Consider the following 113337-nt stretch of genomic DNA (forward strand, 5'->3'; position numbering starts at 1 on the left):
CCAGATCCCCGGCGGCGACGCCAAGGGCTTCACCCAGAGCTGGGCCGGCGACGTGCTGAACTTCTCGGCCGTGGCCATGGGCTCGACCATCACCGGCGTCGTCCAGGTGCTGGAAGACCACGCCCGCCTCGACATCACCCTGCCCGGCCTGCTGGGCATGGCGGCCGGCAAGATCAAGGACGAGCTGACCCGCCGCGGCCAGCTGCTGCTGAAATAGCCCCATGAACACGCTCGGAACGTGGGCCACCGGCTATTGCCGGGCGCGGGGCTATGGCGATCCCGTACCTGGGCCGGCCGGACTGTGGTTCGAGATCGGCTTCCCCGACCAGGTCGGCCGGCACGTGATCACATCGGATTTCGAGCCAGAAGCTTATCGCCGCCTGGTCGCCGGGATCGTCGAGCCCTTCACCTATGTCGAGGCCCTGGGGCCGCGCGAGACGATCCTGTCCCACGTGCCGGCCGGCTGGACGGTGCGGGACCCGGCCTGGCTGATGGCTACCCGCCTGACCGCCCTCCCCGACGCTGAGCCGCCGTCCGGCTACACGCTTCGCCTGATCGAGACCGACAACAAGCTGCACATCGACATCGACGGCCCGGACGGCGACCCCGCCGCCACCGGGCGCTGCGGTCTGAACGGCGAGGCGGTCACCTTCGACCGCATCATCACCGAAGAAGCCCACCGCCGGCGCGGCCTGGGCGGCCTGATCATGCGCCGCCTGACCAACGCCGCGATCGAGCGCGGCGCCCGCGATGGCGTGCTGATCGCTACGCCGGACGGCCGGGCGCTCTACTCGACCTTGGGCTGGTCCACGGTCGACGAAGTGGTGTCCGTCATCAGCGGCTGATCGCGCGCCAGCAACTCCGCCGGCGTGATGGTCAGGAACTCCGGCGGGATCGGCCGGCGATTGGGGATGTTGTCGCGCCCCCAGACCGCGATGGCCTGCAGCACCGGCAACAGGTCGGCCCCTGCCTGAGTGAGCGCATAGCGCCCCCGCGCGCCCGAACCGGCGTCCGCGCGCTGCTCGATGATCAGCCCGGCCTCGACCAGGCGCTTGAGCCGCTCGGACAGGATGTTGGTGGCGATGCCCTCGGGCGCGGACTGGATCTGCCGGAAGCTGCGCGCGCCCAGCATCAGGTTGCGGATCACCAGCAGCGACCACTTGTCCCCCAGGATATCCAGGGTCGAGGCCATGGCGCAGTCGGAACGGAAGGTGCGGTCCATCACGGCGATCTCACGCTTGCAAAATGCAACCTAAGTCCGGATAGTCCGCGCAACAAGTGGGGGAAATCCAGATGATCGTCGCACCTATCACGTCCGCCCTGGCCGCGCTCGCCGCCGTCGCCCTGGTGGCCTTAAGCGTCCCGATCTCGGCCCAGCGGTTCAAGGCCAAGGTCTCGCTGGGCCACGGCCGCGACAAGGACCTGGAGTGCCGCGTCCGCGCCCAGGCCAACTTCGTCGAATATGTGCCGCTGACCCTGATCGTGCTGGGCCTGGCCGAGGTGGGCGGCGCGTCGACGACGGCGATCGCGATCATCGCCACCGCCGTCGTCCTGGGTCGCGTCACCCACGCCTGGGGCATGCTGGGCGGACCCTTGCGCGCGCGTCAGCTGGGCATCCTGCTGACCTGGGGTTCGCTGCTGGGCGCCGCCGTGACACTGGGCCTGCGCCTCCTCTAGACCACCGAGACCTCGGCCGAGGCCAGGCGGTCGGGATCGCCGGAGGCGAAGATCTCGACGACCTTGCCGTTCTCGATCTTGATATCGAGCACGACGTACAGCTTGCCCAGCGGGGCCACGACCGCGCCGATCGCGCCGTCGACCAGGGCCGTGCGGGCGGTCTGGGCCAGGCCGTTGTAGAAGTTCGCCACCGTCTCGGCGCCGCGCAGCTCGCGGGTCTGGCCGCCGCCGGCGAACACGTCGGCGCGCACCACGACGTTGGGATCCAGCACCGCCATCAGCCCGGCCATGTCACCGGTCCGTGAGGCCAGCAGGAAGGCGTCGACCACACTCTTCTGGGCCGTCTGGGCCGTATCCAGCACATCGCCGCCCCGCACCCGGCGACGGGCGCGGCTGGCCAGCTGGCGGGCGGCGTCGGGCGTGCGGTCGACGATCGGGGCGATCTGCTCAAACGGCATGTCGAACAGGTCGTGCAGCACGAAGGCGATGCGTTCGGCCGGATTCAGGGATTGCAGCACGACCAGCAAAGCCAAGCCGACGGAGTCGGCCAGGATGGTCTCGCGCTCGATGGCGTCCTCGCCACTGACCGAGGGCTCGGGACCGCCTTCCAGCAGGGCGTCCTCGCGACGCGACTTCTTGCTGCGCAGCATGTCCAGGCACACGCGCGAGGTCACCGTCGTCAACCAGGCCGACAGGTTGTCGACGCCGCTGGTGTCGGCGCGCGAGAGGCGTAGCCACGCCTCCTGCACGGCGTCCTCGGCCTCGTGCAGCGAGCCCAGCATGCGGTAGGCCACGCCGCGCAGACGGGTGCGGTCGGCTTCGAATTTCTGGGCCAGATAATTTTTTTCAGTCACGGCGGTCACATCGCTCCATCGGGGTCCGTCACCTCTTCGACGAACGCAAATCGCCGGATGTGACCGGCGCGTTGAAACGAACCGAAAGGATACCCCGATGCAAGCCCGTATGACCCAGCCCGCCTTCCTGCTGCCCGACGCCATGAAGGCCCTGATCGCCCTGTCCAAGTCCGCCCATGTCGAGGGCGTGCCGGAAACCCTGCACGAGCTGCTGCACCTGCGCGTCAGCCAGATCAACGGCTGCGGCGTCTGCCTGGAAATGCACGCCCGCGCGGCCGCCAAGTCGGGCGAGAGCCCCGAGCGCCTTGCCACCGTCGCCGGCTGGCGCGACACGCCTTACTTCACCGACGCCGAACGCGCCGCCCTGGCCCTGGCCGAGGCCGTGACCCGCGTGGCCGACAAGGCAGACCCCGTGCCGGACGACGTGTGGAACGAGGCCGCCAAGCACTATGACCAGAAGGCCCTGGCCGGCCTGCTGATCAGCATCTCGGCGATCAACGTCTGGAACCGCCTGAACGCGGCGACGCGCCAGGTGGCGGGTTCGCTGGGGGTCTAACCCCTCCTGAGGGTCTAGAGCCGCCGCGAGTCGTAGTCGTGGCGGCCCAGGCTCTCGAAGCGGCCCTCCTCGGCCTTGTTGATATATTGGGCGGCGACTAGCCAGCCTTTCACCGGACGCAAGGTCCCGAGACAGCCGACGATCAAGGCCGGGAACACCGTGGCGAAATGCACCCAGATCGGCGGGTGGAAGGCCACCTCGACCCAGGCAAAGATCGAGATGATCACGATGCCGACGCCGCTCATCACGAAGAAGGCCGGACCGTCCGCCGGGTCGGCGAAGCTGTAGTCCAGGCCGCAACGGTCGCACGACGGGGCCAGCTTCAGGAAGCCGCTATAGAGCTTGCCCTCGCCGCAGCGGGGGCAGCAGCACTTCAGGCCGGCCTCCACGGGCGTGGGGGAGTCGTAGAATTCATAGTCGGCCATCGGTGGCCCCTTCCTACAATCGCAGGATTGATCCATACATTGTGCGATCAATGTATGGATATTGTCGCGTGACCACAACTAAGGGATCACCGAATCTGGCGCCGGCCTGGCTGCGTCGGATCGACGCCCTGGACGGCCCCGCCTATCGCCGGATCGCCCAGGCCTTGGAAAACGCGGTGGCCGAGGGCGAGCTGCAGGCTGGCGACCAGATTCTGGCGCAGCGCGAAGTGGCCCGTCTTGTCGGGATCGACTTTACGACGGTCACCCGCGCTTACGCTCTGGCTCGCGAGCGCGGTTTGATCGAGGGCACGACCGGTCGCGGCACCTTCATCCGCTTACGGACGATCGAGGATGAAGCCGGTCTCGTCGACCTGTCGATGAACCTGCCGCCCCCGCCCGCGGGGTTGAACCTGGCGGCGCTGCTGCGCGAGACGACCGGCGCGATCCTGGCGCGGACCGATCCGGCGACCTTGATGGCCTACCACCCCGGCGCGGGATCGCTGGCCCAGCGGACGGCCGGCGCGGCCTGGCTTGTACCTGTGCTGGGCGAGGTCGCGCCCGAGCGCGTGGTGGCGGCCAGCGGGGCGCAGACGGCGCTGTCGGCGCTGTTGGACCACCTGACGGTTCCGGGTGACACGATCATCGCCGAGGCCTTCGCCTATCCGGGCCTGTTGGCCACCGCGACGCGGCGGGGCTTGCGGGTCGTGGCCTGCCCGCTAGACCGCGAGGGACTGGAGCCGGGAGCCCTGGCGCGACTGGTCACGCAGCACCACCCGCGCCTGATCTGCGCCACCCCGACCTTCCAGAACCCGACGGCGGCGACCATGAGCCTGGCGCGGCGAGAAGCCGTCGTCGACATCGCGCGAAAGGCAGCCGTGACGATCATCGAGGACGACGCCTACGGCCTGCTGCTCGCCGCGCCTCTGCCCGCCCTCGCCGCCCTGTGGCCCGAGGGCGTGTTCCACGTCGCCACCACCGCCAAGACCCTCTCGCCCGGCCTTCGCCTGGCCTATGTCGTCGCCCCGCCCGGACAGGCCGAGGACTTCGCGGGCGCCCTGCACGCCATCGCCCAGATGCCCGTGCCACTGATGGCGGCCGTGGTCACCAGCTGGATCCGCGATGGGGTCGCCGACCAGGTGCTGGTGGGCGTGCGAGAAGAGGCCGTGGCGCGGCGCGCCCTGGCGGCGGAACTGCTGCCGGCGGCTCTGGGCGGCGCGGAGAGCCTGCATGTCTGGCTGCCCGGCGCCGTGGCGACGCCGGCGGCGCGCGAGCGCGGCTTGGCGCTGGTCGGCGCGGAGGCCTTCCGTGCGCCGGGAGCCACGGGTGAGGGTTTGCGGATTTCGCTGGGCGCGGCGGGCAAGCGCGCGACCCTGGTGCGCGGCCTGAAAGAACTGGCCGCCCTGGCTAGTCGGTGAGCCCGCCCCGGCGAAACGCCTCGGCCAGCTGGTCGATCAGCGCCCGCACGGCCGGCGGCAAGCCGCGCCGGGTGGTGAAGACCACATGGACGATCCCCGGTCGGCTGCCCCAATCGGGAAACACCCGCACCAACCGGCCGGCCTCCAGCAGATCACGGCACGCATGGTCGGGCAGGAAGGCCACGCCCAGGCCGGCGGCAGCGGCCTCGCGCAAGGCTCCGAAGTCGCCGCAGGTCATGCGCGGCGTGTGCTTGACGCTCCGGGCCTCGCCCTCGGCGTTCAGCAGCTCCCATTCCAGCTCGCCGATCTGGTCGGTGGGGCTGAGGGTCGGCAGGTCCGCCAGCGCCGCCAAAGTCTGGCCGGCGCAGCGCATCGCCAGGCGCGGGTCGGCGACCAGGATGCGGCTCGATCGACCCAAGGTGCGCATGGTGAGCGCCGCGTCGGTGTCTAGGGTCAGGCGCACGCGGATGGCGACATCGATCCGCTCGGCGATCAGGTCCACCGGGCGGTCGACCGCCACCACTTGCAGCCGCACCTTGGGATAGCGCGCCATATAGGCCTGAAAGGTCGGCGACAGGGCCTCGATCAGCCCGACCGGACAGCTGCACCGCACCAGGCCGTGCGGCTCGCTCAGCGCCTCGGCCACCACGGCGTCGGCCTGCTGGGCGTCCAGCATCAGGAGGCGGCAGCGCTCGTGAAAGGCCTGGCCGACCTCGGTAACCCGGAACCGGCGGGTGGAGCGCTCGATCAGCCGCACGCCCAGCCGCGCCTCCAGGGCCGCGATCCGGCGGCTCAGGGTCGACTTCGGCTGGCGTAGCGCCCGGCCCGCCGCCGCGAAGCCGCCATGCGCCACCACCTCGGCGAACAGAACGTAGTCGTTGAGGTCGATCGCCACGATTGTCTCACTGGTGGAACGCTAAGAGCCAATTTACCCGTCTACTCCGCTTTCCGTCCCGAATGCATGTTGTTTTCACCGACGGACGCCCCGCCGGCGAAACCAAAGGACAAAGACGATGAGCAAGACTTTCGAAGGCAAGGTTGTGGTGGTGACCGGCGGAGCCAGCGGTATCGGCCTGGCCACGGCCAAGCGCTTCTCCGAACTGGGTGCCTCGGTCTACGTGACCGGCCGCCGCGAGGCCGAACTGGCCGCAGCCGTGAAGGCGATCGGCGGCGACGTGACCGGCGTCCAGGGCGACGCCTCCAAGCTGGCCGACCTGGACAAGCTGTACGACACCATCCAGCAGCGCCACGCCCATATCGACGTGCTGGTCCCCAACGCCGGCGGCGGCGACATGCTGCCGCTCGGCGCCATCACCGAGGCCCAGTACGAGGACATCTTCGGCCGCAACGTGAAGGGCGTGATCTTCACCGTGCAGAAGGCCCTGCCCCTGCTGCGCGACGGCGGCGCGATCGTGCTGATGGGCTCGACGGCGGCGGTGCAAGGCACGCCGGCCTTCAGCGTCTACAGCGCCAGCAAGGCCGCGGTGCGCAACCTGGCGCGCGGCTGGACCGCCGACCTCAAGGACCGCCAGATCCGCGTCAATGTCGTCTCGCCCGGACCGATCAAGACGCCGGGCCTGGTCGAGCTGGCCGGACCCGAGGCCGCCGCCCAGCAAGGCCTGCTGGACTTCATGGCCAGCCAGATCCCGCTGGGCCGCGTCGGCGACCCGTCAGAGATCGCCAAGGCCGTGACCTTCCTGGCGTCCAGCGACGCCAGCTTCATCGCCGGCGCCGAACTGGTCGTCGACGGCGGCATGACGCAAGTCTGAGGAGGATCGAGATGACCATACAGCAGCTGCTGACCCGCAATCTGCACGAGGTGTTCGGCGAGGGTGACGCCGACCGCCGCCGGGCGGTCGCCGACGAGATCTTCGCCGACGACATCGTCTTCCACGGCCCGAAGGGTTCGACCTATCGCGGTCGCGAGGCCATCGTCGAGATGGCCGGCGTGGTCCGGGCCTCGCACCCGACCTTCGCCTATACCGAGACCGCCCCGGCCCAGGCCAATGCCGACAGCGGCATGGTCGCCTGGGTCTCGGGCCCGCCTGGGGAGCCGCCGCGCTATGCGGGGGTGGACTTCATCCTGGTGCGGGATGGGAAGATCGCGGCGATCTACCTGTTCCTGGATGGCGAGGGGTAGCGGCCAACTAGGGCGGCGTCGGGTCTAGAACTCGACGTCGTCCTCGTTGATCTCTGCGTCACCCTCGCCGCCCATGGCGTTCTCGAGGCTGTCGATGATGTCGTCCATCTGGTCGGCGGTGATCGAGACGTAGATCGACTCGCCGCCGATGGCCGAGACCAGGAGGCGGTAGCCGTCCTCGGTTTCCTGCAGGCTGAACGATTGGAGCGGCAGGAGCTTGGCCATGGGGGATCCTTCCCGAAAGAGCGAGGGCGTCATCTAGAGGCGCGGAGCCTCTATTTCAACGCGCCTCGCCGCAGCATGGCCACATGGGTCGCGATTAGCGGCTCGCGGTCGACCCACGGGAACTCAGGCCGGGCGATCAGCAGCGAGACCAGGCCGTGCAGGCCGGCCCACAGCGACTGGGTCACGGCCATGACGTCACCGCCGGCCATCAGGCCCTTGGCGCGCAGCTCGCTCACCATCTCGACGAAGACGTGGAAGACTTCCTTGCCCGCGATCATCGGGCGGCCGCCGGTCTTCTCCAGGAACGAGCCGTCGACGCTCTTTTCCAGCATGAAGGCCACGCGGTAGGCGTCGGGGTGCTCCAGCCCGAAGTCGATATAGACCCGCAGGCAGCGCTCGAAGTTCTCCGGCGTCGGCGTGTAGTCGACCCGCGCGGCGGCCATCTTCTGCCCCAGGATCGCGAAGGCCCGCACGCACAGCTCGGCGGCGATGTCGTCCTTGGTGGCGAAGTAGGCGTACAGGGCCGGCTGCGAGATGCCGGCGATCTCGGCGATCTGGCGGGTCGAGACGGCGTGGACGCCCTTCTGGGCGAACAGGCTCTGGGCGGCGTCGAGGATCTCCTCGCGGCGCTCAGCGCCCTGGCCCTTGGGTTTACGCGGGGAACGGGTCTTCATCCGACGTCCTTGATCACCGGTCTGCAAGCTTGACAAGCAAGCATTATCGATCACTGATAACTTATCATCGATCGATGTGGAACAGCTTATGTGGCGGAACCGGTTTCTGGCTTCGACGGCCATGGTCATGACCGTGGCCTTGGCCGGCTGTGGCGACAAGCCCAAGACCGATGAACCGGTCGCGCCCACGCCCGTCGAGGCAGCTCGCGTCGCCGCCCCCGGAACCTCGGGCGCGGTCACCGGGGCCGGCACGCTGGAGCGCCGCCGCGAGATGGCGCTGTCGTTCCGCATCCCCGGCGTCCTGACCGCCCTGCGGGTCGAGGCCGGCGACCGTGTCCAGGCGGGCCAGGCCATCGCCGCCATCGATCCCGCCGGCGTCGACGCCCGCCAGCAGCAGACCTCCGCCGACCTGGAACGCGCCCGCCGCGACGTGGAACGTGACAAGGCCCTGTTCGACAAGGGCTATGTCAGCCGCCAGCGCATCGACGATCGGGCCAGCGCGCTGAAGGCCGCCCAGGCCGCCTATGACGCCGCCCGCTTCGACCGTCGCTGGGCCAGCCTGGTCTCGCCGGTCTCGGGCGTCGTTTTGGAACGCCGCGCCCAGGCGGGCGAGGTGGTGGCCGCCGGCCAGGTGGTGGCGCGGGTCGCCGACCTCGCCTCCCCGCTGGTTCTGCGCCTGCCCCTGGCCGCCCGTGACGCTGCCCGCATCCGGGTCGGCGACACCGCTCAGGTCACCGTCGAGAACCTGGGAGGTCAGCCCCTCAACGGCCGTGTCACCCGCGTCGGCGAGGCCGCCGACACCCGCACCGGCGCGATCAGCGTCGAGATCGAACTGTCGGCTCCGCCGGCCGATCTGCGCTCTGGCCAGGTGGCGCACGCGACCCTGCAGGTTCGCACCCCGACGGGCGCAACGACCGCCTATGCCCGCATCCCCGCCGAGGCGGTGCTGGAGGCGACCGGCCAGCGGGCCTTCGTCTATCGCTTCGACGGCGGCAAGGCCCGGCGCACGGCGGTGACCTTCGGCGGCTTCGACGGCGACGACGCTCTGGTCGCGGGCCTGCCGGGCGGGACCCAGGTGATCACCGCCGGGGCCGGCTTCGTCGCCGACGGCGAGGCCGTGCGGGTCATCGATCCCACCCATCTGGGTCGCTAGAGCCATGACCTTCGACCTGGCGACCTTCGCCGTCCGCCGCTGGCAGTTCACGCTGGTGGCCTTCGGCCTTCTGATCATGCTGGGCGTCAACGCCCTGAGCAGCGTGCCCCGCTCGGAAGACCCGCACTTCCCCACCCCGATCGTCATCGTCCGCGCGGTGCTGCCCGGCGCCGAGCCGTCCGAGATCGAGCAGCTGATCGTCGACCCGATCGAGGACGCCGTCGACGGCCTGGACGACATCGACAAGGTCGAGTCCACCGCCGTGGATGGGGCAGCGGTGATCCGCGTCCACTTCACCTGGGACGTCGACACCGAGCGCAAGTTCGACCAGGTCGTGCGCGAGGTGAACGCCATCCGCGGCGCCCTGCCGGCCGGCGTGCAGCGGCTGGAGATCGAGCGCATCCGCACCACCGAGGTGTCGATCGTCCAGGTCGCCCTGACCTCGGACATCATGCCGATGCGCCGCCTGGAAAAGACCGCCGACCGCCTGCGCGAACGGCTGGACCGGGTGCCGGGCGTGCGCGAGGCCAAGTACTGGGGCGCGCCGCCCTCGCAGGTGCAGGTGACCCTGGACCTCGCGCGCCTGTCGGCCCTGCGCCTGCCCGCCACCGCCGTCGCCGACGCCTTGCGCCAAGCCGGAGCCGAGGCGCCAATCGGCGCCGTGCAAGCCGGAGAGCGGCGTTTCAACGTCAAGTCCGGCGGGGCCTTCCACGACCTGGCGACCATCGCCGACACGCCAGTGCGCTCGATCGGCGGCCAGGTCACCCGCGTGCGTGACGTGGCCACCGTCGCCTGGGCCCAGGCCGAGCCCTCGCACCTGACCCGCTTCAACGGCAAGCGCGCCATCTTCCTGACCGTGAACCAGAAGGACGGCCAGGACGTCGCCAAGATCACCCAGGGCGTGCAGCAGGTGCTGGACGACTACGAAAAGACCCTGCCCGCCGGGGTGAAGATGGAGCGCGGCTTCGTCCAGGCCGAAAACGTCAAGCACCGCCTGAACAACCTGTTCCGCGACTTCGGCATCGCCCTGGCCCTGGTGCTGATCACCCTGCTGCCGCTGGGACCGCGCGCGGGCCTGGTGGTGATGGTCTCGATCCCGCTCAGTCTGCTGATCGGCCTGACCATGCTGCAGGCGTTCGGCTTCACCCTGAACCAGCTGTCGATCGCCGGCTTCGTGCTGGCCCTGGGCCTGCTGGTCGACGACAGCATCGTCATCACCGAGAACATCGCCCGCCGGGTGCGCGAGGGCGAGGACCGGGTCGAGGCGGCCATCAACGGCACGCGCCAGATCAGCCTGGCGGTGCTGGGCTGCACGGCCACCCTGATGCTGGCCTTCCTGCCGCTGATGGCCCTGCCGGCCGGCGCGGGGGCCTACATCAAGTCGCTACCGGTGACGGTGCTGTGCACCATCGCCGCCTCGCTGCTGGTCTCGATGACCATCATCCCGTTCCTGGCCAGCCGCCTGCTGGACAAGCACTCAGACCCCGAGGGCAACGCCCTGCTGCGGGCGGTCAATGACGGCATCCACCGCTTCTATCGGCCGGTGCTGCATCGGTCGCTGGCGCGGCCGTGGCTGACCCTGGTCATCCTGCTGGCCATCTGCCTGACCACCCTGCCGCTGGTGAAGCTGATCGGCTCGTCGCTGTTCCCGGCCGCCGAGACCCCGCAGTTCCTGATCCGCGTCGAAACCCCCGACGGGTCGTCCCTGGCCCGCACCGACCAGGCCCTGCGCTACGTCGAGGCGCGCCTGAAGAAGGAGCCCGACGTCGCGTGGGAGGCCGCCAACCTGGGCCGCGGCAATCCGCAGATCTTCTACAACCGCAGCCAACGGGAAAGCGCCACGACCTTCGCCGAGGTGTTCGTCAGCCTGAAGGCCTGGGAGCCGGGCAAGAGCGACAAGGTGCTGGACGGCCTGCGCAAGGACTTCGCCAACTATCCCGGCGCGCGGATCAGCGTCGTCACCTTCGAGAACGGCCCGCCGATCGACGCCCCGGTGGCCATCCGCCTGACCGGCCAGAACCTGGAGGTGCTCAAAGCCCTTGCCGCCCGCACCGAGGCGATCCTCAAGGCGACGCCCGGTACGCGCGACGTCACCAACCCGATCCGCCTGGACCGCACCGACCTCGATCTCGGCGTCGACGAGGCCAAGGCCGCCGCCCTGGGCGTGCCGGCCGGCGCGGCGCGCCGCGTCGCCCGCCTGGCCTTGTCCGGCGAAGAGACCGCCCGCTTCCGCGACCCGGACGGCGACGACTATGCCGTGACGGTGCGGCTGCCGATGGCGCAGGTGGACGGCGCGGCGCGCAATCCGCTGTCGGCGCTGAAAGGCGTCTATGTCCCGACCGCCGATGGCATGGCCGCGCCGCTGGACGCCATCGCCACGCCGAGGCTCAAGAGCAGCCCTTCGCGCATTGACCGTTTCGACCGCGAGCGGACCGTGACCATCAGCTCGTACGTCCGCACCGGTTTCCTGGCCTCGGCCGTGACGCAGGAGGCCCAGGCGCGGCTCGAGAAGCAGCTGCCCCTGCCGCCGGGCTATCGCCTGTCGCTGGGCGGCGAGGCCGAGGCCGCGTCGGAAAGCTTCGCGGGGCTGGGCGCGGCCGTGCTGGTCGCCGTATTCGGAATTCTCGCGGTGCTGGTCCTGGAGTTCCAGAAGTTCAAGACCGCCCTGGTCGTGGCCGGCATCATCCCGTTCGGCGTGTTCGGCGCGGTGCTGGCCCTGGCCCTGACCGGCTACTCGCTGTCGTTCACCGCCACGATCGGCGTGATCGCCCTCATCGGCATCGAGATCAAGAACTCGATCCTGCTGGTCGACTTCACCGAGCAGCTGCGCCGCGAGGGTATGAGCCTGCACGACGCCATCGAGAAGGCCGGCGAGGTGCGGTTCCTGCCGGTGCTGCTGACCTCGGTCACCGCGATCGGCGGCCTGCTGCCCCTGGCCGTGGAACGCTCAGGCCTCTACTCGCCCCTGGCCATCGCCATCATCGGCGGGCTGATCACCAGCACCCTGCTGAGCCGCGTGGCGACGCCGGTGATGTACTGGCTGACGGCGCGCGGGAAGGCGGAGGCGGCTTAAGTCAAACAGCACCAATCCGGTTGATCAAACTTGATTTTCGAACGAGAAGTATTTCACCCCGCCAACCAATAAATCCCTGACGAGATTTTCCAAATTCTCAAAATTTTCGTAGAATTTAATCTCACGAACGTTTGTCTGATGAATTTGCGATCCAAGGGCCGCGATGACTACAACAGGAATATGCAAAGCTTCCACGATGCCCAACTCGTAATAGCAGCTAGGGCGCTCTCCTGTTAGATCAGCCAGGATCATTTTAGCGTTGCGCAGACGCTCCACATCGTTGTGAAGCGAAGATGGCTCGCGCGTCGTCGGGTGACTTGGAAAGTTAACGTGAAATCCGGCCTGCTGAGCTCCGCGACGAATTGCACTTTGCCTCTCACGGTGACCTTGGTCAGATCCGATAGGCATAATGACTTCAAGCAGATTTGCACGATACATAGTCATTTCTATATAACTACTTCGAGACTGCCGATGGTGGTGTAGAGGAGATATGGAACGCCGACGCTAAAATCTCGGACCTGTTTGCGATTGCGAACGCGACAACGATGACGGCAATGCCAATAAAGATCGCGGAGAAGGATCTTGGAACAAGAAACTCAGCGTTAGACGCTTTAAGAGTGACGATGTTGATCGAATGAGTTTCGCTGGTTGCTTTGAGTCGCTCTAGCGCTTCCCATTCTTTCTCGAAAGGGCGAGCAGATATAGCGGCCTCATCTCCAGAAAATCGGACATTTGGAGCCATTTTGCTAAGCACATCAAACTTAGCATTGTTCAGCATTTTAAAATCTCGAATCTGACCGATCCATAGAGCACAAAGCATTGCCCCCATGACTGGTAGAGCGATGCCAAAAGCGACGAGGATTAGGTGAAACTCTGGCCTTGGCAAACTCCAAGCCGAGAAAGCACCAATCCCCCCAAGCAGCGCAATGCAAAGGCCGTAGTTCCAGCTGTTCAGTGACAAGCGACGATCGACGACCTTTTCGGTGCTCTCATAATAGAGCTTATATTCCTCAAATGAAAATCTGGCTGGTTGGGCAGGATCTGCATTCATCTTCCGTTTCCATAGGCGAGGATCGAGAATACCGCTTTAGCGGTGCAGACAGGCACGTCGATAGCGTCCAGCGGACGCAATATCAGACACATCCTCAACGAGATTAGCAATCCAAACACACGCGAAGCAGACGAATGCGGTCGCATTCGCCTGAGAAACGAGTGCCCCTCCGCTCGCCATAGCGGAATGCGCTCAGGGTCGATGATGGCTCATCCCCTTGCCTATTATACGATCGTATAGCAACCTCCCTTCCTGCTCTTGGGGAGAGACACGATGGCCGACACCATCAGCCGCGACGCGGTGATCATCGGCGGGGGCCATAACGGGCTCGTCTGCGCCTTCTACCTGGCCAAGGCGGGCTTGAAGGTCACGGTCTGCGAGGCACGGGGCGTGGTTGGCGGGGCGGCGGTGACCGAGGAGTTCTATCCGGGGTTCCGCAACTCGGTGGCCAGCTACACGGTCAGCCTGCTGAACCCGCGGGTGATCGCCGACATGGGCCTGCACGGCTATGGCCTGACGTTCCTGGAGCGGCCGATCTCGAACTTCCTGCCGATCAGCGACGACCAGTACATCAAGCTGGGCGGCGGGCTGGAGCGCACTCAGGAGCAGTTCCGCAAGTACAGCCGCCGTGACGCCGAGGTGCTGCCGGCCTACTACGCCATGCTGGACGAGATCGGCGACGTGCTGCGCGACTTCGCCCAGGAGACGCCGCCGAACCTGGGCGACGGCTTGCCGGGCGCCTTGCGCGCGCTGCGCCAGGGCGGTCGCCTGGCCTTCCTCTCCCGTGAGCGCAAGCGCGACCTCTTGGACCTGTTCACCAAGAGCGCCCGCGACGTGCTGGACGGCTGGTTCGAGAGCGATGCGGTCAAGGCCGCCTTCGGCTTCGACGCCGTGGTCGGCAACTTCGCCAGTCCCGATACGCCGGGGTCGGCCTATGTGCTGCTGCACCACACCTTCGGCGAAGTGAACGGCAAGAAGGGCGCCTGGGGTCACGCGGTCGGCGGCATGGGCTCGATCACCCAGGCCATGGCCAAGGCCTGCGAGGCGGCCGGCGTCGAGATCCTGCTGAACGCGCCGGTCGAGGCCGTCCACGTGGACGGGACCAAGGCCGTCGGCGTGCAGCTGGTCGACGGCCGCCAGATCATGGCCCCGATCGTCAGCGCCAACGTCAATCCGGCCCTGCTGTACAAGAAGCTGGTCCCGCCCTCGGCCCTGACCGCCGACTTCCGCAAGACGGTCGACGGCTACAAGAACGGCTCGGGCACCTTCCGCATGAACGTGGCGCTGTCGGAGCTGCCCAGCTTCACCTGCCTGCCGGGCCGCGAGACCGCCGAGCACCACCAGTCGGGCATCGTGATCGCCCCCAGCCTGGACTACATGGACGCCGCCTACCGGGACGCGAAGGCCGATGGGATCAGCAAGGCCCCGATCGTCGAGATCCTGATCCCCTCGACCATCGACACCAGCCTGGCCCCTCCAGGCCAGCACGTGGCCAGCCTGTTCTGCCAGCAGTTCGCGCCGACGCTACCGAACGGCCGCAGCTGGGACGACGAGCGCGAGGCGGCGGGCGACCTGATCATCGACACGGTCGACCAGTGGGCGCCGGGCTTCAAGGCCTCGGTGCTGGGCCGCACCCTGCTGTCGCCGCTGGACCTGGAGCGCAAGTTCGGCCTGATCGGCGGCGATATCATGCACGGCCACATGTCGCTGGATCAGCTGTGGGCCACCCGCCCCTTCCTGGGCCACGCCAGCCACCGCGCGCCGATCCACGGCCTGTACATGTGCGGGGCCGGCACGCATCCCGGCGGCGGTGTCTCGGGCAATCCGGGCCGCAACGCCGCCCGCGAGATCCTGCGCGACAAGGACTTCGCCACCGCCGTGAAGCTGTCGGTGGTCGGGCGATGACCGCGATCTCCAACGAGGACCCGCAGGCGGACTGGGGGCTGCCCGGCTGGATCTACGGCTCCGAGCGCTTCTTCAAGGAAGAGCAGGACAAGATCTTCCGCCCCTCGTGGCAGATCGTCTGCCACCTGAACGACATCCCCAAGCCCGGCGACTTCCACACCTTCGACTTCGTGGGCGAGAGCCTGGTCGTGGTGCGCGGCAAGGACGGCGGGGCGCGGGCCTTCGCCAATGTCTGCCGCCACCGGGGTGCGCGGTTGCTGGACGGGCCCGTCGGCCACTGCGGCCGGATCGTCTGCCCCTACCACGCCTGGACCTACGACCTGGAAGGCCGGCTGATCGGCGTGCCGATGCGCGACGACTACCCCGCCCTGCAGATGCACGAACAGGGCCTGGCCAAGGTCGAGACCGAGATCTGGCGCGGCTTCGTCTTCGTGCGGATCGAGGGGGAAGGCCCGTCGGTCGCCACGATGATGGCCCCCTACGAGGACGAGGTCGCCCACTACCGCTTCGAGGAGCTGCAGCCGTTCGGCCGCGTCACCCTGCGGCCGCGCGAGGTCAACTGGAAGAACATCAGCGACAACTATTCCGACGGCCTGCATATCCCGATCGCCCATCCGGGCCTGACGCGGCTGTTCGGCAAGGGCTACGGCGTCGAGGCCAAGACCTTCGTCGACAAGATGTGGGGCCAGTTGATCGACGAGCCGTCGCGCAATCCGTCCGAGCGACTGTACCAGGACCTGCTGCCCGACGTTCCGCACCTGCCCGATGATCGCAAGCGCCTGTGGACCTACTTCAAGCTCTGGCCGAACTTCGCCTTCGACATCTATCCGGATCAGGTGGACTTCATGCAGTTCATCCCGGTCTCGGCCACGAAGACCATGATCCGCGAGATCGCCTACGCCCTGCCCGACGAGCGCCGCGAGATGAAGGCGGCGCGATATCTGAACTGGCGCATCAACCGCCAGGTCAATGCCGAGGACACCGAGCTGGTGGCCCGCGTGCAGCAGGGCATGGCGTCACGGACCTTCACGGCGGGGCCACTGGCGACGAGCGAGGTGAGTTTGCGGAGCTTTGGCCGGAAGATGCGGGCATTGGTGCCGGAGAGCCGGCTGGAACGGCCGCCGGAGGGGTGGTGAGGATCGCAAGAAGCCCCCTTCCCCCTCGATGGGGGAAGGGTTGGGGATGGGGGTGCTCGCACGGCGACGGCCGCATCACCCCCACCCAACCCTCCCCCATCAAGGGGGAGGGCTAGGTCATGCGCGCCGCCTTCACCCGCGAGGCTCCAGACGTCCGCCGCCAGGCCCTGGTCGCCGCCGCCGAGACCGTCCTGGCCCGTGAAGGCGTCGGCGGAACCTCGGTCCGCGCCATCTGCGCCGAGGCCGGGGTCTCGCCGGGCCTGCTGCGGCACTATTTCGAGGGCGTCGACGAGCTGATCGCCGCGGCCTACGAGGCGGTCGGCCAACGGATCGATGCGGCGCTGGACGCGGCCTTGAACGCCGCCGGCCCCACGCCGCGCGAGCGCCTGCTGGCCTATCTGACCGCCAGCTTCGCGGCCCCGGTGCTGGATCCGCAGCTGCTGGCCGCCTGGATCGGCTTCTGGTCGCTGGTGAAGACCAAGCCGCGCATGGCCGCGATCCACGCCGCTTCGTACGCGGACTTCCGGGCGCGGCTGGAAGGCCTGCTCAAAGAGGCCGGCGCCCGCGACACACGGCTGGCGGCCATCGCCCTGACGGCGACCGTGGACGGACTATGGCTTGAGCTGTGTCTGGACCCGGCGACCTTCGCCCCCGAAGAGGCGGCGCGGATCATCGGTCGCGCGCTGGAAGGCTGGTTAGAGGGATAGAACTCCGGTCTTCCCGACAATGCCGGTTCAGGGAGACGTCGGGGCGCGCTGTCATTGCAGCGCCATTCCCACCACCCCAAACACCTCGGCGACCAGCTGTCACCGGGAAGACCGGATGCCCCCTATGGGGTGGAGCGCGGTAAACTTCGCGCTCCAGAACTCTGAACTTTAGGCCGCCGCGACCTGGTGGGCGGCGCGATTGCGGCCCCAGGCGGGCGTGCGCACTTCAGGCTCGTCGACATGGATCTGAGCCTTACGGCCCTGGGCGATCATGTGACGGGCCAGCAGCTGTGCCAAGCCCTCGGCCTCGTGTTGCGACGAGTACGAACCAATCAGCTCGGCCGAGTCGTTCCAGGTCACATGCCACACACCGGCGACCGGGCGGACGTAGTAGTGATTCTCGGTCATGAAGACCTCCTTGGACGTACTCAACGTGACGCTAACCACGCAGACATGACAGTTGTTTCGCTATCGCACAACAAAATTGCGCTGCGATGCACAATGCATGATCCGGACCAAGTCAGGCTGTGCAGTTATTCACCTCCGCTCAGGGTTCATTCTTAACCACGACGCCGCCCTTCATGACCTTGGGCACGCGGGTCAGGATCGAAACATCCGCCAGCGGATCGCCGGGCACGGCGATCAGGTCGGCGTAGCAGCCGGCGGCGTCGCAGCCGACCTGGCCAGTCTTGCTCATCAGCTCGGCCGCCACCGTGGTCGCCGACTGGATCGCCTGCATCGGCGTCATGCCGTACTTGACCATGTAGGGCAGCTGGCGGCCGTTCAGCCCGTGCGGATAGACGCCGGCGTCGGTGCCGTAGGCGATCTTGACCCCGACCTTCACGGCCTTGCGGAAGCCGTCGCGCTGGGCCTGCGTGGTCTCGTAGTTCTTGCGCAGCGTCTCGGCGGGCCAGCCGTGGGCCTTGCCGTATTCGTCGATCCAGTCGCCGTCATAGATGTCGGCGACCAGGAACACGCCCTTGGCCTTCATCATCGCGATGGCCTCGTCGTCCATCAGCGAGCCGTGCTCGATCGAGCGGACGCCGGCCTTCATCGCGACCTTCATGCCATTGGCCCCATGGGCGTGGGCGGTGGCGTAGGTCCCGCGCTTGGCGGCCTCCTCGACGGCGGCGCGGATCTCGTCTTCGCTGAGCTCCAGCTGGCCAGGCTCGGTGCCAACGGTCAGCACCGCGCCGGTGGCGATCAATTTCAAAAAGTCGGCCTTGTGCGCCAGGATGTTGGCGGCCTTGCGATGCGCATCCGCCGCGTCCTCGACCACGCCCACCCGCATCTCGGCCGGGATGCCGACGTCGGCGGCGATGCCGGTGACCTCCCCGCCCCCGCCGGGCACGGTGATGTAGGCGCCGGCCACCGACATGCGGGGACCAGGCACCAGGCCATTGTTGATCGCATCGCGCAGGGCCACATCGCCGAACGCCCGCCAGGTGCCGACGTCGCGCACGCTGGTGAAGCCGGCCATCAAGGTCTTGCGGGCGTGGTCGGCGGCGATGAACGACTGGTAGGCGGCCGTGGTCAGCAGCGGCTCGGCGATGTTCTCGGTCTGCTCCTGGTCGACCAGGTGGGTGTGCATGTCGATCAGGCCGGGCAGGACGGTCAGCTTGCTCCAGTCGGTGACCGGACCGTCCTTGGGCGCCGCCTTCCAGGGCGTGACCGCGGTGATCTTCTCGCCCTCGATGCGGATCAGCTGGTCGGTCAGCACCTTTCCGGCCTGCGGATCGACCAGCTTGCCGGCGTGGACGTAGGAGACCTGAGCCGCGAGCAGCAGGGCGACGATCATGCGGACATCTCCGGAGCGGGACGCGCCGCGCGGGCGGTCAGGAAGCGGACGGGCAGGCCGGCGATCAGCAGCACCAGACCCCACAGGGTGGCCTGGGCGCCGGCGCCGTAGAGGGTCCAGATCGAATAGAGCGCCGCCAGGATCGCGAGCACGGTCAGGCCCATCGTGGCCGTCATCCGCTTCTGCTGCTGCAGGCGCAGGGCCGCCAGGGCGCTGAACAGGTAGGTGAACAGGCTGGCCGATGTCGCCAAGAGGGCGATGAAGGTGAAGAGGTCGGCCATCGACTTGGCGTAGTTCATCAAGACGAGGCCGGTCAGCAGGGCGCTGGACAGCACATGGGCGCGCACCGGCGTCCCGCGCTTGCCGGCCTTGCCGAGCCAGGCGGGAAACACCCCGTCGCGGGCCATGGCGTAGGGCATCTCGCCTTGCAGCAGCACCCAGCCGTTCAAGGCCCCGAAGGCGCTGATCGCGGCGAAGGCGGCCAGCACCAGCCGCAGGTCGCCGCCGCCGTGATAGCCGACGAAGTCCGCGAACGGGGCGTTGGAGCCTTTCAGCAGGTCGGCCGGCGACAGCAGCACCACCGCCGAGCAGACGACCAGATAGATCAGGCCGGTGAAGGCCGTGCCGTACAGGGTTGCCTTGGGAATGGTCTTGGCCGGCTCATGCACCTTGTCGGCGGGCACGGTGGCCGACTCCAGGCCCAGCAGCGCCCACAGGGTCAGGGTCGCGGCGGCGGTGATGCCGCCGGCCGACAGCTGCGAGGGCTCGAACGGCGTCACCGCCGCCCCGCCCTTGCGCGCAAAGACGACGACGGCCAGGCCAGCCACGGCGATCAGCGGCAGCAGCTTCAGGATCGTGGCGACGACTTGCAGCCGCCCCGCCGACTTCGAGCCCCAGCAGTTCACCGCCGTCAGCCCCCAGACCAGGGCGACGGTGACCAGGGCGTGCAGGCCCGGCGCTGTGGCGATGGCCGGCGCGAATACCGACAGGTAGCTGACGCAGCCAACCGCGATCGCCGCGTTGCCGACCCACATCGAGATCCAATAGGCCCAGGCGACCATGAAGCCGGCCGTCGGCCCGAACGCTTCCTGGGTATAGGCCAGCGGCCCGCCGGCGCGCGGAAAGGCCTGCGCCAGCTTGGCGAAGACGAAGGCCAGGCACAGCGCCCCGCCGATCGTCAGCAGCCAGGCGATCACGGCGTTCCAGCCGTACGGCGCCAGCGAGGCCGGCAACATGAAGACGCCCGAGCCGATCATGTTGCCCACGACCAGGGCCGTGCACATCCACAGGCCCAACGGGCGGGCGCTCGACGACGCCATGTTTCCCCCTAACGCAACGAACTAGGGTGGGTCACGAAAAAGGGGCGGCCCTTTGCGGACCGCCCCCTCTCACTCCCCACCACGCACTAGAACTCTTTCCCCACCTTGATCCCGACGGTGCGGGGCTGGTTCGGGACGATATAGGCCTGGGTTCCGCAGACGCTCTCGGCGCATTCGGCATAGCGGTTCAGACTAGCCCGCTTGTCGAAGACGTTCTTGAGGTAGAGCTGCATCGACCAGCTGTCCTTGGACAGGCCGGTCGAGAAGTCGACCACCGAATAGCGGCCCTGCTTGCCGATGATCTCGCGCTCCTTGAGGCGCAGATCGGTCCAGTTCGAGGTTTGGCCCATGACCGACACCTGCCAGAAGCCGTCATAGTCGGCGACCTGGTACTGGTAGCGGGCCGTGATGTTGGCCTTGAACTTGGGCGTGATCGGCAGGCGCGTGCCGTCCGGGGCTTGCGGGCCGTCGGGGAACGCGGTCGAGCCGACCGGGCAGGTCGTGATCGGCGTGCCGGCGCTGTCGGTCGCGCCGCAGTAGTTGGCGGTCAGCTTGGCGTCGGTATAGGCGGCCGAGGCGTTCAGCGTGAAGCCGTTGACCGGCGCCCAGGTGATGTCGCTCTCGATGCCTTTGATGCGCGCCTGGTTGGCGTTCTTGATCTCGGTCAGGCCGTTGGCCCCCAGGATCGAGAACTGGAAGCCCGACCAGTCCTCCATGAAGATCGCGCCGTTCCAGCGGAACGCCCCGCCCCACGAGGTCTTCCAGCCGGCCTCGTAGTTCTTCAGATAGTCGGCCTGGTACGGCGGCAGCGTCGAACGGCGGTTGATGCCGCCCGGCCGGAAGCCCTTCGAGTAGGTGGCGTAGACCAGCTTGTCGCCGTCGATCTTGTAGGTCAGCGTCACCTTCGGCGAGTTGCCGCTCTCCTTGGTGCCCTTGTCCAGATTGGTGCAGGGCGAGCCCGCTACGACCGGCCCCTTGAAGCAGGCCCGCTCGCCGGTCGAGCCGTAGCCCGTGCCGTAGCCGTAGAAGCCGACCAGGGTGTTGTGCGCCTTGAAGAAGCGGATGCCGGCGGTCAGCATCAGCTTGTCGGTGATGTCGTACTCGGCCTGGCCGAAGATCGCCTTGTCGCGATCGATCCGCTGCTGGGCGGTAAGCCAGATCGTGCCCACATAGCCCGGCACCGACAGGGTGCTGCCCAGGCCGTCGATCTTGTAGTTCTGGAAGATGCCGTGCTTCTGCTTCTGGTAGAAGCCGCCGACCACGAACCGCAGCTTCTGGTCCTGCGGCGAGGCGATGCGGATCTCGTGGCTTTCCTTGCGATAGCGGTCGCGGCCCTGGATGTACTGCGACGGGTTCACCAGGTTGCCGGCGTTGTCGGTCCAGTAGAAGCCGTAGCCGACCTGGTCGTAGAAGTACGAGTAGTCGGTGTAGTCCTGGTTGGTCTCGTCGTTGCGCTTCAGGTACGAGCCGGCATAGGTGACGTCCAGATTGGCGACCTGGCCCTCGATGGTCAGGGCCGCCTGGACCCACTTGTCCTTGCTGCTTTCCGGATAGAAGTGCGTGACCTTCAGGTCGCCGACCTGCGGGTCATAGGCGAAAAGGCCGCCGACCTTCTGCACCTGGCCCATGACGCTGGGGGTGATCACCCAGTTGTCGTCCAGCTCGACCCGCAGGGCCGCGCGGCCGCCTTGGGTGTAGACGCTGTTGTAGTTCTTCCGCACCCGGTTCTTGTTGTTGATCGTGTAGTCGTTGGTCGGGTCGGTGTCGCCGCGATCATAGGTGCGCGTGCCCGCGACGTTGTCGATATAGCCGGCGTCGCGGACGTCCCAGCCGACCGCGCGGACGGCGATCTTGTCCGACAGCGGAATGTTGACGAAGCCTTCGACCGTGTGGCCAGTCCCGCCGTGATCGACCTTGTTGGCCTCGACATCGACGCCCGCCGAGAAGCCGGCCGTCGTGGGCTTGTTGGTGATGATCCGCAGGGTGCCGGCCTGCGAGCTGGCGCCGTACAGCGTGCCTTGCGGACCGGCCAGGGCCTCGACTCGGGCAATGTCATAGACGTGGATGTCCAGCGCGCCCTGGATGGTGGTGACCGGCTGCTCGTCCAGATAGGTCCCGACGCTGGGCAGCGAACCCGAGTGGTTGCCGTCGCCGCCGCTGGCGACGCCGCGCATATAGACCTGGCCAAAGCCCGGCCCGCTGGTCGTGAACGACACGCTGGGCAGGTACTTCACATAATCGACGAAGCTGGCGACCTGCAGCTGCTCCAGCTTCTCTCCGCCCAGCGCCTGGATGCTGACCGGAACGTCCTGCAGATTCTCGGACCGCTTCTGCGCGGTGACGACGACCTCTTCCAGGGCCGTGTTCTGATTATTGGATTGAGCGTGCGCGACGCCCGTAAGCATTGTGGTGGCGAACAAGGCGGCAGAGCAGACGCCGACCTTCTTCAAACGAACCGATCCCGACGACATACAGTCGCTCCCCTTGGCGGCTTTGATCGAACGAGGTTCGGCCTGCCTCAGGGCCTCGGCAAGATTGGAAATTTCAGTTTGGTGTCAATTCCTTGAAGTGTTGCACAAATGGCAAGGCGCGATGGAGGTCGCGTTGAGATGGTCAAATAACGGGCGGGTCGGGATAAGCGTCCAACACCGGGCCCAATGCCTGCTTGAGCGGGTCCAGATGCGATTCGAATTTCTGCCAGTGCTCGACGGCGTCCTTGAAGATTGGGCGGCGCACCTGCTCTGAACTGGCGGTGCGGACGGCGCGATCGTTCTCGTGCGGCGACAGGCAGGCTTCCTCGAACGGTAGCCCGCAGTGGGCCAGCAGCGCGCGGATTTCCGCCTCCGGGTCGGCGATCATGTGCTCGTAGATCACCCGGTGCACACGGCCGGGCAGCACCGCATCGAAATGCGTCATCAGGTCGACGTAGTCGGCGTAGTAACGGCCGATGTCGGTCAGGTCGTAGCTGAACGCCTGCCCCCGCGCGAAGTGCTGCTTGAAGCCCGAGAAGCAGCAGCCCAGCGGATGGCGGCGCGCGTCGATGATCTTCGCGTTCGGCAGGATCAGGTGGATCAGCCCGGCGTGCGCGAAGTTGTTGGGCATCTTGTCGATGAAGAACGGCTTGTCCGATTTCCGCTGGATGCGGGTGCGCTCGAGGAACTCCTCGCCCAGGGCCTTCAGGTCGTCGGGCGACAGGTCGGCCAGGCTTTCCGGATAGGTCGACTCGGCGCGGGTGGCGGTCTTGCCGCCTAAGCGTCGGGCCATGACGATCAGGTCGGGCAGCTCCATGGTGCCCTCGACCATCGAGTGGCTGGCCAGGATCTGCTCGACCAGGGTCGAGCCCGAGCGCGGCAGGCCGACGACGAAGATCGGATCGGGGGCCTGAGAGCCCTGCCCGGCACGCGCCGCCAGGAACGCCGGGGTGAACACCGCCTTGGTGCGGGCGGTATCGGAGGCGTTCTCTTCCGGATCGTAGTCGAGCTGCTTGCGCCGGATCGCGGCCCCGGCGGCGTAGTGCTCGAAGGCGGCGTCCCAGAGTTCGGCATCCTCGTGCGCCTTGCCCAGGGCGTAGCGCAAATGCAGACGGTCCTCGTCGGAGAGGTCAGGCGTTTCCAGCGCGGCGGTCATGGCCTCAAGGTCCGCGTCGGTGAACTTGACGGTCTTGAGGTTGGCCAGGCTCCACCAGGCCTCGCCCAGGGTCGGGGCCTGTTCCAGCGCCTGGCGATAGGCCGCGACGCAGTCGGCCTGCCGGCCCACCGTCTTCAGCGCGTGGCCATAGCTCATCCAACCCTTGGGCTGGTTGGGATAGTCGGCCAGCACCCGGTCATAGACGGCGATAGCTCGGTCGTATTCGCCCAAGCGCGCCAGGATGGCGGCGTGCAGGTTGGCGTAGCCGGGATGGCGAGCGTCCTTGGCGGTGAGCGTCTCGATCTGGCTCAGCGCCTCGGCGTTCTTGTTCTGGCGATAGAGCATGGTCGCCAGGTTGTGTCGGGCGGCGGTGAAGTTCGGGGCCAGCTCGACGCAGCGGGTCAGCAGGGCTTCGGCGTCGGCGTAACGACCCAGGCGCGCGCCGGTCTCGGCCAGCATGCGGATGGCGGCGACGTCGCCGGAGTCTGTCTTGAGCCGCTCGCGCAGGATCTGTTCGGCCTCGCCCAGGCGGTTGTCGGACAGGGCGGTGGCGGCCTCGACCAGGGCCGGGTCGCGGGTCGAGGCGCGCAGCTGGCGAGCCAGGGCCTTCTCGGCGCCGACGCTGTCGCCCAGCAGGTCGAGGTTTTCGGACAGCCCGCGCCAAGCTTCCGACAGGCGCGGCTCCAGGGCGCTGGCCCGATCGAAGGCGCGGACGGCCTCGGCGGTACGGCCCAGCTGCTCCAGGCTCAGGCCGAGTTCCAGCTGGGCCAGCGGCATGTTGGGCAAGGCGGCGGCCAGCGGGGCGACGGTGTCGAGCGCGGCTTGCGGATCGCCGGAGAGCCGCAGCGCGGCGGCCAGCAAACGGGTCGTATCGGCGTGGCGCGGAACCGCCTCCAGGATCGCCCGCGCCTGCTCGGCCGCCATCCGTGGGTCTGCCTCCAGCAGCCGCTCGGCGTGCTCGAACGCCTGGGCAAGGCTGAGGGCGGGCTGGGCGGTCGTGGACTCCATTCCATCAGGAGAGCGGAGCGTCGCGACGGGTGTCAATCCGGCCGCGTTACTTCGCGAACTTCTTCTTCAGCTCCGCCAGGGTGTACGCATTGCCCCACTCGAAGTGCCCGTACACCATCTTGGCCTCGGCGTTGTCGCCGTAGCCGGTGTTGGTCAGCCGCACCCGCGTACCCTCCGCGATCGGCGTGAACTCGATCACCGTCACGGTCTTCTGGAACTCGCCCTGGCCCGCGAAGCCCACCGGCGCCTGGATGTTGCGGATCACCAGCAGCTGATCGGGGATGAAGGTGACGATCTGGTTCTTGATGTTGCCCGCGTCGCCCGGCTTGGCCTTGGGGTCGTAGCTGGACTCGATCATGCCGCCGGTGCGCAGGTCGACCTGGGCCATCGGCACCGCCCAACTCTTGAAGCCGTCGGTCGTGGCGAAGGCCTCGAACACCGCTTTCGGCGGGGCCGGGATGTCCATCGACAGCTGCAGCGCCTTCTGGCCGGCGGCGTCGACATAGGAGGTGTTCGAGACGCCGGGAAAATCCTTCCAGCTGCGCGTCTGGGCGTTGGCCGCTCCTACGAAAGCCAGCAGCGCGGCGGCGGCGATCATCGTCGATCGGATCATGCTCTCCCCTCCCCAGGGTCGCTTGAATGACCATTCAAGTGAAGCACGACTTGATTGAACGTTCAAGCCCGGTGCAAACTGCGGCCATGGCTCCCCAGAACCCGCTCGACACCCGCAGACGCATCCTGCTGACGGCGATGGAGCTGTTCGCCGCCAAGGGCTACGGCTCGACCTCGGTGTCGGACATCCTCTCGCGGTCGCAGGCCAACAGCGGCAGCCTGTACCACTTCTTCCCCGGCAAGCAGGACGTGCTGGTCGGGGTGCTGGAGATGTACCGCGACGGCATCCAGGAGATGCTGCTGGACCCGGCCTGGCGCGGGGTCGAGGACCCGGTCGAGCGTATCTTCGCCCTGCTGGCGGCCTATCGCGGCATGCTGCTGGAGACCGAGTGCCTGTACGGCTGCCCGATCGGTTCGCTAGCCCTGGAGATCCATGAACCGGATCCGCCGGTGCGCGAGCTGCTGGCGCAGAATTTCATCAACTGGACGACGGCGATCGAAGGCTGCCTCAAGGACGCTGGCCTGCCGTCGGGCATGGACCTGCGCGGCCTGTCGGAGTTCATCCTGACGACGATGGAGGGCGCGGTCATGCAGGCCCGCACCCACCGCGACATCGGCTTCTTCGACCGCAGCATCGCCCAGCTGCGTCAGCATATGGCGCTGCTGACGGCGAAGGCGCTGGCCTAGAGCCGGTCCCGCAGCGCGTACCAGGAGAGGCCCGCTACCGTCAGCGGCCAGCGCAGCAGGCGACCGCCGGGGAACGGCGGGGTCGGCAGGCGCGAGAGCAGCTCGACCCCAGCGGTTTCGCCCAGCGCCGCATCGGCCAGCAGCTTGCCGACATAGGGCGCCAGCATCACGCCCTGGCCGGAATAACCGGAGGCCACGCGCACGCCCGGCGCCACGTCGCCGACGAACGGCATGCGGCTCATGGTGATGCCCAGCGTCCCGCCCCAAGCGTGGGTGATCGGGATGTCTTTGAGCCGCGGATAGACCTTGGCCAGGTTCTTCCGAACCATCCCCGCGATGTCGCTCGGGAAGCCCGGCCGATAGTTCTCGCCGCCGCCGAACAGCAGCCGGCCGTCGGCGGTCTTGCGGAAGTAGTTCACGACGAAGCGGCTGTCCGACACCGCCGCGTTCGAGCGGATGATCGCGTCGGCCTGCTCGCCCAGCGGCGCGGTGACGGCGATGAAGTTGTTGATCGGCATGACCCGCGCGCGGGCCTTGCCGGCCATGGCGTTCAACAGGCCATCGCCGCTGAGGATCAGCTGGTCGCAGGTCACCCGCCCCGTGGCGGTCTCGACCACGATCTTGCCGCCCTCCCGCCGCCAGCTTTCAGCGCGGGTGTTTTCGTGGACTGCCACTCCCGCCGCGACCATCCGCCTGGCCATGCCCAGCGCTAAGTTCAGCGGATGCACGTGCCCGCCGCCGCGATCGACCAGGCCGCCGTAATAGACATCCGTGCCCAGCTCATCGGCGAGCTCGACCTCGCCGATGAGCGCCAGCTGGTCGTAGCCGTAGCGGTCGGCCATCAGCGCGACATAGGCCGCGTCCTCGGCCTCGCCGTTCGGCTTGTGCCGAGCATGGATCATCCCCGGCCGCCAGTCGCAGGGGATCGTGTCGGTCAGGGTCTTGAAGTGCGTCCGCGCGTCCTCGGCCAGACGCCACAGAGCCAGGGCGTCATCACGACCGACGGCCTTCTCCAGCCACGCCTGATCGCGCCGCTGGCCGGTATGAACCTGCCCGCCGTTGCGCCCGCTGGCCGCGCAGCCGACCCGGCCGGCCTCGAGCACGATGACACTCGCTCGCCCCGCCAAGGCCATCGCCGCGCCAAGCCCCGTGAACCCCGCCCCGACGATACAGACATCGGCGCTGACGTCGCCGTCCAGCGGCGTAAGGTCGGGGTGATCGTGGGCCGTGGCCGCGTACCAGTTCCCGGCTCCGTAAACCTCAGACATTCAGCAGCAGGAACTCCCGCTCCCACGGGCTGATCGTGCGCATGAAGGTCTCGTACTCGGCCTGCTTCACGCGGTCATAGGCCTGGCTGAAGATCGGTCCCAGGATCTCGACCAGCGGCTCGCACTCGGTGAATAGCTTGAGCGACTCCGACAGGCTGCGCGGCAGCTGTACGCCCGCCACGCTGGCGTCGGTGTCGACCGGATCGCTGGGCTTCAGGCCCTGGGTCATGCCCAGATAGCCGGCCGCCAATGAGGCGGCGATGGCCAGATACGGATTGGCGTCCGACGAAGGAATCCGGTTCTCCAGACGCCGGTTGGCCGGGTCCGACGGCGGCACCCGCAGGCCGCAGGTGCGGTTGTCGTAACCCCACTGGGTGTTGACCGGCGCGCCGCTATCCCGCGCGATCCGGCGGTACGAATTCACGTACGGCGCCAGGATGGCCATGATCGCCGGCAGATAGGTCTGCTGGCCGGCGATGAAGCCGTGGAACAGCGCCGTCTCCTCGCCGGTCTTGCGGTGCGAGAACAGGTTGTCGCCGTCCTTGTCGACGATCGACTGGTGGATGTGCATGGCGCTGCCGGGCTCGGACGCCATCGGCTTGGCCATGAAGGTGGCGTAGATCTCGTGCTCCAGCGCCACCTCGCGGATGGTGCGCTTGAACATGAACACCTGGTCGGCCAGCTCCAGCGGATTACCGTGCCGCAGGTTGATCTCCATCTGCGCCACGCCGCTTTCGTGGATCAGGGTGTCGATCTCCAGGCCCTGGCGTTCGGAGTATTCGTACATGTCCTCGAACAGCGCATCGAACTCGTTGACCGCGCTGATCGAATAGCCCTGACGGCCCGTCTCCGGACGTCCCGAGCGGCCGATCGGCGGCTTGAGCGGGTAGTCCGGGTCGGTGTTCTTGTCGACGAGATAGAACTCGATCTCCGGCGCCACGATCGGCACCCAGCCCTTCTCGGCGTACAGCGCCAGCACCCGCCGCAGCACCTGGCGCGGGGCCTCCTCGACGGGACGGCCGTCGGGGTGGAAGGCGTCGTGGATCACCTGCGCCGTCGGGTCCTGCGCCCACGGCACGGCGGCCAGGGTCGCGAAGTCCGGGGTCAGGAAGATGTCGGTGTCGGACTGCACCGCCGTGACCACGCCCTCGAACTCGGGGAAGTCGCCGGTGATGGTCTGGTAGAACACCGCCAACGGCAGGTTCATCGACGGCGTCCCCAGGAACTTGCGCACCGGCATGATCTTGCCGCGCGCCACGCCGGCCAGATCGGGCACGACGCACTCGATCTCCTCGATGCTCTGCCGCGCGAACCAGGCCTGAGCCTCCTCCAGCGACGAGACGCCCCGGTTCAGCGTGGTCTCGCGCTTGGCCTTGTTGTGCTTCGGTTTCATGCCGCGGCCTCCGGTTTCAAGGCGCGCAGCACGGGCTCGGCCTCGTCCAGAGACTGGCGGATGATGGCGACAAGTTTGTCGATCTCGGCGTGGGTGATGATCAGCGGCGGGCAGCAGACGATGCTGTCGCGGATGGCGCGGACCATCAGGCCGTTCTTGATGCACAGGTCGCGGACGATCGGACCGGCCTCGCCTTCCTTGTCGAGGAAGCGATGGTTGGTCCCCTTCTCGCGGACGATCTCGACGGCGCCGATCAGGCCCAGCGAGCGGGTCTCACCGACCAGCGGGTGGTCGTTCAGGCTGGCAAGCACCTTGGCCAGATACGGCCCGGTGTCGTCGCGGGTGCGCTCGATCAGGCTCTCGCGCTCGAGGATCTCGATGTTCTTCAGCGCCACGGCCGCGCAGGTCGGGTGGCCGGAATAGGTGAAGCCGTGGATGAAGTCGCCGCCCTTCTCGCGCAGTTCGGCGACGATGTGGTCGGCCACGCCCACCGCCGAAATCGGCAGGTAGCCGGACGACAGGCCCTTGGCCATGGCGATCAGGTCCGGCTTGATGCCGTAGTGCTGATGGCCGAACCATTGGCCCAGCCGCCCGAAGCCGCAGATCACCTCGTCGCAGACCAGCAGGACACCATACTTGCGGCAGAGCGCTTCCACCGCCGGCCAGTAGCCATCCGGCGGAATGATCACCCCGCCCGCCCCTTGCACGGGCTCGCCGATGAAGGCCGCGACGTTCTCGGGGCCGACCTCGAGGATCTTGTCCTCGATCTCCTTGACCGCGCGGTCGCGGAAGGCGGCCGGGTCCTCGCCGAAGCCGTCGCCGAACGGATAGGGCTGCATGACGTGCTCGACCCCGGGGATCGGCAGGTCGCCCTGCTTGTGCATGTGCTTCATGCCGCCCAGCGAGACGCCGGCCACGGTCGAGCCGTGATAGGCGTTCCAGCGGCTGATGAAGACCGTCCGCGACGGCTGCTCCTTGAGCTTCCAGTAGTGGCGGACCAGGCGGAAGACCGTGTCGTTGGCCTCCGACCCCGACGAGTTGAAGAACACGTGGCTCAGCTGGCCGCCCATCTTCTCGGCGATCTTGGCCGCCAGGGTCACGGTCGGCGGCGTCGCGGTCTTGAAGAAGGTGTTGTAGTACGGCAGCTCCAGCATCTGCTCGTAGGCGGCGTCGGCCAACTCCTTGCGGCCGTAGCCGACATTGACGCACCACAGGCCGGCCATGCCGTCCAGGATCTGGTGACCCTCGCCATCGTGGATGTAGACGCCGTCGGCGCGGGTGATGATCCGGCTGCCGCCCAGCTCGGCGATGACCTTGTGGTCGGCCTGGGCCGGCAGGTGGTGGGCCAGATCGAGGCGCTTGAGCTCGGCGATGTCGTGGTTGCGGATCGGGACGGTCATCGGTGGCTCCTGACGATACTTTTCGTTTTCTCCCTTCCCCTTGGATGGGGAAGGGCGGGGATGGGGTGACCCCGGTTGACGGGGGTGCGCGGCCTCCACCGCCGCATCACCCCCACCCCAGCCCTCCCCCATCGAGGGGGAGGGAGAGTTCTCAGCTCAACAACACCGCCGGCGAGCAGGCGTGCCAGCACAGCCACACCGTCTCGCCCAGCTTGAAGTCTTCCTGGTCCCAGCGGGTCAGGTTCGAGCGCTGGACCTTGATCCGGCGGCCGCCCTTGATCTCGACCTCGTAGGTCGAGGAGCCGCCCAGATAGGCCTCGTGCTTGATGACACCGGCGATGGCGTTGGTGCCTTGCGGGCAGTCGCCGAGGTTGGGCGGGACATCGCCGTCCTTCTTGTGCAGCTCGATCTTCTCGGGCCGGATCGCCGCCCAGACCGTGCCGCCACGGGCGCCGGTGACGCCGTGGTCCAGGAAGATGTCGACCGGCAGGTCGGGCGAACGGATCACCGCGTGGCTGGGCTCGTCGACGGCCAGCACGCCTTCGAACAGGTTCACCTGGCCAATGAAGTCGGCCACGAACCGGCTGTTGGGGAACTCATAGAGGTCGTTGGGCGAGGCCACCTGCTGCAGCAGGCCCTTGCTCATCACCGCGCAGCGGGTGGCCAGCGCCAGGGCCTCGTCCTGGTCGTGGGTGACCATGATGAAGGTGATGCCGACCTTCTCCTGCAGGGTGCACAGCTCGGTGCGCATCTGCTCGCGCAGCTTGGCGTCCAGGGCCGACAGCGGCTCGTCCAGCAGCAGCACCCGCGGGCGTTTCACGAGGGCGCGAGCCAGGGCCACGCGCTGGCGCTGACCGCCCGACAGCTGGTCGGGCTTGCGGCCGCCATAGCCGCCCAGTTGGACCAGCTCCAGGGCCTCCTCGACGCGACGGTCGCGCTCGGCCTTGCCGACCTTGTCGACCACCAGGCCGTAGGCGACGTTGTCGGCCACGGTCATGTGCGGGAACACGGCGTAGGACTGGAACACCATGTTCACCGGCCGCTTGTTGGGCGGCACGTTGGAGATGTCCTCGCCGTCGATCAGGATGCGCCCCTCGGTGGGCGTCTCGAACCCGGCCAGCATCCTCAGCAGGGTGGTCTTGCCGCAGCCCGACGGGCCCAGCAGGGCGAAGAACTCGCCCTCGGTCACGGTCAGGGAGACGTTGTCGACGGCGGCCACCTTGCCGAAGCGTTTGGTGACGTTCTCGAAGGTGATGATCGGCTTGCTCATTTAGCGTCCCCCGCCCCGTGGCCAGCCGTGGCCGCCGGGTCCCCCTGCAGTTTCAGCGCCGCCGCGGTCAGCAGCACGGTCAGCACGATCAGCACCGTCGAGGCCGCGTTGACCTCCGGCGTCACCGAGAAGCGGACCATCGAATAGACCTTCACCGGGAAGGTCACCGTGTCGGGACCGGCGGTGAAGAAGGTGATGACGAAGTCGTCCAGGCTCAGCGTGAAGGCCAGCAGCGCCCCGGCCACCAGCGACGGGGCCATGTGCGGCAGGATCACGTCGCGGATGGTGCGGAACTCGCCGGCCCCCAGGTCGCGGGCCGCCTCCTCCATCTCGCGGTTGAAGCTGGCCATGCGGGCCCGCACCACCACCGCCACGAAGGGGAACGAGAACGACACGTGGGCGATGATGATCGCCCCCAGGTTCAGCGGCCACGGCAGGTCCTGCGGCCAGGGCATGACCCGCGCGAAGAACACCAGCATGGCCACGCCCATGCAGATCTCGGGCACCACGATCGGCAGGGCCAGCGCCCCGTCCAGGGCCGTCTTGCCGGGGAAGCGGAAGCGCCACAGCACCAGGGCCGCCGAGGCGCCGAGGATCAAGCTGATCACCGTCGAGACCGCCGCGATCGTCAGGCTGTTGCCAAACGCTTCCAAGAGGGCGGAGTCGTTGAACAGCTTGTCGTAATATTTGAGCGTGAAGCCCTTCCAGACGATGTTGCGCTTGCTGTCGTTGAAGCTGAACACCATCAGCGCGATCAGCGGCGCGTAGAGGAAGACCCCCACGGCGGCCAGCCAGGCCTGCATCTGCCAGCGGCGGAGGTACTCGAGAGGACCGGGAGCGGAGCGCTTGCTCATCCTTTGGCCTCCGGCGTGCGCTTGGCCAGCAGGGCCTGGATCGCGATGGCGATGAAGGTCAGGTACATCAGCACGAACGACATGGCCGCGCCGAAGGGCCAGTCATTGGCGCGCTTGAACTGGCGCTCGATGACGTTGGCGATCATCTGGCTGTCGGGACCGCCCAGCAGGTCAGGCGTCAGATAGGCGCCGAGCGCCGGAATGAAGGTGATCAGCACGCCCGAGGCGATGCCCGGCAGAGCCAGCGGCACGACCACCTTGAACAGGGTCCGCAGGTGCCCGGCGCCCAGGTCCAGGCTGGCCTCCAGCAGCGACTTGTCGAGCCTATCGAGGGCCGAATAGAGCGGCAGCACCATGAAGGGCAGGTGCACGTAGACGAGCCCCAGGATCACCGCGAAATTGTTGTGCAGCAGCTCCAGCGGCTGGAAGTCGCCCAGCGGCTGCAGGCCCACCAGCGCCGCGAACGTCCCGCCGCCCTTCCACAGCCATTCCAGGCCCTGGTTGACGTAGCCCTCGGTGCGCAGCACGGCGATCAGGGCGTAGGTGCGGATCAGCAGGTTCGTCCAGAACGGCAGCATGATCAGCAGCAAGAGCCAGGTCTTGGCCTTGTCGGACGCGAAGGTGATGGCCAGGGCGACCGGGAAGCCGATCACCAGGCACAGGCCCGTGGTCAGCCCGGCGACCCAAGCCGACTTCAGGAAGATCTTCAGGTACAGCGGCTCGATCGCCCGGGCGTAGTTGCTGAACGTGCCGCTGATGGCGATCTCGGTCAGGCCGGCGTTATGGCCGAAGCTGTAGGCCCAGACGATCGCCATCGGCGCGAGGAAGAACAGCGCCAGCCACACCAGCGGCGGTCCCAGCGCCGCGGCGAAGACGGCTTTCGCCTGTTTCCAGGATTGTTCCATCGTCAGCATCTCTCCCTTCCCCCTTTGACGGGGGAAGGGCGGGGTTGGGGGTGAAAGCGGTTCAGAACTTGGCGAGGCTGGAGTGACATCCACCGTGGGCGTCACCCCATCCCCAACCCTTCCCCATCAAGGGGAAGGGAGTCGGATCAAGCCGCCCGCACCCGCGTGATGACTTCCTCATACAGGCTGGCCTTCTCGGCCCCTTCGAACGCCCCGTACTCGCACTTGGCCATGACGTCGGCCGGCGGGAAGATCACCTTGTTCTCGCGGTACGCCTCCGGCATCAGCGCCTTGGCCGCAGCATTGGGGGTCGGGTAGAGGATCGTCTTGGTGATCTCGGCCCCGGCCTGGGCGTCCAACAGGTAGTTGATGAAGGCGTGGGCGTTGTTGGGACGCGGCGCGCCCTTGGGGATGCACAGGGTGTCGCTGTTGATCAGCGAGCCCTCCTTGGGCACCACGAAGTCGATGTCCGGGTCGTCCTTCATCACCTGGGCGATGTCGCCATTGTATTCGAGGACGAGGTCGACTTCCTTCGACACCAGCAGGTCCTGGCCGTTGTCGTCGTGGAAGGCCTTCACGAACGGCTTCTGCTTGATCAGCATCTGCTCGATCTTGGGGATCATGTCGGCCGGGATGTCGTTGACCGAGTGGCCCAGATACTTGGCCGACAGGCGCACCAGGTCGGCGCTTTCCGACAGCAGGGCGATGCGACCCTTGTACTTGTCGCTGTCGAACAGCCACTTCCAGCTGTCGGGCACGCCGTCGACCTTGCTCTTGCGATAGCCGATGCCCAGCAGCAGCCAGGTGTAGGGCATCGAGTACTTCCGGCCCGGGTCGAAGTCGGGATTGAGGAAGGACGGGTCGATGTTCTTCATGTTCGGGATCTTGGCGTGATCCAGCGGCTCAAGCATGCCGGCCTGGCCCATGCGGGTCACGAACTCGTTCGAGGGCACGATGACGTCGAAGCCCGGATTGCCCGCCTTGAGCTTGGCGAACAGTTCGTCGTTCGTCGCGAACAGGCTCATGTTCACGTCGACGCCGGTGGCCTTCTTGTAGTCGCCCAGCGTGGTCTCGCCGATATAGGTGTCCCAGTTGTAGAAGTTCAGCTTGGGCTCTTCGCCGTTCGCCCCGGTGGCCTTGGGTTTCTCACCGCAGGCCGTGAAGCTGAGGCCAATGGCCGCCGCCCCGAAGGCCGTCAGAAGCGAGCGCCGCGAGGCCCCGCCGTTCCTGTATCCGCTCATCCGAAACTCCCTCATGTTTCGTTGCAGTAGTTGTCAGGCGTTACGCAGGTACCAGTCGAAATCGAGCTCGGTGACCACCTCGAAGAACCGCGCCTGTTCGGTGCGCTTGACCGAGACGAACATGTCCACGAAGCGGTCGCCGAGGTAGTCGCGCAGCACGGCCGACTTCTCGAAAAGATCCACCGCCGCGAACCAGTTGGCCGGCAGCCGCGACTTCTCTTTGGCCGCCGCCGCATAACCGTCGCCGACCACCGCCGGGCCCGGATCGATCTTGTTCGTCAGGCCGTGGTGGGCGCTGGCCAGCAGCACGGCCATCACCAGATACGGATTGCCGTCGGCCCCGGCGACGCGGTGCTCGACGTGGCGCGTCGGGGCCGGACCGGCCGGGACACGTAAGCTGACGGTGCGGTTGTTGACGCCCCAGGTGGCCGCGACCGGTGCGTAGCTGTTGGCCTTGAAGCGGCGATAGCTGTTGGCGTTCGGCGCCAGGATCGCCATGCCCTCGCCCAGCAGCGCCTTCATGCCGCCGATGGCGTGCTTCAGCATCGCCGAGCCTTCGGTGTCCTCGGCCGCGCATAAGTTCGTCCCATCCGCGTCGTTGAAGCTGACATGGACGTGGAAGCCGTTGCCCGCCCGGTCGGCCCAGGGCTTGGCCATGAAGGTCGCTTCGCAGCCGTGGCGCAGGGCCACGCCCTTGGCCATACGCTTGTACAGCAGGGCGTCGTCGCAGGCGCGCAAGGCGTCCGGCTTGTGCTTCAGGGTTAGCTCGACCTGGCCCGGCGCGAACTCCGAGATCGCGCCCTCCAGCGGCACGCCGATCACGTCGGCGGTATCCCACAGCTCGCGCAGGAACGGGGCGTGCGCCTCCAGCTCGGGCAGGCCGTAGACCTGGATGCCGCTGGGGCGCAGGCCGGTCTGCATCGACTTGGCCGGCTGCAGCTCGCCGCCGGGGCCGCGCTCCAGGTCGACGAGGTAGTATTCCAGCTCGCAGGCGGCGACCGGCGTCAGGCCATCGGCGGCATAGCGGTCCAGCACCCGCTGCAGCACGTGGCGCGGGTCGAGATCGTTGGGCGTCCCGTCCAGCTCGTACAGCGACAGCATCACCTGGGCGACGTCGGGGCCCAGCCACGGCGCGAGGGTCAGGGTGCCCGGAACCGGCCGCGCGCGGCGGTCGGCGTCGCCGTCTTCCCAGACCAGGCCGGTGTCCTCGCAGTCGGCGCCCAAGGTGTCGACCACCAGGATCGAGCCCGGCAGGAAGCGGCCGTATTCGTAGATCGCTTCCAGCTCATGCACGCGCAGCCGCTTGCCGCGCGGCACGCCGGTCATGCTGGTGAAGAACACGTCGACGAACCGCACCTGCGGGTGGGCGGCCAGGAAGTCCCGGCATTCCTGGATGTCGGCTACAGCGCTCATGCGTCCCCCATCGCCGCCGCGAAGCCGTCCACGGCCGCGACCAGCCGATCGATCGCCGCGCCGTCGGTGACGGGCGAGACCAGCATCATGTTGTGGAAGGGCGCGATCAAAACGCCCCGGTTGATCAGCCACAAGTGCAGCGCTTCCACGGCCTCATGGTCCAGCACTTTCCGCATTTCAGCGGCATTCTTTGGCGGAGGATCGGCGAAGACCAGTTCAACGCGGGCGCCGACATGGGCGACGGACCACGGCAGCTTGCGGGCGGCGATCACGGCTTTCAGGCCCGCGACCAGGCGGTCCGCGCCGGTCAACATCCAGGTATAGGCCGCGTCGGTCATCACCTCGGACAGCATGGCCCGCATGGCGGCCATGGCCAGGGCGTTGCCCGACAGCGTGGTGCCGATGCCCGACTGGCCGGGACCGATCCGCGCCTGGGCCTCATCCATCCGCGCCGAGAGCTCAGCGGTCACGCCCCAGATGGCGGCCGGCACGCCGCCGGCGACGGCCTTGCCCAGGACGAAGACGTCGGGCTCCAGGTCGTAGGTGCGCGTGTAGCCGCCGGGACCGGTCGAGATGGTGTGGGTCTCGTCGATGATCAGCAGCGTCCCGGCGTCGCGGGTCAGCTTGCGCAACGCGTCGTGGAAGCCAGGCTCGGGCAGGATCATCCCGCAATTGGTCATCACCGGCTCGGCCAACACGGCGGCGACGTCGCCCGGCGCGAGCGCGGCTTCCAGGGCTTCGAGATCGTTGAACGGCACGACACGGGTGGTGGCCGTCAGGTCGTGAACCTGGCCCAGCAGGCCCGGCTTCATCACGCCCTGCCCGTCCTTCAGCACCACGAAGGCGTCATCGACCATGCCGTGGTAGCAGCCGTCGAACACCAGCACGACGGGCCGCTGCGTCACCGCCCGCGCCCAGCGGATCGCCGCGCGGTTGGCGTCGCTGGCCGTGGTCGCCGTCTGCCACAACGGCAGGCCAAAGCGCTCGGCCAAGAGCTTGCCGACGATCACTGCCGAGGCGGTCGGCAGCATGAACCCCGCCCCACGCTTGATCTGGTCGGCGACGGCGGCGGCCACCGAGGCGTCGCCATGCCCGAACATCGACGGCGTGTCGCCCAGGCAGAAGTCGTCATAGAGCTTGCCGTCGACATCGGTGACCTGCGCCCCGACGCCTTGCGCCGCAAAGATCGGCGACGGCGACGCCCAGTCGTTCATCCAGTGCATCGGCGCCCCACCGCGCCAGACGGCCGAGGCGGCCTTGGCCATGGCGACGGAGCGCGGATGCTCGGCCAGGAAGCGCGCGCGCTCGTCGGCCAGCAGGTCGGACAGAGGGCGGGCGAGCTGGGCGATCATCCGACCCCGCCGAAACAGAGGTACTTGGTCTCCAGATACTCATCGAGGCCCTCGGACGAGCCCTCGCGGCCCAGGCCGCTTTCCTTCACCCCGCCGAACGGCGCGACCTCGGTGGAGATCAGGCCTTCGTTGATGCCGACCATGCCGGCCTCGATCGCCTCGGCCACGCGCCAGCAGCGGGCGACGTCCTTGCTGTAGAAGTACGAGGCCAGGCCGAACGGCGTGGCGTTGGCCAGCTCAATCGCCTGCTCCTCGGTGTGGAACTTCACGATCGGCGCGACGGGGCCGAAGATCTCTTCCTGGAACAGGCGCATGTCCGGCGTCGCGCCGCTGAGCACCGTCGGCTGATAGAACAGCCCGCCCAGGTCGTGGCGGTCGCCGCCGGTCACCACCTTGGCCCCGCCCTCGACAGCCTCGCGCACCAGGCTCTCGACCTTGGCGATGGCCTTGTCGTTGATCAGCGGGCCGATCACCACACCCTCGCCCGTGCCGGGCCCGACCTTCATCGCCGCCACCTTCTCGGCCAGCCGCGCGACGAAGGCGTCATGGATGCCGGCCTGGACGATCAGGCGGTTGGCGCAGACGCAGGTCTGGCCGGTGTTGCGGTACTTGCTGGTGATGGCGCCATCGACGGCGGCCTCCAGGTCGGCGTCGTCAAAGATGATGAAGGGCGCATTGCCGCCCAGCTCCAGCGACAGCTTCTTCATCGTGCCGGCGCACTGCTGGTAGAGGATCTTGCCCACCGGCGTGGAGCCCGTGAACGACAGCTTCCGCACCCGGCTGTCATCGCACAGCGCCTTGCCGATGCCGGCCGAGTCCTTGCCGGTGACGACGTTGAGAACGCCCGCCGGCACGCCCGCCTCGACCGCCAGCCGGGCGATGGCCAGGGCGCACAGCGGCGTCTCGGCGGCCGGCTTGACCACCACCGTACAGCCGGCGGCCAGGGCCGGGCCGACCTTGCGGGTGATCATGGCGATCGGGAAGTTCCACGGCGCGATGGCCGCGCAGACCCCCACCGGCTGCTTGATCGAGACCAAACGCTTGCCCGACATCGGGGTCGGGATGGTGTGGCCGTAGGCGCGCTTGGCCTCGTCGGCGAACCAGTCGATGAACGCCGCCCCGTAAGCGACCTCACCCTTCGACTCCGCCAGCGGCTTGCCCTGCTCGGCGGTCATCAGGCGGGCCAGGTCGTCGGCGTGGGCGAGCATCAGGTCGCTCCACTTCCTCAGGATCGCGCCGCGCTCCTTGGCGGTCCTGGCGGCCCAGGTCGGGAAGGCCCGGTGCGCGGCCTCGATGGCCACCCGCGTCTCGCCGGCGCCCAGGTCGGCGACATTGGCGATCACCGTCCCGTCGGCCGGATTGAGCACCTCGAAGGTGGCGCCGCCCTCGATCCAGAGGCCGTCGATGAAGGCTTCGGTTTCAACGAGATTGAGTGTCATGGGGCTACCTCAGCGTCACGGACACCGACTTCAGGTCGGCGTACTTGTGCAACGCATGAAGGCTGCGGTCGCGGCCAAAGCCCGACTGCTTGAAGCCCCCGAACGGCATGGTGATGTCGCAGGCGTCCCAGCCATTGACCCAGACCAGCCCCGCCTTCAACCGCTTGGCCCCACGCAGGGCGCGGTTGATGTCGGACGTCCACAGGCCCGCGGCCAGGCCGTAGACCGTGTCGTTGGCCAGGCGCAGGGCCTCGTCCTCGGACTTGAAGGTCATCACGCCCAACACCGGGCCGAACACCTCCTCGCGAGCCAGGGTGTGGTCGGCTTCCAGACCGTCGAAGATTGTCGGCTCGACATAGAAGCCGCCGGTCTCCTGGCGCACGCGCTGGCCGCCCAGCACCCGCCGCGCGCCCTGGCTATCGGCGGTGGCGATGTAGTCCAGGGCGGTGTTCATCTGCCGCTCGCTGACCATCGCGCCGAACTGGGTCGAGGCGTCCAGCGGATCGCCGACGACCATGGCCTTGGCGACCGCCACGACCTTCTCAAGGAAGGCGTCCTTGATCGAGGCCTCGACCAGCAGGCGCGAGGCGGCGGTGCAGACCTCGCCCTGGTTATAGAACACGCCCCAGGCGGCGGCCTGGGCGGCGGCGTCGAGGTCCGGGCAGTCGGCGAAGACGATCTGGGGCGACTTGCCGCCTAGCTCCAGGCTGACCCGCTTGAGGTTCGAGCGCGCCGAATATTCCATCAGCTTGCGGCCCACGGGGCCCGAGCCGGTGAAGGCGATCATGTCGACGTCGTTTGACAGCGCCAGCGCCTCGCCGGCGACACCGCCCAGGCCAGGGATGACGTTCAAGACACCTGCCGGGAGACCCGCTTCCAGCGCCAACTCGCCCAACTTCAGCGCGGTCAGCGGCGACTGCTCGGCGGGCTTCAGGACGACGGAGTTGCCCATCGCGAGCGCCGGCGCGACCTTCCACATCGCCATGTGCAGCGGGAAGTTCCACGGCACGATCGCCCCGATTACGCCCAGCGGCTCGTGCACGGCGTAGCTCAGGCGATCGACCGGCGAGGCCCCGACCTCGCCATAGACCTTGTCCAGCGCCTCGGCGTACCAGCGGCAGGTGCCGATCGCGAGCGGCACGTCGACATTGCGGGCGTCGCTGATCGGCTTGCCGACGTCCAGGCTCTCCAGCAGGGCCAGCTCCTCGGCGTCGCGTTCCATCAGCTCGGCCAGGCGGAACAGCACCTTCTTCTTGGCGCGTGGGCCCTGGTCGCGCCAGCGGCCGTCCTCGAAGGCGGCGCGGGCGCTGGCGACGGCGCGGGCCACGTCCTCGCCCTGACAGGCCGTGACCTGGTTCAGCACCAGCCCGTCGCGCGGCGAGACATTGTGGAAGGTCGCGCCCGAGGCGGCCTCCTCATGCCGGCCGTCGATGATCGCCAGCCCCGGCAGGGCCAGGCGCGAGAGACGGTCGGTGATGTCGGCGGGCAGGGTCACGCGGGATAATCCGGACTAATTGTGATCACAGTTTTACGACGATGCGGAGGAGTCAAGCACCCGACTTTACGGTCCCGCCTCGACAGCGGCCCGCATCTTGTCCATGCCTTCGGAAAGGTCAGCGGCGATGGCGCGGCGGGCGCCGTCCGCGTCACCGTCCTTGAGAGCCGTGATCGCCTCGGCATGACGGTCGGCGGCCAGGTCGTTGGCGCCCACACGGCCGAACACCACCCGCATGAACGGCCCGACCTGCAGCCACAAGCCGCCGGCCATGGCCTCCAGCACCTCGGCCCCGGCCCGCTCGTAGATGGCAAAATGGAAGGCGTGGTTGGCGGTCATGTAGCGGTCGACATCACCCAGCCGCAGGGCCTCGTCGACATCGGCGTCGATGGCCTGGAGTTGGCGGATCAGTCCGGTGTCGGCGTTTTTCGCCGCGCGGGCGGCCAGCTCGGGCTCGACCCACAGGCGGGCCAAAGAGAGCTGCTCCAGCCGGTCGGCGGTCAGCGAGGGCACGGACAGCCGCTTGTTGGCCGGATTGATCGCCAGCGCCCGCTCGGCCACCAGGCGGCGGACGGCGTCGCGCACGGGCATCGGCGAGACGCTCAGCTCGGCGGCCAGGCTGCGCAAGCTCACGCCCTTGCCCGGTGCGATACGCCCGGTGATCAGCGCCTGGCGGATCGCCTCGTACACCTGGTCGTGGACGGCCGTCTGATCTGCGAGCGGTTTGCGCACTTTCCCCACTTCCGGATGGAGGTGACTTGCCAAGTCACACCCGATTGCGATCACAATGCAATCCCCAGAAGGAGTTCTCCCGCCATGCCTGACTTCGGCGCCAACGATCTCGACGCCTTCTGGATGCCGTTCACGCCGAACCGGCGGTTCAAGAGCAACCCGCGCATGCTCTCGTCGGCCAGCGGCATGCTCTACAAGACGCCCGAGGGCCGCGAGGTGCTGGACGCCACGTCCGGCCTCTGGTGCGTCAACGCCGGCCACGACCGTACGAAGATTCGCGAGGCCATCCAGCGCCAGGCGGCCGAGATGGACTACGCCCCCTGCTTCAACATGGGCCACCCGCTGGCCTTCCAGTTCGCCTCGCGCCTGGCCCAGGTGACGCCAGCGGGCCTGGACCGCATCTTCTTCACCAACAGCGGTTCGGAGTCGGTCGACACCGCCCTGAAGATCGCGCTCGCCTACCACCGCGCCCGCGGCAAGGGGACCAAGACCCGGCTGATCGGGCGCGAGCGCGGCTATCACGGGGTCGGCTTCGGCGGCATCTCGGTGGGCGGCATCCCGACCAACCGCAAGTACTTCGGATCCCTGCTCACCGGCGTCGACCACCTGCCTCACACCCACGGCGTGCCCGGCAACCTGTTCGCCAAGGGCCAGCCCGAGCACGGCGCCCATCTGGCCGACGACCTGGAACGGATCGTCGCCCTGCACGACGCCTCCAACATCGCCGCCGTGATCGTCGAGCCGGTGGCCGGCTCCACCGGCGTGCTGGTCCCGCCCAAGGGCTATCTCGAGCGCTTGCGGGCCATCTGCGACAAGCACGACATCCTGCTGATCTTCGACGAGGTGATCACCGGCTTCGGACGCCTGTCGACCCCGTTCGCCGCCGATCGCTTCGGCGTCACGCCCGACCTGATCTGCATGGCCAAGGGCCTGACCAACGCCGCCGTTCCGTGCGGCGCGGTGGCCGCCTCGACCAAGATCTATGACGCCATGCTCGAGGGCGCCGACGCCCCGATCGAGCTCTTCCACGGCTACACCTATTCGGCCCACCCGCTGGCCTGCGCGGCGGGCTTGGCCACCCTGGAAACCTACCAGGAGGACGACCTCTTCGCCCGCGCCGCCGGTATGGAAAGCTACTGGCAGGAGGCCATGCACAGCCTGGCTGACGCCCAGCACGTGGTCGACATCCGCAACCTGGGCCTCGTCGCTGGCATCGAACTCGCCCCCCGCCCCGGCGCTCCGACCGCCCGCGCCATGGAGGTCTTCGAGACTTGCTTCGACGAAGGCCTGCTGATCCGCGTCACCGGCGACATCATCGCCCTGTCGCCACCGCTGATCCTGGAGAAGAGCCACATCGACCGCATGGTCGAGACCCTGCGCAAGGTGCTGAGCAAGGTCGACTAGAACGGACGCGGCGCCCCGGCGTTGTCACCGGACGCATCCGGGAGCCCCGCCATGTCCGACTACACGCTGTACTACTGGTCCGCGCCCTTCCGGGGCCAGTTCGTGCGGGGCGTCCTGGCCTTCGCCGGCAAGACCTGGACCGAGGCCGGCGACGACGCGATCGGCGAGCTGATGGCCGGCTCGGTCAAGGACATGCCTGTCCCGTTCATGGGTCCGCCGCTGCTGGTCGACCACAAGGCCAGCGTCGCCATCGCCCAGATGCCGGCCATCGTCCTCTATCTGGGCGAGACCCTGGACCTGCTGTCGAAGGACCCGGCGTTGAAGGCCCTGACGCTGAAGATCGTTTGCGACGCCAATGACGTCATCGACGAACTCACCCTGGACGGCGGCCGCCAGATGTGGACCGACAAGCGCTGGGAAGAGTTCGAACCGCGCCTGGAAAAGTGGATGTCGTTCTGGGAGGAGACCGGCCGCCGCCATGGCCTGAAGAAGACCTCGGGCTTCCTGCTGGGCGGCGACGCGCCAGGCATCGCCGACGTGGTCACCGCCGTCCTGTGGTCGACCATAACCGAACGCTTCGAAAAGATCGGCCAGATCTTCGACAAGACCGCGCCGCACACCGCCGCCCTGGTCCGCCGCGTCGCCGACCTGCCGCCACTCAAAGCACTCGCCGCAAAGGCCCGCGACGACTACGGCGACACCTGGTCCGGCGGCCAGATCGAGGCCTCGCTGCGGAAGGTGCTAGGGGCCTAACCTCTCGGCTTGAACGACATCGCCACGTCGCACCGCTCATAGCGCGCCCCGAACAGCCGCATGATCTCGGCGTCGTGGACGAAGCCCAGCTTTTCGTAGAGGTGGATGGCCGGCGCGCACTTGGTGTTGGTCAGCAAGTAGACCTTGTCCATGCCCAGGCTGGCGGCGCGTTCCAGGGTCTTGGCCAGCAGGTATTCGCCGACCTTGCGGCCGCGCGCGTCGGGCGTCACGCCCATCTTGGTCAGCTCGACCCAGCCGTCCTTGGACACCATCAGGGCCGCCGTGCCGACCACGCCCAGGTCGGGCGTCTCGGCGAACAGCACCACCCCGCCCTTGTCGAGGATCAGCTCGCGCGGCCGCGACAGAAGGTCGATGTCGTTCTGCTCCAGCGAGAACATGTCGCTGATCCAGTCGGCGTTGATCCGATAGAACGCCTCGGCCAGGTCGTCGGAGAAGTCGCGGGCCCACATGGTCGGCGCGCCCGCCGCCTCGATGCGGGCCAGCAGCGACTTTTCCGTCAGCCGCGCCTCCACCTTGGAGAGCCCCTGCATGAAATCCCCCTGCAGGCCCTCGACCAGTTCGGCGGCGGCGCCCTCGATGCGCGGCAAGAGCTCGGTCTGGACCCGGGCCAGCAGCGCCTCGCCCTTCTCCGTCAGGGCCAGGCGCCTGGAGCGCCCGTCGCCCGGCACGGGTCGCGCCTCCACGAAGTCGCCGAGCGTGCCTAGCGCGCGCGTCACCGTCGGCTGGGCCAGTTGCAGGCGCTCGGCCAGCTCGCCGACCGCGATCGGGCCGTGCAGGCGGATGGTCATCAGCAGCGACATCTGCGCCGGCTGCACCGGCAGGTCGAGGAAACGCGCCACCTCGGCGGCGTCGGCCTGCATGCGTTCGGCCAGGCGTTTCAGCCGGCTGCCCAGGAACCCCACGCCAAACCCCGCCAGCAGATCGACGTCCATGTCGAACCTCCATTTCATAGCACGCTATATAGCTAGCTATGAAATGGCCGGATTGGCAAGAGGCCAACTACATCCTGAAGGGCGGAATGACGACGCAGCGCACCTGGTCCTTGATCACCGTGACCGCCGCCGATTTCCCGCCGGTGAGGTCGTAAAATTGGTCACGCCCGCCCAGCGACACACGCAGATAGTCCGGCGCGCCGAACTTGCAGACGGCGTAACGAACCTTCTCGCCCCCGACCCGGTCGACCAGGTGCGTGCAGCTCATCGTCCCGCCGGCCCGCTGGAACAGCGTCTCGTCATAGGGGGTGGCCTGCGGATAGCGGCGCAGGCTTCGGAAGATCGTGGGGTCAAGCGGCGCGCAGGCCGGGCCTGAGACGCGCCAGACCGCGTCCCGACGCACCGCCTCGGCGCGATCGTGGCGGGCCATCACCTCCGCGCCCACGCCGATCAGCGCCACGAACCCGACGACGACCGGCGCCCAGCGCCAGGGGCTCCGCGCACGGCCTTCCAGGGGCAATTTTCGGATACGGACCTGATCGGTCGCCATGAGGGAACTCACATTTGTAAGCCAGATGTACGTTCGTAAATCATGATCCCACGCCTGTCACTACCGAACGGCGTTCATCACACTTGACGCAGACGCGTTACATTTGTAGCGTACTCGCGACATCACAGAGATCCGCCGCCATGACCGAACCCTCCGACCTGGAACTGGAAGTGCTGAAGGCCTTCTGGCGCGGCGGCGCGATGAGCGCCCGCGAGGCGCAAGGCCTGATCGAGCCCGAGCTGGGCTGGAGCGCCTCGACCACCCGCACGGTGCTGGAGCGCATGGTGGCCAAGGGCCTGCTGGTCCGCCGCTCGGTGCACGGCCTGGCCGTCTATGAGGCCCACAAGGGCAAGGTCGACGTGATCGGCGGGGTGCTGAACCGCCTGCGCGGCCTGCTCGAGATCGACGGCCGCCTGCCCGCCTCGGCCTTCGCCGGCAGCCAGATCCTGTCCGCGACCGAGATCGCGGAACTGGAGACCCTGCTCAACACCGCCAAGGCTTCCGGGGAGGACAAGTGATGCATCCGCTGCTCGCCTCCACCACGCTTGGCCTGATCGCCGCCTGGCCGGTCGGCGTGCTGGGCCTTGGCCTGGGCCGCCTGGTCGAACGCGTGACCGACGATCCGCGTCCGCGCGCCGCCGCCTGGAGCCTGGCCTACACCCTGCCCGGCGCCGCCCTGGCCGCGACCGTGGCCCTGACCTTCGCGCCGAAGCCGCAAGCGCCGGTCGCTGAGGTCTCCGCCGTGGCCGCTCCGGTCGCGACCTCGACCTGGACGCCCGAAAGCGAACTGACGACCAACCTGGCCTGGAGCCTGGTCGGCCTGTCCGCCGCCGGCCTGCTGGCCCGCGGCCTTCGCTGGAACGGCGGCCGCCGTCGCCTGGCGGCGATCCGTAGCAGCGCCGAGCCCTGCCAGGACACCGCCCTGGTGGAAGCCATCCGTCGCCGCGCCGCCCTGCTGAGCGTGACCGCGCCACCCGTGCGGGTCAGCGACCAGATCAGCGAGCCGTTGCTAGCCGGCGCCCGTCGGCCCGTCATTCTGTTGCCCAAAGCCCTGGTCGAGACCACCGACGCCGCTCGCCTGGAACTGGTCTGCGGCCACGAACTGGCCCACCTGAAGCGCGGCGACAACTGGCGCATCCCGGCCGAGGAAGCCCTCGCCGGCCTCTTCTGGCTGGCCCCGCCGGTCGCCGCCCTGCGCGGCCGCATGCTGGCCGCTCGCGAGGCGGTTTGCGACAGCGCCGCCCTGGCCGACGCCGCACCCGAGGCTCGCCGCGACTATGCCCGCGTGCTGGTCGAGGCGTTGCGGATGAACGCCATGCCCTCTGCTCAATCGGCCTTCACCGGCCGCGAGCGCAAGCTGGCCCGCATGCGCCTGTCGGCGATCCTGCAGCCAACCAGCGGCGCCTCGGCCGGTCGCGTCGGCCTGGCCATCGTGCTGGGCGGCGTCCTGACGGCGGTCACCGGCGCGGGCTCGCTGGCCCTGGCCGACCAGGCCCGCCGCCTGGCCCCGCCCGCGCCCGTCGCCATGGCCGAGGAAGCCGCTCCGGCAGCAGAAGCCGCCCCCGCGGTCGAGGCCGCGCCGATGGCGATCCAGGCCGCGCCCGCCGCACCGGCGGCCCCTGCGGCGGAGGCCGCGCCCGCCGCGCCAATGGAGATCGCCGTCGCGCCCGATCCGCGCCCGGATCCGCGACCGAACCCGCAGCCCAACCCTCAGCCGAATCCGCAACCCAATCCTCAGCCGAACCCGCAGCCGCGTGTCGAGGCCAAGGTCGCGGTCGAGCCGTCCGTGTCGGTCCAGATCCAGGTCCAGCCGACCATCCGGCTGATCCTGCCCGACGACAAGGCGCAGGACCTGGGCCGGCAGATCAAGATCATCAATCCCGACGTCAGCACACGCACCTCGACCCAGTCCAAGGCCTCGGTCAGCGTCAACGTGCGCAGCGCCGAGTCTCCGTGGGAGCGCCGCTGATGAGCCCGCTGTTCGCCTCCGCCGCCCTGGGCCTGGTCGCCGCCTGGCCCGTCGCCGGCCTGGGCTGGCTGGCCGGCAAGGCCGCCGACCGCCTGACCGGCGATCCCGCGCCGCGCGCCGCCGCCTGGAACCGCGCCGTCGCCCTGCCGCCGACGGTGATGGCCCTGATGGTCGGCGTCTCCGCCTTGCCGGAAGAGGCCACGACGCCCGTCTACCAGGTCGTCATGGCCTCCCGCGCCGTCGCGACCGCCAGCTCCGTCGTCACCGACGCCTCGTCCCGGGCGCTGTCCGGCTTCAACGGCGTCGAAGTCCTGGGCGGCGTGCTGATCCTGGGCGCGCTGGGCGGCCTGGCCGTCACGGCCATCCGCCAGGCCATGGGCCGCGCCAAGCTGCGCCGCATCGTGACCAAGGCCCGCCCCGTGTCACAGGACCTGGCCCTGGCCGTCCGCGCCGCCGCCCGTCGCATGGACACCGGCCGCCCCGAGGTGAAGGTCAGCGACGACATCGACCAGCCCCTGCTGGCCGGCCTGTCGACGCCGGTCATCCTGCTGCCGTCGTCCATGGTCGCGCGGCTGGACATCGACCGCCTGGTCCCCGTCTGCGCCCACGAGCTGGCGCACCTCAAGCGCGGCGACAACTGGCGGCTGTTGTTCGAGCACCTGCTGGGCGGCCTGTTCTGGATGGTCGCGCCCTATGCCGCCCTGCGCACCCGCGCCGCCGCCACGCGTGAAGAACTGGCCGACGCCCTGGCGCTGGACGGCGCCGCCCCGGCCGTTCGCCGGTCGTATGCCGAGACCCTGATCGACGTGCTGCGCACCCGCGCCGCCCCCACCCTGCACCCGGCCTTCACCGGCAAGGGACGGAGACCCACCCACATGCGCCTGAAAGCCATCACCGAACCGCGCGCGCCGGCCAGCCTGGCCCACCGCGCCGTGCTCGCCCTGATCAGCCTGCTGGCTGTGAGCGCGGCGACCACCGGCTCGATCGCCCTGGCCCAACAGGGCGAAGGCGGCGGCCGCACCAGCAGCCGCAGCACCATCAGCGACGGTAAGGGTCAGTATATCGATATCCGCTCGGACTATGTCCGCGTCACCAATGCCGAGCTGATCGGCGGCCAACTGAAGCCTGAAGAGGGTCAAACCTGGACCTATCACGGCAATATCCGTGTGCGCGGCCGCCTGAACGGGCCGCAAACCCGGGTGCTGGTGAACGGCCAGGCCCCGCCGGCGGGCTTTGATCCCACCGCGTTGCCGAAGGGGTCGATCAACGAGCTGCAGGTCACCCACTATCAGCGCGACGCCGCGCCCAGCGTGATCCTGAACGTCATCATGTAGCTTATGACACCGGTGGACAAAGCCGGTTTCGCTCGGCATTTTCGCCCCTGACCAGACGGCGGGACCAAGCATCCCGTCGTCGCTTTCGGGGATGGACCATGCTCAGCCGCCACCTTCTCGCCGCCGCCGGCGCGCTCGCCCTGACCTTCGCGACGGGCTCGGCCCTGGCCGCTGACATGCTGGCCTTCCCCGGCGCCGAGGGCGCGGGCCGGTTCAGCACCGGCGGTCGCGGCGGGGCGGTGATCCACGTCACCAACCTGAACGACGACGGCCCCGGCAGCCTCCGGGCGGCGATCGCGGCCACCGGCCCGCGCACGGTGGTCTTCGACGTCGCCGGCACCATCCAGTTGAAGCGTGAGCTGAAGATCAGCAACGGCCAGATCACCATCGCCGGCCAAACCGCCCCGGGCGGCGGCATCACCCTGCGCGACCAGACCCTGGTGGTCAGCGCCGACGACGTGATCATCCGCTTCATCCGCTCGCGCCTGGGGGCCGAGAGCAAGGTCGAGGGCGACGCCATCTGGATCAGCGGCGGCCGGCGGATTATCCTGGACCACGTCTCGGCCAGTTGGTCGGTGGACGAGACCCTGTCGGCCTCGGCCCGCTACGATCGTCCGGATCAGGGCTTCTATGACCTGACCGTCCAGTGGTCGATCATCGCCGAGAGCCTGGCCCACTCGATCCACGTCAAGGGCGACCACGGCTATGGCAGCCTGATCCGCGGCGGCAATGGGTCGAAGATCAGCTTCCACCACAATCTGTGGGCCAACCACATGGCCCGCGCGCCGCGTCCGGGCAACTACGACGGGCCGGACAAGGATCCGATCGGCGCGTTCTTCGATTTCCGCTCGAACGTCTTCTACAACTGGGGGAGCGACAAGTCGGGCTACAACGCCGACAAGGCGACGCTGTCGGCCTACAACTTCGTCGACAACGCCTACATCCCCGGCCCCAGCTCGCAGAAGCCGATCGCCTTCAAGGAAAGCGACACCCTGGCCAAGGCCTATTTCGCCGGCAACAGCATGGACGGCGTCGTGCCGAGCGATCCGTGGAGCCTGGTGACCTTCACCATCCCCGAGCCCGCCGGCTATCGCCTGGCCGCGCCCGTCGACGTCGCCCCGGTGACGCCCGAGCCGGCCGACAAGGCCTATGCCCGAGTGCTGGCCGACGCCGGCGCTTCGGTGTGGCGCGACCCGGTCGACACGCGGATCCTGGAGGGTGTGAAGACCCGTACAGGCAAGGTGATCAACGTCCAGTCCGACGTTGGTGGTTGGCCGGCGCTGCCGGCGGGCAAGGCGGCCAAGGATACGGATGGGGATGGGATGCCCGACGCCTGGGAGAAGGCGCACGGGCTGGATCCGAAGAAGGCGGATGGCGCGATCGTCGGCAAGGACGGCTGGACGAACCTGGAGCTCTATCTGGCGGATGCGGCGAAGGTGCGGGGCTGAGCCTTAGATCCTCCCCCGCGATGCGGGGGAGGTGGCCCAGAGGGCCGGAGGGGGCTAGCTGGATCTATGCCGCATTAGCCCCCTCAGTCGCTACGCGACAGCTCCCCCGCATCGCGGGGGAGCATCTTTCTTCCCTGTTTTGCGACACGCTTCTGTTTCCGCTAAACCCCCCGGCATGTCGCACAACACCTTCGGTCACCTGTTCCGCGTCACCACCTGGGGCGAAAGCCACGGCCCGGCGCTCGGCTGCGTCGTGGACGGCGTGCCGCCCGGCATCGCGCTGACGGCCGAGATGATCCAGGGCTTCCTGGACAAGCGTCGTCCGGGCAACGGCAAGTTCGTCACCCAGCGCCAGGAGCCGGACGCCGTGCGCATCCTGTCGGGCGTGTTCGAGGACGAGCGGACCAACGGCCAGCGCACGACCGGCACGCCGATCAGCCTGATGATCGAGAACACCGACCAGCGCTCCAAGGACTATGGCGAGATCGCCCAGGCCTTCCGCCCCGGTCACGCCGACTATCCCTATTTCGCCAAGTACGGCGTGCGCGACTATCGCGGCGGCGGCCGCAGCTCGGCGCGCGAGACGGCGGCCCGCGTGGCGGCCGGCGCGGTGGCGCGGCTGGTGATCCCCGGCGTGACGATCCGCGCCGCCCTGGTGCAGATCGGCCCGCACGCCATCAACCGCGACAACTGGGACTGGGCCCAGACCGAACAGAACCCCTACTGGTCGCCCGACGCCGAGATCATCCCGGTGTGGGAAGAGCACCTGGAAAAGATCCGCAAGGCCGGCTCCTCGACCGGCGCTGTCGTGGAAGTGGAAGCCATCGGCGTCCCCGCCGGCTGGGGCGCGCCGCTCTATGGCAAGCTGGACGCCGAGCTGGCCGCCGCCCTGATGTCGATCAACGCCGCCAAGGGCGTGGAGATCGGCGAAGGCTTCGCCAGCGCCGCCCTGACCGGCGAGGACAATGCCGACGCCATGCGCCTGGGCGAGAACGGTGAGCCCGTGTTCCTGAGCAACCACGCCGGCGGCGTCCTGGGCGGCATCTCGACCGGCCAGCCGGTGGTGGCGCGGGTGGCCTTCAAGCCGACCTCGTCGATCCTGATCCCCCGCCAGACCCTCAACGAGGCCGGCGAGGAAGTCGACCTGCGCACCAAGGGCCGCCACGATCCGTGCGTCGGCATTCGCGGCGTGCCGGTGGTCGAGGCCATGACCGCCTGCGTGCTGGCGGACGCCTTCCTGCGCCACCGTGGGCAGACTGGCGGCCACGTGTTCGCCCCTGGCGCGAGCCGATGATAGCGTAAACAATGGTCAGTCGACGTGCCATTAACTGGTCTTACCACTGAATTAGTTCAGGTTTCGGGTTGACGTGCATACGTTTGCAGGCGTAAGCCTCACTTGAACGTATCCCCTGACGCGCGATCATCACGCGCCATGGTTGCGGTACGCGGCGCGAACCAGGGGGCTTGGCGCGTGCGTTTCGACCTCTTGAAGATCCTGCTGGTCGACGACAACCAGCATATGCGGCTGCTGCTGATCGAGATCCTGCGCGCCATCGGCGTACGCCAGGTCTACGAGGCCATGGACGGGTCCGAGGCCCTGGCGATCCTGCGCTCCACCGCGATCGACGTGGTGTTCACCGACCTGTCGATGAACGGGCTGGACGGCATCGACTTCGTCAATCTGGTCCGCAACTCGCCCGACAGCCCCAACCCGTTCGTGCCGATCGTGATGATCACCGGCCACTCGACCGAGCGCCGGGTGAACGAGGCGCGCGACGCCGGCGTCAACGAGTTCCTGGTCAAGCCGGTCACCGCGCGCGGCGTTATCCACCGCCTGACCCTGCTGATCGAGAACCCCCGCCCCTTCGTGCGGGCCGGCGACTATTTCGGTCCCGACCGCCGCCGCCGCGACGATCCCCGCTACCGGGGCGAGCGCCGCCGCGACGAGGACAGGGCGACCTATGTCGATGACCCCGTGATCGTGCGCGGCCATCCGACGCGGAGAATTTAAACCATTCGCCGGGTAGAACGTGGTGAACAGCGTTTTATGAGCTTCACCATGACCTTCCGTCGCCTTGCCCCTATCGCCGCCGTCCTGGCCCTGGTCGCCGTCTCGCAGACGGGCTGCCTGGCTGCCGCTGCCGTCGGCACCGTGGCCGGCACGGCCATCGGCGTCACCGGCGCGGTCGTCGGCGGGGCCGGCAAGGCTGTCGTGGCCACCGGCAAGGCGGTGATCCCCGGGGACGGGAAGAAAGACCGCGAGCGGGACGAGTACCGCCGCTAGCTAGAGACTAAGCGCGCACGTCTCGCCGATCGTCGGGCGCGACAGCACCACGCGCGACAGGCCGGGGAACTGGGCCTTCAGGCGCTCGGCGAAATACAGGCACAGCCGTTCCAGGGTCGGGACTTCCAGGCCCGGACGGTCGTTCAGCAGGCCGTGGTCCAGCTCGGCCGCGACGGCCTTCAGCGCGACGTCCAGGGTTTCCAGGTCGGCGACCCAGCCCTCTTCCCGCATCTCGCCCTTCACGCTGGCTTCCACCTTGAACGAGTGGCCGTGCAGCTTGCGATAGCGATGGTCCGTCGGACCTTGCTCGATGTAATGGGCGGCGTCGAAGAACGCAGCCTTCGTGATCTCGAAGACGTATCCAGACATGTGACTTCTTTTGACTAGGCCTGGGAGGCTCTAGCGCGTCGACCCTGTCACCAAGTCGAGCGCCTTATCCGTCAGGGCAGGCCGAGATATTTGTGCGTTTGGACGCTTAAACGCCATTGTGGGTGCGAAAGGCAATAGGCGACCGCCAATTGCGTGTTCCTGTCGCGGTCCGGACCGTCCATCGGTTGCAGGTAGAACCGCTCGAAATCCAGGTCCGCGAAGCGCTCGGGCATGGCCTTGTCCTGCGGGAAAACCAGCTTCAGCTCCTGGCCCGAGGTTTGGACCACGGGCGCGTCGGCCTTGGGGCTGATGCAGATCCAGTCGATCCCGGCGGGGGCCTCCAGCGTGCCGTTGCTCTCGACCGCGATCTGGAAGCCGCGCGCGTGCAGCGCCGCGATAGCGGCCTCGTCCAGTTGCAGGAAAGGCTCGCCGCCGGTGCAGACCACCAGGCGATCGTCCGGGCCGCCGGTCCACTGGGCCTCGACCGCCGCCGCCAGATCGTCGGCCGTGGCGAACTTGCCGCCGTTCTCGCCGTCGGCGCCGACGAAGTCGGTGTCGCAGAAGGTGCAGACGGCCTTGGCGCGGTCCTGCTCGCGGCCGGTCCACAGGTTGCAACCCGAGAAGCGGCAGAACACCGCCGCCTTGCCGGCCTGGCCGCCCTCGCCCTGCAGGGTCAGGAAGATCTCTTTGACGGAATAGGTCACGCGCTTACCGGCTCTTGGGCCAGCGCCTCACGCCCGGCCGCGTCCCACTCGACATAACCCTTCTCGCGCAACTCGCACGCCGGGCAGGTCCCGCAGCCGTGGCCCCAGCTGTGCAGCACGCCACGTTCACCCTGGTAGCAGGTGTGGCTCTCTTCGACGATCAGCTTGACCAAGTCCTCACCGCCCAACTGCTTGGACAGCGCCCAGGTCTGCGCCTTGGTCAGCCACATCAGCGGCGTCTCGATCCGGAAGCTGCGATCCATGCCCAGGTTCAAGGCGCTCTGCATGGCGTCCATCGTGTCGCGGCGGCAGTCGGGATAGCCCGAGAAGTCGGTCTCGCACATGCCGCCGACCAGGGCGTCGACGCCCCGGCGATCGGCCAAAGCCGCGGCATAGATCAGGAACACCAGGTTGCGGCCCGGCACGAAGGTCGAGGGCAGGCCGCGCTCGGTCATCTCGATGGCGCGGTCGGCGGTCAGGGCCGACTGGGCCACCTGGCCGAAGCTCTTGATGTCCAGCACATGGTCCTCGCCCAGGCGGTCAGCCCACTGCGGGAAGCGCGCGGCGATCTCGCGGCGCACGGTCTGGCGCGCCTCCATCTCGATGGAATGGCGCTGGCCATAGTCGAAGCCGACCGTCTCGACGCGCTCATAGCGCTCAAGGGCCCAGGCCAGGCAGACGCTGCTGTCCTGGCCGCCGGAGAATAGAACGAGTGCGGCTTCGCTCATGCGAGGCTCTCAAAGGAAAAGAAGGGGAACATGGCCCCTCCCCTACACGAAGCAAGGCCAGGCCGGAACAGCGCGGCCGATCAAGGCGCGACTCGCGCGATACTCCGATCACGAACTCGGACGAAGTCTTTCGCCAGCGAACTAAGCCATAGCGCCCGCTATCAAAGGCCATAGCCCACAAGCGCGCGCCGCACTTCCGCTACGTAAGCCACAAACCCGATCTTCTAATGTGTTGTAAGCTTACACCCATCAGGAGAACACCACCTCTCGGAAAGTGAAAAGCTGTAACCTATCGCTGTTCACTTACGATCAGGCCAGTTGACAGCTTTCAAACGCAAGTATGCAATCTGCGAATGCTGCGAGGGGCTCGCCGTACGCCCGCGTGGTGAAAACAGTACGGCGCCGAGGAAACACCGACCCTCGCAGGCTCCATCCATAAGGCGCCGCCCGGGTCCAGGGAGGGAATTCAATGTCGCAAACTCTGCGTATGCGGAGCCTTTTGGTCATGGGCGCTTCGGCGGTCGCGATCTCCGGCTTCGCCGTCCCCGCTTTCGCTCAAACGGCCAAGCCGGCCCAACAGAACACCACCGTCATCGAAGAGCTGGTGGTCACCGCTCAGAAGAAGGAAGAAGCGCTCCAGGACGTGCCGATCGCGGTGTCGGCCTTCAGCCAGGACAGCCTGGAAGCGCAGAAGATCGACGGCGGTCCCAATCTTCAGCTGGCGATCCCGAACGTCACCTTCGCCAAGAGCAACTTCACCAACAGCTTCAACTTCCAGATCCGCGGCATCGGCGCCAAGGCCGTCGGCGCGTCGGCCGACCAGGGCGTCGGCGTCCACATGAACAACGCCCCGATGCAGTCGGGCAACCTGTTCGAAGCCGAGTTCTACGACGTGGAGCGGGTGGAAGTGCTGCGCGGCCCGCAGGGCACGCTGTACGGCCGCAACGCCACCGGCGGCGTGGTCAACGTGATCACCGCCAAGCCGACCGACCAGTTCGAAGCCAACCTGCGCGCCGAGTACGGCAACTTCAACACCACCAAGTTCCGCGGCATGGTCAACGTGCCGATCTTCGGCGACAAGCTGGCCCTGCGCCTGTCGGGCACCTCGCTGAAACGGGACGGCTTCGTCACCAACACCTTCAACGGCCACAAGGTCGACGACCGGGACATGTACTCGACCCGCGTCCAGGTGATGTTCAATCCGACCGACAAGCTGCGCACCAACTTCCTGTGGGAACGCTTCCACGAGGACGACAACCGCGCGCGGACCGGCAAGCAGCTGTGCACCAAGGATCCCGGCCCGACCTCGGTCGGCGGCGTGCCCGTGCCCGCGGCCGTCCAGCGCTACCTGACTCAGGGCTGTCTGTCGGCCTCGCTGTACGCCCCCGCCGCCTACGGCACGGTCAACACGTCGGGCACCCTGACGGGCCTCTTGGGCAACATCTTCGGCTTCACCTCGGGCGACGCCAACGCCGGCGACACCACCTCGACCAACCTGCGCGAGATCGAGACGGCGCTGGATCCGCTCTACCAGTCGGGCTCCAACGTCTACCAGCTGACCCTGAACTACGACCTGACGGACTCGCTGACGGCCACCTCGATGACCGCCTACAGCAAGGGCAGCGTCTATACGAAGCAGGACTACAACCGGAACGTCTCGCCGGTCGCCTTCAACAGCACGCCCTTCACGCCGGGCGGCTTCTTCAACGACCCGCAGGTCGGCAACACCAACAAGTTCACGACGATCGACGTCTCGTCGGGCCGCTCGGAACAGTTCAGCCAGGAACTGCGCCTGCAGTCGGCCTTCTCCGGCCCGCTGAACTTCACGGTCGGCGCCATCCACTTCACCTATCGGACGCTGACCGACTACTACGTGATCGGCAACTCGCTGACCCTGTCGTCGATGGCGCTGAACGCATCGAAGGGCCTCTCACCGACCTGCAATCCGGCGACCACCGCCAACTGCATCGGCATCGACACGGCGGCCAATCCCACGGGCGACGGCCACAACTACTATGACAACCGCACGCCCTATACCCTGGTGTCGGACGCGGTCATGGGCGAGCTGTACTACCAGCTCAACGACGACCTGAAGTTCACCCTGGGCCTGCGCCAGACCCGCGACAAGAAGGCGGTCAAGAACTACTCGACCGTGCTGTTGGCGCCCGGCTACGGCCTGACCCTGAACCCGACCAACCCCGACCAGCGCGCTCGCTTCAACGAGACCACCGGCCGCGTCGGCGTGGACTACAAGGCCCATCTGGGCTTCACCGACGACACCCTGCTCTATGCCTTCTACTCGAAGGGCTACAAGGGCGGCGGCATCAATCCGGGCGTTCCGGCCGGCGCGATCGGCATAAGCCAGACCTTCGGCCCCGAGTTCGTCAACGCCATCGAGATCGGCACCAAGAACACCCTGATGGGCGGCAGCCTGCTCTTCAACGCGACGGGCTTCTCGTACGACTACAAGGGCTACCAGATCAGCAAGATCGTGAACCGCACCTCGGTGAACGAGAACGTCGACGCCAAGGTCTACGGCTTCGAACTGGAAAGCATCTGGTCGCCGGTCCGCAACCTGCGCCTGAACGCCAATCTCGGCTATCTGCACACCAAGATCGGTTCCGGCGTCACCTCGATCGACACCATGAACCGCACCCAGTCCAACGCGGCCTATACGGTCGTGAAGGTGGGTCCGCAGGCCTCGTCGGTCGGCGCCAACTGCGTGCTGGCCACCGCCGGCGTGGCCACCATCATCGCAGCGGGCGCCGGGGCCACCCTGCCCTGGGCCTGCACCGGCGCGGCGGCCTACCAGGCGTTCCTGTCGACCCCGGCCGCGGCCGGCGGCGCGGGTCTGCCCGCTCCCACGGCGGCGTTCCTGGCCAACGCCACCGGTCTCTTCACCTACGGCGCCGGCTATTCGATCGAAGGCACGGCCGCGGACCTGTCGGGCAACGAGCTGCCCAACTCGCCGCACTGGACCACCTCGGTCGGCGCCCAGTACACCTTCGAGCTGTCGGGCGGCTGGTCGGCCACCCTGCGCGGCGACTACTACCGCCAGAGCAAGCAGTACGCCCGCGTCTACAACACCGCCTACGACCAGCTGAAGTCGTGGGACAACGGCAACGTGACGCTCAAGGTGGAGAAGCCGGAGTGGGGCGTCTCGATCGACGCCTACGTCAAGAACATCGGCAACAAGACCCCGATCGTCGACGCCTACACCACCGACGACAGCTCGGGCCTGTTCACCAACGTGATCACCGCCGAGCCGCGCCTGTACGGCATCGCCATCACCAAGTCCTGGTAGAACCAGGCCAGCACCACACTTCGGAAGGGGCGGCGGTCACTCGCCGCCCCTTTTTCTTGTCCGGTTTTCGCCCAACATGTCGACAGCCCGACAGAAAACTCTGTGTATTCCGACATTACCGGTTTGGGAGCGCTCCCAACTTAACGACTCCGCAAGGGCGCCGAGGGCATGGTGCCCCTCCAAATCCCAGCGAAGCGCCGCATGGAAACGCTGACTCGTCTGATCGATACCCGCGCTCCGATCTCGCCTGACACGCCTTGCGGCGTGGTCACGGCGATGTTCGACGCCGATCCGGCCCTGGCCGCGCTCGGGGTCGTCGACCCGGACAACGCGCCCATCGGCCTCGTCTATCGCGACGTGCTGCAAGGCATGATGCGCGTCGCCGGCGAGCATCTGGCCGACAAGCCGATCGCCGACGTCATGGACGCCGAGCCGCGCAAGGTCATGGCGCAGACCGACTCCAACAGCTTCGTCAACGCCCTGGCCGATAGCCCGACCCCGGTGTTCCGCACCGCCTACGTCGCCGTCGACGCCGCCGGCCGTTTCGCCGGCGTAGGCGGCCTGGCCTCGCTGCTGGCCTCGCACCGCCGCCGCCAGGCCGACGCCCGTGACGCCATGGCCATGGTCGAGCGCATGGCCGTCGACATCGGCGCGCACCTGGATGGCGTCCTGGCGATCACCGAGCGCCTGGAACAGCAGCGCCTGACGCCCGACGCCTCGGCCTTCGTCCGCGCCATCGGCGAGACCAGCCGCGACATGGGCGCGACGGTCGCCCGCGCGATCGACCTGCACCGCTCGGCCCGTGGCCAGCTGACCATCAACGCCACCCCCACCCGCCTGCGCGACTTCGCCGACGCGGTCGAGGACCGCTGGGCCGCCCGCGCCCACGAAGGCGGCTCGACCCTGCTCGTCTCGTATGACGGCGATCCGGAATGCGGCGTCGAGGTGGACGGCGAGCGCTTGCTGCAGGTGCTCGACATCCTGATCGAGAACGCGCTCTCGGCCGGCCGCGGCGCCATCGAGGCCCGCCTGACCGCACGTGTCGAGGGCGACCACATCCGCCTGGAAGGCCAAGTCCGCGACAATACCGGCGGCCACGCCGACGAGCGCCTGGCCCGCGTCCACGATCCGCTGGGCGACGCCAGCCTGCAGGACCGCAACGAGATGGCCCTGGCCGTCGGCATGGCCCTGGCCCACCGCGTCCTGCGCGCCATGGGCGGCCCGCTGCACGCCGAGGCCAATCGCGGCGTCGGCCTGACCGTCGGCTTCGCCCTGCCCCTGCCCGCCGCCGTCGCCGAGGCCGAGGTCCACGAGACCCAGGAAGTCGCCGGCCGCGCCGCCCACATCCTGATCGTCGACGACAACGCCACCAACCGCATGGTCGCCGAGGCGCTGTGCGACATGTTCGAGTGCACCTCGGAGCAAGCCGTCGATGGCGTCGAGGCCGTGGATATGGCCAAGAGCGGCCGCTACGACCTGATCCTGATGGACATCAAGATGCCGCGCATGGACGGCATCGCCGCCACCCGCGCGATCCGCGAGATGGCCGGCCGCCCCGGCGCCGTGCCGATCGTGGCCCTGACCGCCAACGCCGACCCGGCCGACGTCCAGACCTACATCGCCGCCGGCATGCAGGACGTGGTCGAAAAGCCGATCAAGCCCGAGCGTCTGGCCGTCGTGCTGAGCGCCCTGCTGGCTGGCGAAGACGAGCAGGACGCGGAAGCCGCCGCCTAAGCTCCGCGACGCTTGGTCGCTCTACCCGAAAGCGTAGACGCTTGCGGTCGCCTCGCATCCGCGAATAGCCTGCGTTCCGCGAGTGCGGAGTAACCAGACGCGTGCTGAACACGGCTGAACAACAGGCCTGGGCCTTTTTGAGCCAAGCGCCTCACCTGGGCTCGGCCCAGGAGGTCGAGACGCATTTCGCGCAAGCGATCGCCGCCTTCGGCTACGACAAGTTCTGCGCCACCCTGGTCAATGCCGAGCACTACGGCAAGGAACCCCCGACGCTCAGCCGTCAGGACTTCGACGCCTGGGACGAGCGCTACTGGGGCGAGCGCTACGTGGTGCACGATCCGTGCGTCAAACTACTCTTGAAGTCGCCCCGCTCCTTCGCCTGGACCGACGCCAAGCCGCTAGGCGACGGCCGCGCCCAGTCGATGTGGGGCGAGGCCTCGGACCTCGGCATGAACGACGGCTATGTCGTGCGTGTCTTCGGCCCCGCCGGCCAGGAGGTGCTGATCCGCATGTCCACCGAGGCCCGCGACACCGACCCGACCTCGCGCGCGGTAATCGACAGCCTGGCCACGGTGTTTGGCACCATCATGCTCAAGCACTGGGAAATGCAGGACGACAATCCCGACTACGGGGTCGTCTCCGAGCGTCAGGCCCAGTGCCTGTACTGGGCCGGCCGCGGCAAGACCGACTGGGAGATCGGCGCGATCCTGGAACTGTCGCCCCGCACCGTCCACCACCACATCGAGGCCGCCAAGAAGCGCCTGGGCGTGGTCAAGCGCCAGGAAGCCGTGCTGAAGGCGGGTGAGCTGGGGCTGTTCTCGAAGCTGTAGGTCCGAAAACCTCGTCCTTCGACAGGCTCAGGATGAGGTTTTCTACTGAACCACCGTAGTCCTCATCCTGAGCTTGTCGAAGGACGAGGACGGCTCCTCAGAACTTCCGCCGCGCGGTCACCACCTCGAACCACAGCCGGAAATCCCCCATCAAGCTGTAGAGCGGATATTTGAACGTCGCGGGCCGGTTCTTCTCGAACACGAAGTGGCCGATCCAGGCGAAGCCGTAGCCGACCAGCGGCGCGGCCACGAAGAACCGCCAGTCCCTCACGACACCCAGCGCCAGGCAGACGATCACCAGGCTGGTGCCGATCACGTGCAGCCGCCGGCTGACCGTGTTGACGTGTTCGGTCAGATAGAACGGATAGAAGGCCGCGAAGGTGCGGTAGCGCTCTTCTGTAGCGGTGCTCATGCCTCCGATGCTGATCCCCAACCGTCGCCGTGGCAAGCTTCACGCGGGGGAATGAAGAAGACCATAGGCCGTTTGGCCTATCGCGCTTTCCCCGGATCATGTCCCTTAATCCAGGCCGTCCATTCCGCCTGCTGGGGGCCGGCCATGATCCACATCATCACTTCCGAGAACCGCCATCTGTACGGTCCGCAGCTGTGGGCCATGCACGAGGAACGTCGTCGCCAGTGCGTCGAGAAGAACGGCTGGGTCGACCTGGTCGTGCTCGATGGCGGCGAGGTCGACGACTATGACGACCACCGCGCCATCTACCTGTTGGGCTTCAACGACGACATGGAGCTGGAGGTCGGCCTGCGCCTGCGGCCCACCGACGACCGCTGCATGCTGGCCGACAAGTTCGCCCACCTGATCGCGCCCGGCGAAAGCCCCAAGAAGGGCCTCGACGTCTGGGAAGCCTCGCGCCTGTTCACCACCGAGGCCTATCGCAAACGCAAGGGTCCGGGTCGCGGCGAGCGGGTGTTCGAGTGCTGGGCCGCCGCCTTCGAGCTGGCCCTGCGCCACGGCGTGACCCGTTTCGTCGGCATGATCGACATGCAGCTTTATCCGGGCATCCTGAACTCGCCGATCGACACCCGCCTGGTCGGCATCCCGCGTCCCTACGAGTACGGCATCGTCGCCGGCTCGGAGATCGCGGTGAGCCAGCCGCTGCTGGACCGCGTGCTGGAAGCCATGGGTCGCGAGTCCCCGATCGGCTACGAGATCGACTCTCTGGACCTGATGGCGTTCGGCGACCTGGCCGCGGTGCAGCGCCAGGTGACCCGCGCCATGACGCCGCAGCTGACCGCCGGCCAGGAGCGCGACGAGACCCTGGCGGCCGAGACCCTGTTCCGGCTGCACGACAACACCGGTCAGGCCCGCCGCATCTGGGACGGCCGCGCCCGGATGCTCAACGCCTGACGACATAAGCCTTTGAGCACATTGGCCGGTTCGCTTCCGAGGCGGATCGGCCACACCTTCGCCGCCTCCCGACCGCGATACTCGCCTGACGAAAGTAGGTCGCGCATGGGTTGGCGGCGAATCGCCTTACGGGCGACTAGCCTCCTCGTTCCGGGGAAGGAAGCCGAACCATAGCGACAAGTCGCCGCGCATTGGGTTCGCTTGCTTCCACCGACGTCACGGTCGTGTCATCTTCCCCGAACAACCGTTGGAGGCGGAAAACTTATGAGCGAAGAAACCGAAGGCCGACGCCCCAACCCTGTCGACCTGCACGTCGGTGGCCGGGTCCGGATGCGTCGCAAGCTGCTTGGCGTCAGCCAGGAACAGCTCGCGGACTCCCTGGGTCTGACCTTCCAGCAGGTGCAGAAGTACGAACGCGGCGCCAACCGCGTCAGCGCTTCGAAGCTGTACGAGATCGCCAAGACCTTGCAGGTCCCGGTGTCGTTCTTCTTCGACGGCCTGGCTGACCCGATGAGCGGCGCTGAAGTCGACGACGCCACCCAGCACGCCGAGAAGGTGGTCCAGGAATTCCTGACCACACCGGAAGGTCTGGAGCTGGCCGAGGTGTTCCCGCGTATCGGCCGAGGCCGCGTCCGCCGTCAGGTCCTGGACCTGGTGCGCGCGATGGCCGACGAAGCCTCTCGCGAGACTGCCTGAGCAGGACATCACGCGGCCGCCGCGCCCCAGGCGCGGTTAGTACAACGAGTAGCAAAGACCTCGGTCGGCGGGCCGGGGTCTTTGTCGTTTCTGAATCCTGGTTAGCCGGTCGAGACGTCGGACTGCGAGTGCAGCCAGATGCGCTTGGCCGTGCCCGCGGCAGCGGACGTCAGGCCTCGCAGGTCATAGGTGCGGACGATCCGCATGCCGATCTCGCGGTCGCGCTGCCAGGCGATGGTGACGTCGTGGGCCAGGCCCGCGGCCAGATCCACCAGTTGCACCTGCCCCGGAGGCGTGGTGCTGGACAACATCTGCACGCGCGCCCCGCTGCTCGACAGGTCGCGGATCACGCAATCCCATGCGAAGGCGCCGCACAGGACCTTACCGGATCTCTGAGTTTGGATGCGGACGGCTGTCCGCCGATCCTCCACGCCTGACGCGTACTTCGCCATAGGGGGATAAACGCACGGCGCGGTTAATCGCCCGTGCAAATTTAAGATTTTTATAGTGAAGGTTAACGCGCCCCGGACCCGAAGCGGGTTTCCTGTTTCAGTCGTGACAACCTTGTCATAACGTTGTTCGTCGGTGATAGCTTCCGTTTACCGGTCGATGTTACCGGTACAACAACGATCATCCGAAGCCGGACCAAAAATAACCGGCCACGCGAGGAAACGACATGGCTAAGGGATCGGTCTTACTGGCCGACGTGAACGGGCGTGACCTGGCGGTAGCCGTCGTGCGTCCCGGCGATCCGCCCCGCGATCATCAGGAACTGGCCTGCGCCTCGCTGCGTGAGCTGGAACAGCATCTGACCAGGATGCTGACCGAGGGCGGCCATGGCGAACTGATCGGGGCGGCGATCTGCGGCGCGGGTCCCGAGATCGACGGCGCCATAGACCTCACCGCCGGCGACTTCACCGTCACCCAGTCGTGGCTGCGGGCGGTGCTGAAGACCCCGCGCGTCGCCCTGCTGAACGACTTCGCCGCCTGCGCCCTGGGCGCGCCACGTCTGGCGCCCTCGGCCATGACCGTGATCCACGACGGCAAGCCGGCCAAGAGCGCCCCGATCGCGGTGATTGGTCCCAACCTCGGCCTCGGTGTTGCCGGCCTGTCGCCGCATCGCAACGACGGCTGGGTGCCGGTGGTCAGCGAAGGCGGCCACATCGACTTCACCCCGGGCGAGACCCGCGAGGTCCCGGTGTTCTCGGCCCTGCAGATCAAGTACGGCCGGGTCTCGGCCGAGCATTTCCTGTCGCAGCAGGGCCTGGTCGATATCCACCTGGCGCTGGGCGGCGAGGGCGACAGCGACGACGTGATCCTGTCCCGCGTCCGTGACGGCGATGCGCGGGCCCGCGAGGCGGTGTCGATCTTCAGCGCCCTGCTCGGCGCCTTCGCCGGCGACGCGGCCCTGATGTTCGCCGCCCGCGGCGGGGTCTATATCAACAGCCCCCTGATGGAGCGGATCGACGGCCTGCTGGACCACGCGGCGTTTGCCCGGCGGTTCTCCGACAAGGGCCGGATGAGCGCGTACCTGGAGGGGGTGCCGGTTTATCTGACGGTCGGCCGGTGCACCCTGCTGGGGCTGTCGGGGCTGTTTAGCGCGAGTGACATGAAGTACTCGGCGGAAGAGGTGAAGTTCCTGGATTGCTGAGGCTGCCTGGGGGCAGAGCGCCAAAGATCCTCCCCCTAGCGGGGGAGGTGTCGCCGTAGGGCGACGGAGGGGGAAGAGGCCGGGCCAGGACAACTACCCCTCCGGCGCTTCGCGCCACCTCCCCCGTTAGGGGGAGGATCTATGATCTCAAGCCAACTCCGCCACCCGCTCCATCGCCCCCTTCAGATCCCCCAGAATATCCTCCACCTCCTCCAGCCCCACCGACAGCCGCACCAGCCCCTCGCCGATCCCCGCCGCCGCCCGTTCCTCCGGCGCATAGGTCGAGTGGGTCATGCTGGCCGGATGCTGGATCAGCGTCTCCGCATCGCCCAGCGACACGGCCCGGCGGATCATCGTCAGGCGATTCATCATCGCCACGCCCGCCGCGTGGCCGCCCTTCAGCTCGAAGGCGATCATGCCGCCGCCGCCAGCCATCTGCCGAGCCGCAAGCTCGCGCTGCGGGAAGCCGTCCAGGCCCGGATAATAGACCCGCTCGACGGCCGGATGAGCCTCCAGCCAACGCGCCACCGCCTCACCGTTCTGGCCATGACGCGCCATGCGCAGCGACAGGGTCTTCAGCCCCCGCAGCACCAGGAAGGCCGTGAACGGCGACATCACCGCGCCGGTCATGTCCTTGACGCCGACGAGGCGCACGCGGGCCATGTCCTCGACTCCGCCGACGGCGATACCGCCCACCAGGTCGCCATGGCCGCCCAGATACTTGGTCGCCGAGTGCACCACCATGTCCGCGCCCAGGGTGATCGGCCGGGTCAGCACCGGCGTGGCGTAGGTGTTGTCGACCACCACCTTGGCGCCGGCGTCGTGGGCGATCGCGCTGATCGCGGCGATGTCCGCCAGGCGCATGTTCGGATTGGCCGGGGTCTCGAAATAGACGATCCGGGTCTTGTCGGAGATGACCTCGGCCAGCAGCTCGGGCCGGGTCATGTCCACCTGCCGCACCGTGACGCCGAACCGGCTCAGACCATCGCGCAGGAAGGCGAAGGTGCAGCCGTACAGGGTCTGGTCGGTAATCACCTCGTCCCCGGCCTGCAGGAAGCTCCACAGCACCGCGGTGATCGCGCCCATGCCCGAGGCGGTGGCGACCGCGGCTTCCGCGCCCTCCAGGCTGGCCAGGCGGCGCTCCAGGAGGTCGGTCGTCGGGTTGGAGATCCGCGAATAGAAGTGCCCCGCCCGCTGCCCGGCGAACATCTCGCCGCCGGCCTCGGCGCTCTCGAAGGCGAAGGTCGAGGTCAGGTGCACCGGCGGCGTCAGCGCCCCGTGCTCGTCGGCCGGGTCGTAGCCCGCGTGAATCGCCCGGGTGGAGAAGCCGCCGTTGTCGCTACGCATGTGTCACTCCCTATTTGAGATGACAGTGGCGCAGGCCCGGACGTGGTAGATTGCGAAGTCTGCTACATAGAGCGCTCATATTGGCAGATCCTGCTCAAGGAGCTTCCGTGGACGCTAAAGACCGCCAGATCATCCGCGAGCTGCAGAAGGACGGCCGCCTGACCAACCAGGAGTTGGCCGAGCGGGTGAACCTGTCGCCCTCCCCCTGCCTGCGCCGGGTGCGCATCCTGGAGGCCGAGGGGGTGATCACCGGCTACACCGCCCTGGTCGACCAGAAGGCCTATGGCCTGCCGATCACGGTCTTCGTGCGGGTGCGCCTGAACAGCCCCAGCCAGGACCTGATCACCGGCTTCGAGGCGGCGGTGGCGCGCATCGACCAGATCCTGGACTGCTTTCTGCTGGCCGGGAGCGATGACTACCTGCTGCGTGTTATCGTCGACAGCCTCGAGGGCTACGAGGATTTCATGCGGCGCAGGCTTCATGCCATCCCCGGCATCGCCTCGATCGACACCAGTTTTGCCTATGGCGTCGTCAAGCAGACCCGCGTCTTTCCGGTCGCGGGTTGACCGTGACGTCACCCGAGTATCGCTCACGCGAAATTCAATCGAAGCCTGACCGTCTCGCCCGCTAGAAGCGTACCGATGATCGACGAAGCGCCGCCCCAATCTGCATCACCCATGGCTGCTTCCCCCAGCGTCACCACGGCGCTGAAGCATGCGCCGTTGGGCATCGCCATCTTTGACAGCCAGATGCGTTACCTGGCCGCCTCGCGGCAGTACCTGACCGACCAGCGCCTGCCCGCCGACATGCCGCTGATCGGCCGCCGGCACTACGACGCCTTTCCCGAGGTGCCGCAGAAGTGGCGCGACCTGCATGCCCGCGTGCTGACCGAGGGCGTCGAGCTGCGTCACGAAGGCGACCCCTATATCGACCGCGACGGCCGCACCCAGTGGATCCGCTGGTCGATGGCCCCCTGGCGCGATGATGGCGGCGAGATCGGCGGGCTGGTGCTCTACACCGAGGTGGTCACCGCCAATATCGAGGCCCGCCAGAAGCTGGAGGCCGCCGAAGCCCGCTATCGCGCTGTCTTCGATCAGGCCGCCATGGGCGTGGCCCGCCTGACCCCGACCGGTGAGATCCTGGAGGCCAACGACGCCTTCTGCGCCCTGCTGGGCCGTGACCGTGACGCCCTGCTGGGCGTATCGCTGCCCAACCTGGTGCACCCCGACTTTCTCGATCGCACCCTGCTGTCCAGCGAAGCCCTGCTGGCGGGCGAGGTCGAGACCTGCGCGGCCGAGCGCCGGTTCGTGATTCCCGGTGGCGATCTCTGGATCCACCTGACCGCCTCGATGGTGCGGGTCGACGACGAGCCGGCCTACATCCTGGCGATCATCTCCGACATCAGCGCCCGCAAGCAGGCCGAGACCGCCCAGGAGCAGCACCAGAGCCAGCTGCGCCTCTTGATCAACGAGTTGAACCACCGGGTGAAGAACACCCTGGCCACCGTCCAGTCGATGGCCGCCCAGACCCTGCGCAACGAGCCCGACCCGATCGTGGCCTTCGAGAAGTTCGAGGCCCGCCTGATGGGCCTGTCGCGGGTGCATGACATTCTCACGCGGGAAAGCTGGCACGGCGCCGAACTGCACGAGGTGGTCGAGCGGGCCCTGCGGCCGTTCGACGAGGCCGGCACGCGGTTCAGCATCCAGGGTCCGCCGGTGCGCCTGCAGCCAGGCGGCGCCCTGACCATGGCGCTGATCCTGCACGAGCTGGCCACCAACGCCCTGAAGTACGGCGCGCTGTCCAATCCCGACGGCCACGTGGACCTGTCCTGGACCTACGATCCACCCACCCGGATGCTGGAAGGCCGCTGGGTCGAGAGCGACGGTCCGACCGTCTCCGAACCCACCCGCAAGGGCTTCGGCTCACGCCTGATCGAGCGCAGCCTGCGCGGCGAACTGAAGGGTGCGGCGGTGATGGACTATCGCCCGGAAGGCCTGCTTTGCACGCTCAACGCGCGTTTGCCCGAGGCGCCACCGGAAAACTCTGACGGGAACCCGACACTACCGGCCACTTAAGGTCCCTAATGGGAAACTTAGTCGACCACCGCATGGCGGGTCGCCCTCGGTTGTGTCGTCTTAGGTAGGCAGATCCTTCGGCTCATCCCACCAGCCGGAGCGCCTTTAGTCGGCCGGGGTGTCGTGAATCCCGGCCGACCACTTTCCTCCCCTCGTTGAAATCCTCGACCGCCGGTAGGCTGGCGCCATGACGCTCGCCCGACTCACGCGCCGCTCCGCCCTGACCGCTCTCGCCGCCGCCGGCCTTTCGCCCGGCCTCGCCTTGGCGCGCTCGGAGGACTGGAAGGCCCTGGCCGCCGACGTACGGTCCGAGTTCCAGTGGGCATGGCAAGGCTATGTCGCCAAGGCGTGGGGCAAGGACGAGATCAATCCGGTCAGCGGAACCTCGCGCTCGTTCTTCATCGAAGGCCAGGACCTGGGCCTGTCGCTGGTCGAGGCGCTGGACACCCTGTGGATCATGGGCCTGGACGCCGAGTTCCAGGCCGGGGTCGACTGGGTGAAAACCAGCCTGTCGTTCGACGTCGACGGCGAGGCCCAGGTCTTCGAGACCAATATTCGCCTGGTCGGCGGCCTGATCTCGGCGCACCTGGCCTGCGGCGATCCCGTGCTACTGGCCAAGGCTAAGGACCTGGCCGATCGCCTGATGAAGGCCTTCGACGCCTCGCCGCACGGCCTGCCCTGGCGTTATGTGAACCTGAAGACCGGCGCGGTGCGCGATCCCGAGACCAACCTGGCCGAGATCGGCACCTACATCACCGAGTTCGGGGTGCTGAGCCAGCTGACCGGTGACGACCGCTATTTCAAGGCCGCCAAGCGGGCAATGAAGCACGCCCTGGACCGCCGCTCGAAGATCGGCCTGATGGCCGCCAATATCGACGCCCGCACCGGCGAGTACCTCAGCCGCAACGCCAGCATCGACGTCTATGCCGACAGTTTCTACGAGTACCTGTGGGACGCCTGGGAACTGTTCGGCGACACCGACTGCAAGCGTTGGGCGCAGGAGTGCACGGCCGCCCAGCTGGCCCACCAGGCCAAGCGTTATGACGGACGCCTGTGGTTCCCGATGGTGGACTACGAGACCGGCGCGGTGACCTCGACCGCCCAGAGCGAACTGGCCGCCTACTATGCCGGCCTGCTGGGTCAGGTCGGCCACAAGAAAGAAGGCGACGACTACCTGGCCACCTTCACCCACATGCAGGCGACCTTCGGGATCATCCCGGAGTCGATCGACGTCACGACCGCCCAGCCGCGCCGCAAGCACACCGGCCTGCGCCCCGAATATCCCGACGCCTGCCTGAACCTGTGGCTGATCGACCGAGACGAACGCTATCGGGCCCTGGCCGCCCTCCACTATCGCCAGATGAAGGCCACCAGCCGCGCCCCTTACGGCTACACGGCGCTGAAGGACATCACGACCAAGCCGATGACCCAGGGCGACAACTGCCCCGGTTACTGGTGGTCCGAGCAGATGAAATATTACTACCTGCTGTTTTCCGACACGCCGCGCATCGACTACGCCAAGCTGCAGCTCAGCACCGAGGCCAATGTGCTGCGGGGTTTCAAAAAGGTTTAGGGCCGCAAGCGCCAGACAAATTGTCGCACCTCAAAGCGTGGGGCGCGCACCGGCCGGCGACGTCATCCCATTGAGTCCGAACTGCCGCACGCCTGTTGCGTGAATCAGCGATGCAGCACTCGGCTCGGGGGAACTGGATCATGCGACTTCCCGCGTACTCGATCGCGTTAGCGCTGGCGGCTCTGTCGGGAGCGGCCCATGCCGCCGACTTGCGCGAACGCCTCTATGATCCGTCCGGTGGCGTCATGGTGGTGGCCCACCGCGCCTGCCACGCCGCCGCCCCGTCGCGCGGCCTGACGACCGCCGTCCCCGAAAATTCCCTGGCCGCCCTGGAGCGCTGCATCGCCCTGGGCGTCGACGTCGTCGAGATCGACGTGCGCCGCACCCAGGACGGCGCTCTGGTGCTGATGCACGACGCCAAGGTCGACCGCACCACCACCGGCAAGGGCAAGGTCGCCGACCTGACCCTGGGCGAGCTGCAGGACCTGCGCCTTAAGGTCGGCGGCGCCGAGACCGCGTCTTCGCCCCCCACCCTGAGCGCCTTCCTGCGCCTGGCGCGCGGGCGCATCCTGGTCAATCTCGACCTCAAGGGCGACGCCCAGCTGGCCGCCCAGGTCGCCCGCCTGGTGCACGATGTCGGCGCCGACGACTGGGTGTTGTTCAAGGCTCGCGCCGACCTGGGCGCCACGCCGATCGCCGACCAGCCGCTGTACAAGAACCTGGCCTTCATGCCGATCGTCGGCGGCAAGGGCGCTCGGCACGCCGACCAGTTGGGCGCGATCACCACCGCCCAGGCTTCCGGCGCGCAGGCGATCCCGGCCGTCGAGCTGGACGCGCTGAAGAAGGACGGCTTCGCCGCCGTACGCGACGCCGCCCGCGCCGCCCACGTCCGGGTCTGGACCAACAGCCTGGCCGGCAAGGGCGTCAGAGGGGTGCCAGACACGGCCGGCGACAGCCACGCCCTGACCGATCCCGATAAGGCCTGGGGCGGCCTGATCGCAGAGGGCGTCAATGTCGTCCAGACCGACTATCCGGCGGCGCTGCTCGACTATCTGAACGACCGCGACCTGCGCGGCCGGGCGTCCACCTCTATCGCGGTCGCAGACGCGCGATCGCCCGCTCCAGCCCTGATCGCCGCGTCGTCCAGGTCTCGCTAAGCGCGGTCGCCTCGGCCTCGAGGTCGCGGCGGCGGCGTTCCAGATCCGCTTCGGAGTCGCGCTGCTGCGCCTCGGCGAAGTCGAGGGCGTCCTCGGCTTCGGCGAGTTTCCGTTTGCGCTCGGCCTCGGCCTTGTCGTCTTTCTTCGGCTTGGGCTTGGCCTTGGCCTTGGCCAGCTTGGCGACCTCGGCCGGCAGCCCGCCCTCGGCCCGGCGGATCACCGCGCCCGGCGCGGCCAAGGCCGCCTTGGCGTCCGGCGCATCGGGCGCTTCCTGCGCGACGCCTTCCTTGAAGAGATCTCGATCCGTCTCCCAGGCCGCTAGCGCCTTGGCGCGCGACGTCGCCGCCACGGTGTAGCGGTGGAAGCCGTCCGACCAGGTGAAGACCTTGGGTGCGCGCGCCATGACGCGACAACGGCCAGCGCCGCGGCGCTGTTCCAAGTCGTGGAATTCTAAAGGAAAGTAGTCCGTCCTGGTGGCGGGGGGCGGGATCGAACCGCCGACCTGTGGGTTATGAATCCACCGCTCTAACCATCTGAGCTACCCAGCCATCGCCAGGACGGACGCGGGTCATACCTCCGAGTCCGCTTCGCATCAAGCCTTGGATGTCATTCCGTCCAGGGCTGCTTCCAGACGTCGCGCCAGCTCGCCGGGGCCGTATTCGTCCAGCACCAGCGTGCGAGCGGCCGCGCCCAGGCGCTTGGCGGTCTCGCGGTCGCTGATCAGTTCGCCCAGGGCCTCGCCCAGGCGATCGGGGTCGTCGTCGGGGACCAGGCGACCGTTGACGCCGTCCTTGAGGATCTCGTCCGGGCCGTCGATCTCGGTGGCCACCACCGGCAGGCCGACCGACATCGCCTCCAGCAGGGTCAGCGGGAAGCCCTCCTGGTGCGAGGGAAAAGCGAAGAGGTCGCCCTTGGCCAGGAAGCCGGCGACGTCGTCGGTCCAGCCGGTCAGCTTCACGCACGGGTCGAGGTCCAGCTCCTTGATCAGGGCCTCGAGGTCGGCGCGCTCGTCGCCCTCGCCGGCGATCTCGCAGGTGACGTCGAAGTCCCAGGATCGCAGCTTGCCCACCGCGCGGATCAGGACGTCGAAGCCCTTCTTCACGTGCAGACGGCCGGCGGCGACGATCTTCACCGTCGCCCCTTCGCCGCGCGAGAAGGGCTGGGCCTGGGCGCTGGGCGCCTTGACCGAGTTGGGGATGAACCAGACGTGGTCCTGTGGCGCGCCGCGCTCCACGGCCAGCTTCGCCAGGTGCCGGCCCACGCACAGATAGTGGACACCAGGCGCGACCTCGAACGAGGGCTTGTGCAGGCAGACCGCTTGGATCGCGCCAGCCGGAGCCACCTTGCCGAACACTCGCGCCGGCCGCTGGCCGTGGCTGAGGATCAGGTCCGGCGCGGCCGCGCGCACCACGCCCTTGGCGGCGGCCAGGGTCAGCGGGTCCCAGTCGGTGAAGGCGTCCATCGGGACGAAGGCCGGCGTGCGGGATGCCCCGCGCCGCGCCACCGCCCCGCCCTTGCGGACCACGCCCGTGCAGCGACCGCCGTGCCTGGCGGCCCACGTCTCCAGGATCGGCTGGTAGTCCAGGAACACCTGCTCCAGACCGCCCAAGCCCTTGCCCAGCATGGCGTGCAGGATGTTGGTCAAGGCAGGCTCCGGGGAGGCGTTTACGGGCCGGGACCATCGTGGGGTCCGGGCGTGGTGTCAACGCGGGAGCGGGACGGATAGATGCTCCCCCGCGATGCGGGGGAGCTGTCGCGGAGCGACTGAGGGGGCGAGCTGGAAGACCGCCGAGCTGGCCCCCTCCGGCCCTCTGGGCCACCTCCCCCGCATCGCGGGGGAGGATCACTTCCCCAGCAACACCTTCACCGCCACATCCAGCTGCGCATCCCCCGCCTCGCCCAGCGAACGATCGACATCCACGTCCACCGGACGCGGGTTCAGCTCCATGTTCTGGCCGCGCAGGTCCTCGATGCGGATGAACGGCAGGCGCACGGTCGAGCCGTCGATCAGCTGGCGGCCGCCGGTGAAGATGATCCAGCCGGCGGTCGGCTTGCCGACCACCTTGCCCAGGCCCAGCGAACGGTAGCCCTCGGTGAAGTCCTCGGCGTCCGACAGCGACGACTCGTTGGTGACGAGCACGGTCGGCAGGCCCAGAGCCCGTTGGCCCAGGTTCTGACGCGAGGGCACCGGGAAGCGGTCGCGGGCGGTCATCATCAGGTAGTTGCGCCGCGCGAACACATCCAGCGCATGGCCGTTGACGTAGCCGCCATTGTTGTTGCGCACGTCGATGACCACGCCCTGCTTGCCCTGGTTCTGGGCGTCCAGGTCGATATAGAGCTGGGCCAGCGAGGCGTCGGACATGTCGGCGATGTGGACATAACCCAGCTGGCCGCCGCTGACCTTGTCGACATAGGCGCGGCGGTCATTGACCCACTGGCGATAGAGCAGGCCCGTCGCCGTCGTGGTCGAGACCGGCCGCACCACCACGTCGCGGCGGCTCTTGCCGGCGGTGTCCGCCACCGTCAGCACGGTGCGCTTGCCGGCCTGGCCGCGCAGCAGCTTGTCCAGATTGACGCCGGCCGACAGCTGCTCGCCATTGACCGCCAGCAGGGCCTCGCCCGGCCGGATCGAGCCTTTCAGCGCTGCCGGTCCGAGCGCGATCACCTCGCTGACGACAAGACCCTTGCCGGCCTCATAGGCCTCGCGGTCGAAACGCAGGCCGAGGTTGGCGGCGCGCACCACCGGGGCGGCCGGATCGGCGGCCTTGTTGATGCCCGAGTGCGAGGCGTTCAGCTCGCCGATCATCAGGTTGATGTTGCGCCGCAGCTCGTCGCCCGTCCGCGACCCGGCGATGTAAGGCGCCCACTTTTGACGTAGGGCCTCCCAATTCGCGCCGTGGAACTTGGGATCATAGAAGCCGCGGTTCAGCACGCCCCAGGCCTGTTCGAACACCACGGTCTTCTCGACGTCGAAGTCGACGTCCAGCTCGGCATTGGCCGCCAGGGGCTTGGGCTTGGGCGTGTCGACCGGGGTCGAGACGATCGCGCCGCCCTCCAGGAACCAGACCTCCTTGCTGTCGGGCGAGAAAGCGATGTCGCCCTTGGGCTTGCGGGTCGAGGTCAGCTGCACCGGGACCGGCGGCTCCTTGGCCAGCTCGTCCAGATTATAGGTGTAGAAGTTGCTCTGGCCGGCCTGGCGGGCGCGGAAGACCAGGGTCTTGCCGTCGGGGCTGATCAGCGGGTCGCCGACATCCATGCCCAGCGGCAGGTACGCGGCGCGTTCGCGGATGCCCTCGAACACGATCCGGGTCGGCTCGACCTTCTTCTTCGGCGCGGCAGGCTTGGCGTCGGTGACGGGCTTAGCGGGCGCATCGGTCTTGGCCGGTTCGGCCTTGGGCTCGGCCGGCTTGTCGGGTGCGTCGGCGGGCTTGAAGAGGTCGCGGAAGGCGTCCTCCTTGAACTTCGGCACGTTGGGCAGCAGGTCGACGCGCAGGATCTTGGCGTCCTCGCTGCGCTGGCCCATGTCGACCAGCAGGTACTTGCCGTCGGGCGACCAGGCGACCTTGCCGACATTGCCGTTGGCCAGGAAGGTCACCGGCCGCGCCGCCCCGCCGTCCAGCGACACGACATTGACGTTGTCGAACGCCTTGCGGTCGGAGACGGTGAAGGCGATCCAGCGGCCGTCGGGCGACCAGGTCAGCGGGGTGTCGTCGAAGCCGCCCAGCGGTCCCTGGAACAGCACGCGGTCGGTGGCGACCTTGCCGGCCGGGTCGAAGGTCATCACCCGGACCTCCTTGCCGTCGCGCACATAGGCCAGACCCTTGCCGTCCGGCGACCAGGTCGGGACGGTGTTGCGGGCCGCACCGGTCGTCAGGGCCGTCTCCTGGCTGGTCGCGAAGTCCCAGGCATAGATGTTGGCCGCCCGGTCGCGTTCGGAGACATAGACCAGGCGCTTGCTGTCGGGCGACCAGGTCGGGTCGCGCTCCAGGATCGGGGTGCGGGTCACGCGCTGGGCCGCGCCGCCGTCCTTGGTCGACACCGCGAAGACCTCGCCATGAGCGATGATCGCGGCCTTCTTGCCGTCGGGCGACAGGGCCAGGCTGTCGAAGCTGGTCTCGTTCTTGTGGGTCTCGCCGGCGACAGCGGGCGCGCCGCGCAGGGCGATCGCGACCTTGCTCGCCTGACCGGTGGCCGTATCCAGCCGCCAGACGGCGAAGTCGCGCTCGAAGACGATCGTCTTGCCGTCATAGCCGATGGTCGGGAACAGCAGGCGGCCGTCGGTGAAGCGGGTCACCTGCTGCGGGGTCCCGCCGAGGGGCAGGCGCCACAGGTTCTCGGTCCCGCTCTCGTCGCTCATGTACCAGAGCGCCTTGCCGTCCGGGCTCCACATCGGCCAGTTGTGCTTGGATCCGGCCGGGAGAAGCTTCTGATAGCCCGCGCCGTCGATGGTCTTGAGCCACAGCTCGCTCTCGTCGATGTGCGAGTGGCCGTTGCGCCAGAACTGGGCGCTGGACATGCCCTTGGCCGCCAGGGCGACCGAACGGCCGTCCGGCGACGGCGCGCTCTGGAATTCGTTGAGGTAGCGCTCGCGGCTGACTTCCAGGGGCGTGCCGCCGGTCGCGGCCACGCGGTAGACATCGCCCAGCCGCGCCACGTCGTTGACGCCCGAGGTAAAGTAGATCCACTTCCCGTCCCGCGACCAGCCGTCCAGCGCCTCGGCGCTGTCGCCGAAGGTCAGGCGGCGCAGCTCGCCGGTGGCCAGGGTCAGCACATAGATGTTGGGCACGCCCGACCGCGTCGAGACGAAGGCCAGCGACTTGCCGTCGGGCGAATACAGCGGCCGGGACTCGGTGGCCTCGTCGGTGACCAGCAGGCGCGCCTGGCCGCCGGCGGCGGGCACGGTCCACAGGTCGCCCCCCGAGGCGAAGGCGATCTCACTCCCATCGGGCGAGAGCGCCGGCTCGGCGAACGACGGCAGGGCGTCGGCGGCCATGGCGGAAGAGGCGCTCAATGCGAGCGCCGACACAGCGCCCAGCAGCGCTTTCAGTTTGAGACCCATGGGGACGCCCCTCGCCCTAGAAACTCCGAAGTCGGAATTGCTAGCACGCGCGGAGGCGTGGCCAAGGGCTCAGCTGCATGAACGATTTGTCATGCGCCCAGCAGGCGGTCCGCGACTTCTTCGCCGATGGCCAGGCTGCTGGTCAGGCCGGGGCTCTCGATGCCGAACAGCGCCATCAGGCCTTCGAAGCCGTGATCCTCGACGCCGCGCAGCTGGAAGTCGGGCTGGGGCTCGTCGGGGCCATGCAGCTTGGGCCGCACGCCGGCATAGTCCGGGACCAGCTTGTCGTCGGGCAGGCCCGGCCAGAACTTGCGGATATAGGCGGCGAAGGCTTCGGCGCGGGCCGGGTCGACCGAATAGTCCGGCGCCGGCACATATTCCAGGTCCGGCCCGAACACCGCCTGGCCGCCCAGGTCGTTGCGGTAGTGGGTGCCCAGCGCCCCGTGGATCGGCGGCGGATAGATCAGCCGCTGGAACGGCGCCTTGCCGGCCAGGCGGAAATAGACGCCCTTGCCGTAGTGGGCCTTGGGGATGTGGTCGGCGGGATAGCCCTCGATGCGCCCGGCGACGTCCTGCGACGACAGGCCCGGCGCGGTGACCAGCAGCCGGCAGGTCAGGCTGGTCGGATCGGCGCCGCCGGCCCGAACCTTGAAACCGCCGCCCTTGAAGACCTCGGCCCCCTCGAACGGCGTGCCCAGCACCACCGCCCCGCCGGCCGCCTCGATCTCGCCGTGCAGGGCCAGCATGTAGTCGTGGCTGGCGAAGACGCCGCTCTCGGGCGACAGCAGGGCCGCATGGGCGTTGAGGCCGGGCTCCATCGCGCGGGCTTGCGCGCCGGTCAGCTTCTCCATGCCCTCGACGTCATTGGCCAGGGCCTGGTCCCAGATGGCGTCCAGGCGTGGGATCTCGTCGTCGGAGGTGGCCACCACCAGCTTGCCGCAGCGCTTGTAGGCGATGCCGTGGGTATCCAGGAATGCGTACAGCAAGCGCCGCCCCTGCACGCACAGCTTGGCCTTCAGCGACCCGGTCGGATAGTAGAGCCCGCCGTGAATGACCTCGGAATTGCGCGACGACACGCCCTGGCCGATGTGGGTCTGCTCTTCCAGCACCGCGACGACCAGGCCGCGCTTGGCAAGGGCGTAGCCACAGGCGAGGCCGACAGCGCCTGCGCCGACGACGACAGCGTCAAAATCGAATTCAGTGGTCATTTCAGCGTCGCCGAACGCGCGATCAAACCGGTGATCACGACTTCATTCCAGCCTTCAGGTCGGCCAGCATCTCGGACAGGGACGGTAGGCTGTCGCTGTCGTCAGGATCGACAACATCGGCTTCCAGGACGTCCAGCAGCGCTTCCAGTTCTTCCGAACCACCGACGATCTCCGCCGCGCGGCGATAGTTCAGCTCGGCCAGTTCCGCCGCCACGCCCTCGTCCAGCGAGGCGAACTCGCCGCGCTCGACCCGCGCCTGCAGGTCGGCGGCGTCCTCGGGGCTCAGCGTGACGGTCACGGGGTTCGCAGGCTTGTTCATGCCCGAAACCTAGCACGAACCACCGACCGCGCCAGCGCGTTGGCTTCTCATGACCAAGCCCGCCGCCCCTGAGAAGGAAGAGCTCCTCCGCGCTATCGGTCCCCTACAGCTGACGCTGTACGCGGCCGGCAGCATGATGGGCGCGGGGATCTACGGGCTGATCGGCAAGGCGGCCGGACAGGTGGGGTCCGCGGTCTGGGCCTCGTTCCTGGTGGCGCTGGTCGCGGCGTTGCTGACGGGTCTGTCCTATGCGTCCCTGGCTTCGCGTTATCCCAAGGCGGGCGGGGCGGCCTATGTCACCCAGCGGGCGTTCCGCAAGGGCCTGCTGACCCACGTCATCGGCCTGGCGACGGCCTGTTCGGGCCTGACCTCGATCGCCGCCGGGGCCTGGGTGATCGGCGAGAACCTCTCGACCTTCAAGGCGCTGGCAGCCGTCCCGCCCGTGGTCATCGCTTTGGCCTATGTGCTGCTGATGGCCGGCATCGTGTTCCGGGGCATCCGCGAGTCGATCTGGGCCAACCTGGTCTGCACCTTCATCGAGGCCGGCGGCCTGTTGCTGGTGATCCTGGTCGGCGCGCGGTTCTGGGGCGCGGCCGACCTGTTCGACATCCCCGCCCCCACCAACGGCGCGGCGACCGGCCTCGTGCCGCTGCTGATCGTGCAGGGCGCGGCCCTGACCTTCTTCGCCTTTGTCGGTTTCGAGGACACCATCAATGTCGGCGAGGAGGTCAAGGACCCGCGCCGCACCCTGCCGGTCGGCATCATCGTGGCCATGGGCCTGACCGCGCTGCTCTATGTCGGGGTGGCGATCACCGCCGTCTCGGCCATCCCCTGGCGCGACCTGGCCGAGGCCAAGGCCCCGCTGGCGGCGGTGATGGACAAGGCCGCGCCGTGGCTGCCGGGCTGGACCTTCGTGATCATCACCGTCTTCGCCGTCGCCAACAGCGCGCTCGTGAACTACGTCACCGCCTCGCGCCTGCTGTACGGCATGGCCCGAGACGGCCGCCTGCCCGGTCCGCTGTCCAAGGTCCACGCCAAGCGGCGCACCCCGCACGTGGCGATCGGCGTGCTGCTGGCCATCGTCGCGGCCCTGGTGCTGATGGGCAATGTCACCCAGCTGGGCGAGGCCACGGCCCTGCTGCTGCTGGCCGTGTTCAGCGTGGTCAACATCGCCCTGCTGGTCCTGCGCAAACGCCCCGGCGAGCCGCGCGGCGCGTTCGAGCCGCCGGCCGTGGTCCCGATCCTGGGCGCCGTGGTGTGCGTGGGCCTGATCGCCGTGCGTGTCGCCACGGGCGACCTGGCCGCGCCGCTGACGGCGGGCGGGCTGATCGCCGTGACGCTGGTGCTCTATGCGATCATGCACCGGAGTTCGTCCGACGCGCACGCGGCGCGCCGGACACCGGGTTAAGGTCTCGGGCTAGATCAGCTCACGCCCCACTGTTCCCACAACTTGGCCTCGGCCGCCTTGGCGGTGACCACCGAGGCGTCCTTCACGTGGCCGTAGCCGCGAATCTGCTGCGGGATCTCGGCGATCTTGACGGCCAAGGGCAGGCTCTCGGTCGAGAGGCCGGCGGCCAGGCGGTCCAGGGTGACCTCGTACGAAGCCATCAGGCCGCGCTCCATCTTGCGCTCCTCGGTGTGGCCGAAGATGTCGAAGGTCCCGCCGCGCAGGCCTTTCATCTTGGCCATCATCGGGAAGGCGACGTCGAGCATCCAGCCGCCGAAGGCGATCTTCTTGGGCTTGCCGTCCGGCCCCTTGGGGGCCAGCAGCGGCGGCGAGAGCCAGACCTTGGTCTTGCCGCCCTTGAAGGTCCCGGCCAGCTCGGCCGCGAACCGGCCGTCGGTATAGAGCCGGGCGACCTCGTACTCGTCCTTGTAGGCCATCAGCTTGTAGAGGTTGACCGCCGCCGCGCGGGTCAGGGCTTCACCGCCGATGGCGGCCTCGGCGGTACGGACCTTGGCCACCTTGTCGGCGTAGCGCTGGGCGTAGGCGGCGTTCTGATAGGCCGTCAGCTCGCGGATGCGATGGGCGATCAGCTCGTCCAGCGGCATGACCTCGGGCGTGGCGACCTTGTCCTCTTTCACGGCGATCGCCGACGGATCGTGGGCGATCCGGCGGCCCAGCTCGAAGGCCTGCAGGTTGGCCTCGGCGTCGACGCCGTTCAGCTTGATGGCGCGATAGAGGGCGCGGCTGGACAGCGGGATCACGCCGCGCTGCCAGGCGAAACCGACCATGATCATGTTGGCGTAGATCGCGTCGCCGAACTCGGTTTCCGCCAAGCGCTGGGCCGGACAGGCGTCGAAGGTCTGGGTCGCGCCCTTGATCCGGCGCGCCATGGCCCCGCTGTCGAAACGCACGTCGCGGCTGGTGACGAACTCGGCCGTCGGGGCGAAGTCACTGTTGCCGAAGGCCCGCGTGCGGTCCTTGGCATAGAGCGACAGGCCTTCCGGCGAGGCGGCCACCAAGAGGTCGCAGGCGATCAGCACGTCGGTGCTAGCCGCGGCGACGCGACCGCCGACGATGCTGTCCTCGGTCTCGCCGATCTTGACGTGGCTGAACACCGAGCCGCCCTTCTGGGCCAGGCCGGTCATGTCCACGACGCTGCCGGCGCGGCCGTCGATGTGGGCGGCCATGGCCAGGATCGAGGCCACGGTGGTGACGCCGGTGCCGCCCACGCCCGTGAACAGGATCTTGCGCACGCCGACCAGCGGCTCGAACTCGGGCAGCGGCGTCGACTCGGCGGTCAGGGCCGCCGGCAGCTTCTTGGACTGGGCGTTCTCCGCGCCCTCCAGCGTGATGAACGACGGGCAGAAGCCTTCGACGCAGCTGTAGTCCTGGTTACAGGACGACTGGTTGATCTTGCGCTTGCGCCCAAACTCGGTGGCCAGCGGCTCGACCGAGACGCAGTTGGACTTCACCGAGCAGTCGCCGCAGCCTTCACAGACCAGCGGGTTGATGAAGACGCGCTTGGTGGCCTTAGGCATGCTGCCGCGCTTGCGACGGCGCCGCTTTTCGGTCGCGCAGGTCTGGTCGTACAGCAGCACCGTGGTCCCGGGCGTGTCGCGCAGCATCTCCTGCACGCGCATCAGGTCCGAGCGCGGGAAGATCTCGACGCCGGGGGCCAGGTCGGTGACGCCCTGGTAGCGCTCCAGCTCGTCGACGACGATGACGGTCTTGGTCACGCCCTCGGCCGCCAGTTGGCGGGTGATCTGGGCAGGGGTGAAGCCGCTCTCGGCGCGCTGGCCGCCGGTCATGGCGACGGCGTCATTATAGAGCAGCTTGTAGGTGATGTTGGTCTTGGCCGCGACCGCGCCCCGGATCGCCAGCGAGCCGGAGTGATTGTAGGTGCCGTCGCCCAGGTTCTGGAAGACGTGCTTTTCGCTGGTGAACGGCGCCGCGCCCACCCAGGTCAGGCCTTCGCCGCCCATGTGGGTGTTGAGGTCGGTCATCGGGTCGTTGAACCCGGCCATGTAGTGGCAGCCGATGCCGGCCAGGGCGCGCGAACCGTCCGGCAGCTTGGTCGACGTATTGTGCGGGCAGCCCGAGCAGAAGAACGGCTTGCGGGCCTGGTCGGCGGCCAGGCTGACGGCGGCGACGCCGGCGGCCGAGACGCGGTTCAGATAGGCGCGGGCCCGCTCCATGTGCGGGCCGTCCGGCAGGCGGTCGTAGATGGCCAGCGCGATTTCGGCGACCGACAGCGAGCCCAGCTCCGACAGCAGCGGCGCGCCGCGTTCGTCGATCTTGCCGATGATGCGCGGGCGAGCTTGGGCCGGCAGGTCATAAAGCGCGGCGCGAGCCTGCGGTTCGATCAGGGCGCGCTTGTGCTCGATAACCATCAGGGTCTCGAGGCCGGCGGCGAAGGCGCGCAGGCCCAGCGGCTCCAGCGGCCACGGCATGCCGACCTTATAGATGGAGACACCCAGGTCGGCGGCTTCCTGCAGGGTCATGCCCATGGCCGTGAAGGCCTCCAGCACGTCCTTATAAGCTTGCCCTTGGCAGACGATGCCCAGGCGGGCCTTGCCGACGCGGACGTGCGAGGCGCCCAGCACCACGCGGTCGATATTGTTCGCGCGGGCGAAGGCCAGGGCCGCCGGGATCTTGTGGAGCCGCATGCGCCGCTCCTTCTCCATCGGCTGGTCCTTCAGGCGGATGCCCAGGCCGCCGGGGGGGAAGGCGAAGTCGGGGATCACCACCTTGTGGCGGTCCAGTGAGACGTCGATCGTCACGCCGCTATCCATGGTGTCGGCCAGGGCGATCATGCCGGTCCACAGGCCGCTGAAGCGCGACATGGAAATGCCCAGCAGGCCGTAGTCGAGGACCTCCTGGACGTCGGCCGGCGACAGCACCGGCATCTCGAAGTCCTGGAAGGCGAATTCCGATTGCGACGGCAGGGTCGAACTCTTGCAGCCGTGGTCGTCGCCGGCCACCGCCAGCACGCCGCCGGTCGGGAAGACGCCGGCGAAATTGGCATGCTTGAAGACGTCGCCGGTGCGGTCGACGCCGGGCGCCTTGCCGTACCACATGCCGAACACGCCATCATAAAGCGCGCCGGGGAAGAGGTTGGCCTGCTGGCTGCCCCACACGGCGGTGGCGGCCAGGTCCTCGTTGAGGCCTTCCTGGAAGACCACGTCATGCGCGGTCAGCAGCTTCTTGATGCGCGCGGCCTGCTGGTCGAGACCGCCCAGCGGCGAGCCGCGATAGCCCGACAGATAGCCGCCGGTATTCAGCCCCGCGAGGCGATCCAGGCGCTTTCGATCGAGCAAAACCCGGAGCAGAGCCTGCACGCCGGTGATGAATGCCCGACCATCTTCGAGCACATATTTGTCGTCGAGCGTGACTTCCGAGTGCCGCATAGCAAAAATTTTCCTCCTGGGTCTTCCCGCCCGTTACGCAATATCTTATAGAAGCGCGGAAATTGTTTGCCCAAGGCGTGCCCGACTCGCGGTCGTTTTGCGCAAGAAGTGAGCGTCAACGCCCGCTGGGGGGAGGAATTTCTTGTCCGAACAACTCGACGCCGTGGATGCCAAGATCCTGGATCTCATCCAACACGACGCCGGACTGTCCGTCGCGGAGATCGCCGAACGAGTCGGCCTCTCGTCCAGCCCGTGCTGGCGCCGGATCAAACGCCTGGAAGACGCCGGCGTCATCCAGCGTCGCGTCACGATCCTGGACCGCGAAAAGCTGGGCCTGGGCTTCGAAGTCTACTGCACCGTGAAGCTGTCCCTTCCGACCAAGGAAAATCTGGACACGTTCGAACAGGCGGTCGGCAAGTGGGCCGAGGTCGTGCAGTGCGCCACCGTGACCGGCGCCGCCGACTACGAGATGCGCATCGTCACCCGCGACATGCGCGCCTTCGACGAATTCCTGCGCGACAAGCTGCTGTCGCTGGGCCTGGTGTCAAACATCGAGAGCCGCATCGTGATCCGCGGCGTCAAGAACTCGACGGCCGTGCCGCTGGGCCTAATCAGCCCGTACGTGAGCCCGCTGGGCTAAAGACCACACACCGAGCATCCCCGCGAAAGCGGGGATCCAAGCTGACTTTCAAGGCTTGGCAGGACAGCGCATCATCGTCCAACTCGGCTTAGGTCCCCGCTTTCGCGGGGATGAGCGGGTTTAGGATTTCCGACATCGAGGGGAGGCCGTCATGGCCACATCGAGCACTGGTAGTGCGTCGACGCGACGCGTGCTGGCCGCCAGCCTGATCGGCACGGCGGTCGAGTTCTACGACTTCTATATCTATGCGACCGCCGCCTCGCTGGTGTTCGGGCCGCTGTTCTTCCCGGCTTCCTCGCCGTCGGTGCAGCTGCTGGCCTCGTACGCCAGCCTCAGCGTCGCCTTCATCGCCCGTCCGCTGGGCTCGATCGTGTTCGGTCACTTCGGCGATCGCATCGGCCGCAAATCGACCCTGGTGGCGTCGCTGATCATCATGGGCGGCTCGACCCTGCTGGTCGCCTTCCTGCCGACCTATCACCAGGCCGGCTGGATCGCGCCGTTCATGCTGTGCCTGCTGCGCTTTGGCCAAGGCTTTGGCCTGGGCGGCGAGTGGGGCGGCGCGGCGCTGCTGGCGGTCGAGAACGCCCCGCCTGGCTGGCGCGCGCGCTTTGGCATGTTCCCGCAGCTGGGCGCGCCAGTCGGTTTCATCGCCGCCAATGGCCTGTTCCTGCTGCTGGGCGCGGTGCTGACGCCCGAGCAGTTCCAGGCCTGGGGCTGGCGCCTGCCGTTCCTGGGCAGCATCCTGCTGGTCGGGGTCGGCCTGTGGATCCGCCTGAAGCTGACCGAGACGCCCGCCTTCGAAGCCGCAGCGCACGAAGCGCCGCCCGCCCACGTGCCGGTCGCCGAGCTGTTCCGCACCCATCCGCGCGAAGTCATCGGCGGCACCTTCGCCGTCGTCGCCTGCTTCGCCCTCTTCTACCTGACCACCGCCTTCTCGCTGGGCTATGGCGTCACGACCCTGGGCTATGGCCGCCAGGTGTTCCTGAGCGTCCTTCTGGTGGCGATCCTGTTCATGGCCGCCGGCATCATCTGGGCCGGCTACTGGTCGGATGCGACGAGCCCCCGCCGCGTGCTGATGGCCGGCTCGGCCCTGACCCTGGTCGCCGGCGCGGCCCTGGCTCCCATGATGGGCTCGGGCTCGCTGTGGGTGATCGGCGCGTTCCTATCACTGGCCCTGGTGGTCATGGGCCTGGTCTACGGACCGCTGGGGGCCTGGCTGCCCAGCCTGTTCCCGGCAAGGGTGCGCTACACCGGCTCGTCGATAGCCTTCAATGTCGGCGGCGTGATCGGCGGCGGCATGACCCCGGCCATCGCCCAGTTCCTGGCTGGCCACGGCGGCCTGAAGCTGGTCGGCGTCTATCTGGGCGCCGCCGGCCTGATCAGCCTGCTGGCGCTGCTGCCCCTGAAGCGCACCGACGCGCTGTAGGGTTCAAAAACGCGAACCTTGCATTGTAGCCTTTGAACAAGACGACGCGGGTCGGTCCCGGCTAAGTTCCGCTCATCTCTTCCCGGAGCCGACCCATGATCGACCTCGTCATCGAAGCCCGCCGCCACGACATCGGAAACTTCGAGGTCGGCCGCGTGCTGCCCTTCCACGCGCGGCGGATGGTCGGCCCGTTCACCTTCCTGGACCACATGGGGCCGGCCGAGTTCGCGCCGGGCTTTCCCAAGAGCGCCGACGTCCGCCCGCACCCGCACATCGGCCTCTCCACCCTGTCGTACCTGTTCCAGGGCGAGATCACCCACCGCGACAGCGTCGGCTCGCTGGCCGTGATCAAGCCGGGCGAGGTCAACTGGATGACCGCCGGCAGCGGCATCACCCACTCCGAGCGCTTCGAAACCCTGCGTCGCCAGGGCGGCCGCATGGACGGCATGCAGGCCTGGATCGCCCTGCCCAAGGAATATGAAGAGACCGACCCCGGCTTCAGCCACCACGAAGGCCCGGCCGAGCTGCCGTCCTATGAGAGCGGCGGGCTGAAGGCGCGGCTGATCGCCGGCGAGGCGTTCGGGGCCAAGGCCAGCGTGCCGGTCTTCTCGCCGCTGTTCTATGTCCACTGGGAGCTGGAGCCGGGCACGACCGCGGCCCTGCCGGCCGAATATTCCGAGCGCGCGGCCTATGTCGCCGACGGCCGGGTCGAGGTCGACGGTCGTGAACTGTCAGCCCTGCAGATGGCCGTGTTCGCCCCGGGCGAGACCGTGGTCTTCAAGGCCCTGGAGCGCTCGACCGTCATGCTGCTGGGCGGCGAGCCCATCGGCCCGCGCTTCATGGAGTGGAACTTCGTCTCCTCGTCCAAGGACCGCCTGGAGCAGGCCAAGGCCGACTGGAAGGCCGGCCGCATGAAGCTGCCCGACCTGGATCACGACGAGTTCATCCCGCTGCCGGAAGCCAAGCCCGCGCCGCCGCCACAACCGCTCTGAGGCAACCGAACCTCCGCATTGGGATTATCTCCCTCACCCGGCGCCAAGGCCGGATATGGGAGAAGATGCTCATGCGTATCGTGACGATCGCGGCCGTGGCCGCCCTGGGCCTGACGCTGATGGCCTGCGAGAACAAGGCCGAGAAGGCTCAGGAGGCGGCGACCCAGAGCAGCGCCGCCGCCGCCGACGCCCAGAACGCGGCCGCCGCCGCGACGGACGCGGCCAATGCCAGCGCTGACGCCGCCGCCACGGCGACGACCCAGCCGGCCAAGGAAGCCGCGGGCGACGCCGCTGCTGCTGCCGGTGATGCCGCCGAAAAGGCCGGCGACGCCGCCCAGAAGGCTGGCGACAAGGCCAAGGACGCCGCGCACTAGTCTTAGCGCGCGTCTCCAGACAAGAACGCCGGCCGCTCACGCGCGGCCGGCGTTTTTCGTTCTAGCCGTCGATGTCCCAGCCCAGCGCCACCCGGCCGGTTAGCACGGTCTGCGGCTTTTCCTGCAGCGGGTGATACCGCGCGCCCTGCACGTCGCGGAACGCGCGCTCCAGGCCGGCTTGGCGATAGAACGCCTGTCCGCCTGCCGCCTCCATGGCCCGCTCCACCGTCTCGATGGCCGAGCGGCCGACCATTGTGCGCAAGGTCATGGCCAGGCTGGTGCTCTCGACGCCAGGCGTCCCGGTCTCGGCCAGGTCGATCATCCGCGCCATCGCCAGGTCGAGCGCGGCGTAGCTGTTCTCCATCTCACCCACCAGGCTGGCGGTCAGGACGTCGGGGGTCCTCTTCCGCACCAGCTCCAGGGTTCGCGTCCGCGCGCCATCGGCGACGCCGGCATAGGCCGAGTAGATCAGCGGGAAGGCGATCATGCTGATGATGTGGAACAGCATGTGCCACGGCCCCGCCGGCCGCCGGCCCGAGATCGCCGCGTCGGGCACGAAGACCTGCGTCAGCTCCACGTCGTTCGAGCCGGTGCCGCGCATACCCAGCACGCGCCAGGTGTCGCGGATCGCCACGCCCGGCGCCTTCAGCGACACGCCGAAGTGCAGCACGGTCGGCCCGGCCTCCGGGTCGTCATAGACGGCGCTGGTCATCAGCAAGTCGCCGGCCGGAGAGCCGCTGGAGAAGGCCTTGCGGGCGGTGATCGCGAAGCCGCCCTCGACCTTGACCGCCGTCCCGCCGCTGGCCAGCCAGTCCGAACCGCCGCTGGAGACCAGCACCAGGTCCTCGGCCACGAGGCGCTTGAGCAGCCCCTCCGTCGGCGCGCCCTGGTGACGCCAGCGCCAGGCGGCGACGGCCACGAGGTGGCTATGCATGGCGAAGGCCAGGGCCGTGGAGCCGCACGCGGCGCCCAGCCGGCGGATGACCTGGCCGATCTCCGTGACCGTGGCCCCGCCGCCGCCGAACTCGACGGGGACCAGCGCCTTGAAGAACCCCTCGCCCTTCAAGAGGGCGTAGGCCTCGACGACGAAGCTGTCCTCGGCGTCGTGTTCCGCCGCGCGCTGGGCGATCTCAGCGCCGATCTTGTCAGCGCGGGCTAGCCAATCGGCGGCCGGCGGCGCGGTAGTGTTTTCGGGTGCGAGCAACATGTCGTAACTTCCGTCTGGGGCGGACGAGCAACAGAGGTCCGCGTGATGCGAAACCTTGTGTCGCGAACACGCTGTACCTGCCTAGTTCAGCAACTGAACCGACCCGGTACAGGAACTGAACTAGCGGCCTACTCAAGCAGCAGTCTACACGCCGCCAGGGATTGATGGGGAGAGGGAATGGCGCAAGGCAGCTACAGGCAGTTCTGTCCGGTCGCGATGGCGGCCGAGATCCTGTGCACGCGCTGGACCGTGGTCCTGCTGCGCGAGATGGTCGCCGGCTCGACGCGGTTTAACGAGCTGCGACGCGGCGTGCCGCGCATGTCGCCGGCCCTGCTGTCGCAACGCCTCAAGGATCTGGAGGCCTCCGGCATCGTGCGCCGCGACGCCCTGCCCGGCGAGCCGGAGGTGTTCGAATATCGCCTGACCCAGGCGGGCAAGGACCTGGAGAGCCTGATCGACGCCTTCGGCCGCTGGGGCCAGCGCTGGGTCAGCACCGACCTGTCGCTGCAGCAGCTCGATGCCTCGCTCTTGATGTGGGACATGCGCCGCAACCTGGACCCCCGCCCGATGTCGCGGCCCAAGAGCGTGATCCAGTTCCGCTATCCCGAGCAGGCGCCGGCCGACCGCTCGTGGTGGCTGCTGGTCGAGCCCGAGACGCCGGTCGATCTGTGCTCGGTCGATCCGGGCTTCGACGTCGACCTCTATGTCTCGACCGACCTTAGGACCATGACCGCCATCTGGATGGGCCACGACACGGTGCGCCAGGCGCTGGGCGAGGAGCGCATGCTGCTGACCGGCGACAAGGTGCTGGCGTCGGACATGCAGGCCTGGCTGGGTCTCAGCCCCTTCGCCAAGACCGCCAGCATGGTCGGCGCCTGACGGCTACTTGTAGCGCCGCTGCTCCTTGGCCCCGTGGCGCACATAGTGCTTGCGCGGGTCGATGCCGGAAGCAGCGACGTCGGGATTCAGGTCCAGATAGCGCTGCGGATCGAAGTCCTTCGGCGCCTTGCCGGGGAACAGGCTCGCCCAGCGGTCCGCCGAGACCGGAGCCGGCGCGGTCGCGCCGCGCTTGGGGACCTCGGCGATCGGGCGGTCGATATAGACGTTCGGGGCCAGCTTGCCCGTGGTGACATCGACGATGTCGCGCAGGTCCAGATTGCCGGCCAGCGGGTCCGAGAACGCCGGCGTGTAGTAGGCGCAGTCGTCGAAATAGTAGTGGGTGACCTGAGACCAGCGGGTGCGGGCCGGGTCGTTCTGGCGGCTGCCGCCGTGTAGCAGATTGGCCGCCCAGATCAGCGCCTGGCCCTTCTTCGGCCGGAAATATTCCGGCTTGGTCCCGGTGGCGTCGATCAGCGCCCGCCAGGCTTCCTCGAACGGCGGCTGGGCGAACTCGGCGGCTTCCGTGCCCGCCACCTTGCCGATCGCGTCGTTGTAGAGGATCGGCCACTTGTGCGAGCCCGGATAATAAACGAGCGGGCCGGCGTCCTCGTGGATGTCCTCCAGGGCCAGCCACACGCCGCACATGAAGCGCTCGGGCACGCTGGAGAAGTGGATCGAGTCCGAGTGGACGTGCTGCTGCGTCCCGACCGGGAAGTTCAAGGTCTGGAACGGAAAGGCGCGGCGGCCATAGAGCTTGGACAGCAGCGCCAGCACCGCCTCGTTGGCGGCGATGGCGCGGACGTCTTCGTGGGTGCGCCAGGCGTCCTGCACCCGCAGGCCGTCATTGGCCGCCCAGCCCTCGGCCCGCCAGCGGTCGAAGTCGTATTGCGGGGTCAGGTCGGCCTTGATGCGCTCGATGCGCGCGGCCAGGTCCTCGTCCGGGAAGTCGAAGACCGCGAAGCCCTTCTCGTTCAGCTGGATGGCGACGTCGCGCTCGCTGTTGGACAGGCCCATCTGGTCCAGCGAGGCCGCGAACAGCATCGATTCCACCAGCGGCACGCCGGGCAACAGTTTCTGAGAGACGGTCATCGACATGCCGCCGGCTTAACCGGCGCCACACGGCATTTCCAGAGGATTTCAGCGATCGCGGTTGATCGGCGCCCGCCCTCGCGCGCATAAAACCGCATGACCGACACCGCCTTCGCCCAATTCGCCTTTGCCGAGTTTGTTAGGGGCCTGCCCAAGGCCGAACTGCACATGCACATCGAGGGCAGCCTCGAACCCGAGCTGATGTTCGAGCTGGCCCAGCGCAACGGGATCACCCTGCCCTTCGCCTCGGTCGACGAGATCCGCGCGGCCTACGCCTTCTCGAACCTGCAGGACTTCCTGGACATCTATTACCAGGGCGCGGGCGTGCTGATCACCGAGGCGGACTTCAGGGACCTGGCCCTGGCCTATTTCAAGCGCCTGGCGGCCGACGGCGGCACGCATGCCGAGATCTTCTTCGATCCGCAGACCCACACCGATCGCGGGATCGCCTTCGACGTGGTGATGAAGGGCCTGCTGGCCGGCATGAAGGAAGCCGAAGAGACCCTGGGCGTCACCTCCAAACTGATCCTCTGCTTCCTGCGCCACCTGTCGGAAGAGAGCGCCTTCGAGACCCTGGAACAGGCCAAGCCCTGGCTGTCGGACCTGGCCGGCGTCGGCCTGGACAGCTCCGAGGTCGGCCACCCGCCGGCCAAGTTCGCTCGCGTCATGCAGGCCTCGCGCGACCTTGGCCTCAAGGTCGTGGCCCACGCCGGCGAGGAAGGCCCGCCGGCCTATGTCTGGGAAGCCATCGACTTGGTGAAGGTCGACCGCATCGACCACGGTAATCGCGCCCTGGAGGACGAGGCCCTGACCGCGCGCCTCGTGAAGGACGGCACGACCCTGACCGTCTGCCCGCTGTCGAACCTGAAGCTGTGCGGCGTGCCCAGCCTGGACGTCCACCCGCTGAAGACCATGCTGAACCTGGGCCTGAAGGCGACGGTGAACTCCGACGACCCGGCCTATTTCGGCGGCTATCTGCTGGAGAACTACCTGGCCACCGCCGGCGCGATCGGTCTCACGCGCGAGGACATCGTCACCCTGGCCAAAAACAGCTTCACCGGCTCATTCCTGAGCGAGGCCGAAAAGGCCCAGCGGGTGGCCCAGGTCGAGGCCTACGCGGCGGCCCACTAGTCCTGTGACCGTCGTCGCCGCCAACGCCTATGTCGACGGCAAGGTCGTCCGCGCGCTCAGCCTGGACGATCCCGCGAGCCTGACGCCCCAAGGCGACGAGTTTGTCTGGATCGGCCTCGTCGAGCCCAGCGAGGCCGAGCTGCGCGTTCTGCAGCAGACCTTCCACCTGCATCCGCTGGCGGTCGAGGACGCGCTGAACGCCCGCCAGACGCCCAAGGTCGACGTCTACGGCGAGCACCTGTTCGTCGTCGCCAAGACCGCCCACTTCGCCAACGACCACATCGACTATGGCGAGACCGACTTCTTTGTCGGCCGCCGCCACCTGATCACCGTCCGCCACGGCTCGGCCCGGGCCCACACCGAGCTGCGCGCCCAGCTGGAGGCCACGCCCGCCCTGCTGGCCAAGGGCGTCGACTATGTGCTGCACGCCGTGCTGGACTTCATCGTCGACGGCTACATGCCGATCGTCGACGCCATCGAGGAAGAGCTGCAGACGTTCGAGCGCCGCACGCTGGACGCCTTCCTGACTCGCGCCGAGATCGCTCGCATCTTCAATCTTCGCCGGGCGCTGATGAAGTTCAAGAAGCTGCTGGGCCCGATGACTCAGGTGGTTAGCGCGCTGGAGCACCACGACCTGCCCTGCATCGACAACGACGTGCGGGCCTATTTCCGCGACGTGCGCGACCACATCCAGCGCACCGAGATCCTGGTCGACGGCCTGCGCGAAGTGCTGACCTCGGTCTTCGAAATCAGCAGCCTGCTGGAACAGCAGCGCCAGGGCGTGATCACTCGCCAACTGGCCGCCTGGGCCGCCATCCTGGCCGTCCCGACAGCGGTGGCCGGCATCTACGGCATGAACTTCGAGCACATGCCCGAGCTGAAGTGGGAATACGGATACTACGGCGTGCTGGCCGGGATCGTGGTGATCTGCGGCCTGCTGTACCGGCGGTTCAAGAAGGCCGGCTGGCTTTAGGCGCCGGAGACTTCGAGAATTTCACGGTGCCGGGCGGCGTCGATGCCGTCGCGTTGCTCCTGGGCCAGGCGGCTCTTGTCGCTTTCGAGCAGGGCCAGGGTCGGGCGCTCGTCCGGGGTCTGGAACTGGATCAGGACGCGGGTGCCCAGCGTCGTGCCGGGATAGGGCGCCAGGCGATTGGCCAGCTTGGCCGGATGCGGCGGCTCTTCGCGGCCGTCCTCTTCGTAGAGTTCGAGGTAGCGCTCGAAGACCTCGGCCTCGACCTCGGCCCAGGCGCCCCAGCCGAAATAGTCGTCCTGATCCTTCAACGGCGTGGGCAGGATGCAGCGGATGAAGAAACGATCGCCCCACTCGCACAGGTCGTCGTTGTAGCGGACCTGCTCGGCCTGCTCTTCCTCGGACAGCGCGAACACCTCGTCCGGCAGCTCGAAACCCCAATCGAGGGTCAGGGGAAACTCTTCGGCCATCGGAACCTTCGGCGTGAAACGACGCGCCGATGATTAGGCCAAGTCGCGGCGCGGCTCTAGGCCACCGCGTCGCGCAGGGCGTCGCACAGGCGGTCCAGGCCCTCGATGTCGAGGTTCGGATCCAGGGCGATGACCACGGTCGAGGCCGCCAGGTGGTCGGCGATCGGGGTGTCATCGGTGGCCAGCGAGCGATCGCGGACCGAGCAGCTGGCCTGGATGCCGGCGGCCTGGAGCTTCCAGGCCACGGCGCCGGCGTCGTCGGTCGGCAGGCTCAGCGCGCAGGTCTGCGAGATCCAGCTCATGCCCCAGCCCGGCTGGAAACCGACGCCGCTGTCCAGCAGCAGGACGCGCAGCTGCTGGGCCGTGCCGCACAGGCGCTGGCGCAGGCCCGGCCAGGCGGCCAGGCCGTCGTCGCCGCTAAAGGCTTGCGCCTCGATGTCGTTGATGACCGTGGCGTCCTCGCAGGCGACGAAGACGCCCGCCCCACCGGGGAGGCCCACGAGAACCGGAACCGGCGCCTCGATCACCACGTCGAAAGCGCCGGCGGCGTCGACCAGGATCGGCAGGCCGGTCTCAGCGCGGAAGGCGGCCCAGGCGCGCATGTCGGGGGCGCGGCCGTGGGCGGCGGCGGGAACAATGACCTCCAGCGGACCGGGCGCATCGGGCAGGCGCTCACGCAGGTGATTGGTGTCGAACATGGCGCTGAACGGATCGACATCGACCAGCCAGGCCTTCAGGCCCGCGGCAGCGACGCCGGCCAGGGTCTCGGGATCGGCCAGGGCCGAGACGACGCAGACGCCGCCTTCCCGCACGCCCAGCGCCTTCAGCGCGGCGGTGGTGGCCTCGACACGATCGGCGAACGAACGAAGCGCGACGGGACGAGCGAAGCGGGCGGCCAGGCGCTGATCGAGGTCCGAGCTGTGGCCCGCGACGCCGAGGGCGGCGGCGACCGCGTCGAAATCGATCGGCGCGCCAGATGCGCGGACAAACGCCCTCTGCTGGAGGGCGTTGAGCTGAGCGGCGACGGGCTTCGGGAGCATTTCAGACGCAATCCACGACGAACCGGGCGACCGCAATGGCCGCACCATATGGTTAAGCAACCGTATTCATCGATTCCGCTTGGCCTAATGTGGCGCGCGGTCGCGGCAAAAAAGTCTATGCGCTAGGCGAAACTTGCCATGAGTCTCGCAGTTCGCGCTTCAAAACCTTGCCGATATGGCTTCTTGGCAGGCTTTCGACGACACGGACGTCCGCCAGCCGCTGGGTCTTGCCGACCTGGCCGTTCACGAAGGCCCGGATTTCTTCCGAATCCGTGGCGCCCCGAATCGCCACGAAGGCCACCGGGGTCTCGCCCCACTCGGCCGAAGGCACCCCCACTACCGCCGCCTCGACCACGGCCGGGTGCTGGACCAGCACCGCCTCCAGGTCGGACGGATAGATGTTGAAGCCGCCGCTGATGATCATGTCCTTCTTGCGATCCATCAGGGTCAGGAAGCCGTCCTCGTCGAAGCGGCCCACGTCGCCCGTGCGGATGAAGGTCCAGCCCTCGGGCGAGGTCCAGATCGCCTCGGCGGTCTTGTCCGGGCGGCCATGATAGCCGTTCATGGTCGCGGCCGAGCGACCGACGATCTCGCCGACCACGCCCGGACCAACCTGGACGCCGTCCTCGTCGATCAGGCGGATGTCGTGGCCCGGCGCGGGCTGGCCGACCGTATGCAGCTTGTCGGGATGCTCGTGGGCGATGAGGATGCAAGTGCCCCCGCCCTCGGTCATGCCGAAATACTCGACCAGGCCGCCGGGCCAGCGTCGCAGCACCTGGGCCTTCAGCTCGGGCGCGAACGGGGCGCTGGTGCAGAACTTCAGGTGCGTGCTGGAGAGGTCGTAGTCGCCGAAGTCGGGCCGCTCCATCAGGCGGCGGTACTGCACCGGCACCAGCATGGTGTGGGTCATGCGGTGCTGCTGGGCGAGCGCCAGGTACTTGCCGGCGTCGAACTTCTTCATCAGCACGACGGTGCCGCCGCCGGCCAGGGTCGGGAAGAAGCAGACCAAGGTGGTGTTGGAATAGAGCGGGGTCGACAGCACGCTCACCGCCGTGGGGCCGTAGCCGACCGCGTCGCCTCGGAAGACGTGCTTCCAGCGCATGCCGTGCGACTGGACGATGCCCTTGGGCGTGCCGGTGGTGCCGCTGGAATAGATGATGTTGAAGGGGTGCTCGGGGCCGATCGTGACCGGGGCGGGCTGGGCGTCCAGCGGGGCCAGCCAGGCGTCGAAGTCGCGGTCCAGGTCGATCTGGCGGACCGGGATCGGCGCGGGCTTCTGCGCCTCGGCCACGCCGGCGTCGAGGAAGAACAGCTTGGCCCCGCAGTCGGCGACCATGCCGGCGATGGCGTCGGGAGTCGACGACGGCGCGATCGGGGCGACCGCGACGCCCGCGCGGAGACCGCCCAGGAACAGCGCCGCATAGGGGATCGACGACAGGGCGCAGACGGCGATCGCCTCGCCGGGGTTCACGCCATCACGCTGCAAGGCGGCGGCGGCGCGGTCGACCAGGGCGTCGAACTGGGCGTAGGTCACCGCCTCGCCGGTCTCCATGATCACGGCCGGATGGTTGGGGCCTTCCTGGGCGCGAACGCGCAGGATGTCGCCGAGCGTGCCGTAGTCGGCGGACATCATGGCGGCGATGGTGGTCATTCAACTACTCCTCCCTTCCCCTTTGATGGGGAAGGGTTGGGGATGGGGTGACAGCGTCGGACGTGAGGGCGCGGCATCGATCGCCGTAGTCACCCCCACCCCTGCCCCTCCCCCATCAAGGGGGAGGGAGAAGTTTAAGCGTCCTTGAACCCCTTACCCTCGGCGACCAGCCGCTCCAGCAGCGCCGACGGCTTGAAGTCCTCGCCCAGCGTCTCGTGGAACTCGCGCATCTTGGCCAGGATCTTGTCCAGGCCGACCAGCTCACCCCAGAACATCGGGCCGCCGCGATACACCGGCCAGCCGTAGCCGTTGATCCAGACGATATCGATGTCGGACGCCCGGATGGCCTTGCCCTCTTCCAGGATCTTCGCGCCCTCGTTGACCATCGGATACAGGCAGCGCTCCAGAATCTCCTGGTCGCTGATCTCGCGGCGCTGGATCTGGCGTTTCTCGGCGAAGTCGCGGATCACCTGCTCGACTTCGGCGCTGGGCTTGGCGTTACGGTTCTCGTCGTAGTCGTAGAAGCCCTTGCCGTTCTTCTGGCCGCGACGGTCCATCTCGCAGAGCACTTCGCGCACGGTGGACGACGAGGTCTTGGCCGGGTCCCAGCCGATGTCGAGACCGGCCAGGTCGCTCATCGCGAACGGCCCCATCGGCAGGCCGAAGTCGTAGAGCACCCGGTCGACGTCCCAGGGCATGGCGCCTTCCAGGATCAGCTTCTGGGCCTCGCGCTGGCGCTGGGCCAACATGCGGTTGCCGACAAAGCCGTGGCAGTTGCCGACCAGCACCGCGACCTTGCCGATCTTCTTGCCGATCTGCATCGACGTGGCGATCACCGACTTGTCGGTCTTGGCCCCGCGCACGATCTCCAGCAGGCGCATGACATTGGCCGGCGAGAAGAAGTGCAGGCCGATCACGCTCTCGGGCCGGCTGGTCGAGGCGGCGATCACGTCGATGTCCAGGTACGAGGTGTTCGAGGCCAGGATCGCGCCGGGCTTGGCGATCTTGTCCAGCTTGCCGAAGACCTCCTTCTTGATCTCCATCAGCTCGAACACGGCCTCGATGATCAGGTCGCAGTCGGCCAGGTCCTCCAGGTTCATCGACGGCGTCAGCAGGCCCATGCGCTTTTCGACGTCGTCCTGGGTCAAGCGGCCCTTCTTGGCGGTGTTCTCGTAGTTCTTGCGGATGACGCCGACGCCACGGTCGAGGTTCTCCTGTTTCGCCTCGATGATCGTCACCGGGATGCCGGCGTTGAGGAAGTTCATCGAGATGCCGCCGCCCATGGTGCCGGCGCCGATGACGCCGACCTTCTTGACCGGGATCAGCGGGGTGTCGTCCGGCACGTCGGGGATCTTGGCGGCCTGGCGTTCGGCGAAGAACACATAGCGCTGGGCAGCCGACTGAGTGCCGGTCATCAGCTCCATGAACAGGCGGCGTTCTTCCTTCAGGCCTTCCTCGAAGGGCAGGTTCACCGCCGCCTCGATACACTTGATGTTGTTCTCCGGGGCCATGAAGCCGCGGAACTTCTTGGCGTTGGCCTTGCGGAAGTCGGCGAAGATCTCGGGCTTGCCGCGGGCGGCCTCGACCTTGTCGTTCAGCTCGCGGACCTTGTTCAGCGGCCGGTCCTCGGCCAGCACCACACGGGCGAAGGCGATGGCCCCGTCGCGCAGCGCGCCTTCCTCGACCAGCGAGTCGAACAGGCCCATCGCAAGAGCCGCCTTGGCCGGCACGTGCTGGCCGCTGGTCACCATCTCCAGCGCCTTCTCGACGCCGACGATGCGCGGCAGGCGCTGGGTGCCGCCGGCGCCGGGCAGCAGGCCGATGTTCACTTCTGGCAGGCCGGCCTTCGCAGAGGGCACGGCGACGCGGTAGTGGGCGACCAGCGCCACTTCCAGGCCGCCGCCCAGCACCGTGCCGTGGATCGCCGCGACCACGGGCTTGGGCGAATTCTCGATGACGTTCTGGACGTCCTGCAAGCTGGGGCCGGTCATGGCCTTGCCGAACTCGGTGATGTCGGCGCCGGCGATGAAGGTCTTGCCCTCGCAGATCAGCACGATCGCCTGCACGGCCGGATCGGCGATGGCGGCGTCGAACGCGCCCTTCAAGCCTTCGCGGACAGCGGCCGACAGCGCGTTGACCGGCGGCGAGTTCAGCGTGACGACGCCGATGTCGCCTTCGACGGAAAGATCGGTGACGGCGTTGATCGCGGCCATGGCGTTTCGACCCTGCTTTTCGTTTGAACGATTGTTTGAAGCCAGCCTGCACGCTCACGCGAAGATGTCCAGACCTCCGTGGCGGCGCCTGTTTCTCGGGCAAGTCGTGTTGACGACTTCAAACGCATACTCCAAATTCGAAACGTTAGTTTCAGTCGAGGTCATCCGTGGCAGCGGATGCGCCGCCGAGGGATGCTCGGGCGCCGCATTTGCCTGAATTCCAGAGAGAATGACCCGCACTGGGGAGGGCGTTCGCGGAAAGTCATGGGCTTTGGGCGCGACTTGCACGCGTCCTGACGTTTCGAAGTCGGTGGATTCCGCGAGCGTGACGTATTGCTCGCAATGCGTCGGACTTTGGTAAAGCGCAACTCGGCGCGGGAGGGCATCCCGCGCCGTTTCTTTACGTCTCAGGCTGCGCTTTCCGTGAAGGCCGAATAGACCAGGGTCCGCAATTCCCGCCGGATCGGATAGGCGGTCGAGGGCATCAGCTGGGTCATGAACACCACCGCCAGGTCCTCGACCGGATCGATCCAGAACGCGGTCGAGGCCATGCCGCCCCAGAAGTATTCGCCCAGCGAACCCAGGTTCTTGGTCCGGGCCTGGTCGATGGTCACCGCGAAGCCCAGGCCAAAGCCCAGCCCCTCGAACACCGCCTCGCTGAACAGCGACTTTGACAGGTGGACCAGCTCCTTGCCGCCCGGCAGGTGGTTCATGGTCATCAGCTTGATGGTCTTGGGGCTGAGCAGGCGCACGCCGTCCAGCTCGCCGCCGTTCAGCAACATGCGGCAGAAGCGCATGTAGTCGTCTGCGGTCGAGACCAGCCCGCCGCCGCCCGACTTCACCATCGGGTCGCTGAGGAAGCGGCTCTTTTCCGGGTCGTCCTGCAGCACCACCTTGCCCGACGGGGTCAGGGCGTAGCAGGCGGTGAAGCGCGACCGCTGGCCTTCCGGCACGAAAAAGCCTGTATCGACCATCTTCAGCGGATCGAAGATGCGGGTCTTCAGGAAGACGTCGAACGGCATCCCCGAGATCTTCTCGACCAGATAACCCAGCACGTCGGTCGAGACCGAATAGTTCCAAGCCTCGCCCGGCGAGAACTCCAGCGGCACCGTACCCAGAGCATCAACATAGCCCTGCAGCCCGCCCTCACTGTCGATGCCGTCCAGCTTCAGCTTGCGATAGGCCGCGTCGATATTGGTGCGGTTCTGGAAGCCGTAGGTGAGCCCAGAGGTGTGCCGCAGCAGGTCCAGCATCCGCATCGGCTCGGCGGTGCGTTTGGTCTGGAAGGCGCCCTGCACGCCGGCCACGAACACGCCCTGGTCGCGCCAGGCCGGGATGAAGCGGTGCACCGGGTCATCCAGCGACACCAGCCCCTCCTCGACCAGCATCATGAAGGCGATGCTGGTGATCGGCTTGGTCATCGAGTAGATGCGGAACAGGCTGTCGGCCGCCAGCGGCTTGCCGCGCTCGACATCGGCGCTGCCCAGCACCGACGTGTAGGCCAACTTCCCGCGTCGCCAGACCTGGGTCAGGGCGCAGGGCAGTTTACCGGTGTCGATATACTTTCCCTTGAGGAAGGTCTCGATGCGGTTAAGTCGATCCGACGACAGTCCAACGGCTTCTGGCTTACTCAACGCCCTGCTCTCCCCTTGATGACGACTTTCATTGGCCTGGATCAGGACTCGCGTTCGGACGTTATGCCGCAACGTAAACTTTACCCGATCCTGCGATACCGATTGAAAACGAGGGAAACGGGATGGGCAAGCACTTGGATACCGAGGCTGCCTCCAGAATCGAAGCCGCGGCTGCCGACTGGTTTTTCCAGAGCAGCCTCGACATGTTCGTCGTCCTCCAGGACGACGCGATCATCCGTGTGAATCCGGCCTGGACCGACCTGACCGGCTGGACGCCGGAGGACACCCTGGGCCGCCCGATCCGCGACTTCTTCCACCTGCACGACACCGAGGTGATCTACGCGATCGCCGACGCCCTGCGCGCGGTCGGCCATGCCCGCTCGCAACACCGTCTGGCCCGCAAGGGCGGCGGCTGGCTGTGGGTGCGCTCGCAGTCGAAGGTCTTGGAGGGCGGCGGCCTGCTGATCGTCTTCCAGGACTTCAGCGAGGACCGCGCCCACGAGATCGCCCGCCAACAGACCGAACGTTCCAACGAACTGCTGCGCACCGCCGCCGGCGTCTATGTCTGGCGGTTCAATCCGCGCAAGGGCGTCTACGTCTTCGACCAGGACATCCCCACCCCCAGCTCGCCCCAGGGCGGGGTGCGGATCATGACCGTCACCGAGATGACGATGTCGATCCACGAGGACGACCGCGAGCGCGTCTGGGGGGCCTTCTCCAAGACCCTGCGGCGCGGCGAGCATGTCGAGATCGACTATCGGTACCTGGATCCAGCCACCCGCCAATGGGCCCACATGCACTGCGCCTGGCGCGGGGTGCGCGGCTCCAGTCCTGACGCGTGGGACGTGATCGGCATCAGCCAGAACGTCACCGAGCTGGTGGAGGCCCGCGATGCGGCCCTGGGCGCGGCCGAGGCCAAGAGCCAGTTCCTGGCCAATATGAGCCACGAGATCCGCACACCGATGAACGGGGTGCTGGGCGTGCTGCACCTGTTGAAGAACGAGAGCCTGACCGACGACGGCCGCCGCCTGTTGAACGAGGCCCTGGGCTGCGGCGAGATGCTGTCGGAGCTGCTGAACGACATTATCGACTTCTCGAAGATCGAGGCCGGCAAGCTGGAGCTGACCACCGAACCGGTCGAGCCCGCCGACCTGCTGGCCGGGGTGGCCGACATGCTGCGGCCCCAGGCGGAAGCCAAGGGCCTTTACCTGCGCGTCGAAGCGCCGGGGGATCTGGGCTGGGTCGCCACCGATCCGCTGCGCCTGCGCCAAGCGCTGTTCAACCTCTTGGGCAACGCCGTGAAGTTCACCCTGGAGGGCGGCGTCGTGGCGCGACTCTCAGGTCATCGCGACGGTGACCGCGCCCGCCTGCGCTTCGAGATCCAGGACACCGGCGTCGGCATCGGCGAGGAAGCCGGCCACCAGCTGTTCGAGCGCTTCAGCCAGGGCGACGGTTCGACCACCCGGCGCTTCGGCGGCTCGGGCCTGGGCCTGGCCATCTGCCGACGCCTGGCCGAGATGATGGGCGGCGAGGTCGGGTTCTCGAGCGAACTGGGCAAGGGCTCGACCTTCTGGCTGGACCTGGAGGCCGAGGCCTGCGCGCCCCCCCATCTCGGACAGGGGGCCAGCGAGACCGATGAGCCCGACGCCCCGCTGTTCGCCGGCCTGCGGGTGCTGCTGGTCGAGGACAACGCCACCAACCGCCTGATCGCCGGCCGCATGCTGGAGGCCCTGGGCGCGCGGATCGACACGGCCGAGGACGGCGTCCTGGGCGTGGCGGCCGCCACGCGCGGGGGCTTCGACCTGATCCTGATGGACATCCAGATGCCCGGCATGGACGGCGTCGAGGCCACCCACCGCATCCGCGCCCTCAAGGGCCCGGCCGGCGCCGTGCCGATCCTGGCCATGACCGCCAACGCCATGGCCCACCAGCAGGCCGCCTACCTGGCCGCCGGCATGGACGGCGCCATCGCCAAGCCCCTCTCCCCCGCCGCCCTGACCCAAGCCATCGCCCGGGCCCTGACGGCGGAACGGTCGGGGACGCGCAAGGCGTCGTAGGCCGAGGGCCCGAAACCCCGCCCTTCGACAAGCTCAGGGTGAGGTTTCTAGTGAACCGCCAAAAGTAGCCCTCATCCTGAGCTTGTCGAAGGACGAGGGCGGCCCCACTGCCCTACTTCGCCATCGCCTCCAGCCGACCCGCGTCCACCGCGCGCACGGCCTGCTTCAGCTCATCCACGCTCCCCGCCGAACCATCGGCCTCGATCGCGAAGCGGTCGCCGACCACCACCGAATATTTCCCGGAGTTGCTCTGGCGGTTCCACTGCTCGGTGGTCAGGCGGCCATCGACCGTGGTGGTCTTCTCGTACTCATCGGCCGTCTCGCGGGTGGCGTGACCGCCCATACCCGCCGCCAACGCGGTGAGACCCGCCACTGGACCAAGGTCGGTGATGGTCAGGCGGAACGAGCCGCCGCCGGCCTTCTCGTACTGGCCGGTGGCCACCACGATCTGGGCCTGGTCCGTGCCGCTGGACGTGGTCTCGACGTTGGCGCGGTTGAAGCCGGCGGCGCTGGCGGGCAGCAGGGCCTTCAGCGCTTCAGGCGAAGCGGCCTTGCCGGGGTTCTTCGACAGCTCCTCGGCCCGCTTGGCGGCGGCCTCCATGCGGCCAAGATCCACCTTGTTGCCGTTGATCTCGACCGTGCCCGAGGCCTTGTCGGCATGGCTCATTGCGCCCAGGCCCGACAGGCCGGCCACGCCGCCGATCGCGGTGGTGACCACGCCGATGACGAGCGAGACCACGATGGCCACGATGATGGTGACGACCGCATAGCCGGTGGCCTTCTCGGCCGGCGCCTTCATCACGCGCGGCAGGCCCAGATAGAGCAGGTAGCAGCCGTACAGGCTGCCCAGCAGCGCCAGGATGCCCAGCATCGGCATAACCTGGAACACGCCCGCTACCCAGCCGGCGGTGCCTGAATAGGCCGCGACTTTGAAGGCCTGCACGCGGTTCTTCTCGGCCCCGAAGCTGGGGGCCAGGGCGTCGATGATCAGGCCCAGCACGGCCGTCAGGATCAGCGAGCCCAGATAGCCGACCACCGCCAGCGAGATCGCCGCGCCCAGGCCGGGCTTGAACGACAGGCCAGGCACGCCGATGCCGAACACCTGCCCGCCGATCAGCCCGGCGACGGCCGGAATGGCCGCCAGGATGCAGACATAACCCGCAAACAGGCCGCCGATGCTGGCGGGCTCCCGCTCGATCTTCTCCCATTCCGTGGCGGGAGAGATGAGGATGCCCTTGATCCTTGCGACCAGACCGGTCCCCGCCGATCCGCCTTCAACTACCGTCATTTTCGCGAACGCTCCTTGATAAGGAATCCAGCGCCCGCCCCGATGGCCCCATCTAGTCACAGTTCGCGCGGAGGTCGAAACAACGTTTTCCGACAGGTCCAACCACCGTCGCGGCGCTCAGAAAATGGGTTGGACTGCAACATTCCTGACAAACCCCGGCTGTACGGGGCGCCTATTGTCCCCAGACGGACGGAGCCGCCCTTTAAGATGGCCCTCCCCGCGCCTAAATTGGACCCGATCGTCCAACGACTGGCGCAACCGGCGAAGGACGGGTTTCTTGGGGTTGGTGACGATGGATGACGGTCGGATCGCGGGGGCGGCGACAGCGCGCTATGCCCGCAAGAAGGAGACGATCCTGGCGGCCGCCACGGCGATCCTGAACCGTCAGGGCGTGCGCGGCATGACCCTGGCCGACGTCGCCGCCAAGGTCGGCCTGAACACCACCAGCGTCACCTACTACTACCGCAAGAAGGACGACCTGGCCGCCGCCTGCTTCATGCGCGGGCTGGAGCGTTTCGAGGCCATGGTCGGCGAGGCCGCCGCCGAGACGACCCCGGCCGCGCGCATCCTGAAATTCCTGGACCTGTATCTCGACCTGAACCGCCGCGTCCGCCTGGGCGAGGCCACGCCCCTGACCAGCTTCGCCGAGATCAAGGCGCTGAAGGAGCCCCTGCGTGGTTCGGTGGTCAGCGCCTTCAACGACCTCTTCCGCCGGGTGCGCAGCTTCTTCGACGATCCGTCCCTGGCCCACCTGGACAAGCGCCAGCGCAACGCCCGCGCCCACCTCCTGATGGAGCAGGTGTTCTGGTCGGGCACCTGGCTGCGCCGCTACGACGTCGAGGACTATGGCCGCGTGCGCGACCGCCTGGGCGACATCCTGCTGAACGGCCTGCCCGCCGGCGGCCGCGCCTGGGCCCCGCAAGCCCTGCCCGATCCGACCCCGCTGTCGCCGGAAGGCCTGGAATGGCGCGAGACCTTCCTGGTCGCCGCCACCCGCCTGATCAACCAGCGCGGCTATCGCGGCGCCTCGGTCGAGGACATCTCGGCGGCGCTGAACGTGACCAAGGGCTCGTTCTACCACCACCACGAAGACAAGGACGCCCTGGTGTCCGAGTGCTTCGAGCGCACCTTCACCGTCACCCGCCGCTCGCAGCTGGACGCTCGTTCGCTGGAGGCCGACAGCTGGACCCAGCTGACGTCCACAGCCGCGGGCCTGGCCAGCTACCAGTTGTCCGAGCACGGACCGCTGCTGCGGGCCTCGTCGATGGGCGCCCTGCCCGACACCCTGCGCCACGACATGGCCGACGGGTATGCGCGCGGCTGGCAGCGGTTCGGCTCGATCATCTCGGACGGCATCGCCGACGGCTCGATCCGCCCGATCGATCCCGCCATCGCCGCCCACATGATCAACTCGATGCTGAACGCCGCCGCCTCGCTGGGCGCGTGGGTGCCCGGCCTGGAGCGCGACGAGGCCGCCGGCCTGTTCGCCAAGCCCCTGCTGACCGGGGTTTTGGCGTAAAGGTTGCGACCTATTAACCATAGGGTGGCCCTGCCCTGGGGGCGGCTGGTATCGTCAAGCGTCTGATTCGCTTCGAGTTCCGTCCGCGCCATGACGACGATCAACCCGTATTCGCCGACCTATGCGCCCGGCCTGACCGCCGGGCAGACGGCGACGCAGCGCGCCAACCAGTCGACCGGCTATGGCCAGACGCGCGACCAAAGCCCGACGATCAACACGCCGGCGGTCAATGTCACCCTGTCGGCCGCCGCCCAGGCCGCGCTGAAAGCCCAGACCGACTCGCGCACCACTGACGCCGTCGTCGCCGAGGCCCGCGCCCAGATCGCCAGCTTGCTCAAGGCCGCCAAGACCTCCAGCGCGCTGAAGGACGGCGACGCGACGATCGACGTCACCAGCCTGGACCGCCGCACGCTCTATGCCGTCGCCAGCAATCGCGGCGGCCAGTTCCCGATGGACCAGCAGGTGGTCGCGGCCCTGGCCCTGAAGGGCCAGCACGACACCGCCCTGGCCGGCCCCGCCGCCCAGGCGCGACTGACCGGCGACTATGCCAGCCTGTACCAGACCGCTCTGGACCAGCTGGACGCCGCCGGTCCCGAGGAGAAGGGCTCGGCCGCCTGGACCGCCGAGCGCGAAGCCCTGGTCGAGGGCCGCAAGCAGGCCATCACCCGTCCGGGCCTGGCGCCGGCCGGCATCGAGGGCGACAGCGTCGCCGCCTACATGAAGGAAACCGGCAGCGCCGTGGCCGGGGCCAAGACCCGAGACTTCGGCAAGGTCGCCGGCGACGTCCGCACCGCGCTGGACAAGCAGTACGAGCTGGCCTTCGCCCCCGAGGCGGCCAAGGACTCCAGCAGCGGCGAGATCGACTTCCGCCGCTTCGACGACCGCTCGCTATCGGCCATCGCGCTGAACAAGGACGAGCAGTTCTCGGGCCACGAGATCGCCCAGGCCAAGGCCGAGATCCGCCAGCGCGACAGCGACGCCATCAAGGCCAGCTACAGCGCGACCAGCGAGGACGAAGGCGGTTTCGGCAAGGCGATGATCACCCGCTACGCCGGCATGACCACCGAGGAACGCCAAGCCTCGGGCTGGACCCCGGCGGTCTACGGCAAGATGGTCGAACTGCAGGCCTCGCGCGACAAGCTGGCCCAGATGTTCAATGCGGATGGCTCGCTGGCCGGGCCGCCGAGCCTGCTGGATTACCTCTAGTTCGGCGGGAGCCTTCCTCAACCCAGGGCGTTAGCGCAGGCGCCTAGGAAGGGAGCCTCCGATGCCGACCCGTTTCGCGCGCGTGCTGCTGGCCGCCGCCCTGCTCGCCGCGCCGATCCCCGCCGCCGCCCAGGACATGCCCACGGTGCTGCCGCAGGGCTTCGAGCTCAACTCCATCCTGAACCAGCAGCGGGTCGAGGCGGCGATCAATTCAGGGCGTTCCAACGCGCCGGCTCGCCCGAAGGCGAAGCCCACGACCACCGCCTATGCGCCCTCCCCGGCCGTCAGCCAGCGGGTGCGGCGGCAGTTCGCCGACTGGGTCGGGCGGCAGTCCGGACCTGAGGCCGAACGGAGGATTGCAGGGATCCTGAGCACCGGCGATCCGGTGAAGAGTTGGGCCGGCATCGTCGGCGGCGACGGCCTGCGTGCGGGCGATGTCGCTGACGCCCTGGCCGGCTATTGGGTGCTGAACTGGGTGATGGCCAATGGGGCCGACAATAATCGCGCCCAGGCCCAGGGCGCCTTGCGGCAGGTGCGCGGCATGATCGCCGACAATCCCGCCTACACCCGCCTGAACTCGGCCCAGCGGCAGGAGATGGCCGAGACCTTGATGCTGAACTTCCTGCTGCAGCACGCGGCCTATTTGGACGCCATGAAGCGCGGCGACCGCGACCTGGCCCGCCGCCTGGGCGACGCCGCCAACGCCCGGTTCAAGACCGAGATGGGCGTGAACCTGCGCCAGCTGAACCTCACGCCCGCCGGGTTCGTCCGACGGGCGTGAAGCCTTTAGCGCTTAGTAGCGAACCGACAGCTCGACGCCGTAGGTGCGCGGGGCGTTGAGGTTGCCGTAGTCGCCCAGCGTCGCCCGGTTGGCCGGGTCGCGGCGGTAGACGAAGTCGGCGTCCAGCAGGTTGCGCGACCACAGCGACAGCGCCATGCGCGGGCCGCCCTCCTTCAGCTGCATGTCGGCCAGCCCGACGCGGGCATTCATGATGAAAGACTTGTCGGCCTTCACGTCGGTCTGGTCGAAGGTCTGGGTGGCGTCCGAGTAGTTGGCGTCCAGGTGGGCCTGGAACGTCGCGCCCCACAGCGGCGCCTCGTAGTCGGCCGAGACACTGCCCGCGTTCTTCGGCGTGAAGACGATGAACACCGGCTGCAGCTGACCGTTGAAGGGGTTGCGGGTCGGGGGCACCTCGGTGTCGGTATAGGCATAGGCCGCCGACAGTGTCAGGCCCTCGGTCACGCGCCACTGGCCCTCGGCTTCAAAGCCGCGGATTTTCGTGGTGCCCGGGGCGTTGATGGTCTCCAGCGTGTTGCGGGTCGAGGACCCCGTGACGGTCACCAGGCTGAAGTCGATCTGGCTGCCCTGGCGGTCCATGGCGTAGGCGGCCAGGTTCAGGCGCACGCGGCGATCGAACAGGTCGGTCTTGGCGCCGATCTCGTAGGCCTTGACCTCTTCCGGACCGAAGGCGCGGTAGGTCAGCGAGCGCGAGCTGGCGCCGCCGGCGCGATAGCCGGTCGAGTACTTGGCATAGACATGGACGTTCTCGGCCGCGTCATAGGCCAGGGTGACCATCGGGTCGAACCGGTCGTTCTTCTGGGCGAAGGTCAGGTTCGTGCGGACGTTATTGACGATGTAGAGCTCACCGCTCTTGTCGTCCCAGGTGAAGCGGCCGCCGACCGTCAGGTGCAGGTTGTCGTTCAGCAGCGCCGGGGTGTAGGTCGCCTGGCCGTAGACGGCGTAGCTCTCGGCCGTGGCCCGCGAAGCGCGGTCGATCGAGCGGGTGCCGCGGATGGTCGGGGCCGGATCCAGGATGGTGTAGCCGGTGCCGTCGGCGTTCCAGCGGTTGGTGCTGGGGGTCGAGGCGTCGTCGCTGGCGTCTTCGGTGAAGTAGTAGAGGCCCGCGACGTAGTCCAAGCGGTCCAGGCTGCCGACGGCCTGGAATTCCTGGCTGAACTGGTGCTGCCACAGGCCCGCCAGGCTGTAGCGGCTGAAGTTGGTGTTGGGCGAATAGGCCGGGATGCGGTGGGCGCCGCCGGCATTGTCCCATTGGTCGACGTCGACTTCACGATAGGCGGTGATCGAGCGCAGTTCGAGGTTGTCGCTGGCGACCCACTTCAGGTTCAGCGAGACGCCGTTGGTGTCGTCGACGCTCCACTGCTGGGGCACGCCGATGTCGGCCATCTTCATGCGCTTGTCGCTGGCGATGACGATCGACGGCAGCGGACGGATCTGGCCCGAGGGCAGCGTGCCCGTGGCCGGACCGACGGTCAGGCCCAGCGGGTTGTAGCCCAGCAGCTGGCTGTAGAACGGGGTGTTCTTGTCCTGGCCGATGTCGCCGATCAGGTCGGCGGTGAAGTTCTGGGTCGGGCGCCAGCGGACCTGGGCGCGCAGGCCGCGACGGTCATAGGCGTTCCAGCCGATCGCGCCGGGCAGCGGGTTCTTGGTGGTGGCGTCCTGGCGCTGCAGGGCGGCGTCGATCTTGAAGGCGAAGTCGCCCACGGCCGGCAGGTTCAGGTGCATCTCGGCATTGTGCGAGCCGTAGTTGCCGACGCCGGCCTTCAGGCGCAGGTCGAACTCGCCGGTCGCCTGGCGGGTGACCATGTTCAGGGCGCCGCCTTCGGTGTTGCGGCCGAACAGCGTGCCTTGCGGGCCTTTCAGGACTTCGATGCGCTCGATGTCGAGCAGGGCCGCGCCCAGGCCGTGCTGGCGGCCCAGATAGACGCCGTCGATATAGACGCCGACGCCCTGCTCGCGGGCGGGCTGGTTGGCGTCCAGCGGGACGATGCCGCGGATGCCGATGGTCAGGGCCGACTGGCGGGCCTCGAAGGTGGCGACGCGCAGGCCGGGGATGGCGCCGTCGTTCAGGTCCATCAGGCTTTGGACGCGGCGCGCTTCCAGCGCCTTGTTGTCCATCAGCGAGATGGCGATCGGGGTTTCCTGCAGCTTGGTCTCGCGGCGGGTGGCGGTGACCAGGACGTCGCTGAGGGCGGTGTTTTCGTCGGCGGGATTGGCGGCCGGATCGGCGGCGGCGGTCGCGACGGCTTCAGCCGGAGCGGTCTCGGCGAAGGCGGCGACGGGGGCGGCCAGGATGGCGGCGCCGGCGAGGAGGAAGGCGCGCAGCTTGAGAGAGGTCTTCATTTTTATCCCCTTGAGAGGGGGCGAGACCTAGCCGGGCCACATGTAGCCAAATTTACATTTTTCCAAACCTTTCAAAGGGTTCTCGAGACACCCAGACGCGCGAACGTCATGGATTTGTCATGATCGGCCTACAGACCTTTATCCAGCTGGGTTGGCGAGGGAGCCGCCCGAAGCTCAGCGGCTCAAGCCTTCGCGGAACAGCGGCTGAATCAACTGTGACAGCGCCGCCACGACGGCTTAAGCGAACATCCGATGCTCGGCCCGCAGCGCTTTGACCAACGCATCGACGTCCTCGGGCGTGCTGTAGAAGCCTGGCGTCACCCGGATCACCGGCCCTTTCGTGACGCCCGTGCGCCAGACGGTGTGGACGCGGTGGCGCTCGAACAAGACCTTCTGCACCAGCTTGGCCTTGTCGTCGGTGTCCATGCCCTTGAGGCGGAAACTGGTGATCGCGCAGTAGCGGGCCGGATCGTCCGGCACGGCGATCTCGACATTGGCGAGGTCCGCCACGCCGTGCACCCAGCGGTCGCGCAGGGCCCGCATGTGCTTTTCCTTGGCCGCCGCGCCGACCGCGAAGTGGAAGTCCACCGCCGTCGGGATGGTCGCCACGCCGGGGAAGTTCACCGTGCCCGGCGGGACGCGGGCGTTGATGTCGTCGGCCGGCACGGTGCTGCCGAAGGCGATGTCGATGTCGGAGAGGCGGCTCTTGCGGATGTACATCGCGCCGGTGCCCAGCGGGGCCGAGGTCCACTTGTGCACCGACCAGCCGACGAAGTCCGCGCCCAGGTCCTCGACCTGGAAGTCCAACAGGGCCACGCCGTGGGCGGCGTCGACGATGGTGTCGACGCCCCGCGCCCGGGCCATGGCGACGATCTCGCGCACCGGGGTCACCAGGCCGGTGCGATTGGAGATCTGGGTGACCAGCAGCAGCTTGGCCTCCGGCGTCTTCTTCAGCACGTCCTCGTAGGCGGCCAGGATGTTGGCGGTGGTGGCCGGCTCAGGCATGGCGAACTTCACGACCTTGGCGCCCCGGTGCGAGCCCAGCCAGCTCATGGCCGCGATCATGGCGTCGTAGTCGAGGTCGCAGTGGATCACCGCGTCGCCGGGCTTCAGCGGCTTGTAGTTGCAGATCAGCATCTGCAGGGCGTCGGCCCCGCTGCGGGTGACGGCGATCTCGCCGGGCGTGCAGCCCATCTGACGGGCGATGGCGGCCTGGGCGGCCTTGAAGGTCGTGGTCCAGCCCTCGCCGCCCGGCAGCACATTGCGCGCCCAGACGGCGTTGGCGCTGTTCACCGCCGCGACCTGCCGCGCATACTCGTCGGCGACCACGCGCGGCATCATGCTCCAGTAGCCGGCCTCCAGGTTATGGACGCCCGGCGTGACGTCGTAGTGCTTGGGCAGCTCGGCGGCGGGGATCGAATTCGGCCGCAGAACCAGAGGCTGGGCCATGACCGGCGCGACCGCCAGGGCGGGGCCCGCGAAAGCGGCGGACTTCAGCAGCAGGCGACGGGTCGGCGTGGCGGCCATCGGGAGCGATCTCGCAGAGAGTTACAATGTAACACTCATGAGGTCCGAGCCCGTCCAGCTTGGCAAGTCCTCCGCGCCGCCGCTGCGTCCTTCTCGCGGCGCGGCCTAACGCTTGGGCACGATGATCTCGACCTTGCCGCCCTTCCAGCGCATCAGCGGCTGGAGTTGGCCCGACAGGGCCTGGGCGAAGTCGGTCAGCAGCACGGCGTCGACCGGCAGCTTGTCATAGACGCGCCAGGTCGTGTGTTGATCGCCGTCGACCGTGACCAGGGCGTAGCCGAGGATCGTCGGCGGCGTCCCCGGCTTGCCGGCCGTCATGGCGGCGATCAGGTCGGGCGTCGGCGTCAGGTAGCCCAGAGGGTCCTTCTTCGAGGCGGGCAAGGCCGCGCGGGACAGCACCACCGCATCGTTGCTATCGCCGCGCAGGGCGTAGGTCTTGCCGCCGACCTCGAACGCGCCGCGTTCGCAGGCGGTGCGGATCTTGGCCAGATCTTCCTTGTAGAACTTGTCGACCGTCAGCCGTGTCCACAGACCCTGCATCACCAGGAGCCGCGCCCCCACATCGGGATTGGTCATCTCGAGCGGCTTGGCGTCCGCCGCGCCCTCGACGCACGACGCGGCCAGGGCGGGAGACGCGATCGTCAGGCCGGCGATCAGGAACAGGACGCGAAGCATCGAAAACCTCAGGTTGCGCCGCGCACGCTAGAGGCCGGACCGCGCGCTCGCCATCCCTTTTCGCAAGAAGACGGCGCGCCCCCGGGGAGGACGCGCCGCAAGTTCCCACAACACTCGAGGTACTGGCCGGAGGAACTAGAACTTCTTGCGCAGGCCCACCTTGTAGGTGCGGCCCAGCGGATCGCCGGTGAACGGGTCGTAGCCCAGGTCCAGGCGAGCGTAGGACGGGTCCTTGTCGAACAGGTTGGTGATGGCCAGGGTCAGGGTGGTGTCCCACGGCAGAAGGGCGCGATAGGCCAGGTCGGTCAGGACCTGCTTCTCGATCTTCTTGCCGGCGGCGACCGTCACGAACGCGCCCGTGGTGTCCTTGTAGGCGTTGGCCGCGAACGGCGCGGTGCGCTGGTCGGTGTAGCTGCCGATATAGTGGACCGACAGGCGCAGGTTATGGATGCCCGCGTTCCATTCGGCAAAGACGTCGCCCTTCCACTTGGGGATCGGCACGACCGTGGTCTGGTAGTTCAATAGGCCCACGGCGTCGAAGGCCTTCTCGACCGTGATGCCTTCCACGACGGTGGCGCCGACCTTGTACTTCTGGATGTAGGTCGCGTTGCCGCCGAAGGTCAGGTCGCCGCCGATCACCTCCTTGAACCGATACTCGGCCGAGAAGTCGAAGCCGGCATTCTTCACCGGCGCGCCGTTGATGTAGTTGGTGCGCAGGCGGGCGATGCTGGTGGTCGGGGTCCCGCAGGCGCCGTTGAAGGTGAAGCGCGAGACCAGGCCCGCATAGGCCGGATCGGCGCAGTTGTTCGCGCCCGCCGCCCCGTTCGGATACAGCGAAGCGACCATGCCGGCGACCGGCTCGGCGACGATCGGGTTTTTGAAGTCGAAGTAGAAGTAGTCGATGCTGGCCTTGAACTCGCCGGCGTTGAACAGCGTGCCGAAGTTGTAGGTCCTGGCCTTTTCCGGCTTCAGGTTCGGATTGCCGAAGATATCGACCGCGCGGAACACGCCCAGGATGCCTTGCAGCGAGGTCACCGAGGTGGTGGTGGTCTGCGGGTCCGGCGGGCCGCGGAAGGTCGAGCCGGCCGAGCCGCGGAACGCCAGCCACGGCAGGGCCTGCCAGCGCAGCGAAGCCTTGGGATTGAAGGTCGAGCCGATGCCGTTGCCGTACTTCTCGTAGCGGGCCGCGAACTGGGCCTGGAAGTCGTCGCTGATCGGCACGCTGAGCTCGCCGAAGCCGGCCATCACGTCGCTCTGGTTATCGGCCTCGTTGCCGACCCCTAGGAACATGAAGGGCCCGTTGCGCTGCGAGCCGGTGCAGTTGGTCACCCCGAAGTCGGGCGTGTTCACGCACGGATTGATCGCGGCGTTGCTGATGTCGTTGTAGTCGGCCTTGAAGTAGCTGCGGCGGTACTGGACCCCCGCGGCCCAGGCGACGTCGCCGCCCGGCAGGCTGATGCTGGTCTTGCCGTTCAGCACGGCCTCGCCGACGAACAGGCGCGAGGACTGCTTGGTCGACAGCTTCTTGAAGAACCAGTCGACGACATCCTTGTTGTTGGCCAGGGCGGAATTGTAGCCCGGATTGGCCACGCCGGTGATGGCGTTGGACGGGATCGCGCTGGCGAAGGGGTTGTAATACATGCACTGGCCGACGCCGGGCGTGCCCTGGATGCCGGGCAGCGACGGGTTGCTGTCGCACAGCGGACCGCCCAGGCCCTGCAGGGCCAGCGCGAACCGGTTGACCAGGGTGTCGTAGCCGGTGCGGATGCCCACTTCCTGCGAATAGGTCAGGGCGACGTCCCAGCCGATCCCGTTGTCGAATTCGCCCGACAGGTCGGCCGACACCCGGAAGGCGTCGAACGAGCGCGAGCCGATCGACGGGCCGTAGCCGAACTTCGGGTTGCCGCCGATGCCGAACGGCCGGTTGGCGGCGTTCAGCGCCCCACCGGCGAAGATCGCGCCGGGCGCGGTGGTGGTCGCGCCAGTGGCCAGGTTGGTCAGCTGGACGGTCGGGTTGGCGGCGATGAAAGCCGCGAGGCCGGGGTTGGTAGCCGGCACGAAGTAGCGACCGGCCAGGGCGGCGATCGGGGCCACTTCCGCCGTCGGTACGGCCAGGGCCGCATAGGACGGCGAGGTGTTCCAGTCGGGCACGTCGGTGTGCGCGTACAGCACCTCGGCGTGGAACTTGGTCTTGGCCGAGAGATCCGTGTTGACCTCGGCATAGGCCTGCACCGCGTTGGACTTTTCGACCAGGTTGTCGAACGGCGTATAGTGCCAGTAGCAGACCGGCGTCAGGCCGCTGAAGCCGGGATAGCCGCCCAGGCCCGCGCAGGCCGGGTCGCGCATGCCGCTGGTCGTGCTGGCCAGGGGGATGAAGGTCGACGGATTGCCGGCGGCCGACCAGCCGGCCTCGGGGTTGCTCAGATACGGCTGGTTGGCCCACTCGCGGTCGGCGACCGACAGCTTGGAGCGGTGCTGCCAGCCCAGGCTGGCCAGGACGTTGCCGTTGTCCCAGGTCTTGCCCCAGGTCAGGCTGCCGCCGTAGTCGCCCTTCGAGCCGTCGATGTGGCGGTAGTCGGCGGCCGCTTCCAGGCCCTCGAAGTTCTTCTTGGTGATGAAGTTGACGACGCCGGCGATGGCGTCCGAGCCGTAGGTGGCGGCCGCGCCGTCCTTCAGCACTTCCAGGCGGCCGATCGCGGCGGCGGGAATGATGTTGGTGTCGACGATGCCCGCCCCGGCCGCGCCGAACGGGTTGATCGCCAGGCGGCGGCCGTTCAGCAGCACCAGGGTGCGCTGCGAGCCCAGGCCGCGCAGGTTGACCGAGCCCGAGCCTTCCGAGCCCTGGGCGCGGCTGTCGAACTGGTTGGTGTCGCCCAGCACGCCGTTGGAGATCGACAGCGCCTTCAAGAGTTCGACGGTGGAGGGCGAGCCGCGCTTCTGCAGCTCCTCGGCGCCGATCACGTCGACCGGCAGGGCCGCGTCCTCGGGCGTGCCCCGGATGAACGAGCCGGTGACGACGACCTCCTCGACCTCGACCGGGGCGTCGTTGCGCTGCTGAGCATAGGCCGCTCCGCTGGCTAGTGACATGGCCAGCGCGAGGCACGAGCCCCCGCGCAGGAAGCTGGTTCGTTTCATTGGTTTTCCCTCCCTCGATTATTTTTTGAACTGGCGGCTCGTCATGGAGCGACCAGGGGTCGTTCAGCGGGGTGGCGATCTCCCGAATCCACACGTCCGCACGCGCACGGCCGGACCGGCGCGCCGTGAGGAGCGTTCTTTTTCGAAACTTGGCGATGCGCCTTCTGGAGCCGACAAACCTTGGTTCCCCTGGGGTCGGACGCTTGAAAAGCCACGCATACAGCCCAGGTTTTGCAACCGAGGCGGATGCCGATCACAAAGATCGAACATCTGTTTCGATGATGCGGTATGTTTTGCAGCGCCGTCAACCGCCGCAACACAAGGGCAACAGAGCCTGCGTCAGCCCGTCGCACTGCTGACAGGTATGGGATCAGCGATCAGTTATGACGCGTGCATCGCAACATAAGCTTCGCTAAAGCGTTCGACGGGGGGTTTTCCTGCGGGGGCAGGCCCCCTAAGTGGGAAACCGTTGGTCGCCAAACCCGCTACGAGCGGGAAATAATTGGGTTGGGATTTCTATGCGTTTCGCCAAGACCGGCGCCCTCAGGCGTCCAGGCCGGCCTTCTGGCTTGTCCCATGCCCTGCTGATCGGCACGGCCGTCGTCGCGGGCGCGGGCCTTTCGGCCTGCACCACGCCCGCGCGTCAGGTCGACGTAAAGCTGCCGACCGCCTTCGAGGCGCCTGCTGGTTCGCCTCTGGCTTCCCAGGCGCTGGACCAATGGTGGACCGCCTTCAACGATCCGGTCTTGAACGATCTGGTCGCGACGGCGCTGGAAAAGGCCCCTGACGCCCGCATGGCCGCCGCCAAGCTGGAAGAGGCCCGCGCCGTGCGCAGCAGCCAGATCCGGCAGATCTACATCCCGCAGACGCCGCTGACCGGCTCGGCCAAGCGGACCGACACCGACATCATCGACCAGAGCGGCACCGGCGGCTTCACGCTGGGCGGGGTGACCAAGACCTACGCCGCCAATTTCGATGTCTCGTGGGAGCTGGACCTGATCGGCCGTCGCGGCGCCGCCCGCCGCGTGGTCGACAACGACCTGGCCGCCGCCCGCTTCTCGTATGAAGGCGCCCGCGCCGCCCTGGCCGCCAACGTCGCCCAGTCCTATTTCGAAGCCCGCGGCTACGCCGTGCAGCTGGAAGACGCCCGCGCCAACGCCACGATCGCCGACAACCTGTTCAAGGTCTCGGACGAGAAGGGCCGCCGGGGCCTGTCGGCCACCTCCGAGGGCGACCGCACCGCCGCCGACCTGGCCCAAGCCCAGGCCCAGGTCGCCCAGGTGGAAGCCCAGCTGCAGGCCGCCCGCCGCAGCCTGCTGATCCTGGTCGGCAAGGGCGTGGATCCGCTGGCCAGCCTGCCGGTCGAGCCGGTGCTGGCCAAGGCCCCGCCGGTCCCGGCCGCCGCGCCCGCCGAGCTGCTGGCCCGCCGCCCCGACGTGCGCGAAGCCGCCGCCCGCCTGGCCTCGGCATCGGGCAATCTGAACATCAGCGAGCTGGCCCTGTTCCCGACCCTGACCTTGACGCCGGGGATCGGGATCCAGAAGCAGATCAGCCCCAGCTTCCTGTCGCCCGGCTCGACCCAGTCGACGACCAGCTCGGCCTGGTCGATCGGCGCGGACCTGTCGATCCCGGTGCTGAACATTCCCAGGCTGATGGCCGACATCAAGGCCGACAACGCCCGCGTCGAGCAGGCCGCCGTCACCTACGAGAAGACCGTCCAGACGGCCTTCGGCGAGACCGAGAACGCCTTGGTCCAGCAAGCCGCTGACGAGCGCCGCGTGACCTTGCTGGCCGCCGGCGAGCGCCGCGCCGCCAGCGCCTACGAGGCCAGCCGCAAGGGCTACGCCGCCGGCCTCACCGACCTGACCACGGCGCTCCAGGCCGAACAGTCCTGGCGCAACGCCCGCACGGCCCTGACCGGGGCCCAGACCCAGGCGCTGCAACGCGCCGTCCAGACCTACAAGGCGCTCGGCGGTGGCTGGTCCCCGCAGAGCATTCCCCAAAAGCCTGCCGATTTCGGCAAGCCTTCCGCGCAATGAGACCCGAAACGATGACGACCCGTTACCTGATCGCCACCGCCCTGGTCTGCAGCGCCGTGGGTCTGACCGCCTGTGGCGGCAAGAAGGACGCAGACAAGAAGCCCGCCACGGCCGCCGCCGCCCAGGCGCGCACCGTCAGCGTCGGCAGCGTCGAGACCCGGCCGCTGGGCGGCGGGGTCGAGGCCTCGGGCCTGCTGGTCTCGCGCGAAGAGGCCGCCGTCGGCTCGGAGCTGACCGGCTACCGCGTCGCGCGCCTCTATGCCGACGAGGGCGACTGGGTCCGCGCCGGCCAGCCCCTGGTCCAGCTGGATGACACCCTGCTGCGGGCCCAGGTCGAGCAGCAGGCGGCCGTCACCGCCCAGTCCCAGGCCGAGGCCAAGCGTGTCGCCGGCCTGGATGGCCAGGGCATCCTGTCCCAGGAGCAGATCGAGACCCGCCGCTATCAGGCCAAAGCCCAGGAAGCGGCGCTGAAGGAACTGCGCACCCGCGCCTCGCGCATGACCATCACCTCGCCGGTCAGCGGCCGGGTGCTGTCGCGCGGCGTGCAGCCCGGCCAGATC

96 protein-coding genes, 1 tRNA gene and 3 pseudogenes (2 of these 100 running past the window's edge) are annotated in these 113337 nt (G+C 68.0%); 47 read left to right on the top strand and 53 right to left on the bottom strand.

What is annotated here, in order from left to right:
- Both AC07NF_RS23700 and AC07NF_RS23705 read left to right on the top strand, forming a co-directional pair.
- Window positions 1-217 carry the 3' portion of a polyhydroxyalkanoic acid system family protein gene (locus tag AC07NF_RS23700; RefSeq protein WP_454717687.1) on the top strand. The gene continues 92 nt to the left of window position 1, outside the view, so 217 of the gene's 309 nt are visible here — the last part of the coding sequence; its start codon lies off the left edge, out of view; its stop codon occupies window positions 215-217.
- A gap of 4 nt (window positions 218-221) precedes the next feature.
- On the top strand, window positions 222-845 hold the full coding sequence (locus AC07NF_RS23705; protein WP_494633179.1) for a GNAT family N-acetyltransferase: 624 nt from the start codon (window positions 222-224) through the stop codon (window positions 843-845).
- Here the strand turns inward: AC07NF_RS23705 and AC07NF_RS23710 are convergent.
- A complete protein-coding gene (locus AC07NF_RS23710) occupies window positions 788-1222 on the bottom strand; it encodes a winged helix-turn-helix transcriptional regulator (protein ID WP_494633180.1) in 435 nt (144 codons plus the stop codon). The two genes, AC07NF_RS23705 and AC07NF_RS23710, sit on opposite strands and share 58 nt — an antisense overlap.
- 71 nt (window positions 1223-1293) lie before the next feature.
- On the opposite strand from AC07NF_RS23710, the gene AC07NF_RS23715 reads away from it, so the two are divergent.
- Entirely contained in the window at window positions 1294-1677 is a 384-nt protein-coding gene (locus tag AC07NF_RS23715) for an MAPEG family protein (RefSeq protein ID WP_494633181.1), read from the top strand.
- On the opposite strand, the gene AC07NF_RS23720 is transcribed toward AC07NF_RS23715, so the two are convergent.
- Window positions 1674-2531, bottom strand: coding sequence for a sigma-70 family RNA polymerase sigma factor (locus tag AC07NF_RS23720; RefSeq protein WP_494633182.1), 858 nt, complete (start codon window positions 2529-2531; stop codon window positions 1674-1676). The genes AC07NF_RS23715 and AC07NF_RS23720 overlap by 4 nt on opposite strands.
- A gap of 97 nt (window positions 2532-2628) precedes the next feature.
- Between AC07NF_RS23720 and AC07NF_RS23725 the strand changes: the two genes are divergently transcribed.
- Window positions 2629-3087, top strand: coding sequence for a carboxymuconolactone decarboxylase family protein (locus AC07NF_RS23725; RefSeq protein ID WP_494633183.1), 459 nt, complete (start codon window positions 2629-2631; stop codon window positions 3085-3087).
- Between the two features lie 14 nt (window positions 3088-3101).
- Here AC07NF_RS23725 and AC07NF_RS23730 read toward each other — a convergent pair whose 3' ends face one another.
- A complete protein-coding gene (locus tag AC07NF_RS23730; RefSeq protein ID WP_494633184.1) occupies window positions 3102-3512 on the bottom strand; it encodes a DUF983 domain-containing protein in 411 nt (136 codons plus the stop codon).
- A gap of 50 nt (window positions 3513-3562) precedes the next feature.
- Here AC07NF_RS23730 and AC07NF_RS23735 point away from each other — a divergent pair, with 50 nt between their 5' ends.
- On the top strand, window positions 3563-4927 hold the full coding sequence (locus tag AC07NF_RS23735; RefSeq protein ID WP_494633185.1) for an aminotransferase-like domain-containing protein: 1365 nt from the start codon (window positions 3563-3565) through the stop codon (window positions 4925-4927).
- On the opposite strand, the gene AC07NF_RS23740 is transcribed toward AC07NF_RS23735, so the two are convergent.
- Window positions 4917-5822, bottom strand: coding sequence for a LysR substrate-binding domain-containing protein (locus AC07NF_RS23740; RefSeq protein ID WP_494633186.1), 906 nt, complete (start codon window positions 5820-5822; stop codon window positions 4917-4919). The two genes, AC07NF_RS23735 and AC07NF_RS23740, sit on opposite strands and share 11 nt — an antisense overlap.
- Before the next feature lie 118 nt (window positions 5823-5940).
- On the opposite strand from AC07NF_RS23740, the gene AC07NF_RS23745 reads away from it, so the two are divergent.
- Complete coding sequence (locus AC07NF_RS23745) at window positions 5941-6696, top strand: SDR family NAD(P)-dependent oxidoreductase (RefSeq protein WP_494633187.1); 756 nt, start codon at window positions 5941-5943, stop codon at window positions 6694-6696.
- 11 nt (window positions 6697-6707) lie between these two features.
- Complete coding sequence (locus AC07NF_RS23750) at window positions 6708-7067, top strand: nuclear transport factor 2 family protein (protein ID WP_494633188.1); 360 nt, start codon at window positions 6708-6710, stop codon at window positions 7065-7067.
- A 24-nt stretch (window positions 7068-7091) separates the two neighbouring features.
- On the opposite strand, the gene AC07NF_RS23755 is transcribed toward AC07NF_RS23750, so the two are convergent.
- Entirely contained in the window at window positions 7092-7292 is a 201-nt protein-coding gene (locus AC07NF_RS23755; protein WP_494633189.1) for a hypothetical protein, read from the bottom strand.
- A 50-nt stretch (window positions 7293-7342) separates the two neighbouring features.
- Complete coding sequence (locus AC07NF_RS23760; protein WP_494633190.1) at window positions 7343-7966, bottom strand: TetR/AcrR family transcriptional regulator; 624 nt, start codon at window positions 7964-7966, stop codon at window positions 7343-7345.
- Between the two features lie 76 nt (window positions 7967-8042).
- Between AC07NF_RS23760 and AC07NF_RS23765 the strand changes: the two genes are divergently transcribed.
- Window positions 8043-9119, top strand: coding sequence for an efflux RND transporter periplasmic adaptor subunit (locus AC07NF_RS23765; RefSeq protein ID WP_494633191.1), 1077 nt, complete (start codon window positions 8043-8045; stop codon window positions 9117-9119).
- Window positions 9120-9123: 4 nt separating this feature from the next.
- Entirely contained in the window at window positions 9124-12192 is a 3069-nt protein-coding gene (locus AC07NF_RS23770) for an efflux RND transporter permease subunit (RefSeq protein WP_494633192.1), read from the top strand.
- 24 nt (window positions 12193-12216) lie between these two features.
- Here AC07NF_RS23770 and AC07NF_RS23775 read toward each other — a convergent pair whose 3' ends face one another.
- Both AC07NF_RS23775 and AC07NF_RS23780 read right to left on the bottom strand, forming a co-directional pair.
- Window positions 12217-12636, bottom strand: a complete 420-nt coding sequence (locus AC07NF_RS23775; RefSeq protein ID WP_494633193.1) for a hypothetical protein — start codon at window positions 12634-12636, stop codon at window positions 12217-12219.
- Window positions 12637-12646: 10 nt separating this feature from the next.
- On the bottom strand, window positions 12647-13243 hold the full coding sequence (locus tag AC07NF_RS23780; protein ID WP_494633194.1) for a RipA family octameric membrane protein: 597 nt from the start codon (window positions 13241-13243) through the stop codon (window positions 12647-12649).
- A 273-nt stretch (window positions 13244-13516) separates the two neighbouring features.
- On the opposite strand from AC07NF_RS23780, the gene AC07NF_RS23785 reads away from it, so the two are divergent.
- The 3 genes from AC07NF_RS23785 to AC07NF_RS23795 all read left to right on the top strand — a co-directional run bounded on the left by AC07NF_RS23785 (window position 13517) and on the right by AC07NF_RS23795 (window position 16991).
- Window positions 13517-15148 (top strand): phytoene desaturase family protein, encoded by a 1632-nt coding sequence (locus tag AC07NF_RS23785; RefSeq protein WP_494633195.1) that lies wholly within the window; start codon window positions 13517-13519, stop codon window positions 15146-15148.
- On the top strand, window positions 15145-16284 hold the full coding sequence (locus AC07NF_RS23790; RefSeq protein WP_494633196.1) for an aromatic ring-hydroxylating oxygenase subunit alpha: 1140 nt from the start codon (window positions 15145-15147) through the stop codon (window positions 16282-16284). Before AC07NF_RS23785 ends, AC07NF_RS23790 begins: the two co-directional genes overlap by 4 nt.
- Window positions 16285-16403: 119 nt before the next feature.
- Window positions 16404-16991, top strand: a complete 588-nt coding sequence (locus tag AC07NF_RS23795; RefSeq protein ID WP_494633197.1) for a TetR/AcrR family transcriptional regulator — start codon at window positions 16404-16406, stop codon at window positions 16989-16991.
- A 168-nt stretch (window positions 16992-17159) separates the two neighbouring features.
- On the opposite strand, the gene AC07NF_RS23800 is transcribed toward AC07NF_RS23795, so the two are convergent.
- The 6 genes from AC07NF_RS23800 to AC07NF_RS23825 all read right to left on the bottom strand — a co-directional run bounded on the left by AC07NF_RS23800 (window position 17160) and on the right by AC07NF_RS23825 (window position 25356).
- Entirely contained in the window at window positions 17160-17399 is a 240-nt protein-coding gene (locus AC07NF_RS23800; RefSeq protein ID WP_492813386.1) for a hypothetical protein, read from the bottom strand.
- 139 nt (window positions 17400-17538) lie between these two features.
- Window positions 17539-18789 (bottom strand): metal-dependent hydrolase family protein, encoded by a 1251-nt coding sequence (locus tag AC07NF_RS23805; RefSeq protein WP_494633198.1) that lies wholly within the window; start codon window positions 18787-18789, stop codon window positions 17539-17541.
- On the bottom strand, window positions 18786-20108 hold the full coding sequence (locus AC07NF_RS23810) for an amino acid permease (protein WP_494633199.1): 1323 nt from the start codon (window positions 20106-20108) through the stop codon (window positions 18786-18788). The genes AC07NF_RS23805 and AC07NF_RS23810 overlap by 4 nt, the downstream gene beginning before the upstream one ends.
- A gap of 86 nt (window positions 20109-20194) precedes the next feature.
- Window positions 20195-22579: a TonB-dependent receptor gene (locus AC07NF_RS23815; RefSeq protein ID WP_494633200.1), complete on the bottom strand. Its 2385-nt coding sequence runs from the start codon at window positions 22577-22579 to the stop codon at window positions 20195-20197.
- Window positions 22580-22721: 142 nt separating this feature from the next.
- Window positions 22722-24743 carry a tetratricopeptide repeat-containing sulfotransferase family protein gene (locus tag AC07NF_RS23820; RefSeq protein ID WP_494633201.1) on the bottom strand — a complete coding sequence of 674 codons (2022 nt, stop codon included), beginning with the start codon at window positions 24741-24743 and terminating at the stop codon, window positions 22722-22724.
- 46 nt (window positions 24744-24789) lie between these two features.
- On the bottom strand, window positions 24790-25356 hold the full coding sequence (locus tag AC07NF_RS23825) for an SRPBCC family protein (protein WP_494633202.1): 567 nt from the start codon (window positions 25354-25356) through the stop codon (window positions 24790-24792).
- Window positions 25357-25442: 86 nt separating this feature from the next.
- Between AC07NF_RS23825 and AC07NF_RS23830 the strand changes: the two genes are divergently transcribed.
- The gene (locus AC07NF_RS23830) at window positions 25443-26042 is read left to right on the top strand and encodes a TetR/AcrR family transcriptional regulator (RefSeq protein WP_494633203.1); all 600 of its coding nucleotides are present in this window, start codon (window positions 25443-25445) and stop codon (window positions 26040-26042) included.
- Here the strand turns inward: AC07NF_RS23830 and AC07NF_RS23835 are convergent.
- From AC07NF_RS23835 to AC07NF_RS23890, 12 genes are all read right to left on the bottom strand, one after another.
- Window positions 26039-27310 carry an NAD(P)/FAD-dependent oxidoreductase gene (locus AC07NF_RS23835; protein ID WP_494633204.1) on the bottom strand — a complete coding sequence of 424 codons (1272 nt, stop codon included), beginning with the start codon at window positions 27308-27310 and terminating at the stop codon, window positions 26039-26041. The genes AC07NF_RS23830 and AC07NF_RS23835 overlap by 4 nt on opposite strands.
- Window positions 27303-28703, bottom strand: a complete 1401-nt coding sequence (locus tag AC07NF_RS23840; RefSeq protein WP_492813401.1) for a glutamine synthetase family protein — start codon at window positions 28701-28703, stop codon at window positions 27303-27305. The genes AC07NF_RS23835 and AC07NF_RS23840 overlap by 8 nt, the downstream gene beginning before the upstream one ends.
- Window positions 28700-30103 (bottom strand): aspartate aminotransferase family protein, encoded by a 1404-nt coding sequence (locus AC07NF_RS23845; protein WP_494633205.1) that lies wholly within the window; start codon window positions 30101-30103, stop codon window positions 28700-28702. Before AC07NF_RS23845 ends, AC07NF_RS23840 begins: the two co-directional genes overlap by 4 nt.
- A 151-nt stretch (window positions 30104-30254) precedes the next feature.
- On the bottom strand, window positions 30255-31373 hold the full coding sequence (locus tag AC07NF_RS23850) for an ABC transporter ATP-binding protein (RefSeq protein WP_494633206.1): 1119 nt from the start codon (window positions 31371-31373) through the stop codon (window positions 30255-30257).
- Complete coding sequence (locus AC07NF_RS23855) at window positions 31370-32227, bottom strand: ABC transporter permease (RefSeq protein ID WP_494633207.1); 858 nt, start codon at window positions 32225-32227, stop codon at window positions 31370-31372. The genes AC07NF_RS23850 and AC07NF_RS23855 overlap by 4 nt, the downstream gene beginning before the upstream one ends.
- Window positions 32224-33141 carry an ABC transporter permease gene (locus tag AC07NF_RS23860; RefSeq protein WP_494633208.1) on the bottom strand — a complete coding sequence of 306 codons (918 nt, stop codon included), beginning with the start codon at window positions 33139-33141 and terminating at the stop codon, window positions 32224-32226. The genes AC07NF_RS23855 and AC07NF_RS23860 overlap by 4 nt, the downstream gene beginning before the upstream one ends.
- Before the next feature lie 137 nt (window positions 33142-33278).
- On the bottom strand, window positions 33279-34373 hold the full coding sequence (locus AC07NF_RS23865) for an ABC transporter substrate-binding protein (protein WP_494633209.1): 1095 nt from the start codon (window positions 34371-34373) through the stop codon (window positions 33279-33281).
- 33 nt (window positions 34374-34406) lie between these two features.
- Entirely contained in the window at window positions 34407-35786 is a 1380-nt protein-coding gene (locus tag AC07NF_RS23870) for a glutamine synthetase family protein (RefSeq protein WP_494633210.1), read from the bottom strand.
- Window positions 35783-37138: an aspartate aminotransferase family protein gene (locus tag AC07NF_RS23875; protein ID WP_494633211.1), complete on the bottom strand. Its 1356-nt coding sequence runs from the start codon at window positions 37136-37138 to the stop codon at window positions 35783-35785. Before AC07NF_RS23875 ends, AC07NF_RS23870 begins: the two co-directional genes overlap by 4 nt.
- Window positions 37135-38577, bottom strand: coding sequence for an NAD-dependent succinate-semialdehyde dehydrogenase (locus AC07NF_RS23880; protein WP_494633212.1), 1443 nt, complete (start codon window positions 38575-38577; stop codon window positions 37135-37137). Before AC07NF_RS23880 ends, AC07NF_RS23875 begins: the two co-directional genes overlap by 4 nt.
- A gap of 4 nt (window positions 38578-38581) precedes the next feature.
- Entirely contained in the window at window positions 38582-40072 is a 1491-nt protein-coding gene (locus AC07NF_RS23885) for an aldehyde dehydrogenase (RefSeq protein ID WP_494633213.1), read from the bottom strand.
- Window positions 40073-40138: 66 nt separating this feature from the next.
- Window positions 40139-40813, bottom strand: coding sequence for a GntR family transcriptional regulator (locus AC07NF_RS23890; protein WP_494633267.1), 675 nt, complete (start codon window positions 40811-40813; stop codon window positions 40139-40141).
- Window positions 40814-40888: 75 nt separating this feature from the next.
- Here AC07NF_RS23890 and aptA point away from each other — a divergent pair, with 75 nt between their 5' ends.
- Together aptA and gst are read left to right on the top strand one after the other, a co-directional pair.
- On the top strand, window positions 40889-42208 hold the full coding sequence (gene aptA / locus AC07NF_RS23895; protein ID WP_494633214.1) for an omega-aminotransferase AptA: 1320 nt from the start codon (window positions 40889-40891) through the stop codon (window positions 42206-42208).
- A 51-nt stretch (window positions 42209-42259) separates the two neighbouring features.
- Window positions 42260-42961: a glutathione transferase, Atu5508 family gene (gst, locus tag AC07NF_RS23900; protein ID WP_494633215.1), complete on the top strand. Its 702-nt coding sequence runs from the start codon at window positions 42260-42262 to the stop codon at window positions 42959-42961.
- On the opposite strand, the gene AC07NF_RS23905 is transcribed toward gst, so the two are convergent.
- Window positions 42958-43914, bottom strand: a complete 957-nt coding sequence (locus AC07NF_RS23905) for a bifunctional helix-turn-helix transcriptional regulator/GNAT family N-acetyltransferase (protein ID WP_494633216.1) — start codon at window positions 43912-43914, stop codon at window positions 42958-42960. The genes gst and AC07NF_RS23905 overlap by 4 nt on opposite strands.
- A 67-nt stretch (window positions 43915-43981) precedes the next feature.
- Entirely contained in the window at window positions 43982-44464 is a 483-nt protein-coding gene (locus AC07NF_RS23910) for a hypothetical protein (protein WP_494633217.1), read from the bottom strand.
- Between the two features lie 140 nt (window positions 44465-44604).
- Here AC07NF_RS23910 and AC07NF_RS23915 point away from each other — a divergent pair, with 140 nt between their 5' ends.
- The 7 genes from AC07NF_RS23915 to AC07NF_RS23945 all read left to right on the top strand — a co-directional run bounded on the left by AC07NF_RS23915 (window position 44605) and on the right by AC07NF_RS23945 (window position 51499).
- Window positions 44605-44982: a BlaI/MecI/CopY family transcriptional regulator gene (locus AC07NF_RS23915; protein ID WP_494633218.1), complete on the top strand. Its 378-nt coding sequence runs from the start codon at window positions 44605-44607 to the stop codon at window positions 44980-44982.
- The gene (locus AC07NF_RS23920; RefSeq protein WP_494633219.1) at window positions 44982-46433 is read left to right on the top strand and encodes a M56 family metallopeptidase; all 1452 of its coding nucleotides are present in this window, start codon (window positions 44982-44984) and stop codon (window positions 46431-46433) included. The genes AC07NF_RS23915 and AC07NF_RS23920 overlap by 1 nt, the downstream gene beginning before the upstream one ends.
- Window positions 46433-47767, top strand: coding sequence for a M56 family metallopeptidase (locus tag AC07NF_RS23925; RefSeq protein WP_494633220.1), 1335 nt, complete (start codon window positions 46433-46435; stop codon window positions 47765-47767). Before AC07NF_RS23920 ends, AC07NF_RS23925 begins: the two co-directional genes overlap by 1 nt.
- Before the next feature lie 98 nt (window positions 47768-47865).
- Window positions 47866-49215: a pectate lyase gene (locus AC07NF_RS23930; RefSeq protein ID WP_494633221.1), complete on the top strand. Its 1350-nt coding sequence runs from the start codon at window positions 47866-47868 to the stop codon at window positions 49213-49215.
- A 175-nt stretch (window positions 49216-49390) separates the two neighbouring features.
- The gene (gene aroC / locus AC07NF_RS23935) at window positions 49391-50509 is read left to right on the top strand and encodes a chorismate synthase (RefSeq protein ID WP_494633222.1); all 1119 of its coding nucleotides are present in this window, start codon (window positions 49391-49393) and stop codon (window positions 50507-50509) included.
- A gap of 177 nt (window positions 50510-50686) precedes the next feature.
- Entirely contained in the window at window positions 50687-51226 is a 540-nt protein-coding gene (locus tag AC07NF_RS23940; protein WP_492813433.1) for a response regulator, read from the top strand.
- A 48-nt stretch (window positions 51227-51274) separates the two neighbouring features.
- Window positions 51275-51499 (top strand): hypothetical protein, encoded by a 225-nt coding sequence (locus AC07NF_RS23945; RefSeq protein ID WP_492813435.1) that lies wholly within the window; start codon window positions 51275-51277, stop codon window positions 51497-51499.
- Here the strand turns inward: AC07NF_RS23945 and AC07NF_RS23950 are convergent, their stop codons facing one another.
- The 3 genes from AC07NF_RS23950 to queC form a co-directional block, all read right to left on the bottom strand.
- Window positions 51500-51868: a 6-carboxytetrahydropterin synthase gene (locus AC07NF_RS23950; RefSeq protein WP_492813437.1), complete on the bottom strand. Its 369-nt coding sequence runs from the start codon at window positions 51866-51868 to the stop codon at window positions 51500-51502.
- 71 nt (window positions 51869-51939) lie between these two features.
- Window positions 51940-52572: a 7-carboxy-7-deazaguanine synthase gene (gene queE, locus AC07NF_RS23955; RefSeq protein WP_494633223.1), complete on the bottom strand. Its 633-nt coding sequence runs from the start codon at window positions 52570-52572 to the stop codon at window positions 51940-51942.
- Complete coding sequence (gene queC / locus AC07NF_RS23960) at window positions 52569-53300, bottom strand: 7-cyano-7-deazaguanine synthase QueC (RefSeq protein WP_494633224.1); 732 nt, start codon at window positions 53298-53300, stop codon at window positions 52569-52571. The genes queE and queC overlap by 4 nt, the downstream gene beginning before the upstream one ends.
- Window positions 53301-53769: 469 nt before the next feature.
- Here queC and AC07NF_RS23965 point away from each other — a divergent pair, with 469 nt between their 5' ends.
- The 4 genes and pseudogenes from AC07NF_RS23965 to AC07NF_RS23980 all read left to right on the top strand — a co-directional run.
- Window positions 53770-56604, top strand: coding sequence for a TonB-dependent receptor (locus tag AC07NF_RS23965; protein WP_492813442.1), 2835 nt, complete (start codon window positions 53770-53772; stop codon window positions 56602-56604).
- 201 nt (window positions 56605-56805) lie between these two features.
- The gene (locus AC07NF_RS23970; RefSeq protein ID WP_494633225.1) at window positions 56806-58338 is read left to right on the top strand and encodes a response regulator; all 1533 of its coding nucleotides are present in this window, start codon (window positions 56806-56808) and stop codon (window positions 58336-58338) included.
- Window positions 58339-58439: 101 nt separating this feature from the next.
- Window positions 58440-59168 carry a helix-turn-helix transcriptional regulator gene (locus AC07NF_RS23975; RefSeq protein ID WP_494633226.1) on the top strand — a complete coding sequence of 243 codons (729 nt, stop codon included), beginning with the start codon at window positions 58440-58442 and terminating at the stop codon, window positions 59166-59168.
- Window positions 59140-59270: pseudogene (locus AC07NF_RS23980) on the top strand (hypothetical protein); the annotation flags it as partial. The gene AC07NF_RS23975 and the pseudogene AC07NF_RS23980, both read left to right, overlap by 29 nt.
- Here the strand turns inward: AC07NF_RS23980 and AC07NF_RS23985 are convergent.
- Window positions 59266-59580 carry an Mpo1-like protein gene (locus AC07NF_RS23985; protein ID WP_494633227.1) on the bottom strand — a complete coding sequence of 105 codons (315 nt, stop codon included), beginning with the start codon at window positions 59578-59580 and terminating at the stop codon, window positions 59266-59268. The pseudogene AC07NF_RS23980 and the gene AC07NF_RS23985 overlap by 5 nt on opposite strands.
- Window positions 59581-59724: 144 nt before the next feature.
- On the opposite strand from AC07NF_RS23985, the gene AC07NF_RS23990 reads away from it, so the two are divergent.
- Together AC07NF_RS23990 and AC07NF_RS23995 are read left to right on the top strand one after the other, a co-directional pair.
- On the top strand, window positions 59725-60534 hold the full coding sequence (locus AC07NF_RS23990; RefSeq protein ID WP_494633228.1) for an acyl-homoserine-lactone synthase: 810 nt from the start codon (window positions 59725-59727) through the stop codon (window positions 60532-60534).
- Window positions 60535-60798: 264 nt separating this feature from the next.
- The gene (locus AC07NF_RS23995) at window positions 60799-61230 is read left to right on the top strand and encodes a helix-turn-helix domain-containing protein (RefSeq protein ID WP_291870668.1); all 432 of its coding nucleotides are present in this window, start codon (window positions 60799-60801) and stop codon (window positions 61228-61230) included.
- A gap of 101 nt (window positions 61231-61331) precedes the next feature.
- On the opposite strand, the gene AC07NF_RS24000 is transcribed toward AC07NF_RS23995, so the two are convergent.
- Entirely contained in the window at window positions 61332-61682 is a 351-nt protein-coding gene (locus tag AC07NF_RS24000) for a PilZ domain-containing protein (protein WP_492813450.1), read from the bottom strand.
- A gap of 224 nt (window positions 61683-61906) precedes the next feature.
- Here AC07NF_RS24000 and AC07NF_RS24005 point away from each other — a divergent pair, with 224 nt between their 5' ends.
- Window positions 61907-62881: a glucokinase gene (locus AC07NF_RS24005; protein ID WP_492813452.1), complete on the top strand. Its 975-nt coding sequence runs from the start codon at window positions 61907-61909 to the stop codon at window positions 62879-62881.
- A gap of 147 nt (window positions 62882-63028) precedes the next feature.
- Here AC07NF_RS24005 and AC07NF_RS24010 read toward each other — a convergent pair whose 3' ends face one another.
- Window positions 63029-64228: a methionine gamma-lyase gene (locus AC07NF_RS24010; protein WP_494633229.1), complete on the bottom strand. Its 1200-nt coding sequence runs from the start codon at window positions 64226-64228 to the stop codon at window positions 63029-63031.
- Window positions 64229-64335: 107 nt separating this feature from the next.
- On the opposite strand from AC07NF_RS24010, the gene AC07NF_RS24015 reads away from it, so the two are divergent.
- From AC07NF_RS24015 to AC07NF_RS24030, 4 genes are all read left to right on the top strand, one after another.
- A complete protein-coding gene (locus AC07NF_RS24015) occupies window positions 64336-64794 on the top strand; it encodes an Lrp/AsnC family transcriptional regulator (protein WP_492813455.1) in 459 nt (152 codons plus the stop codon).
- A gap of 111 nt (window positions 64795-64905) precedes the next feature.
- The gene (locus tag AC07NF_RS24020; protein ID WP_494633230.1) at window positions 64906-66303 is read left to right on the top strand and encodes a sensor histidine kinase; all 1398 of its coding nucleotides are present in this window, start codon (window positions 64906-64908) and stop codon (window positions 66301-66303) included.
- Window positions 66304-66490: 187 nt separating this feature from the next.
- On the top strand, window positions 66491-67876 hold the full coding sequence (locus AC07NF_RS24025) for a glycoside hydrolase family 47 protein (protein ID WP_494633231.1): 1386 nt from the start codon (window positions 66491-66493) through the stop codon (window positions 67874-67876).
- Between the two features lie 140 nt (window positions 67877-68016).
- Window positions 68017-69033: a glycerophosphodiester phosphodiesterase family protein gene (locus tag AC07NF_RS24030; protein WP_494633232.1), complete on the top strand. Its 1017-nt coding sequence runs from the start codon at window positions 68017-68019 to the stop codon at window positions 69031-69033.
- Here AC07NF_RS24030 and AC07NF_RS24035 read toward each other — a convergent pair.
- The 6 genes from AC07NF_RS24035 to AC07NF_RS24060 form a co-directional block, all read right to left on the bottom strand.
- Window positions 68966-69436: a hypothetical protein gene (locus AC07NF_RS24035; RefSeq protein ID WP_494633233.1), complete on the bottom strand. Its 471-nt coding sequence runs from the start codon at window positions 69434-69436 to the stop codon at window positions 68966-68968. The genes AC07NF_RS24030 and AC07NF_RS24035 overlap by 68 nt on opposite strands.
- A 68-nt stretch (window positions 69437-69504) precedes the next feature.
- Window positions 69505-69581: transfer RNA gene (locus AC07NF_RS24040), tRNA-Met, on the bottom strand.
- A gap of 44 nt (window positions 69582-69625) precedes the next feature.
- Entirely contained in the window at window positions 69626-70678 is a 1053-nt protein-coding gene (locus AC07NF_RS24045; RefSeq protein ID WP_494633234.1) for a glycosyltransferase, read from the bottom strand.
- A gap of 198 nt (window positions 70679-70876) precedes the next feature.
- A complete protein-coding gene (locus AC07NF_RS24050; RefSeq protein WP_494633235.1) occupies window positions 70877-74092 on the bottom strand; it encodes a S41 family peptidase in 3216 nt (1071 codons plus the stop codon).
- 89 nt (window positions 74093-74181) lie between these two features.
- Entirely contained in the window at window positions 74182-75300 is a 1119-nt protein-coding gene (locus AC07NF_RS24055; RefSeq protein ID WP_494633236.1) for an NAD(P)/FAD-dependent oxidoreductase, read from the bottom strand.
- A 34-nt stretch (window positions 75301-75334) separates the two neighbouring features.
- Window positions 75335-75619 carry a hypothetical protein gene (locus AC07NF_RS24060; protein WP_454717754.1) on the bottom strand — a complete coding sequence of 95 codons (285 nt, stop codon included), beginning with the start codon at window positions 75617-75619 and terminating at the stop codon, window positions 75335-75337.
- A 49-nt stretch (window positions 75620-75668) separates the two neighbouring features.
- On the opposite strand from AC07NF_RS24060, the gene AC07NF_RS24065 reads away from it, so the two are divergent.
- Window positions 75669-77027: an APC family permease gene (locus AC07NF_RS24065; protein ID WP_494633237.1), complete on the top strand. Its 1359-nt coding sequence runs from the start codon at window positions 75669-75671 to the stop codon at window positions 77025-77027.
- A gap of 14 nt (window positions 77028-77041) precedes the next feature.
- Here AC07NF_RS24065 and AC07NF_RS24070 read toward each other — a convergent pair whose 3' ends face one another.
- Window positions 77042-80473 carry an indolepyruvate ferredoxin oxidoreductase family protein gene (locus AC07NF_RS24070; RefSeq protein ID WP_494633238.1) on the bottom strand — a complete coding sequence of 1144 codons (3432 nt, stop codon included), beginning with the start codon at window positions 80471-80473 and terminating at the stop codon, window positions 77042-77044.
- A 142-nt stretch (window positions 80474-80615) separates the two neighbouring features.
- Here AC07NF_RS24070 and AC07NF_RS24075 point away from each other — a divergent pair, with 142 nt between their 5' ends.
- The 4 genes from AC07NF_RS24075 (at window position 80616) to AC07NF_RS24090 (ending at window position 83905) form a co-directional block, all read left to right on the top strand.
- Window positions 80616-81113, top strand: a complete 498-nt coding sequence (locus AC07NF_RS24075) for an Lrp/AsnC family transcriptional regulator (protein WP_047409974.1) — start codon at window positions 80616-80618, stop codon at window positions 81111-81113.
- 151 nt (window positions 81114-81264) lie between these two features.
- Complete coding sequence (locus AC07NF_RS24080; protein ID WP_494633239.1) at window positions 81265-82539, top strand: MFS transporter; 1275 nt, start codon at window positions 81265-81267, stop codon at window positions 82537-82539.
- Between the two features lie 95 nt (window positions 82540-82634).
- Window positions 82635-83531, top strand: a complete 897-nt coding sequence (locus AC07NF_RS24085; protein WP_494633240.1) for a pirin family protein — start codon at window positions 82635-82637, stop codon at window positions 83529-83531.
- Between the two features lie 71 nt (window positions 83532-83602).
- Window positions 83603-83905 carry a hypothetical protein gene (locus tag AC07NF_RS24090; protein ID WP_492813477.1) on the top strand — a complete coding sequence of 101 codons (303 nt, stop codon included), beginning with the start codon at window positions 83603-83605 and terminating at the stop codon, window positions 83903-83905.
- Window positions 83906-83966: 61 nt separating this feature from the next.
- Here the strand turns inward: AC07NF_RS24090 and AC07NF_RS24095 are convergent, their stop codons facing one another.
- The gene (locus AC07NF_RS24095) at window positions 83967-85112 is read right to left on the bottom strand and encodes an acyl-CoA dehydrogenase family protein (protein WP_494633241.1); all 1146 of its coding nucleotides are present in this window, start codon (window positions 85110-85112) and stop codon (window positions 83967-83969) included.
- Window positions 85113-85289: 177 nt separating this feature from the next.
- On the opposite strand from AC07NF_RS24095, the gene AC07NF_RS24100 reads away from it, so the two are divergent.
- On the top strand, window positions 85290-85991 hold the full coding sequence (locus AC07NF_RS24100) for a winged helix-turn-helix transcriptional regulator (RefSeq protein WP_494633242.1): 702 nt from the start codon (window positions 85290-85292) through the stop codon (window positions 85989-85991).
- A 3-nt stretch (window positions 85992-85994) separates the two neighbouring features.
- Here AC07NF_RS24100 and AC07NF_RS24105 read toward each other — a convergent pair whose 3' ends face one another.
- Window positions 85995-87080 (bottom strand): phytanoyl-CoA dioxygenase family protein, encoded by a 1086-nt coding sequence (locus AC07NF_RS24105; protein ID WP_494633243.1) that lies wholly within the window; start codon window positions 87078-87080, stop codon window positions 85995-85997.
- A gap of 96 nt (window positions 87081-87176) precedes the next feature.
- Between AC07NF_RS24105 and AC07NF_RS24110 the strand changes: the two genes are divergently transcribed.
- A complete protein-coding gene (locus tag AC07NF_RS24110; protein ID WP_494633244.1) occupies window positions 87177-88211 on the top strand; it encodes an adenosine deaminase in 1035 nt (344 codons plus the stop codon).
- 4 nt (window positions 88212-88215) lie between these two features.
- Window positions 88216-89184 carry a magnesium/cobalt transporter CorA gene (corA, locus tag AC07NF_RS24115; protein ID WP_494633245.1) on the top strand — a complete coding sequence of 323 codons (969 nt, stop codon included), beginning with the start codon at window positions 88216-88218 and terminating at the stop codon, window positions 89182-89184.
- Here corA and AC07NF_RS24120 read toward each other — a convergent pair.
- The 5 genes from AC07NF_RS24120 to AC07NF_RS24140 all read right to left on the bottom strand — a co-directional run bounded on the left by AC07NF_RS24120 (window position 89181) and on the right by AC07NF_RS24140 (window position 96189).
- Complete coding sequence (locus AC07NF_RS24120; protein ID WP_494633246.1) at window positions 89181-89651, bottom strand: DUF2199 domain-containing protein; 471 nt, start codon at window positions 89649-89651, stop codon at window positions 89181-89183. The two genes, corA and AC07NF_RS24120, sit on opposite strands and share 4 nt — an antisense overlap.
- A 56-nt stretch (window positions 89652-89707) precedes the next feature.
- Complete coding sequence (locus AC07NF_RS24125; RefSeq protein WP_494633247.1) at window positions 89708-90691, bottom strand: DegT/DnrJ/EryC1/StrS family aminotransferase; 984 nt, start codon at window positions 90689-90691, stop codon at window positions 89708-89710.
- Between the two features lie 115 nt (window positions 90692-90806).
- A complete protein-coding gene (locus tag AC07NF_RS24130) occupies window positions 90807-92342 on the bottom strand; it encodes a class I adenylate-forming enzyme family protein (protein WP_494633248.1) in 1536 nt (511 codons plus the stop codon).
- Between the two features lie 134 nt (window positions 92343-92476).
- On the bottom strand, window positions 92477-94555 hold the full coding sequence (locus tag AC07NF_RS24135) for a 3-hydroxyacyl-CoA dehydrogenase NAD-binding domain-containing protein (RefSeq protein WP_494633249.1): 2079 nt from the start codon (window positions 94553-94555) through the stop codon (window positions 92477-92479).
- A gap of 407 nt (window positions 94556-94962) precedes the next feature.
- Complete coding sequence (locus tag AC07NF_RS24140) at window positions 94963-96189, bottom strand: serine hydrolase domain-containing protein (RefSeq protein WP_494633250.1); 1227 nt, start codon at window positions 96187-96189, stop codon at window positions 94963-94965.
- Window positions 96190-96311: 122 nt separating this feature from the next.
- Between AC07NF_RS24140 and AC07NF_RS24145 the strand changes: the two genes are divergently transcribed.
- On the top strand, window positions 96312-98246 hold the full coding sequence (locus tag AC07NF_RS24145) for an ATP-binding protein (protein ID WP_494633251.1): 1935 nt from the start codon (window positions 96312-96314) through the stop codon (window positions 98244-98246).
- Window positions 98247-98358: 112 nt separating this feature from the next.
- Here the strand turns inward: AC07NF_RS24145 and AC07NF_RS24150 are convergent, their stop codons facing one another.
- Entirely contained in the window at window positions 98359-99534 is a 1176-nt protein-coding gene (locus tag AC07NF_RS24150; protein WP_494633252.1) for a YIP1 family protein, read from the bottom strand.
- Between the two features lie 283 nt (window positions 99535-99817).
- Between AC07NF_RS24150 and AC07NF_RS24155 the strand changes: the two genes are divergently transcribed.
- The 3 genes from AC07NF_RS24155 (at window position 99818) to AC07NF_RS24165 (ending at window position 103040) form a co-directional block, all read left to right on the top strand.
- A complete protein-coding gene (locus AC07NF_RS24155) occupies window positions 99818-101053 on the top strand; it encodes a TetR/AcrR family transcriptional regulator (RefSeq protein WP_494633268.1) in 1236 nt (411 codons plus the stop codon).
- Between the two features lie 90 nt (window positions 101054-101143).
- Window positions 101144-102259: a hypothetical protein gene (locus AC07NF_RS24160; protein ID WP_492813499.1), complete on the top strand. Its 1116-nt coding sequence runs from the start codon at window positions 101144-101146 to the stop codon at window positions 102257-102259.
- Between the two features lie 61 nt (window positions 102260-102320).
- Complete coding sequence (locus tag AC07NF_RS24165; protein ID WP_492813500.1) at window positions 102321-103040, top strand: DUF6683 family protein; 720 nt, start codon at window positions 102321-102323, stop codon at window positions 103038-103040.
- 12 nt (window positions 103041-103052) lie between these two features.
- On the opposite strand, the gene AC07NF_RS24170 is transcribed toward AC07NF_RS24165, so the two are convergent.
- The 4 genes and pseudogenes from AC07NF_RS24170 to AC07NF_RS24185 all read right to left on the bottom strand — a co-directional run bounded on the left by AC07NF_RS24170 (window position 103053) and on the right by AC07NF_RS24185 (window position 111112).
- Window positions 103053-105401: a TonB-dependent receptor gene (locus AC07NF_RS24170; RefSeq protein ID WP_492813502.1), complete on the bottom strand. Its 2349-nt coding sequence runs from the start codon at window positions 105399-105401 to the stop codon at window positions 103053-103055.
- A 237-nt stretch (window positions 105402-105638) separates the two neighbouring features.
- Window positions 105639-106931: pseudogene (locus tag AC07NF_RS24175) on the bottom strand (aminotransferase class V-fold PLP-dependent enzyme); the annotation flags it as partial.
- 102 nt (window positions 106932-107033) lie between these two features.
- Window positions 107034-107603, bottom strand: coding sequence for a hypothetical protein (locus tag AC07NF_RS24180; RefSeq protein ID WP_494633253.1), 570 nt, complete (start codon window positions 107601-107603; stop codon window positions 107034-107036).
- Window positions 107604-107738: 135 nt separating this feature from the next.
- Window positions 107739-111112 (bottom strand): annotated as a pseudogene (locus AC07NF_RS24185) (TonB-dependent receptor).
- Window positions 111113-111256: 144 nt separating this feature from the next.
- Here AC07NF_RS24185 and AC07NF_RS24190 point away from each other — a divergent pair.
- Together AC07NF_RS24190 and AC07NF_RS24195 are read left to right on the top strand one after the other, a co-directional pair.
- Window positions 111257-112777 carry an efflux transporter outer membrane subunit gene (locus tag AC07NF_RS24190; RefSeq protein WP_494633254.1) on the top strand — a complete coding sequence of 507 codons (1521 nt, stop codon included), beginning with the start codon at window positions 111257-111259 and terminating at the stop codon, window positions 112775-112777.
- A protein-coding gene (locus tag AC07NF_RS24195) for an efflux RND transporter periplasmic adaptor subunit (protein ID WP_494633255.1) crosses the window boundary here: on the top strand, window positions 112774-113337 show its 5' portion. It continues 513 nt past the right edge of the window; the window shows 564 of its 1077 coding nt (coding positions 1-564); it begins with the start codon at window positions 112774-112776; its stop codon lies off the right edge, out of view. The genes AC07NF_RS24190 and AC07NF_RS24195 overlap by 4 nt, the downstream gene beginning before the upstream one ends.

This window comes from Caulobacter sp. GW821-FHT10A06, from assembly GCF_059415805.1.

What these genes read in the sequence shown, in the direction of transcription:
- AC07NF_RS23705 (WP_494633179.1), top strand. Translation starts at nt 222, where the DNA reads ATGAACACGCTCGGAACGTGGGCCACCGGCTATTGCCGGGCGCGGGGC.
- AC07NF_RS23710 (WP_494633180.1), bottom strand. Translation starts at nt 1,222, where the DNA reads ATGGACCGCACCTTCCGTTCCGACTGCGCCATGGCCTCGACCCTGGAT.
- AC07NF_RS23715 (WP_494633181.1), top strand. Translation starts at nt 1,294, where the DNA reads ATGATCGTCGCACCTATCACGTCCGCCCTGGCCGCGCTCGCCGCCGTC.
- AC07NF_RS23725 (WP_494633183.1), top strand. Translation starts at nt 2,629, where the DNA reads ATGCAAGCCCGTATGACCCAGCCCGCCTTCCTGCTGCCCGACGCCATG.
- AC07NF_RS23730 (WP_494633184.1), bottom strand. Translation starts at nt 3,512, where the DNA reads ATGGCCGACTATGAATTCTACGACTCCCCCACGCCCGTGGAGGCCGGC.
- AC07NF_RS23735 (WP_494633185.1), top strand. Translation starts at nt 3,563, where the DNA reads ATGTATGGATATTGTCGCGTGACCACAACTAAGGGATCACCGAATCTG.
- AC07NF_RS23745 (WP_494633187.1), top strand. Translation starts at nt 5,941, where the DNA reads ATGAGCAAGACTTTCGAAGGCAAGGTTGTGGTGGTGACCGGCGGAGCC.
- AC07NF_RS23750 (WP_494633188.1), top strand. Translation starts at nt 6,708, where the DNA reads ATGACCATACAGCAGCTGCTGACCCGCAATCTGCACGAGGTGTTCGGC.
- AC07NF_RS23755 (WP_494633189.1), bottom strand. Translation starts at nt 7,292, where the DNA reads ATGGCCAAGCTCCTGCCGCTCCAATCGTTCAGCCTGCAGGAAACCGAG.
- AC07NF_RS23760 (WP_494633190.1), bottom strand. Translation starts at nt 7,966, where the DNA reads ATGAAGACCCGTTCCCCGCGTAAACCCAAGGGCCAGGGCGCTGAGCGC.
- AC07NF_RS23770 (WP_494633192.1), top strand. Translation starts at nt 9,124, where the DNA reads ATGACCTTCGACCTGGCGACCTTCGCCGTCCGCCGCTGGCAGTTCACG.
- AC07NF_RS23775 (WP_494633193.1), bottom strand. Translation starts at nt 12,636, where the DNA reads ATGACTATGTATCGTGCAAATCTGCTTGAAGTCATTATGCCTATCGGA.
- AC07NF_RS23780 (WP_494633194.1), bottom strand. Translation starts at nt 13,243, where the DNA reads ATGAATGCAGATCCTGCCCAACCAGCCAGATTTTCATTTGAGGAATAT.
- AC07NF_RS23785 (WP_494633195.1), top strand. Translation starts at nt 13,517, where the DNA reads ATGGCCGACACCATCAGCCGCGACGCGGTGATCATCGGCGGGGGCCAT.
- AC07NF_RS23790 (WP_494633196.1), top strand. Translation starts at nt 15,145, where the DNA reads ATGACCGCGATCTCCAACGAGGACCCGCAGGCGGACTGGGGGCTGCCC.
- AC07NF_RS23795 (WP_494633197.1), top strand. Translation starts at nt 16,404, where the DNA reads ATGCGCGCCGCCTTCACCCGCGAGGCTCCAGACGTCCGCCGCCAGGCC.
- AC07NF_RS23800 (WP_492813386.1), bottom strand. Translation starts at nt 17,399, where the DNA reads ATGACCGAGAATCACTACTACGTCCGCCCGGTCGCCGGTGTGTGGCAT.
- AC07NF_RS23805 (WP_494633198.1), bottom strand. Translation starts at nt 18,789, where the DNA reads ATGATCGTCGCCCTGCTGCTCGCGGCTCAGGTCTCCTACGTCCACGCC.
- AC07NF_RS23810 (WP_494633199.1), bottom strand. Translation starts at nt 20,108, where the DNA reads ATGGCGTCGTCGAGCGCCCGCCCGTTGGGCCTGTGGATGTGCACGGCC.
- AC07NF_RS23815 (WP_494633200.1), bottom strand. Translation starts at nt 22,579, where the DNA reads ATGTCGTCGGGATCGGTTCGTTTGAAGAAGGTCGGCGTCTGCTCTGCC.
- AC07NF_RS23820 (WP_494633201.1), bottom strand. Translation starts at nt 24,743, where the DNA reads ATGGAGTCCACGACCGCCCAGCCCGCCCTCAGCCTTGCCCAGGCGTTC.
- AC07NF_RS23825 (WP_494633202.1), bottom strand. Translation starts at nt 25,356, where the DNA reads ATGATCCGATCGACGATGATCGCCGCCGCCGCGCTGCTGGCTTTCGTA.
- AC07NF_RS23830 (WP_494633203.1), top strand. Translation starts at nt 25,443, where the DNA reads ATGGCTCCCCAGAACCCGCTCGACACCCGCAGACGCATCCTGCTGACG.
- AC07NF_RS23835 (WP_494633204.1), bottom strand. Translation starts at nt 27,310, where the DNA reads ATGTCTGAGGTTTACGGAGCCGGGAACTGGTACGCGGCCACGGCCCAC.
- AC07NF_RS23840 (WP_492813401.1), bottom strand. Translation starts at nt 28,703, where the DNA reads ATGAAACCGAAGCACAACAAGGCCAAGCGCGAGACCACGCTGAACCGG.
- AC07NF_RS23845 (WP_494633205.1), bottom strand. Translation starts at nt 30,103, where the DNA reads ATGACCGTCCCGATCCGCAACCACGACATCGCCGAGCTCAAGCGCCTC.
- AC07NF_RS23850 (WP_494633206.1), bottom strand. Translation starts at nt 31,373, where the DNA reads ATGAGCAAGCCGATCATCACCTTCGAGAACGTCACCAAACGCTTCGGC.
- AC07NF_RS23855 (WP_494633207.1), bottom strand. Translation starts at nt 32,227, where the DNA reads ATGAGCAAGCGCTCCGCTCCCGGTCCTCTCGAGTACCTCCGCCGCTGG.
- AC07NF_RS23860 (WP_494633208.1), bottom strand. Translation starts at nt 33,141, where the DNA reads ATGCTGACGATGGAACAATCCTGGAAACAGGCGAAAGCCGTCTTCGCC.
- AC07NF_RS23865 (WP_494633209.1), bottom strand. Translation starts at nt 34,373, where the DNA reads ATGAGCGGATACAGGAACGGCGGGGCCTCGCGGCGCTCGCTTCTGACG.
- AC07NF_RS23870 (WP_494633210.1), bottom strand. Translation starts at nt 35,786, where the DNA reads ATGAGCGCTGTAGCCGACATCCAGGAATGCCGGGACTTCCTGGCCGCC.
- AC07NF_RS23875 (WP_494633211.1), bottom strand. Translation starts at nt 37,138, where the DNA reads ATGATCGCCCAGCTCGCCCGCCCTCTGTCCGACCTGCTGGCCGACGAG.
- AC07NF_RS23880 (WP_494633212.1), bottom strand. Translation starts at nt 38,577, where the DNA reads ATGACACTCAATCTCGTTGAAACCGAAGCCTTCATCGACGGCCTCTGG.
- aptA (WP_494633214.1), top strand. Translation starts at nt 40,889, where the DNA reads ATGCCTGACTTCGGCGCCAACGATCTCGACGCCTTCTGGATGCCGTTC.
- gst (WP_494633215.1), top strand. Translation starts at nt 42,260, where the DNA reads ATGTCCGACTACACGCTGTACTACTGGTCCGCGCCCTTCCGGGGCCAG.
- AC07NF_RS23905 (WP_494633216.1), bottom strand. Translation starts at nt 43,914, where the DNA reads ATGGACGTCGATCTGCTGGCGGGGTTTGGCGTGGGGTTCCTGGGCAGC.
- AC07NF_RS23910 (WP_494633217.1), bottom strand. Translation starts at nt 44,464, where the DNA reads ATGGCGACCGATCAGGTCCGTATCCGAAAATTGCCCCTGGAAGGCCGT.
- AC07NF_RS23915 (WP_494633218.1), top strand. Translation starts at nt 44,605, where the DNA reads ATGACCGAACCCTCCGACCTGGAACTGGAAGTGCTGAAGGCCTTCTGG.
- AC07NF_RS23920 (WP_494633219.1), top strand. Translation starts at nt 44,982, where the DNA reads ATGCATCCGCTGCTCGCCTCCACCACGCTTGGCCTGATCGCCGCCTGG.
- AC07NF_RS23925 (WP_494633220.1), top strand. Translation starts at nt 46,433, where the DNA reads ATGAGCCCGCTGTTCGCCTCCGCCGCCCTGGGCCTGGTCGCCGCCTGG.
- AC07NF_RS23930 (WP_494633221.1), top strand. Translation starts at nt 47,866, where the DNA reads ATGCTCAGCCGCCACCTTCTCGCCGCCGCCGGCGCGCTCGCCCTGACC.
- aroC (WP_494633222.1), top strand. Translation starts at nt 49,391, where the DNA reads ATGTCGCACAACACCTTCGGTCACCTGTTCCGCGTCACCACCTGGGGC.
- AC07NF_RS23945 (WP_492813435.1), top strand. Translation starts at nt 51,275, where the DNA reads ATGACCTTCCGTCGCCTTGCCCCTATCGCCGCCGTCCTGGCCCTGGTC.
- AC07NF_RS23950 (WP_492813437.1), bottom strand. Translation starts at nt 51,868, where the DNA reads ATGTCTGGATACGTCTTCGAGATCACGAAGGCTGCGTTCTTCGACGCC.
- queC (WP_494633224.1), bottom strand. Translation starts at nt 53,300, where the DNA reads ATGAGCGAAGCCGCACTCGTTCTATTCTCCGGCGGCCAGGACAGCAGC.
- AC07NF_RS23965 (WP_492813442.1), top strand. Translation starts at nt 53,770, where the DNA reads ATGTCGCAAACTCTGCGTATGCGGAGCCTTTTGGTCATGGGCGCTTCG.
- AC07NF_RS23970 (WP_494633225.1), top strand. Translation starts at nt 56,806, where the DNA reads ATGGAAACGCTGACTCGTCTGATCGATACCCGCGCTCCGATCTCGCCT.
- AC07NF_RS23985 (WP_494633227.1), bottom strand. Translation starts at nt 59,580, where the DNA reads ATGAGCACCGCTACAGAAGAGCGCTACCGCACCTTCGCGGCCTTCTAT.
- AC07NF_RS23990 (WP_494633228.1), top strand. Translation starts at nt 59,725, where the DNA reads ATGATCCACATCATCACTTCCGAGAACCGCCATCTGTACGGTCCGCAG.
- AC07NF_RS23995 (WP_291870668.1), top strand. Translation starts at nt 60,799, where the DNA reads ATGAGCGAAGAAACCGAAGGCCGACGCCCCAACCCTGTCGACCTGCAC.
- AC07NF_RS24000 (WP_492813450.1), bottom strand. Translation starts at nt 61,682, where the DNA reads ATGGCGAAGTACGCGTCAGGCGTGGAGGATCGGCGGACAGCCGTCCGC.
- AC07NF_RS24005 (WP_492813452.1), top strand. Translation starts at nt 61,907, where the DNA reads ATGGCTAAGGGATCGGTCTTACTGGCCGACGTGAACGGGCGTGACCTG.
- AC07NF_RS24010 (WP_494633229.1), bottom strand. Translation starts at nt 64,228, where the DNA reads ATGCGTAGCGACAACGGCGGCTTCTCCACCCGGGCGATTCACGCGGGC.
- AC07NF_RS24020 (WP_494633230.1), top strand. Translation starts at nt 64,906, where the DNA reads ATGGCTGCTTCCCCCAGCGTCACCACGGCGCTGAAGCATGCGCCGTTG.
- AC07NF_RS24025 (WP_494633231.1), top strand. Translation starts at nt 66,491, where the DNA reads ATGACGCTCGCCCGACTCACGCGCCGCTCCGCCCTGACCGCTCTCGCC.
- AC07NF_RS24030 (WP_494633232.1), top strand. Translation starts at nt 68,017, where the DNA reads ATGCGACTTCCCGCGTACTCGATCGCGTTAGCGCTGGCGGCTCTGTCG.
- AC07NF_RS24035 (WP_494633233.1), bottom strand. Translation starts at nt 69,436, where the DNA reads ATGGCGCGCGCACCCAAGGTCTTCACCTGGTCGGACGGCTTCCACCGC.
- AC07NF_RS24050 (WP_494633235.1), bottom strand. Translation starts at nt 74,092, where the DNA reads ATGGGTCTCAAACTGAAAGCGCTGCTGGGCGCTGTGTCGGCGCTCGCA.
- AC07NF_RS24055 (WP_494633236.1), bottom strand. Translation starts at nt 75,300, where the DNA reads ATGACCACTGAATTCGATTTTGACGCTGTCGTCGTCGGCGCAGGCGCT.
- AC07NF_RS24060 (WP_454717754.1), bottom strand. Translation starts at nt 75,619, where the DNA reads ATGAACAAGCCTGCGAACCCCGTGACCGTCACGCTGAGCCCCGAGGAC.
- AC07NF_RS24065 (WP_494633237.1), top strand. Translation starts at nt 75,669, where the DNA reads ATGACCAAGCCCGCCGCCCCTGAGAAGGAAGAGCTCCTCCGCGCTATC.
- AC07NF_RS24070 (WP_494633238.1), bottom strand. Translation starts at nt 80,473, where the DNA reads ATGCGGCACTCGGAAGTCACGCTCGACGACAAATATGTGCTCGAAGAT.
- AC07NF_RS24080 (WP_494633239.1), top strand. Translation starts at nt 81,265, where the DNA reads ATGGCCACATCGAGCACTGGTAGTGCGTCGACGCGACGCGTGCTGGCC.
- AC07NF_RS24085 (WP_494633240.1), top strand. Translation starts at nt 82,635, where the DNA reads ATGATCGACCTCGTCATCGAAGCCCGCCGCCACGACATCGGAAACTTC.
- AC07NF_RS24090 (WP_492813477.1), top strand. Translation starts at nt 83,603, where the DNA reads ATGCGTATCGTGACGATCGCGGCCGTGGCCGCCCTGGGCCTGACGCTG.
- AC07NF_RS24095 (WP_494633241.1), bottom strand. Translation starts at nt 85,112, where the DNA reads ATGTTGCTCGCACCCGAAAACACTACCGCGCCGCCGGCCGCCGATTGG.
- AC07NF_RS24100 (WP_494633242.1), top strand. Translation starts at nt 85,290, where the DNA reads ATGGCGCAAGGCAGCTACAGGCAGTTCTGTCCGGTCGCGATGGCGGCC.
- AC07NF_RS24105 (WP_494633243.1), bottom strand. Translation starts at nt 87,080, where the DNA reads ATGACCGTCTCTCAGAAACTGTTGCCCGGCGTGCCGCTGGTGGAATCG.
- AC07NF_RS24110 (WP_494633244.1), top strand. Translation starts at nt 87,177, where the DNA reads ATGACCGACACCGCCTTCGCCCAATTCGCCTTTGCCGAGTTTGTTAGG.
- AC07NF_RS24120 (WP_494633246.1), bottom strand. Translation starts at nt 89,651, where the DNA reads ATGGCCGAAGAGTTTCCCCTGACCCTCGATTGGGGTTTCGAGCTGCCG.
- AC07NF_RS24125 (WP_494633247.1), bottom strand. Translation starts at nt 90,691, where the DNA reads ATGCTCCCGAAGCCCGTCGCCGCTCAGCTCAACGCCCTCCAGCAGAGG.
- AC07NF_RS24130 (WP_494633248.1), bottom strand. Translation starts at nt 92,342, where the DNA reads ATGACCACCATCGCCGCCATGATGTCCGCCGACTACGGCACGCTCGGC.
- AC07NF_RS24135 (WP_494633249.1), bottom strand. Translation starts at nt 94,555, where the DNA reads ATGGCCGCGATCAACGCCGTCACCGATCTTTCCGTCGAAGGCGACATC.
- AC07NF_RS24145 (WP_494633251.1), top strand. Translation starts at nt 96,312, where the DNA reads ATGGGCAAGCACTTGGATACCGAGGCTGCCTCCAGAATCGAAGCCGCG.
- AC07NF_RS24150 (WP_494633252.1), bottom strand. Translation starts at nt 99,534, where the DNA reads ATGACGGTAGTTGAAGGCGGATCGGCGGGGACCGGTCTGGTCGCAAGG.
- AC07NF_RS24160 (WP_492813499.1), top strand. Translation starts at nt 101,144, where the DNA reads ATGACGACGATCAACCCGTATTCGCCGACCTATGCGCCCGGCCTGACC.
- AC07NF_RS24165 (WP_492813500.1), top strand. Translation starts at nt 102,321, where the DNA reads ATGCCGACCCGTTTCGCGCGCGTGCTGCTGGCCGCCGCCCTGCTCGCC.
- AC07NF_RS24170 (WP_492813502.1), bottom strand. Translation starts at nt 105,401, where the DNA reads ATGAAGACCTCTCTCAAGCTGCGCGCCTTCCTCCTCGCCGGCGCCGCC.
- AC07NF_RS24180 (WP_494633253.1), bottom strand. Translation starts at nt 107,603, where the DNA reads ATGCTTCGCGTCCTGTTCCTGATCGCCGGCCTGACGATCGCGTCTCCC.
- AC07NF_RS24190 (WP_494633254.1), top strand. Translation starts at nt 111,257, where the DNA reads ATGCGTTTCGCCAAGACCGGCGCCCTCAGGCGTCCAGGCCGGCCTTCT.